Here is a 115,343-nt window from a genome sequence, read left to right on the forward strand (position 1 = left end):
GCTGCAGCCGAACCTCGCGCGACCGAGTGCCGTCGATGGCGCTGAGGGCCTGTTCGCAATGGGCATGCTGATTGTGGGACAGCGTTAAGCCGATGACGTTGACGTCGAATCTTTCGACGGCGCGCTTCATGGTGGTGCCCCAGCCGCAGCCGATGTCCAGCAGCGTCATCCCCGGCTTGAGGTCCAGCTTGTCGAGGTTGAGGTCAATCTTGGCGAACTGCGCCTCTTCGAGCGTGAGATCCGGCGGCTCGAAGTAGGCGCAGCTATACGTGCGGCTGGGGTCCTGGAACAGCGCGAAGAAGTCGTCTGAGAGGTCGTAGTGTGCCCGGATGTCTTCGGGACGGGTCCGTGTCTTGGTCGGACCGCGCTGCACCTCGGCGATGTTCGTCATCTCCCCCCGAACGAAATGCACTGTCTGTGCAGAATACCCGCGTCGCTCCCCGTATGGGGGGAAGTCTAAGGGGTTCGCCGGGCGTGGCCTGTCGTTCGGCGGATACCGCTTCGGTGACCCCGAACACACGCCCGAGACCGGCGCGCCGCACTCAGGGCGACACTTCGGAATGGTTCTGAGCCTGCGCGCCATTGGCGGCGACAAAGGGAACCCCTTCGTGACGAACTGGAGAGCCGCCGGAAGTAGCCCCTACCCACCGCCGAGCTTCTTGTAGAAACTGCCCGCGATCGGCGCGACGATTGCGCGAGGGGCGTACCCGCTGGCCACCGACATGGCCTTCGACGTCAGGCCGGGCACCACGCGCATCTTATTGCGCTCCAACGCATCCAAGGAAATCTGTGCGGTGTGCTCCGTCGAGATCCACAGAAAGTCGGGTACCAGCTTCTCCACCAGGGACCGTTCGGCCTCATCGGGGAGGTCGGTGCGAACCGGCCCCGGCGCCAACAGCGTGACGTGCACACCAGAGTTGCGCAGTTCGCCGCGCAACGATTCGCTGAACGTGTTGGCGAACGCCTTGGTGGCCGCATAGGTGGCGTTGTAGGGGATCGGCGAATTGCCCGCCGCCGAACCGGAGATCAAGATGCCGCCCGCCTTGCGCTCGACCATGCCGGGCAGCACCGCCAACGTAAGGTCATGCACGGCAATGGCATTCAGCTGCACCTGCGCCTTCTCGCCCGCCGGGTCGAGGCCGGCGACCGGACCGAACGTCGCCGTCCCCGCGTTGGCGCACAGGATCGAGATGGGCCGGGCGGCGAGCTCGTCGCACAGTTTCGCCCGTTCCGTCGGATCCGCCAGGTCGGCGGGGCGCACCTCGACAACGACTCCGTACTTGTCGGTCAGCCGGGTGGCCAAGTCGTTGAGCAGGTCCTCGCGGCGCGCGGTCACGATCAGGTTGTGCCCGCGGGCGGCGAGTTCGGTGGCCAGCGCCGCGCCGATGTTTTGCGAAGCCCCGGTGACAACGGCGCGCGCGTCGGGACTGGGAGCTGGGACCGGCATGCGGCCAATGGTAGACAGCCTCGCACCCAATAGAGTGCCGAGCATGAGTCAGCGAGGGCCGGACGCCGTCGGGCCCGTGCCATCGCAGGTGGTGGCGTGGGCGCTGTGGGACTGCGGCTCCCTCGGCATGAACGCGATCGTGGCGACCTTCGTCTTCTCGGTCTACCTGACCGGTAGCGTCGGGGCCGGAATGTCCGGTGGAACCTCGCCGGCGAGTTGGCTCGGTCGCTCGCTCGCGGTCGCGGGGTTGACCATCGCGGTGCTGGCGCCGGTCGTGGGGGTGTGGGTGGAGGCCCCGCACCGTCGGCGGGTGGTGCTGACGGTCTTGAGCGGTCTCGCCGTCGCGTCGACCAGTTCGATGTTCTTGATCCGCGACGATCCCAGCTATCTGTGGGCGGGCTTGGTGCTGCTGTCGGCCACGGCCGCGTGCGGTGATCTCGCCGGGGTTCCCTACAACGCCATGCTGCGTCAGGTCTCGACGCCGCAGACGGCGGGGCGCATCTCCGGCTTCGGCGCGGCGTCGGGGTTTACCGGCAGTGTGGTCCTGCTGCTACTGGTCTATTTCGGGTTCATCGCCGGAACCGGCCCGAAGCGCGGGCTGCTGCACCTGCCCGTCCACGACGGGCTCTATGTCCGGGCGGCGATGCTGCTGACCGCGGCGTGGTTCGCCGTGCTGGCGCTACCGCTGCTGTTCGTCGCCCACCGGCTGCCGGACTCCGGCGAAACGTCGCGCGCGACCAGCATGCTGGGCGGCTATCGCAAACTGTGGGCAGAGGTGCGCGCAGAGTGGCGCCGCAACCGCAACCTGGTCTATTTCCTGGGGGCCAGCGCGCTGTTCCGGGACGGACTGGCGGCCATCTTCGGCTTCGGCGCCGTTCTCGGCGTCAACGTGTACGGCCTGTCCCAGGCCGACGTGCTGGTGTTCGGCGTGGCGGCCAGCGTGGTGGCCGCGATCGGCGCGATGACCGGCGGGTTCGTCGACCACCGGATCGGATCCAAACCGGTGATCGTCGGCTCGCTGGTCGCGCTCATCGCTGTGTCGGCCACCATGATGGCGGTGTCCGGTCCGCACGCGTTCTGGCTCTGCGGACTGTTGCTGGCCATGTTCGTCGGTCCTTCCCTGGCGTCGTCGCGCGCACTGCTGCTGCAGTTGGCGAAGGACGGCGGGGAGGGCGTCGCGTTCGGCCTCTACACGATGACGGGACGGGCCGTCGCGTTCGTGGCGCCATGGCTGTTCTCCGTCTTCGTCGACGTCTTCGGCGCCGTGCGTGCCGGGATTGGCGGGATCTGTCTGGTGCTGACCGCCGGACTGGTGGCGATGCTGGTGGTTCGGGTTCCGGCGCGCGCCGGCCAGCCCGCGTAGGCCTAGCCGCGCGCGTCGCAGACCGTCAGGCCCACCCCTTCGCGCTGGCTCACCTGGACCCCGGCGACGGTCAGCGAGCAGGTGACGTTGTGGCCGAAGTTGACGACCGTGACGTTCGGCGGATGCGCCGCCGACTTGGACAGGCTGACCTCTTTGCTCCACGGCAGCGCGACGTTGAACTCGGTCTGCAGCATGTCACCGGTGCCGATGTAGACGATGCTGAGCGCGCGGCCCTCGCCGGTGACGTTGTAGACGACGTCTTGCATCTCCACCGGGCCGGTCGTCTCGGGCGGCGTGCCCGACGCCGTCGGCGGCGGCAACGGCCGGAAGGTGCGCGACGGCGGGGTCGTCCGGGTTGACGGGCTCGGCGTCGGCGTTTCCACGGTCGAACCGGGCATGGCCGGCAGCGGCGGAACAACGGTCTGGTTCCTGATCGCGTCGTTGACCAGCACCAGCGCTATCACCAGCGCGACCGCCAACAGCACCGCCACACCGGCGCCGATCCACAACCAGCGCGGCGGCTTCCGGCCCCCCGGCGCCGGGGGCGCGGCCCCCTCGGGCGGTGCCTCACCCGACGGCGGCAGCTCCTGCTGCCAGTACCCGGGCAACTGTTTGGTGTCGTTCAGACCGGAGGTCCATTGCGAGCCATACCCGCCGTAGGTGGGCGCGTAGGGCCCCGCCTGGTCGGCATATGCGGGGTCGACGGGCGGATACGGGTAACCCTGCCGCCCGGCCGGTCCTGACCCAGATAGAGGGGGACTAAACCGCTCGGGTCGACGTGGATCGTTCATGTCCACCTCATGGCTTGCAGGGTACCTGGGCCGGGCGGTTCGGCGGTGAGACTCCGGAGTACGCGACTCAGGGGCAGTAATTGCCAGCACTGAGCGCGGCGACCGTCATCGCCCGCATGACCGCGCGTGACCGCGTCGCGCGAGCCGGTCGCGACCGCGTGTCGTCCGGCGACTTCATGCTGTGCGGTGTCGAGTTCAGCAGGCCGAACACCGCGTGGGCCGTCAGCCGGGCGTCGGCCTCGGCCAGCTTGGGATTGAGCTCACGCAGTACACCCACCCAAACCTCGACATATTGACGCTGCGCCTTGCGTACCTGCTTTTCAGCGGCCTCGGGCAGGTGCGCCAGGTCCCGATCCTGGATCCGGATCAGGTCGGGTTCACCCAGGGCGAAGTCGAGGTGGAAGTCGATGAGCTCGTCCAACGCGGCTGTCGCGTCGGCATTGCGGGCTCGCGCGCTCCGGGCGCCGGCGAGCAGGCGGGTGCTGATCCCCACCAGCAACTCGACCAGCATCGACTCCTTGTTGGGGAAGTGGCGATAGATCGCCGGGCCGCTGACCCCGGCGGCTGCGCCGATGTCTTCCAGGCGCACCGCCAGGAAGCCGCGCTCGGCGAAGAGCCGTTCGGCGGCCGACAGGAGTTGCAAGCGCCGGTCGGACTTCAACTGGCTCCGGCGATTTGGGGCGTCGGCCGGGGCGGGCCGGCCCTCCGGTGCGGAAGCAGTCACGACGGGTCTCCGTCCGCTCGGTTAATCATCACTAACTTAGCACGAGCGCGGCCCGGTTACAGATGTCCGAGAAGGGTTTACGGTGGGTAACCGAACCAGCCGGAGGCGCCGTGGCACACCTTTCATACGACCGGGGGCCGAGCGATCCGCCGTTGCTCGAAATGACGATCGGGGCCAACCTCGCCGCCACGGCCGCCGAGCATCCGCAACGCGACGCACTCGTCGACGTGGCCGCGGGGCAACGCTGGAGCTACGCCGAGTTGCTGGCCTCCGTGCGCAGGTTGGCAACGGGATTGGTGGGTGCCGGAATTCGCCGGGGCGATCGGGTCGGGATCTGGGCGCCCAACCGGTGGGAGTGGGTGCTCGTCCAGTACGCGACCGCCGACATCGGCGCGACGCTGGTCACCATCAACCCGGCCTACCGGGAACGCGAATTGGACTATGCGTTAAGGCAATCCGGGGTCGCGATGGTGATCGCCGCCCGCGATTTCAAGACCGCCGACTACGCCGCCATGCTGCGCGAGGTGGCGCCGCACTGCCCGGACCTGAGCGAGGTGGTGCTCCTGGACGGCGAGCGCTGGGCCGAGCTGGCCGCCACCGATGCCGACCCGACAAGGCTGGCGGAGATCGCGGCCGGCCTGGGTTGCCGCGACCCGATCAACATCCAATACACTTCCGGCACAACGGGATACCCGAAGGCGGCGACGCTGACCCACCGCAGCATCCTGAACAACGGCTACCTGGTCGGCGAGCTGCTCGGGTACACCGCGCGGGATCGGATCTGCATCCCGGTGCCCTTCTATCACTGCTTCGGCATGGTGATGGGCAACCTGGCGGCAACCAGTCACGGCGCGTGCATGGTGATTCCGGCGCCGGGTTTCGACCCCGCCGCTACGCTGCGGGCGGTGCAGGCCGAACGCTGCACCAGCCTCTACGGCGTCCCGACGATGTTCATCGCCGAGCTCGGCCTGCCCGATTTCGACGACTACGAATTGGGCAGCCTGCGCACCGGGATCATGGCCGGCTCGCCCTGCCCGGTCGAGGTGATGCGCAAGGTGATCGAGCGCATGCACATGCCGGGCGTCTCCATCTGCTACGGCATGACCGAAACATCGCCGGTGTCAACCCAGACGCGCTTCGACGACTCACTGGAACGGCGGGTCGCGACGGTCGGCCGGGTGGGTCCGCATCTGGAGGTCAAGGTGGTGGACGCGACGGGCGGGCACACCGTGCCGCGCGGGGTGGCGGGCGAGTTCTGCACGCGGGGCTATTCGGTGATGGCCGGGTATTGGAACGACCCGCAGCGGACCGCCGAGGTTATCGACGCGGACGGCTGGATGCACACCGGGGACCTGGCCGTGATGGACGAATGCGGCTATGTCCAGATCACCGGTCGCATCAAGGACCTCATCGTCCGCGGCGGGGAGAACATCTCACCGCGCGAGATCGAAGAGTTCCTGTACACCCACCCCGACGTCGTCGACGCCCAGGTCATCGGGGTGCCCGACAAACGGTATGGCGAGGAGGTCATGGCGGTGGTGATGCTGCGCGCTGGAGCGCCGGCGCTGACCATCGAGGGCCTGCGCGAGTTCTGCGCCGGGCGGATCGCGCACTTCAAGGTCCCGCGCTACCTGCGGATCGTCGACGAGTTCCCGATGACGGTCACCGGCAAGGTACGCAAGACCGAGATACGCGAGCAAGCGATCGAGTACCTGCGTGACCAGGGCTGAGCGCCCTGGACGCAGCGTGCTCGGCGATGGTATTCTCACGCCAGTTAATGAGGATTAACTGAAATCAGGAGGCTGCTGCGGCGATGGACAAGGTGGTCACCTCACCTACGGCGGCTGCCGACGCCGTGGCCGACATAACCGACGGGTCGTCCCTGGCGGTCGGGGGATTCGGGTTCTGTGGCATCCCGGAGGCGCTGATCTCGGCGCTGGTCGACTCCGGCGTGCGCGACCTGGAGACGGTGTCCAACAATTGCGGCGGTTACGGTATCGGCCTGGAAGCGCTGTTGCACCACAAGCGAATTCGCCGGGCGGTCGCCTCCTACGTCGGTGACAATAAGGAATTCGCCCGCCAGTTCCTCGCCGGCGAGCTCGAGGTCGAGCTCACCCCGCAGGGCACTCTGGCGGAGCGGCTGCGCGCGGGCGGGATGGGAATCCCGGCCTTCTACACGCCCGCGGGGGTCGGCACCCCGGTCGCCGACGGCGGCCTGCCGTGGCGCTACGACGCTGCGGGTGGGGTGGCCGTGATGTCGCCGCCCAAGGAGACCCGTGAGTTCGACGGCGTCACCTACGTTCTGGAGCGCGCGATCCGCACCGACTTCGCCTTGGTGCACGCGTGGCAGGGCGACCGGCACGGCAACCTCGTCTACCGGGCGGCCGCCGCCAACTTCAACCCGGATTGCGCGACGGCCGGCAGGATCACCATCGCCGAGGTCGAACACCTCGTCGAGCCCGGGGAGATCGACCCGGCCGCGGTGCACACCCCGGGTGTCTTCGTGCACCGGGTTGTGCACGTGCCTGATCCCGGCAAGCCGATCGAGAAGGTGACGGTGCGCCCGTGAGCTGGACGAGGGAGGGCCTGGCCGCGCGGGTGGCCGCCGAATTCGAGGACGGCCAATACGTCAACCTCGGCATCGGCCTGCCCACCCTGATCCCGAACCACATCCCCGAGGGAGTCACAGTTGTCGTGCATTCGGAGAACGGGATACTCGGTGTCGGGCCGTATCCCAGGCCCGACGACGTCGACGCGGATCTGATCAACGCGGGCAAGGAAACGGTCACCACGATGCCGGGTGCGGCGTTCTTCGGCTCCTCGACCTCGTTCGGGATCATCCGCGGCGGGCACCTCGACGTCGCGGTGCTCGGCGCAATGCAGGTCTCGGCGACCGGCGACCTGGCCAACTGGATGATTCCGGGAAAGCTGGTCAAGGGCATGGGCGGCGCGATGGACCTGGTGCACGGCGCAAGCAAGGTGATCGTGATGATGGAACACACCGCCAAGGACGGCAGCCCGAAAGTCGTTGAGCGGTGCACCCTTCCGCTGACCGGCGTCGGCTGCGTCGACCGCATCATCACCGACCTCGCCGTCATCGACGTGCACGACGACGGCCTGCACCTCGTCGAGACCGCCCCCGAGGTCTCGGTCGACGAGGTGATCGCCAAAACCGAACCGCCCCTGAAACCGGCGACCACCGGGAGGCCCACATGAGCACCGCCGTCACCGCCGCGCCGTCGTTCGCCGACGAGCACCGGCGGCTGGTCGCCGAATTGAACGCCAAGCTGGCCGCCGCCGCGCTGGGCGGCAACGAACGCGCGCGGGAACGCCACGTCAGCCGCGGCAAGCTGCTGCCCCGCGAGCGGGTGGACCGCCTGCTCGACCCCGGCAGCCCGTTTTTGGAGCTGGCCCCACTGGCGGCCGGCGGCATGTACGACGACGAATCCCCGGGAGCCGGGATCATCACCGGGATCGGCCGGGTATCCGAGCGCGAGTGCGTGATCGTCGCCAACGACGCGACCGTCAAGGGCGGCACCTACTACCCGATGACGGTCAAAAAGCATCTGCGCGCGCAGGAAGTCGCGTTGCAGAATCGGCTGCCGTGCATCTACCTGGTCGACTCCGGCGGCGCCTTCCTGCCGCGCCAGGACGAGGTCTTTCCCGACCGCGAGCACTTCGGCCGGATCTTCTACAACCAGGCGACCATGAGCGCCAAGGGGATTCCGCAAGTGGCCGCGGTGTTGGGGTCGTGCACGGCGGGCGGCGCCTACGTGCCGGCGATGAGCGACGAGGCCGTCATCGTGCGCGAGCAGGGCACCATCTTTCTCGGCGGCCCGCCGTTGGTCAAAGCCGCCACCGGTGAGATCGTGTCGGCCGAGGAACTCGGCGGCGGCGACCTGCACTCGCGGGTCTCCGGCGTCACCGACCACCTCGCCGACGACGACGAGCACGCGCTGCGGATCGTCCGCTCGATCGCGGCCACGTTCGGGCCGCGTGAGCCCGCCCAGTGGGAGGTGCGACCGTCCGTCGAGCCCAGGCACGCGCAGACGGAGCTCTACGACGTGGTGCCACCGGATCCCCGCGTGCCCTACGACGTGCACGAGGTGATTGTGCGCCTGGTCGACGGCAGCGAATTCAGCGAATTCAAGGCCAATTACGGCAAGACGCTGGTGACGGCGTTCGCGCGCATCCAGGGCCATCCCGTGGGGATCGTCGCCAACAACGGCGTGCTGTTCAGCGAATCCGCCTTGAAGGGCGCACATTTCATCGAGCTGTGCGACAAGCGCAGGATTCCGCTGCTGTTTCTGCAGAACATCGCCGGGTTCATGGTTGGCCGCGACTACGAGGCCGGCGGCATCGCCAAGCACGGCGCCAAGATGGTCACGGCCGTGGCCTGCGCCCGGGTGCCCAAGCTGACCGTCGTCGTCGGCGGCTCCTACGGGGCGGGCAACTACTCGATGTGTGGACGCGCGTATTCGCCCCGCTTCCTGTGGATGTGGCCCAACGCCCGCATCTCGGTGATGGGCGGCGAGCAGGCCGCATCGGTGCTGGCGACGGTGCGCGGCGAGCAGCTCAGCGCCGCGGGCAAGCCGTGGTCGGCCGACGACGAGGAGGCGTTCAAGGCGCCCATCCGGGCGCAGTACGAGGACCAGGGCAACCCGTACTACTCGACGGCGCGATTGTGGGACGACGGCATCATCGACCCGGCCGACACCAGAACGATTCTTGGGCTTGCGCTTTCGGCGTGCGCCCATGCGCCGCTGGAACCGGTCTCCTACGGCGTCTTTCGGATGTGAGGCGATGTTCGACACCGTATTAGTGGCCAACCGCGGCGAGATCGCGGTGCGGGTGATCCGCACGTTGCGCCGGCTGGGCATCCGGTCGGTCGCCGTCTACAGCGACCCCGACGCCGGCGCGCGGCACGTGATCGAGGCCGACACGGCCGTGCGTCTGGGCCCCGCCGCGGCCCGCGAAAGCTATCTGGACATCGACAAGGTCGTCGACGCCGCGGTGCGCACCGGGGCCCAGGCGATTCACCCGGGCTACGGGTTCCTCTCGGAGAACGCGCATTTCGCCGCGGCCTGCGAACGCGCTGGGGTGGTGTTCCTGGGCCCACCGCCACGGGCGATCGAGGTGATGGGCGACAAGATCACCGCGAAGAACGCCGTGGCCGCCTTCGACGTTCCGGTGGTGCCCGGGGTGGCCAAGCCGGGCCTGACCGATGACGAGCTGGTTGCCGCCGCCGACGAGATCGGCTATCCGGTGTTGATCAAGCCGTCGGCCGGCGGCGGTGGCAAGGGCATGCGGCTGGTGGAGGAGCCCGCGCGGCTGCGCGAGGCGCTGGTAGGTGCGCGACGGGAGGCCGCCTCCTCGTTCGGCGAGGACACGCTGTTCCTGGAGCGGTTTGTGTTGCGGCCCAGGCATATCGAGGTGCAGGTGCTTGCCGACATCCACGGCAACGTGGTCCATCTTGGCGAGCGCGAGTGCAGCCTGCAGCGGCGCCACCAGAAGGTCATCGAGGAGGCGCCCTCGCCGCTGCTCGATCCCGCGACGCGGGCGCGGATCGGCGCCGCGGCCTGCAACACCGCCCGCAGCGTGGATTACGTCGGCGCCGGGACGGTGGAGTTCATCGTCTCCGCGGATCGTCCCGACGAGTTCTTCTTCATGGAGATGAACACCCGCCTGCAGGTGGAACATCCGGTCACCGAGGCGGTCACGGGCCTGGACCTGGTGGAGTGGCAGCTGCGGGTGGCCGCCGGCGAGAAGCTGGGTTTCGCCCAGGACGACATCGAACTGCGCGGGCACGCGATCGAGGCCCGCGTGTACGCCGAGGATCCCGCGCGCGGGTTCCTGCCCACCGGCGGCGAGGTGCTGGCGGTGTCCGAACCGTCGGGTGCCGGCGTGCGGGTGGACTCCTCGCTGCTGCCCGGCACGCTGGTCGGCAGCGACTACGACCCGATGCTGAGCAAGGTGATCGCCCACGGCGACGACCGCGCGGAGGCGCTCGCGAAACTCGATCGGGCACTGGGGCAAACCGTGATCCTCGGCGTCCAGACCAACGTCGAATTCCTCCGCTTCCTGCTGGCCGACGAGCGGGTGCGTGCCGGTGATCTGGACACCGCGCTGCTCGACGAGCGGCTGGCGGACTTCGCGCCGGCGCCGGCGCCCGACGACGTGCTCGCCGCAGGCGGGCTCTACCGCCAGTGGGCTTTGTCTGTCAAGGCCCTTCGGGCCTCGGGCAACCCGTGGGCGGTGCCGACGGGATGGCGGGTCGGCGGTGGCGCCGCGCCGGTGCGCACCGCGATGCGGACCCCGCTGCGCAGCGAGACGGTGTCGGTGTGGGGAACGCCCGAGGCCGCCCGGGTTAAGGTCGGCGAGGGCGAGATCGTTTCCGCCAGTGCCGAACTCGACGGCCCACGGATGAGCGCGACGCTGGGCGGGCGGCGCCGCGACTACTGGTGGGCCGAGGCCGACCGGCACCTGTGGATCGCCGACGAGCGCGGAACCTGGCACCTGCGCGAGGCCGAGGAACACAAGATTCACCGCGCGGCGGGCGAGCGGCCGGCCGAGGTTGTCAGCCCCATGCCCGGCAACGTGATCGCCGTGCAGGTCAGCTCCGGCGACGAGGTCTCCGAAGGCGACGTGATCGTCGTCGTCGAGGCGATGAAGATGGAACATTCTCTACCCGCACCGGTTTCGGGCCGAGCGGAGCTGCTGGTGTCGGTCGGCGATCAGGTGAAAGTCGATCAGGTACTGGCTCGAATTAAGGACGGATCATGACGACAACAATCACTGCGGGAACATTACCCAAGGAATACGAGGACCTTCGCGACACCGTCGCCGACTTCGCGCGGACCGTGGTCGCGCCGGTGTCCGCCAAACACGATGAGGAACACAGCTTCCCGTACGAGGTCGTCGCCAAGATGGCCGACATGGGCCTGTTTGGGCTGCCCTTTCCGGAGGAGTACGGCGGCATGGGCGGCGACTACTTCGCGCTGGCGCTGGCGCTCGAAGAACTCGGCAAGGTCGACCAGTCGGTGGCCATCACGCTGGAGGCCGGCGTCGGGCTCGGCGCGATGCCGATCTACCGGTTCGGCACCGAGGAACAGAAGCAGAAATGGCTGCCGGACCTGACCGCCGGCCGGGCGCTGGCCGGGTTCGGGCTGACCGAACCGGGTGCCGGCTCCGACGCGGGCGCCACCCGCACCACCGCCCGGCTCGACGACGGTGAGTGGGTGATCAACGGCAGCAAGCAATTCATCACCAACTCCGGCACCGACATCACGTCGCTGGTCACCGTCACCGCGGTCACCGGAACGCTCGCGGGCGACAAGAAGGAGATCTCGACGATCATCGTGCCCAGCGGCACACCGGGTTTCACCGTCGAACCGGTCTACAACAAGGTCGGCTGGAACGCGTCGGACACCCACCCGCTGAGCTTCGCCGACGCCCGCGTCCCCGAGGAGAACCTGTTGGGTGCCCGTGGGACCGGCTACGCGAACTTCCTGTCCATCCTGGACGAGGGCCGCATCGCGATCGCCGCGCTGGCGACCGGGGTCGCGCAGGGCTGCGTCGATGAAAGCGTCAAGTACGCCAAGGAACGTCAGTCGTTCGGCCAGCCGATCGGCTCCTACCAGGCGATCAGCTTCAAGATCGCGCGGATGGAAGCCCGCGCGCATGTGGCCCGCACGGCGTATTACGAGGCCGCCGCGAAGATGTTGGCGGGCAAGCCCTTCAAGAAGGAGGCGGCGATCGCGAAGATGATTTCCTCCGAGGCCGCGATGGACAACGCCCGCGACGCCACCCAGATTCACGGCGGCTACGGCTTCATGAACGAATATCCGGTGGCGCGCCACTATCGCGACAGCAAGATCCTCGAGATCGGTGAAGGCACTACGGAAGTGCAGCTGATGCTGATCGCGCGATCGCTGGGGCTGTCGTGACGCGCGCCGGCGACGATGCAGAGTGGAGCGATGAGGGAGAGCGGCGCTCATGACGGGACCCCGGTCGATCATCCAGCGGGGCTTGTGGTTTGAGGAGTTCGAGGTCGGCACGACCTACCTGCACCGGCCCGGTCGCACCGTCACCGAGGCCGACAACGTGTTGTTCACCACGCTGACGATGAACACCCAGTCGCTGCACCTGGATGCGGCGTGGGCGGCCGAGCAGCCGGGCTTCCGCGGCGAGCGGCTGGTGAACTCGATGTTCACCCTCTCCACGCTGGTGGGGCTGTCGGTGGCGCAGTTGACGCTCGGCACGATCGTCGCCAACCTCGGCTTCTCCGAGGTGTCGTTCCCCAAGCCCGTCTTCCACGGCGACACCCTGTACGCCGAGACCGTGTGCACCGACAAGCGCGAGTCGAAGAGCCGGCCCCGCGAGGGCATCGTCACCCTCGAGCACACGGGCCGCAACCAGCACGGCGACGTCGTGGCGCGGGCGGTGCGGACCACCCTGGTACAAAAGCGGCCGGACACAGAGGAGTCGTGATGGACCTGCGCGCCGCCGGGCCGGCCTGGTTGTTCTGCCCGGCCGACCGTCCCGAGCGTTTCGCCAAGGCCGCCGCCGCGGCCGACGTCGTGATCCTCGACCTCGAGGACGGCGTGGCCGAAGCCGACAAGGCCGCCGCCCGCAAGGCACTACGGGAAACCCCGCTGAACCCCGAGCGCACCGTGGTGCGGATCAACGCCGCCGGGACCGACGAGTACGCCCGCGACCTGGAGGCCCTGGCCGAGACCGCCTACACCACGGTGATGCTCTCCAAGACCGAATCGGCCGCGCAGGTCACCGCGCTGGCGCCGCGCGAGGTGGTCGCGCTGATCGAGACGCCGCGCGGCGCGGTGTTCGTCGCCGAGATCGCCGCGGCCGAGGGCACCGCGGCCGTGATGTGGGGTGCCGAGGACCTGGTTGCCACCCTCGGCGGCAGCTCCAGCCGGCTGGCCGACGGCACCTACCGCGACGTCGCCCGGCACGTGCGGTCGGCGGCACTGCTCGCGGCGTCCGCGTTCGGCCGGATCGCGCTCGACGCCGTCCATCTGGACATCCGCGACATCGAGGGCCTGCGGGCCGAGGCCGACGACGCCGTCGCCGTAGGTTTCGACGCCACCGTCTGCATCCACCCCAGCCAGGTCGCCGTCGTGCGCGAGGCCTACCGCCCCAGCGAGGAGAAGCTGGACTGGGCGCGACGAGTGCTGTCGGCAGCGCGCTCGGAGCGCGGCGTGTTCGCGTTCGAGGGCCAGATGGTCGACTCGCCGGTGCTCAAGCACGCGGAGATGTTGCTGCGGCGGGCGGGCGAGTCCGCGTCCGAGTAAAGCGCGACACGTTTTCGCCTCAGCCGTGATCAACGCGGTGTCTTCGTATTTGGTTGCATAATGGGGGATACGCCAGTCTCGCGGCGAGCGCAGGCTCTCGGGTAGCTGGCGATCGCCAAGGAGGCGGTATGACGGAATTCGCGCAGAAGCCGATGACCGTCGACCTCGAGCCGGTCCAGCTCATCGCCGCCGACGGCACGCCGACCGCCGAGCGCCGCTACGGCCGCGACCTTCCGCCGGAGACGCTGTGCTGGCTCTACGAGATGATGGTCGTGACTCGCGAGCTGGACACCGAGTTCGTTAACTTGAAGCGCCAAGGGCAACTGGCGCTGTTCGCGTCGTGCCGCGGCCAGGAAGCCGCCCAGGTCGGCGCCGCGGCCTGCCTGCGCAAGACCGACTGGCTGTTTCCGCAATACCGTGAGCTCGGCGCGTATCTGGTGCGCGGCATCCCGCCCGGGCATGTGGGGGCGGCGTGGCGGGGAACGTGGCATGGCGGCCTGGATTTCACCAAGAAATGCTGCGCCCCCATGTCGATCGCGATCGGCACCCAGACGCTGCACGCCGTCGGCGCGGCGATGGCCGCGCAACGCCTGGGGGAGGATTCGGTGACGGTGGCTTTCCTCGGCGACGGCGCCACCAGCGAGGGCGACGTGCATGAGGCGTTGAACTTCGCTGCCGTCTTCGCGACGCCGTGCGTGTTCTACGTGCAGAACAACCAGTGGGCGATCTCGGTTCCGGTGTCCAAGCAGACGGCCGCACCTTCTATCGCGCACAAGGCAATTGGCTACGGAATGCCGGGGATCCGGGTGGACGGCAACGACGTCCTGGCGTGCTACGCGGTGACGGCCGAGGCCGCCGCCCGGGCCCGGGCCGGTGGCGGCCCCACGTTGATCGAGGCGGTCACCTACCGGCTCGGCCCGCACACCACCGCCGACGACCCGAGCCGATACCGCACCCAGGACGAAGTGGACCGCTGGGCGGCGCTGGACCCGATCCCGCGCTACCGCACGTACTTACAGGGCCAGGGCCTGTGGTCGCAACGCCTGGAGGAGCGGGTCGCCGCGCGTGGCAAGCGGATGCGGTCCGAACTGCGCGACGCGGTGTTCGACGCGCCCGACGTCGACGTCGACGAGGTGTTCACCACGGTGTACGCCGAGATCACGCCCGGGCTGGAGGCGCAGCGCCAACAGCTGCGGGCCGAACTGGGGAGGCTCGAATGACCCAGCTCGCCGAGCCCCCGGGCCTGCCTGCCCTTGATGCGGCAACCGGAGCGCAACAGCTGACCATGGTGCAGGCGCTGAACCGCGCGCTGCACGACGCGATGGTCGCCGACGATCGCGTTCTGGTGTTCGGCGAGGACGTCTCCGTCGAAGGCGGGGTCTTCCGGGTGACCGAAGGGCTCGCCGAAACCTTCGGCGAGGGGCGGTGTTTCGACACGCCGCTGGCGGAGTCGGCCATCGTCGGCATCGCGGTCGGACTGGCGCTGCGCGGATTTGTCCCGGTGCCGGAGATCCAGTTCGACGGATTCTCCTACCCGGCCTTCGATCAGGTGGTCAGCCACCTGGCCAAGTACCGCACCCGCACCCGCGGCGAGATCAACATGCCCGTCACCGTCCGGATCCCGTCATTTGGCGGAATCGGTGCGGCCGAACACCATTCGGACTCCACCGAGTCCTACTGGGCGCACACCGCCGGCTTGAAGGTGGTGGTGCCGTCCAGCCCGGCCGACGCCTATTGGCTGCTTCGCCACGCGATCGCCTGCCCCGACCCGGTGATGTACCTGGAGCCGAAGCGGCGCTACCAGGGCCGCGACCTGGTCGACGTGAGCCGGCCGGAACCGCCGATCGGGCGGGCGATGGTGCGGCGCCCGGGCCGCGACGTGACCGTCATAACGTACGGCAGCCTGGTGAGCACCGCCGTGGCCGCCGCGGAAGACGCCCAGCGTCAACGCGATTGGAGCCTGGAGGTCATCGATCTGCGGTCACTGGTCCCGCTGGACTTCGACACGATCGCCGCGTCGATCCATCGGACCGGGCGCTGCGTGGTGTTGCACGAAGGACCGCGCAGCCTGGGCTACGGGGCCGGCCTGGCCGCCCGCATCCAGGAGGAGATGTTCTACGAGCTGGAGGCACCGGTGCTGCGCGCCTGTGGTTTTGACACGCCCTATCCGCCGGCCCGGTTGGAAAGGCTGTGGTTACCCGGCCCCGACCGGCTGCTGGACTGCGTCGAGCGCGTGCTGGGTCTGCCGTGAGCACCGACGAGCGCGTCAAGCCATTCCGGGTTCCCGACCTCGGCGAGGGGCTGGAAGAGGTGACGGTGTCGTGCTGGTACGTCACCGCCGGCGACGAGGTCGAGCTGAACCAGGTCTTGTGTTCGGTGGAGACCGCCAAGGCCGAGGTGGAAATCCCGAGCCCGTACGCCGGGCGAATCGTCGAGACCAACGGGGGCGAGGGCGATGTGCTCAAGGTCGGCGCGGTGCTGGTCCGCATCGACACCGCGGCCACCGCCACCAACGGTGAGGCCGCGGCGCCGACGTTGGTCGGCTACGGCGCCGACGCGGCCATCGACGCCAGCCGACGGGCCGCCCGGCCGCTCGCCGCCCCACCCGCGCGCAAGCTGGCCAAGGAACTCGCAGTCGACCTCGCCTCGATCCGACGCGATGCGGGTGAGATCATCACCCGGGCGGACGTGCTGGCGGCCGCCCAGGGGACGGGGACTGACATTCGGCCGGTTCGCGGCGTGCAGGCCCGGATGGCCGAGAAGATGGCGTTGTCGCACAAGGAAATCCCGGCCGCCACGGTCAGCGTCGAAGTCGATTGCAGCGCGCTGCTGCGGCTGCGCGACCGTTGTCGTCCCGCTCACCCGGAGATCACGCCGTTCGTGCTGACGCTGCGGCTTCTCGTTATTGCCCTGGGCCGCAACATCATCCTCAACTCGACCTGGGTCGACTCGCCCGAAGGCCCGCAGGTCCAGGTCCATCGCGGCGTGCATCTGGGGTTCGGCGTGGCCACCGAGCGGGGGCTGCTGGTCCCGGTGATCACCGACGCGCAGAACAAGACGACCCGCGAACTGGCCAGCAGGACAGCCGAATTGATTGCCGGCGCGCGGGAGGGCAGCCTGACACCCGCGGAGCTGCTCGGCTCGACGTTCACCGTGTCGAACTTCGGGGCGCTGGGCGTGGACGAGGGCGTGCCGGTGATCAACCATCCGGAGGCGGCGATCCTGGGCATGGGAGCGATCAGGCCACGCCCGGTGGTCGTCGGCGACGAAGTCGTCGTCCGCTCGACGATGAGCCTGACGTGCGTATTCGATCACCGCGTCGCCGATGGCGCCCAGGTGGCGCAATTCGTCCGCGAGCTAAGGGATCTGATCGAGGCGCCCGAGACCGCCCTGCTCGACCTCTAGGACGTCGGCGTCGGCGTCGGCGTCGGCGTCGCCGACGTCGAGGGGGTCTGTTCGATCTTTATCTGGTCGGTCTCGGTGTAGCCCGCCGGTCGGCCGCAGGCCGGCACGATGTAAGTGTGTTGAGCCGTTCCGGTGAGGGTGTTCGGATCCCACGTCATGTGCGAACTCGAACCGTACTGAGTGTAAGAACCGTCCGCGCAGCTGATGTTGTTGAGCGTGTCGAGCACCCATTGACCATCGACCAACCGCGCCTGGCTACCGCCCGCCCCCGCCTTGATGTAGATGCATCCGTCACCGCAAGAGTTGACGGTCCAGCTGGAGGTGAGGGTTCCACCGGAAGGCAGTGTCGCGGTCTCGGTGTAGCTGCCGTCCATGGTCGGCGTGTCAGCCCACGCCGTCCCGGCCACGCCGACGACTAAACCGGCGAACATAGCGGTTGCTGCCAACCCCCGTGCGATTGCCATGCTCTCGCTCCCGTCTGCACCCGATCACGCGCGTCGGGCGCTTTTGATGGTGTATCACAGGTTGCGTCCCGCCGCGATTTGAAAACCCGCCGCTTCGCGACAAATGCGCAGGCCAGCGCGGTGGCCGCCTGGCTGGTGTCGCGCCGGAGGCGGCGAAGGGGGAGAATCGTCTCCTCGCGTTTACCTGCGCCACTGCGGCGCAGCGCAACGGAAAAGGGGCGGGGAGCGCCATGAAGACACCGGCAGCGGCAGCGATTGCCATCGGCATGGCATTCGCAGCGACGCCGCTCGCTCATGCCGACGACCCGTGGATCGCCATGGCGATCTCGGACTCCACGGGGAAGATCAAGTTCACCACTGGGGGAAGCAGCCAATCCGACGCGGAGAAGACGGTGATGTCGGCATGTCGCAATACGATCAGCGACTGTCGCCTGTTGGCCAGCGGGCCGGGCGGGTGCGTGGCGATCGCCATGCCGCCGGCGCACACCAGATACTTCGGCGGCTGGGGTGCCACACGTGAGGACGCGGAGGCGGCCGCTGTGGCGAACTCCGCCGGCGGGACGGTTTTGAAGGACCACACCCATTGCGCGGGAGATCCCACCGGCTAGTGCTCAACCTGAAACTTAACTGACGGCGACGCCCCTCGGCGTGTGTCGCGGACGTGGTAGGCGGCTAACGGCGCCGCGCCGCGGCCAATCTGCTTGCGAATTCCGGCGATTGGATGGAGAACGCCTGCGGGCCGAGCTCCGTGCGCATGGCGAGGTCGTGCTGCTCGGTGTCCACCGATCCCGGGTTGATCGTGGCGCGCATGGTCGCCTTGGTCGCCAGCACCACGTCACGGGGAGCCTCCGCGGGACCCGCGGCCAGCTCCAGCGCCGCGGCGACGGGATCGTCGGCGACGGTGAGCGCCAACCCGTGCCGCACAGCGGATTCGGCGTCGAAGCGCATCCCGAACAACAGGGCAGCGCGCGCGACCTGGGGACCCACCGCGCGTTGCAGCATCCAGGTCGCGCCCCCGCCGGGGTGCAGGCCAAGCTTTTGGAAACGGGCGTCGAACAACGCGCCCGGCCCCGCGATGCGCACGTCGGCGGCCAACGCCAGGTTCAGGCCCGCGCCGACGGCCGCCCCGTTGACCGCGGCGATTGTGGGCAACCGGCAGTTGCCGACGGCCATGAAGCCGTCGTAGATGCGCCGCAGCCCCGATTCCGCCGCACCTGCACCGGCGGCGCCCAGGGCGCTGAGGTCGGCGCCGGCGCAAAACGCCTTGCCCGCGCCGGTGACCACGACGGCGTGCACGTCGGCATCGGCCTCGGCCCGCTCCACAGCCTCGCGCAGGAGCGCCGACATCTCGTCGGTGAAGGCGTTGCGCCGATCGGGGTCGTTGACGGTGATGAGCGCGACGCGGGCGTCGACGCTGTACAGGACGGGGTCGGACTGGCTCACCCGGATAACGGTACTTGGCGCGCTCACCGGCCCAAACGCCCGCCAAGGATCCATTGAGGATCCCTCAAGCCCTCCCGCCGATGCTCGGTTCACGAGAAACGAGCGATCCGGCGTCAGACGGGAGGAGCACCCATGCGCACCACGGAGGAGCAGAAAGCGAACAGGAAACTCGGATTCCTCCGGTTGGCGATGGTGTCTTCCGCCACCGCGCTCATCATCGCGATCGGTATGGCGGTCGCCTACTTCAACCTCCCGGCCGCGGGCCAACCGTGCTCCGTACGGAACACCACCTCCCGCGATGCCGCCGGACGCACTATGTGGTGCAACCCGACGACGGCGGCGGGCCACGACGCGGTCTGGCAGTACGCGCCGGGCGCTTAGCAACTAGGTGAAGTCGATCCGGACGGACACCGGCGTCGTCTCCAACGCCTTCACCATCTTGGCCGCCAGCCGTCCGAACTTGCGGGCGCGCGCGACGACGTCGTCGTCCGGCCGGAATGTCGCGACCCCGGTGCGCCACTGATTGCCCTGTCGCAGACGAACATTCGGGTTGTCGGCGATGTTCTTGCCCCAGCCGGACCGGCTGCCGTGCTGACAGATAACCCAAGCGCCGTCGTCGTCGAATTGGGCCGACACCGGAACGCGACGCGCCTGGCCGGTCTTGCGGCCGATGGTTTCCAGTTCGGTGGCCATGGCGGTGCGCACCCCGATCGCGCTCAGCCCCTTCACGGCCGGGTTGAGCAGATAGCGTCCGATCGCACGTTCCCTGCGGAACTTTCGCAGCGTCTTCTGCTCGTTGGTGCTCGTCATGGCGTTGAGGCTAGTAGACCGATTGGTATAGTTCAAGCCTTGGGTGCAACGAAAGGCGGCGAGATATGTCGGCGCGGGAGGCTCTCATCGCCAGCGTCACGGGATTGGTGCGACGGCGGGGAGTCGCCGGAACGGGCCTCAACGCGCTGCTGGAGGACAGCGGAGTCGCCCGCAGGACCGTCTACCTGAACTTTCCCGGCGGCAAGGCCGAGCTCGTCGCCGAAGCCACCCGCCTGGCGGGGGACGAGTTGACGGCGGTGATCCGGTCGGGGGACGACGGCGGCGATCCCGCCGAGGCGGTGCAGACCTTCATCGACGCGTGGAAGGCGCAGCTGACCGCGACGCAGCTCCAAGCGGGCTGCCCGATTGTGGCAGCCGTCCTGGGTCGCTCCGAGGCGCCGGCGGCCGCGGAGGCGGCCCGCGAGGCCTTTGGTGACTGGCAGACGATCCTCGCCGACCGGCTGGTGAGCTCCGGCGCCGATCGTGACAACGCACGCTCACTGGCGACCCTCACGGTCGCCGCCATCGAAGGCGCCGTCATCCTCGCGATCGCGACGCAGTCGACCGATGCGCTCGACGACGTCGGACGTCACCTGATCGAGGTCATGAGGCTGCACCTGCCCGCGTAGCAGCCGGGCGCCGAAGCGAAAACGCACGTGCTCAACCGCGCGCCAGCGGCTTTTCTGGGCTGGGCGGTTTCGCCGACGCCCCGTGCGTTCATCGGTATCGTCAAGCTGTGCTTGAGCATTCCATTCCCGAGGTCCTGCGGGAGCGTGCCAGCTCGCGGCCCAACGACCTGGCGTTCACCTATGTCGATTACGAGAACGACTGGGAGGGCGTTGCGGAAAGCCTGACGTGGTCACAGCTGTATCGCCGCACGCTGAACCTCGCACGGGAACTCAAAGCTTGCGGGTCTACCGGCGACCGCGCCGTCATCCTGGCGCCGCAGGGGCTCGAGTACGTCGTCGGCTTTCTCGGCGCGCTGCAGGCCGGTCAGATCGCGGTTCCGCTGTCGATGCCGGTGGGTGGCGCCAGCGACGAGCGGGTTAGCGCCGTCCTGCATGACGCGTCGCCTTCGACGATTCTGACCACATCCGCTGCTGTGGACATCATCGCCGAGTACGCGAAATCGGAGCCCGGAGCGCCATCGGTCGTCGAGGTCGATCGGCTGGATCTTGACTCGCGGCTTGCGGCCGGTGCGGACACCGGTGGCCAGACCAGCATCGCGCACCTGCAGTACACCTCCGGATCGACCCGCACTCCTGCGGGAGTCGTCGTCTCGCACAAGAACATTCAGGTCAACTGCGAGCAGATCATGAGCATGTACTACGAGGCGGACGGGGGAATGGCCCCGCCGGACACCACCGTGGTGTCGTGGCTGCCGTTGTTCCACGACATGGGGTTGATCCTGGGCATCGCCTTCCCGGTCCTGTGGGGATTCCCCACCGTGCTCACGAGCCCGCCGTCCTTCCTGCAGCGACCGGCGCGGTGGATGCAAATGCTGGGCGGCAACCCGCACGCCTTCTCGGCGGCACCCAACATCGCCTTCGAATTGGCGACGCGAAAGACGTCCGACGACGACCTGGCCGGGCTGGACCTCGGGGGCGTGCACACGATCCTGAATGGCGCCGAACGCGTGAACCCCCCGACGCTGTGGCGCTTCGCTGACCGGTTTGCCCGCTTCAACTTCCGCCCCGAGGCGTTGCGTCCCTCTTACGGACTTGCGGAAGCAACGCTCGTGGTGGCGACGCGCGAGGCGGGCCACCCGCCGGTGACCGTGTCTTTCGATTCGGAGCAGATGACCGCCGGACGCGGCGAGCGGTGCGCGGAGGGCGCCGGTATCCCGCTGGTCAGCTACGGCATGCCGAAGTGGCCGATCGTGCGGATCGTCGACCCCGAGACGAGCATGGAGTGCCCGGAGGGAACGGTCGGCGAGATCTGGACGATCGGCGAGAACGTTTGCTCGGGCTATTGGCAGAAACCCGAAGAGACAGAACGTGTTTTCGGCAGAACGATCGTCGGCGCGTCGGACGGCACACCGGAAGGGCCCTGGCTGCGGACGGGAGACGTCGGCTTCTACTCCGAAGGCGAGATGTTCATCGTCGGCCGGATCAAGGATCTCTTGATCGTCTACGGGCGCAACCATTCTCCCGACGACATCGAGGCGACGATCCAAGAGATCACCCGCGGCCGCTGCGTGGCGATCGCGGTTTCGGATGATGACGGTCCCGAGAAACTGGTCACAATCGTCGAACTCAAGCCCGGCGGCGATTCCGAAGAGGACGCGCAACGGTTGATCGCCACCCGGCGCGAAATCATCGCGGCCATCTCGAGGACGCACGAACTGAGCGTCGCGGATCTCGTACTGGTGCCCCCACATTCGATTCCCCTCACCACAAGCGGCAAGGTGAGGCGACGGGATTGCTCAAAGCTCTATCGGCAGGGCGCCTTCACCCGGTTGGACGCGCACATCGGCCCGTCAAAGCCGCGCGCGGTCGAGGACACCGCCGCGGACGCCGGGGCCGACTCGGGATTGGCCCAACGTGTTCGCACGCTAAGCCAGCAGCAACACGACTTGCTGGTGGGGATGGTCTGCGCGCAGGCGGCGACGGTGTTGGGGCGTCCGAGCCCGGACGACATCGACCCCGGGTCGGCGTTTCGGGACCTGGGTTTTGACTCGGTGAAAGCCACCGAATTGCTCGACCGGCTCAGGACCGAAACCGAGCTGCCGTTGCCGGCGACGCTGGCGTTCGACTATCCCACCCCCGACGAGTTGGCCGCCCACCTGGCCCAGCTGCTGATCGGGCCGGTCGCGGCCGCCTCGCCGGTGGAATCGCAGGTGGCGGTGGACGAGCCAATTGCGGTGGTGGGCATGGCATGTCGATTCCCGGGCGGGGTGGATTCGCCGGAGGCATTGTGGGATTTGGTGGCCACCGGCACCGACGCCGTCGGGGGTTTTCCGGCCGATCGGGGCTGGAATCTGGGGGAGTTGTTCGACCCCGATCCGGATGCGGTGGGCAAGACCTACACCCGCTCCGGGGGATTTTTGGCGGACGCGGCCGGTTTCGACGCGGAGTTCTTCGGGATCTCGGGACGCGAGGCCCAAACCATGGATCCCCAGCAGCGCCAGCTGCTGGAGGTGTGCTGGGAAGCGTTGGAAACGGCCCGAATTGACCCGGCCGGGTTGGTGCGTACGGAGACCGGCGTGTTCGTCGGCGCGTGGTCGCAATCCTACGGCGGGGGCGGCTCGGAAGGCGTGGAGGGCTACGCGCTTACCGGCCTGTCCCCAAGTGTGGCGTCCGGGCGAATCGCTTATGCGCTGGGGTTGCAGGGCCCCGCAATCACCGTTGACACCGCCTGTTCGTCGTCGTTGGTCGCCACGCATTTGGCGTGCCAGTCGCTGCGCAATGGGGAGTCGTCTCTTGCTCTGGCCGGGGGTGTCACGGTGATGACGACGCCGTCGGTGTTCACCGAGTTCGCCCGCCAGCGCGGGCTGGCGGCCGACGGGCGCTGTAAAGCGTTCTCCGCCAACGCCGATGGCACCGGCTGGGGCGAGGGCGCCGCGGTGCTGGTGCTGGAGCGGCTCAGCGATGCCCAGCGCAACAACCACCCGGTGCTGGCGGTGATCGCGGGCTCGGCGATCAACCAGGACGGCGCCTCCAACGGGTTGACGGCGCCCAATGGGCCCTCTCAACAACGCGTCATCACCCAGGCCGCGGCCAACGCGGGTGTCGCGCTGGATCAGGTCGATGTGGTCGAGGCGCACGGCACCGGCACGACTCTCGGCGACCCGATCGAGGCGGGCGCGCTGATCGCCACCTATGGGGCGGCCCGCTCGGCGGATCACCCGTTGTGGGTGGGCTCGATCAAGTCGAACATCGGTCACACCCAGGCCGCGGCCGGGGTGGCCGGGTTGATCAAGATGATCGAGGCGCTCAATCACGACAGCCTGCCGCCGACGTTGAATGTTGAGGCTCCGAGCCCGCACGTGGATTGGTCGGCGGGCACGGTTCGCCTTCTCACCGAAGCGATTCCGTGGCCGGTCACCGATCACCCCCGCACGGCGGCCGTGTCGTCGTTCGGGATCAGCGGCACCAACGCCCACGTGATCCTCCAAGCAGCACCCACCGCGCCCGTCGAGCCGGCCGAAGAACCCGAGGGTATTGACTTCGGACTGCGGATGTGGCCGGTGTCGGCGCGCACCCCCGCGGCGTTGCGCGCGCAGGCCGACCGGCTGCACCAACACCTGCTCGGTCATCCGGAACTGGATCTCGTCGACGTGGCCTACAGCCTTGGCGCCACCCGCACCCACTACCCATACCGCGCGGCGATCATCGGAACGGTCGACAGCGCCGATCCCCGCGAAGACCTGCTGGGCGCGTTAGACGCGTTGCGCGACGGCCACGTCCACCCGCAGCTCACTGAGCACCACTACCTGGCGCAGGTTCGCGGCAAGACGGTCTTCGTCCTGCCCGGCCAGGGCGGCCAATACCCCGGCATGGGCCGCGAGTTGTATCAACGCCATCCGGTGTTCGCGGCGATGGTCGATGACTGCGACGAGGCGCTGCGCCCGTTCACCGGCTGGTCGGTGCGCGAGGTCTTGTTGCAGGAGTCAGGCGCCCCGTCGCTGGATCGTGTCGATGTCGTTCAGCCGGTGCTCTTTACGATGATGGTCTCTTTGGCCGAGGTGCTGGGCTTTTACGGCGTCACCCCGGATGCGGTGATCGGACACTCGCAGGGCGAGATCGCCGCGGCGTATCTGGCCGGGGTGTTTTCCTTGCCCGAGGCGGCCCAGATTGTGGCGCGGCGCAGCCAGGCGCTGGGCGAACTGTGCGGTGCCGGCGCGATGGCGTCGGTGCTGCTGGGCGCCGAGCCACTCGAGCCCCTGCTCCAACCGTGGGGTGCGGCGCTGAGCATCTCGGCGATCAACGGCCCGTCGCACACCATCATCAGCGGCGAGCCTTCCGCGATGGAGCAGTTCAGCGCGGCCTGTGAGCGCGACGGCATCCAGTTCCGGGCGATTGCGGTGGATTACGCCTCGCACTGCGCGCAGGTCGAGGCGGTGCGCGAGCGGCTCCTGTCTGAGCTGGGCGAGCTGAACCCGGCCCTGGCGCGCGTCCCCCTGTATTCAACGGTGGGACAATCGGTTTCGGGTGATCCGTTGGACACCACCACGATGGATGCCGAGTACTGGTATCGCAACCTGCGTGAGCCGGTGCGCTTCCATGATCGGGTCCTCGAGCGGCTGGCCGCCGGCGAGTGCACGTTTGTCGAGCTGTCCCCGCATCCGGTGTTGGCGCCCGCGCTGGCCGACACGCTGGCGCAGAGCCCGGGGCGTGCCCAGTCGACGGTTGTCATCACGCTGCACCGGGAACGTCCGGACCACGACAGCCTGGCTATGGCGTTGGCGCAGTTGCACACTCACGGCCACAGCCCCTCATGGCAAGCGCTCTACCCCCACGCCCGCACCGTCGCGCTGCCCACCTACCCCTTCGACCACCGCCGCTACTGGCTCGCCCCCACGCCGCTCGATGACGCCGCTGCCCTAGGGCTGGACCGCGCCGAGCACCCCTTGCTGGGTGCGGTCGCCGAATTGGCCGACGAAGACCAGATCATGGTCAGCGGGCGGCTGTCGCCGGCCACCCAGGAGTGGCTGGGCGGGCACCGGGTCAACGACACCATCTTGTTCCCGGCGACGGGATTCATCGAAGTGATCCTGCGGGCCGGGGAGCTGGCCGGTGCCCCGATGATCGACGAGCTGATCCTGCACACCGCCCTGGTGTTGTCGGAGCAGGCGCCGACCGATCTGCAGGTCCTCGTGCACCCGCTCGACGAGCTGGGCCGACGCCCGTTCAGCGTGCACTCGCGCGCCGGCGGCCAGCTTCGTGCCGCGTGGACGCTGCACGCCAGCGGCGCGCTCACCGTCCGCCAGCCGGCCGCCGGTTCCCCGCCGCCGGCGTTGGGTGCGGAGGCGCTCGACCAGGACGACTTCTACGACCGGCTGGCTCAGCAGGGCTATAACTACGGCGGTTCGTTCCGGGCGGTTCGGGGCATCCGCACCGATGCGGCCCGACCCGACGTCGTCTACGCCGAGGTGGCGCTGCCCGCCGGCACGGAGGTCGCCGGTTACGGCATTCACCCGGCCCTGCTTGACGCGGCCCTGCACCCTTTGGCTTCCGTGCTGGACGGGAATGACTCGGGCTCGCCGCGGCTTCCGTACGCGTTCAACGGAATTGCTTTACATGCCACCGCGGCCACCGAGCTGCACGTGCACCTCACCCGGACCGGCGAGGACACGTTCACGTTGCACGCCACTGACCCCACCGGCGCTGCGGTGATCACCATCGGCGCGGTGACGTTGCGCGCGATGTCCGACCAGCTCGGCCGGCCCGCTTCGACGGCCGGGCTCTCCGAGAGCATGTTCGAGCTGACCTGGCCGTCGCTGTCCGACCTGCCCGGTGTGTCCGCGGATCAACCACCGGCATGGGCGGTGTGCACCGATTCACCCGAGCAGTTGCCGAATGGCCTGTCCCGCGGCACAATTCACGACGACCTGGCCACCTTGACCCCATGCCCGGAGCTGGTCATCTGGCCCCTACCGCGACCCACCGAAACCGATCCACTTCGCCGGGTGCACGCCCTGACCCGACATGCCTTGGCCCAGCTTCAGGGCTGGCTGACCCGTCCGGACAATGCCAACGCACATTTGGTGATCGTCACCCGCCTTGCGGTCAGCATCGGCGCCTATGACGCCGTCCCGGATCTGGCGCACGCCGCGGTCTGGGCGCTGATACACACCGCTCAGAACGAGCACGCCGGCCGGATCACCCTGATCGACACGGACGACACCCCAGCCACCGCCGCCACCCTGCTGGCCATCGTTTCGGTGCGACCGGCGGGCGAGCCGGAGCTGGCCGTGCGCCACGGCGTCGTGCACATCCCGCGCGTGGCCCGGATCCCAACCCTGACCCCACCCGACGCTCCCGACTGGCAGTTGGGCACCACCGGCAAAGGTGACCTGACCAACCTAACCCTGCTCCCCACCGATTCGCCAAATACCCTGGCGCCGGGGCAGATTCGCGTTCAGATCCGGGCCGCCGGGCTGAACTTCCGCGACGTGGTGGTGGCGTTGGGCGCCATCGCCGATGACGGGATGGGCAGCGAAGGCGCCGGGGTCGTCCTCGACGCGGCCCCCGGCGCATCGCTGCGTCCCGGTGACGCGGTGATGGGCCTCTTCCCGCACAACGCGTTCGCGCCCACCGCGATCGCCGACGAGCGCATGGTGGTGCACGTCCCGGACGGATGGTCGTTCACCCAGGCGGCATCCGCGCCGATCGTATTCCTCACCGCCTACGCGGCTTTGGTCGAGATCGCCGGGTTGTCGGCCGGCCAACGCGTGCTCATCCACGCCGGCGCCGGCGGCGTCGGTCAGGCCGCCATCCAGATCGCCCGCCACCTCGGTGCCGAGGTGTTCGCCACCGCCCATCCGAACAAACACCATGTGCTCAGGGGCCTGGGGCTCGACCCCGCGCACATCGCGTCGTCACGCACCCTGGATTTCGTCGACACCTTCAAGGCCGCCACCGATGGGCAGGGCATGGACGTCGTGCTCAACAGCCTGGCAGGGGAGTTCATCGACGCGTCGCTGCAATTGCTGCCCCGCGGAGGCAGTTTCGTCGAAATCGGCAAGACCGACATCCGCCGGGCCGACGACATCACCGCCTCCCATCCGGGAGTCGACTACCGGGTCTACGACCTATCCAGCGCACCGTCGGAAGCCCTGCAGCCCGCCTGGGCGGCGCTGACCGAAATGTTCGCCGCCGGCGTGCTCAAGCCGCTGCCCACCACGAGCTACGGCCTGCTGAACGCCCCGCAAGCCTTCCGCGACATGAGCCAAGCCCGCCACACCGGAAAGATCGTGCTGATCCCGCCCGCGGTATTGGATCCCCAAGGCACCGTGCTGATCACGGGCGGCACCGGGATGCTGGGCGCGCTGTTCGCCGAACACCTGATCACCCGCTACGGCGTCGAACATCTATTGCTGTTGTCTCGCAGCGGAATCGCCGCGCCCGGAGCCGGCGAACTGCAAGAGCGCCTGGCCGGGCTCGGCGCCCACGTCGCGATCGCCGCGTGCGACACCAGCGACCCCGCCGAGGTAGCCGCAGCACTCGGCACGGTCCCCGCCGAGCACCCGTTGACCGCGGTGATCCACGCCGCCGGCGTCCTCGACGACGCGCTGGTGACCGATTTGAGCCCCGAACAGCTCGATGCGGTGTTGGCCGCCAAGGCCGACGCGGCCTGGCACCTGCATCACCTCACCGCCGACCGCGACCTGGCCGCGTTCGTCCTGTTCTCCTCCGCCGCGGGCATCCTGGGCAGCGCCGGGCAGGCCAACTACGCGGCCGCCAACGCGTTCCTGGACGCGCTGGCCCGCCACCGGCATCACACCCAACGCCAGGCCACCAGCCTGGCCTGGGGCTATTGGCGAACCCCGTCCGGGATGACCGCCCACCTCAGCACCAGCGACCTGACCCGCCTGAGCAGCACCGGGCTCACCCCCATCACCAACGAGCGTGGCCTGGCGCTCTTCGACGCCGCGCTCACCAGTCAGCCGACCAACCTGCTGGCCAGCCCGTTCAACACCGGCGCACTGGCCCGCCAGGCGCGCAACGGCACGCTGGACCCGATCCTGTCCGCCCTGACCACCAGCCGTCGCCAGGCCGCCACCGCCAGCCCGCGCACCCTGGCCGCCACGCTGGCCACCCAAACGCCGCAACAACGGCTGGACACCCTCACCGCGATGGTCACCGCCACCACGGCAGCCGTGTTGGCCCACCCCGACCCGGCCGCACTCGATCCCGACAGTCCCTTCAAAGAACTCGGCATTGACTCGCTGACGGCCCTGGAACTGCGCAACACGGTGAACCAACGCACCGGCCTCGCCCTGCCCGCAACGCTGGCCTTCGACCACCCCACCCCGGCGAAGCTCGCCGGACACCTCGCGGAGCTACTCACCGACGCCGTCGCGCCCGCCGCCCCGGCGGCTCAGGTCGCGACGCGTGGCGACGAGCCGGTGGACAACCGGCTGGCATACCTGGACCAGGCGGCGTTCCTCGCGCTGCGCGCCGTTCACGGCGCGCTGATTCAGGTCACCTGGATTTACGACCGCGCCATCGACGTCGAGGGGCTAAAGCGTTTTCACCGCAACCTTGGCCGCGGGTTGTTGGGACGCCGGATCGAACGGTCCACGTTGCCATTCGCGCGCGATCGCTGGGTGCAGGCACCGCCGCCGGAGGAGATCGACTTTGCCGCGACGCCACGTCCGCGTACCCAGGTGAACGCGTGGGCCGACGAGCGGGCCCGCCTGCCCATCGACCCGGAGTGGGGGCCGGCCTGGCACCTCGGCGTGCTTCCGCTCGAGGACGGCGGCACCGCGGTAAGCCTGGTGGCCTCGCACACGATCGTCGACGCAATCGCGTTCGGCCAGGCGATAGAAGACGCCGCCGAGGGCAGGACGCGCGATCTGGGCTATCCCCCCGCGGGATCGCGCACCCTCGGGCGGGCGGTGCGTGAGGATCTGCGGCAAACCGTTAAGGACCTGCCGGACATAGGGCACGCGTTGGCCGCGGTGGCGCGCCGGGCGCGGCGTGACCGCAAGGAGCTGAACTCGTCGATCAAGGCGGCACCACCGTCGCCGAGGACGTCGGTCGACGACCGGCCGGTAGAGGTGCCCGCCGTCACGGCATACATTGACCTTGCCGAATGGGATGCCCGCGCGAAAAGCCTTGCGGTAAGCAGTAATTCACTGGTGGCGGGAATCGCCTGCCGGCTCGCGGTGAGGATGGGCCGCGTTCAGGACGACGGGACCGTCACCCTGCGTTTCATGGTGACGCTGCGGACCGAAGGCGATACCCGTGGCAACGCGCTCACCAGTGTCGACGTCCCGGTCGACCCGACGCACGCGACGACGAATCTCGCCGATATGCAGGCCAAGATCACGCAAACGATCCTCGAGGCGATGGAGGACCCCGACAACGAGTGGCTGGCGCCGCTGCCGCTGGCCGCGTTGACGCCGGTATGGGCGGCCAGGAAGGTCGCGGGGATGGCGACGGGGGGCTCCACCCTGCCGGTCACGTGCTCCAACGTCGGTGACCTGTCCCCATCGGCGAATCGGCCCGACGGCACCGACGCCGATTATGCGTACATGCGAAACCTCGAGCCCGATATGAAGAAAAGCATGCTCGAGGCGATGGGCGGACAACTGTTCCTGGGTTCGGGTCGGGGCAGCGGCAAGATGTTCATCAGAATCTCTGCCTATATTCTCGGGCGGTCGAACACCAAAGATGAGCTGCGGGAGAGCGTCTCGCACACCTTCGCCGAATTCGACCTGAACGCAGAGATCGACTGCTAATCGCGGCGCGTCCGGGCCGTTGTAACCGATTGCGTAGCGGCTTTCGGTGTCAACGGAATCTCTGTTGCCTTGTACCGCAAGGTGTTTGAGCTGATCCGGCCCGGCTCAGAAAATCGGGTATTTACGGCGGAATCGCGGTGATTTATTATGAACGGATTGGTTAACAAACGATGAACAAATGGTGAACGGATTCAAGGTATAGCAGCGTTGGCACGTGCACCGTGAAACCGGAGGGGCGGCGCACGTGCGTGGTGTACATGGCAATTCGCCCGTCACGCGACGGCCCGACCAGAACGGAAATCCCTCCTATGTTCACCGGCCCCACCGGCCGCTCCGGTGCCCTGATTACCGCCGTTGCGGTGCTAACTGGAGCTGCAATTGTGCGCGGCGGCGCGGCTATTGCTGACCCGAGCCAAGACGACCGGTTCCTGGCACTGCTCGATCAACAAGGCATCCCCGCACTCCGTGGCGTCCCGAGCCTCATCGAAACGGGCCATGACGTGTGCCGCACGCTCGACGCCGGCATGCCGGCGGCCGGCTTGGTGGACGCGATGGTCAACAATGCGGTTGGCATCGACCCGGGCGAGCGCGATTTCGACCTCGGCCGCCTCGCGCGCACCGAGGCGCGCTTCATCACCGCCGCGGTCGGGGCCTACTGTCCCTACGATCGGGGCAAAATCGCTTCCCTCAGAACCAATCCCAGCGGGTGGGAAGAGTCCGCGCAGCGGGTCACACGGCCGGCGGTCGACTTGCGGAGCGATCTTCGGGAGTTGCCCGTGGCGGTCCCGTCCGGAGAGATCGACGATCCCAATCCGCCGCAACTTCCGGTACCGCCACCGCAAGCAGCGCAGATCCAGACGCCACGGCAGCCGATAGCGGCGCCGTCCGCACCAAAGCACCCGCCTCCCCCGCCGCAAACCGCGAAGTCCCCGCCACAGCAGCCGCCGTCGCCACCGCAGCAGATGGAGCCCGCAGGGGGTCCGCAGCCGGGCGGCGCCGGAGGCAGCGGCGGCGGCGGTAGCGCGGGCGGCGGCAACGGCGGTGGTAGCCCTGGCGGAAATGGTGGCGGGGTCCCCGCGGATCCGTCGCCGGGCTTTGTCCGGCTCGCGCCGTGAGAGCTGAATGCCTTGCGCTACAACGGTTGTGGCTAGAGGTGACTCGCCACGAAACTCGCTGCCTGACCGGGCATCCCGGAATTCTGATACGACAAGTGCTCCGGGGAGAACACCTGGTCGTGCGAGGGCAGCGACAGGCCGCCCCCAGAACACACCGGATCGCCGGGCGCGCACACGTCGATGGCCTTGGCCCCGTACCACGGGCTGGCCTCGTTCATGGGCCCTACAACCCTGTCGGCCATATTCCCGAACACGGCGACGGCGGCCACGTGGGCTGCCTCGTCGGCCGACAGCGTGTCGGCGTTGAAGCCAGCGATCGACGCTCGGGCGATGGTGATCAGATCGATCACCATCGCGCCTTGGGAATATCCGCCGAGCACCAGCTTGGTGTTGGGACAGGTCGCGACCATGGATTGAACGTGCGCCTTCGCGTCGACGGCGCCGGCGGATGCGGACGGGGGCCAATCCTCGGTGGCCGGGTAGTTGACGGCATACACCCCAAGGGACCGACCGCCGACCTGCGAACGTAGCGAGTCGATAAAAGCCTGCCCGACGCCGCCGACGCCCGGCGGCTCATCGGTGCCGCGGGCGAATGTCACCTCGACGTCGGGGCAGGGTGCGGCCGAGGCGGCTGGAGCGAGGATCGGTGCGCCCAGGAGCGCCGCCCCGGTCGTCACCACCGCGGAAACAAGCAAACGAGCCAATTGGCGTGCGTTCACGATTCCAATGCTGACATATCGGGATCGAAGCGTTCCGCCCGCATCGCACCACCGGATGGCACGCCCGGGGACTCACCGGCCGACGGCCGCGAAATTACTCCCGAATTTCGACCTCGATGCGTTTTGCCGCCGGCGCGCCGTTGGGCACCGGCACCGAGACCGCGAGGATGCCCTTTTCGTAGGTGGCGTGGACGTCATCGACGTCGGCCCCGGCGGGCAGCGGAACGGAGCGCGCGAAGGCCCCATAGCTGAATTCGGACCGACCGTGGGATTCGACGGCCTGGCTGCGCACGGCCTTGATGGTCAGCATCCCGTCGTGCACGGTGATGTCGATGTCCTTCGCGGGGTCGACGCCTGGGATCTCGGCGCGAACCTCGTAGCGGCCGTCGTGCAACTCGTCCTCGACCCGCAGCAGGTTGCGGTCGAAAAGCGGGCGCAGGCCCGACAATAGGGGGGTGCCGCTGAAGAGCTCGGTGAGATCGGGCATCAGGGTTCTGGTTTGACGCTGGACCGGCAGAGTTGCCATGGATTCTCCTGAAATCGTTGCATCTCTTTCGATTTCGATCGAACCACTGTGCAGCCGCCGGTGCTAGACGGGGGCCGCCGAAGTTGCCGAGAGGTTCATTGCGCGTTCAACCGGTCGGTCCCGGACGCCGGCCAAGGTGCACAACGGGTTTCGTTTCGGTGGATGGACCCAATCCCTAGCCGGGACGGAGCGGCCGTTTGAGCGTGCAGACCATGCTCCATTCGAAATACAGCTCGCCGTCCTTGTCGTAGCCTTTGAAGTGGTGGGCGACCTGAGTGCGTTGCACCGAGGAGTTCACAATCTCCCAGCCCTGTTCCCCGTAGGCCTTCGACAGTTCGGCGACCTCCTCGACGACAGCTTGCAGGGACTCATTCGTGCGGTAGATGAAATTGCTCTCCCACCGCTGCGGGTACCACTGACCGTCGGATGCCAGCCACCACCCGGGCCCGGGCGAAGGGGTGCTGGTAGGAGCGCTCATGCCCGGCGATCTTAGGGCGCCGCGCGCGCGTCAAAGCGATCTCCTAGTTAATTCTGAGGTAATTCCGTCGACGTCCCGCCGGCGGTCTTCTATAAATATTCGGCATTCCCGCGGCCCGTTGGTTTGGAGCATCGCCGCGCGCAAATGATCCGTGATTTCGCCGCTGAATTGGGCGCAGAAACTGTCGCGTGGTCTTCGCGCGTTCAGCCGACCTGCTTCAGCGTGTAGTGAGCATTCGTGCGGCTGGGGTCATCTGCGAGCCGCTTCACCTCTTGGCGGATCGGATCCACGGCGCCGCCGAATACGCCGGGGCAGCCGTCGGGGCATCGGACTTCCCACCACGAGTCCGACGGGTGTTGCGGCCACGCCGCGAGCATTCCGCCTCTCGGCTGATAGCCGATCTCGGCTGCAAACTTTCTGAGGTTGCCGACGTGGTGTTGTGCCGGGCAGAAGAGCGCCATGTCGATGCCGAGGTTGTCTGGTTCGTTCATGGCCGCCATTCTCGCCTCTTCTCGCGTCGCCGAGGCTGCCTTTCCGGCGCCCCGTACTGGATTTCGTCGATAGCGGCCGTCATGCCTGGATATCGGGGGCTTGCTGAGGATACATACAGTATGTATCTTCATGCATACCGTATGTATCTAATGAAGGGATGGATCGTATGACCCTCGCGCTGAGGGCTATCGAAGAAGACCGCAAAGTCATGTTGGCGTTGTGCCCGCAGATTCCGAAGGCGCTGTGGGCCAAGGAAAGTGGGTGCCCAGGCTGGTCGGTGCAGGACCTCGTGTCCCACATGGCATGCAGCTTCTGGCTGGCCGTCGACCCGACCAACCTGCCCGATCCGGATGGTCTGCCCGCCGAACGCGCGGCGGACCTCTACGTCGAATCGCGCCGCTCGATGACCCCCGAAGAAGTTGTGGCCGACTATGAGCAGGTCAGCCTGAGGGGTCTGGAGATGCTGGCTGCCGTCGCGGATCAGGACTTCGAAGTCCCACTGGGTGACGTCGGCACCTATCCCGCTTCGATGGTGCCGGCCGCCTTCGCCTTCGAGGCCTTCATCCATATCCGCTACGACCTGTTCTCCCCGGATGGGCCCTTGGTTGGGGACCCGCCGCCTGCCGACGAGTTACGGCTTGCCCCGACGCTTGACTGGATCGCCGCGTCGTTGCCGCAACAGAATGCGAGCCTCCTTGACGCGATAGGGAATGCTGTCGAGGTTCGCCTGGATGGATTGTGCTCGCGAACGCTGCGCATTGGTGACGGCGCCGAGGTCGCCGCCCACATCACTTCCGATTCCTTGGCATTCGTGCGGTGGGTGACTCAGCGGGGCACCTGGGAGGAGCTGGGGGTGCGGGCCGAAGGGGATCTGTCGACGCTCGAAACGATCCGCAAGCTCCGGGTCTTTTGACCGGCGGCGCGTCCGTCGCTAGATGCCGTCTGCATCGGAAGCATGCGGTATGTATGAACCGTGGGCCCGATGCAGGAAAAGCGTCGCACGCAGGCCGAACGCGCAGCCGACACCCGTGATGCGCTGATTGCCGCCGCCCGGCCCTTGTTCGCATCCCCGGGCTTCGCCGACGTCTCAATGGAAGCGATCGTCCGCGACGCCGGTGTAACCCGCGGAGCCCTCTACCACCATTTCGCCGACAAGACGGAATTGTTCGCCGCGGTCTTCGAGAAAGTCGAGGGCGAAATGGCCGCACGGATGGGCGAGACGATCGCCGCCTCAGGCGAGACTGACCCCATCGAAATCATGCGCTTGGGCTCGGCCTTCTGGCTGGACGCCTGCGCTGCCCCCGAGGTCCGACGCATCGTCCTGATGGATGCCCCTGCGGTGCTGGGGTGGGAACGCTGGAGCGAGATCGGGCAGCGCTACAACATCGGACTGGTGAAGGCTCTGATCACCGAGGCCATCGAGTCCAAAAGCATCCCGCCGCAGCCGGTTGAGGCGACGGCGCTGACATTGCTGGGCGCGCTTCGCGAGGCAACTCTCTACATCGCGCGCGCAGACGATCGGCGGCAAGCGCGAGACGACGCCGGAGCGGTGATCGACCGGCTGGTCGATTCCCTGCGCGCTGTTGCACCACGTAAGCGCCGCGGTCAGCCCGCGGCGAGATCGTGACAGAGTCACTCACGTAGTTGATGGGTGGCGGGCGCGATTCCAACGTGCAACCCAGGGATTAGCAGCCGTCGCCACCCCGGCGCTCATTGCAAGTCGAGAGCCATCGGTAGCGGCAAACCTGGCCGGGCCTCGGCTGACGCTTTCGTCGGCTGCCATCAGTTCTTGAGGCTGTGCTGTCGCGGCGTGACGACGATCACGTCCGCAGCCGAGTATCGCCCGGGTTAGTCACTTGACTACACGTCGAAGCTGTGGTGTAGTCAAGTGACTAACCCGGGCTAGAGTTGGCGCCCACAACCCAAGGAGAACCGACCATGACCACAGCCCGATCGCGGGACCTCGCAGCCCCCAACGGGGCCACCTGCGTCGACGAATGGGAGAGCTTCGGGGCGGCCTTCAGGGTGTTCGACGGACCGGAGTGGAGGATCAAGCACGTCACCGACCACGGCCGATGCGCCGACATCGAGGACATCGTGGTGTCGGTCATCGGGCGGCAGTACGTGGATGGGCGCGCCGAGCGCAAGATCATCATCGACGGCGCTCACACCCCGGTCATCACGTCGAGCGAAGCGCGCAAGCTGGGCAGCGCGTTGATCGCCGCCGCAGACGCCGCGGACGAGTGACTTGCGGGCCGCAAAAATCCCAGTGCCCCCGGCACGACTCGAACGTGCGACCTAGGGATTAGAAGGCCCTTGCTCTATCCACCTGAGCTACGGAGGCAATGTGCAGGTCAGTCTATCGAACGCGACACGCCGAAAGACTGGCTGAACGCGACGCGCCCGAAAAGTCTTCCGCCGCCGTACTTATCGGTTATGGTGTGAGACCTCGACACACGCACAACACCGGTTGATCATCAGCCGTTAACCGCAACGAAGCGTGTGCATAGCCGTCGAGGGGTGCGTTGTTATGAGCGTGGCCTTGAACTTGACTTCGCGCTGCTCGGAGGCCGGCGCGCAGGCGCTGCGACTGGCGGCTGACGCCAGGGACACGTACCGCGCAGGTGCGCTGTTGCTGCGCGGCTCGCCGTTCGCGGTCGGCTGGTTTGCCGGCTGGCTCTCCACCGAATTTCCCCCGCACGTGGTGACGGGGCACGCGTTGTCCCGGGTATCGCAACCCGCCATCGGCCGCGTCGGTACCTCGTGGGCCGCGCAGAAAGCCGACCAAGCCCTCACCGCCGCGCTCGTCGAGTGCTTCGGGCCGGACTTTCGTGGTCTTGTTCGCCACCCGGCCTATGTCCAGTCCGAGGGTGCGCCGCGCGGCGGGCTGCTGCGCAGGCCGGGGCCGCACCGCCGGTACGCCGCGGAGACGTCCGACATCTCCTACGGTCCCGGCGGCAGCGAACACCTGCTGGACATCTGGCGGCGTCACGACCTGGCGCCCGGCCGGCGCGCGCCGGTGCTGATTCAGGTCCCCGGCGGGGCGTGGTCGGTCAACGGCAAACGCCATCAGGCCTACACGCTGATGAGCCACATGGTCGAGCTCGGCTGGATCTGCGTCTCGATCAACTACAGCAAGAGCCCACGCTGCACATTTCCCACGCACCTCATCGACGTGAAGAGGGCGATCGCATGGGTCCGCGAGAACATCGCCGACTACGGCGGTGATCCCGAGTTCATCGCGATCACCGGTGGGTCCGCGGGCGGTCACCTGGCGTCGCTCGCCGCGCTCACCCCGAACGATCCGACTTTCCAGCCCGGCTTCGAGGACGCGGACACCACCGTCCAGGCCGTCGCGCCCTATTACGGCGTCTACGACTTCACCGACTTCGAGAACATGCACGAGATGATGCTGCCGTTCCTTGAGCACTTCGTGCTCAAGTCCCGCTACAGCGAGAACCCTGAGCGCTTCAGGGCGGCGTCGCCGATCACCTACGCGCACAGCGAGGCCCCGCCGTTCTTCGTGCTGCATGGTGAGAAAGACGAACTGATTCCCACCGGCCAGGCTCGGGTCTTCTGCGCGGCGCTACGGGATGCCGGGGCCGCCACGGTGGGCTACGCCGAACTCGCCAACGCGCACCACGCATTCGACATCACACCGACGGTGCGGTCGCGGTTGGCCGCCGGGGCCGTCGCCGACTTCCTGGGCATCGTCTACGGCGGCCGCGGCGGCTCGCTGGCGGGTTCGTTGCCGCTGTCGGCGACTTCGGCCAGCTGAGCAGGGGCCGCTTTGCTGCCTTGATGCCGACTGGATCGCGCCTTTCACCAGCGCGGCAAGCCGACTAGCGTGGGTTGGGCAATCCGGTTTGCGGGTCCCAGACAGGAGGCTTGGTCAGCGGTGACAACGTTGGCGCGTCGAGTTCGCGATCATGGCTGAGTCGGTCGAGGCCATTCAATTGGCCGACGAGCTCGGGCCGGTGGACTATCTGATGCATCGGGGGGAGGCGAACCCCCGGACCCGGTCCGGGATCATGGCGCTCGAACTCCTCGACACCACACCGGACTGGGATCGGTTCCGGACCCGATTCGAAAACGCCTCCCGGCGGGTGCGCCGGTTGCGCCAGAAGGTTGTCGTACCGACGTTGCCGACGGCGTCACCGCGCTGGGTCGTCGATCCCGACTTCAACCTCGACTTCCACGTGCGACGGGTGCGGGTGTCCGGGTCAGGCACGCTGCGCGAGGTGTTCGACCTGGCGGAGGTGATCCTGCAGTCGCCGATGGACATCTCGCGGCCGCTGTGGACCGCCACGCTGGTGGAAGGCCTGGCCGAGGGCCGGGCCGCGACGCTGCTGCACGTCAGCCACGCGGTCACCGATGGCGTTGGCGGCGTCGAGATGTTCGCCGAAATCTACGACCTCGAGCGGGAGCCGCCGGCCAGGCCGACGCCGCCGCAACCCGTTCCGCAGGACTTGACGCCCAATGACCTGATGCGCCAAGGCATCAACCGCCTGCCCCTGGCGATCGTCAACGGCGTCGTGGGCGCCGTGTCCGGGGTGGTGTCGGCGGCCGGCAAGGCGGTGCTGGACCCGGTTTCCACCGTCGGCGGAGTGGTCGGCTATGCCATGTCGGGCGTGCGGGTGATGAACCGCGCCGCCGAGCCGTCGCCGCTGCTGCGCCGGCGCAGCCTCGCCACGCGCACCGAAGCGATCGACATTCCGCTTTCCGACCTGCACCGGGCCGCGAAAGCCGGTGGGGGATCGATCAACGACGCCTACCTGGCCGGCCTGTCGGGCGCCCTGCGCCGCTACCATGTCGCCCTCGGCGTGCCCATCAGCACGCTGCCGATGGCCGTGCCGGTGAGCCTGCGTGCAGACGCCGACACGGCCGGCGGCAACCGCTTCACCGGTGTCAACCTGGCTGCGCCGCTGGGCACCGCCGATCCGGTCGCCCGGATGAAGAAGATCCGCGCCCAGATGACGCAGCGCCGCGACGAGCCCGCGATGAATATCATCGGTTCCATCGCCCCGGTGCTCAGCGTGCTGCCCACGCCGGTGCTGGAGGGGATCACCGGCTCGGTGATCGGCTCCGACGTGCAGGCCAGCAACGTCCCGGTCTATCCCGGGGACACCTACATCGCCGGCGCAAAGGTCTTGCGGCAGTATGGCATCGGCCCGCTGCCCGGGGTGGCGATGATGGTGGTGCTGATCTCCCGGGGCGGGTGGTGCACGATCACCGTGCGTTACGACCGGGCCTCGGTGCGAAACGAGCCGCTGTTCGCCCAGTGCCTGCTGGAGGGCTTCGACGAGATCCTGGCGCTGGCGGGTGATCCGGCGCCGCGCGCGGTGCCCGCCTCGTTCACAGAGCCGGCCGTCTCCGCGCGATCGGTGGCGAGCTCATGAGCACCTCGCAAGAGCCGGCCAAAAACGTTGGCGCGCAAAAGAAACCGGAAGGCGACATGCGGTTGCCCGGCTCGGTCGCCGAGATCATGGCCAGCCCGCCCGGGCCGAAGATCGGCGCGTTTTTCGACCTGGACGGCACGCTGGTCGCCGGGTTCACCGCCGTCATCCTGACCCAGGAGCGGCTGCTGCGCCGCGACATGGGGGTGGGTGAGCTGCTCGGCATGGTTCAGGCCGGCCTGAGCCACACCCTGGGGCGCATCGAGTTCGAAGACCTCATCGGCAAGGCCGCCGCGGCGCTGGCCGGGCGGCTGCTGGACGACCTGGAGGAGATCGGCGAGCGGCTCTTCGTGCAACGGATCGAGTCGCGGATCTACCCCGAGATGCGCGAGTTGGTGCGCGCGCACGTGGCCCGCGGCCACACCGTGGTGCTGAGCTCGTCGGCGCTGACCATTCAGGTCAACCCGGTCGCGCGCTTCCTCGGGATCTCCAACATGCTCACCAACAAGTTCGAGACCAACGAGGACGGGATACTCACCGGCGGTGTGCAGAAGCCGATCCTGTGGGGGCCGGGCAAAGCCGCTGCCGTGCAACGATTTGCCGCCGAGCACGGCATCGACCTCAAGGACAGCTACTTCTACGCCGACGGCGACGAGGACGTCGCCCTGATGTATCTGGTCGGCAATCCACGGCCGACCAACCCCGAGGGAAAGATGGCCGCGGTGGCCAAGCGCCGCGGCTGGCCGATCCTGAGATTCGAGAGCCGGGGTCGGCTCGGCCTGCAGCGGCAGTTGCGAACCCTCGCGGGCTTCAGTTCGATGTTCCCGGTCGCCGCCGGCGCCGTCGGCATCGGAGTGCTGACCCGCAGCCGTCGGCGCGGCGTGAACTTCTTCACCTCCACCTTCTCCCAGTTGTCGCTGGCGATCGCCGGGGTGCAGCTCAACGTCATCGGCCAGGAGAACCTGACCGCGCAGCGGCCGGCGGTCTTTATCTTCAACCACCGCAACCAGGTTGACCCCGTAATCGCGGGCGCGCTGGTGCGCGACAACTGGGTCGGCGTCGGCAAGAAGGAACTGCAGAAAGACCCGATCATGGGAACGCTCGGCAAGCTGGTCGACACCGTGTTCATCGACCGAGACGATCCGGTCGCCGCGGTCGAGACGATGCACACGGTCGAGGACCGGGCCCGCAACGGGCTCTCCATCGTGATCGCGCCGGAGGGCACCCGGGTCGACACCACCGAAGTGGGGCCGTTCAAGAAGGGGCCCTTCCGCATCGCGATGGCGGTGGGAATCCCGATCGTCCCGATCGTCATCCGCAACGCCGAGATCGTCGCCGCGCGAAACTCCACCGTCATCAACCCCGGCACGGTCGACGTCGCGGTGTTCCCGCCAATTCCCGTCGACGACTGGACCGTTGAGAATCTGCCTGACCATATCGCCGAGGTGCGCCAGCTCTACCTGGACACGCTGGCCAACTGGCCCGTCGAGGAACTGCCCGAGGTCGATCTGTACGCCGAGAAGAAGGCGGCGAAAAAGGCCCAGGCGCCGGCGAAGAAGTCGGCCGCCAAGAAGGCTGCCGCGAAAAAGGCGCCCGCCAAGAAGGCCGCGAAAAAGGCTGCGCCCAAGGCAAAGCCGGCGAAGGCGAACCCGAACGAGTCTCAGGTGGCGCTCAAAGACGGTGAGGCGCAACGGCCCGGCGGGCAGGGAACCGTCAGCGGCGAGTCGCCGGGTGCCGCGCCGAGAGGGCGGCAGTGACCAAACCGGCCGCGGATATCAGCGCCGTCGTCGCCGCACAAGACTCGCTGATATTGGCGTCCATGGCCTCTCCGGTCGAGCGGGAGCTGGTCATGGCGTGGGTGGATCAGGAGCGTGCCGGCAACCCCGACGCGACGTTCGAGGTGTTGGCGCTGCCCGAAGAAAACGCGCCGCCCACGGCGCTGCCCGAGCTGGTTGAGCGGCTCGAGTCCGAATCCAACGACGACCGCTCGGTCGTTCCCGTGCGGGTGTTCTGGCTGCCGGCCGCCAATCGTGGTCGGGTCGCCAAGCTCGCCGGGCTGCTTCCGGGCCAGGATCCCTACCACCCCAACCCACGTCAGCAGCGGCACATCATCCGCAATGACCCGCTACGCGCGCGGGTGGTGGCCGGCGAGCCGGCGAAGGTCTCCGAATTGCGCCAGCAGTGGCGCGACACCACCGTCGGCGAAGACAGACACGACTTCGCGCACTTCGTCACCCGCCGGGCCATCTTGGCGCTGGAACGCGCCGAATACCGGATCCTGGGGCCGCAGTACAAGTCGCCGCGGCTGGTCAAGCCAGAGATCCTGGCCTCCACGCGTTTTCGCGCCGGCCTGAAAAAGATCCCGGGCGCCACCGTCGAGGAAGCCGGCAAGATGCTCGACGAACTGTCCACCGGGTGGAGCCGGGTGTCCGTCGACCTGGTCGGGGTCCTGGGTAGGGCGCTCAGCCGCGGATTCGACCCCCAGATCGACTATGACGAATACCAGGTGGCCGCGATGCGCACCGCGCTGGAAACCCATCCCGCCGTGCTGCTGTTTTCGCACCGGTCCTACATCGACGGCGCGGTGGTGCCGGTGGCGATGCAGGAGAACCGGTTACCTCCGGTGCACATGTTCGCCGGCATCAACCTGTCCTTCGGGGTGATGGGTCCGCTGCTGCGCCGTGCCGGGACGATCTTCATCCGCCGCAACATCGGTGACGACCCGCTCTACAAGTACGTCCTGCGCGAATACGTCGGCTACATCGTCGAGAAGCGGTTCAACCTGAGCTGGTCGATCGAGGGCACCCGCTCGCGCACCGGAAAGATGTTGCCGCCCAAGCTCGGTCTGCTCTCGTACGTCGCCGACGCGTACCTGGACGGCCGCAGCGAAGACATCTTGTTGCAGCCGGTGTCGATCGGCTTCGACCAGCTGCACGAAACCGCCGAGTACGCCGCCTACGCCCGCGGCGGCGAGAAGACACCGGAGGGCGTCGTCTGGCTCTACAACTTCATCAAGGCTCAGGGCGAGCGCAACTACGGCAAGATCTATGTGCGCTTCCCCGAAGCGGTCTCGATGCGGCAGTACCTCGGTCCGCCGCACGGGGCACGCGCGCTGGATGAGGGCGCCAAACGCCTTGCGCTGCAGAAGATGTCGTTTGAGGTCGCGTGGCGGATCCTGCAGGCTACGCCGGTGACCGCGACGGGATTGGTGTGCGCGCTGCTGCTCACCACGCGGGGCGCGGCGTTGACGCTCGGTCAGCTGCACCACACCCTGCAGGACTCGCTGGATTATCTGGAGCGCAAGCAGACCCCGATGTCGACGAGCGCCCTGCGGTTGCGCCGGCGCGACGGGGTGCTCGCCGCGGTCGACACGTTGTCCAACGGACACCCGATCACCCGCGTCGACGGTGGCCGGGAGCCGGTGTGGCGAATCGCGCCCGAGCAGCAGCACGCCGCGGCGTTCTACCGAAACTCCTTGATCCACGCCTTTTTAGAGACCTCGCTCGTGGAGCTTGCGCTGGCGCATGCCCGGCGCGTCACCGATCCTGATGGCGATCGGATCGCGGCGTTCTGGGCGCAGGCGATGCGGTTGCGGGATCTGCTGAAGTTCGATTTCTATTTCGCCGACTCGGCGGCGTTCCGGGACCACATCGCCGAAGAGATGGCGTGGCACGACGACTGGGAGGCGCACGTCACCGCTGGCGGTGACGACATCCACGCGATGCTGTTCGCCAAGCGCCCGTTGATGGCGGAAGCCATGTTGCGGGTGTTCTTCGAGGCGTACGAGATCGTCGCCGACGTGTTGCGCGACGCGCCGGCCGATGTCGGGCCCAAGGAGCTGAGCGAGTCGGCGCTCGGGGTGGGCCGGCAATACGTCGCGCAGACCAGGGTCCGCAGCAGCGAATCGGTATCGACGCTGCTGTTCGCCACCGCGTATCAGGTCGTCGTCGATCAGGATCTGGTCGCGCCGGCCCCCGACCTCGCCGAACGGCGGACCGCTTTCCGCCAGGAGCTGCGCGACATCCTCGAGGATTCCGAGTACGTCGGCCGGATCGCGCGCGAGCAGTTCATCGCCCGGGAGGCCCGCGCGCGCCGGGAGCGGCTGGACGGCCAAGCTCGGTAGTTGGCAGCGCCCAATACGCTGGGTGCATGACCGTTGACCGGCCGGTGGCTACCCGCGCAGCGCGGGTGTGGCCGGTGCTGATCGGCGTCGCGATGCTTGCGGGCTGCACGGCCGCGGGGATCGGGGCGCTCTCGTTGGCCGGCGCGCTGACCGCCACGGGGTTGCCCGACCCCGGCCCGGCCACCACGCTGGGGCTGCCGTTCGTCCGCGCGGTGGGGGAGATCGCCGCGGTGCTGGCCGTCGGGTCGTTCCTGTTCGCGGCGTTTCTGGTGCCGCCGCAGGGCAGCGGCGTCCTCGATGTCGGTGGCTATCGCGCGCTTCGCCTCGGGACGGTCGCGTCGGGGGTTTGGGCGGTGTGCGCCGCCCTGCTCGTCCCGCTGACCATCTCGGACGTGTCCGGTCACCGCTTGGGCGACCTCGACCCGGGCACCGTCTGGTCGCTGGCCGGCTTGGTCAACACCGCCTCGGCCTGGCGCTGGACCGCGATCCTGGCGGCGGTCGTCACCGTGGCGAGCCTGTCGGTGCTGCGCTGGTCGTGGACGCCGCTGCTGCTGGCCGGATCGCTGGTGACGCTGGCTCCGCTCGGGCTAACCGGTCATTCGTCGGCCGGTGGTTCGCACGACTTTGCCACCAACAGCCTGCTGATCCACCTTGTCGCCGCCAGTGTGTGGGCCGGCGGCCTGCTCGCCCTGCTCGCCCACGGGCTGCGCGGCGGTGACCACCTGGGCCTGGCGGCACGACGGTTCTCGACCGTCGCGCTGTGGTGCTGGGTGGCGATGGCGATCAGCGGAGTGGTCAACGCCCTGGTGCGGGTGCTGCCGTCCGATCTGTTGACGACCGGGTACGGGCGGCTGGTCGTCGCCAAATTCGTCGCGCTGTGCGCGCTGGGCACACTCGGCTGGCGCCAGCGACGCTCGGGAGTGGTTGCGCTGCAAGGCGATCCGAGTTCGCCGCGAGCGCGCCGGCTCCTGATCAGGCTCGCCCTGATCGAGGCCGCGGTCTTCGGCCTAACGTTCGGCATTGCCGTCGGGCTTGGCCGCACCGCGCCGCCACCGCCCCCGGCCCGGCTGCCCACTATCCCGGAAGCCGAGATCGGCTACGACTTTGACGGACCTCCCACCGCGGTCCGCATCCTGCTCGACTGGCGCTTCGACCTGATCTTCGGCACCGCCGCGATCGTGTTCGCCGCGCTGTACGTGGCGGCCGTTCTGAGGTTGCGCCGCCGCGGCGATCACTGGCCGCCGGGGCGGACGGTGTCCTGGCTGCTGGGCTGCCTGACGTTGCTGTTCGTGACCTCGTCGGGTGTCGGTCGCTACATGCCGGCGATGTTCAGCATGCACATGGTCGCGCACATGGGCCTGTCGATGCTGGTCCCGATCCTGCTGGTGCTGGGTGCCCCAGTCACCCTGGCGTTGCGGGCGCTGCCCGCCGCCGGCCGCGACGACCCGCCCGGCATGCGGGAGTGGCTGCTGGCCGCGCTGCACAGCCACGTGTCGCGGTTCTTGACCAACCCCGTGGTCGCGACGGTGCTTTTCGTCGCCGGCTTTTACGGGCTGTATCTCTCGAACCTTTTCGACACCACAGTGAGCAGTCACGCCGGGCACCTGGCGATGAACGTGCACTTCCTGCTCAGCGGCTACCTGTTCTATTGGGTCGTCATCGGGGTGGACCCGACGCCGCGTCCCATCCCGCCGCTGGCCAAGGTCGGCGTGGTGTTCGCCTCGCTGCCGCTGCACGCCTTCTTCGGGGTGGTGTTGATGGGCTGGCGGAAGGTGCTCGGCGCCGACTACTACCGCTCACTCGGTTTGAGCTGGCACACCGATTTGCTGGGAGATCAGCGATTGGGCGGTGGAATCGCCTGGGCCGCAGGCGAAGTGCCGCTCGTGATCGTCATGATCGCGCTGCTCGTGCAGTGGGCGCGCAGCGACAAGCGCACCGCCCGGCGGCTGGACCGGGCGGCCGATCTGGACGACGACTCCGAGCTGGCCGCCTATAACGCGATGCTGGCCGAGCTGGCGCGGCGCGAAAAACCCGGTAGCGCGCGTCCGCGAGCGTAACGCCACGGCGATATCCGTGGCGAATTTCGCAGTGAGGTTACGCTCGCGGGCCTTCCGCCGAGATCGCGTGGCATCCGCCCGGCTAGCTGTAGTGATACCGGGTCTGCAGGATCTGCAGGTCATCGCCGACAACGCGGTAGACCAGTCGGTGCTCTTGGGTAATCCGTCGAGACCAAGCGCCGACGAGCCCGTATTTCAACGGTTCCGGCTTGCCGATGCCTTCCTGCGGCGACCGGCAAGCGTCGGCGATGAGCTTGTTGATCCGCTTGAGCACCGCACGGTCGGCGGTCTGCCAGTGTAGGTAGTCCTCCCACGCCTGAGGCGAGAAGACGATGTTCACTCGGCGAGATCGGCCCGGATTCCGCGACCCCGATCCAGGGCGTCAGCGGCGTCGAGAAGCCGGCGGGCGTTCGCCGGGGACTGGAACAGGTACGCCGTCTCCTGCCATGCTTCCCAGTCGTCCGCGGACATCAGCACGGCGCGACCCGCCTTCGACGTGATCTCAACCGGCATCCGGTCGGCATTCACCTTCTCAATCAAAGGAAACAGGTTCTTGCGCGCCTCGCTCGCAGTGATCGCCACCGAGGTCCTCCTTGCTAGTGGTACAAGATATGGTACCACTCGTCTGGCTGGCGTCGGGAAGAGTCGCGCAACCGACGCGCGGACTTATCCACAGTCGCGGTTTTCTCCACAGAGGTGGACGAGCGCGGGCCGCTAGCGGCATCTTTGCGTGCGGTCAGTCGGTAGTGCCGGGGTCAATGGTCACCACAGAGCGAAATGCAATCGAGAAAGGGAAATGACCCCATGTTTGAAACACCGCTTACGGTCGTCGGCCACATCGTCAACAACCCCGAACGCCGCCAGGTCGGCACCCAGGAGGTCATCAAGTTCCGCGTCGCCAGCAACTCCCGGCGGCGCGCAGCCGACGGCGGCTGGGAGGCAGGCAACTCGCTGTTCATCAACGTCAATTGCTGGGGCAAATTGGTCACCGGCGTCGGCGCCGCGTTGGGCAAGGGCGCGCCGGTGATCGTCGTGGGCCACGTCTACACCAGCGAGTACGAGGACCGCGACGGCAATCGCCGCTCATCGCTCGAGATGCGGGCGACCTCCGTCGGGCCGGACGTTTCGCGCGCGATCGTGCGCATCGAGAGGCCGGGCTACACCGGGCCGACCACCGCGGATGCCCCGCCGTCCACGACGCCAGCGGCCGATGCCGCCGGCGAGGACACCGATGCCGATGACGGCGTCGAGTCCGACGATTCGGCAGTGCTGCCGCTGACGGCTTAGCTGCGGGATCGGCGCCGCCGCGCGATGCCTAGGATGGTCCGCGAGATCTCTCTCAAAGACCAGAAAGGCAAAACCGCGGCATGGCTGAGTTCATCTACACGATGAAGAAGGTCCGCAAGGCGCACGGCGACAAGGTGATCCTGGACGACGTCACGTTGAGCTTCTTCCCGGGCGCCAAGATCGGTGTCGTCGGCCCCAACGGCGCCGGCAAGTCGAGCGTCTTGCGGATCATGGCCGGCCTGGACAAACCCAACAACGGCGAGGCATTCCTGGCCACCGGCGCCAGCGTCGGCATCCTGCAGCAGGAGCCGCCGCTGAACGAGGAAAAGACGGTCCGCGGCAACGTCGAAGAGGGCCTGGGCGACATCAAGGTCAAGCTCGACCGCTTCAACGAGGTGGCCGAACTGATGGCCACCGACTACTCCGACGAGCTGATGGAGGAGATGGGCCGGCTGCAGGAGGAGCTGGACCACGCCGACGCGTGGGACCTCGACTCCCAGCTGGAGCAGGCGATGGACGCGCTGCGCTGCCCGCCGCCCGACGAGCCGGTCACCAACCTGTCCGGCGGTGAGCGGCGCCGCGTGGCGCTGTGCAAGCTGCTGCTGTCCAAACCGGACCTGTTGCTGCTCGACGAGCCGACCAACCACCTGGACGCCGAGAGTGTGCAGTGGCTCGAACAGCACCTGGCCGCGTACGCGGGGGCGATCCTGGCGGTGACCCACGACCGCTACTTCCTGGACAACGTCGCCGAGTGGATCCTCGAGCTCGACCGCGGTCGCGCGTATCCCTACGAGGGCAACTACTCGACCTATCTGGAGAAGAAGGCCGAGCGGATCGCCGTGCAGGGCCGCAAGGACGCCAAGCTGCAGAAGCGGCTGACCGAGGAGCTGGCCTGGGTCCGCTCCGGCGCCAAGGCGCGCCAGGCCAAGAGCAAGGCACGCCTGCAGCGCTACGAAGAGATGGCCGCCGAGGCGGAGAAGACTCGCAAGCTCGACTTCGAGGAGATCCAGATCCCGGTGGGTCCGCGGCTGGGCAACGTGGTCGTCGAGGTCGACCACCTCGACAAGGGCTACGACGGGCGCACCCTGATCAAGGACCTGTCGTTCACGCTGCCGCGCAACGGCATCGTCGGCGTCATCGGCCCCAACGGGGTCGGCAAGACCACGCTGTTCAAGACCATCGTCGGCCTCGAGCAGCCGGACAGCGGCACGGTCAAGGTCGGCGACACCGTCAAGCTCAGCTACGTGGACCAGACCCGCGCCGGCATCGATCCGAAGAAGACGGTGTGGGAAGTGGTCTCCGACGGGCTGGACTACATCGAGGTCGGCCAGAACGAGATCCCGTCCCGGGCCTACGTGTCGGCGTTCGGTTTCAAGGGGCCGGACCAGCAGAAGCCGGCGGGCGTGCTGTCCGGCGGTGAGCGCAACCGGCTGAACCTGGCGCTCACGTTGAAGGAGGGCGGCAACCTCATCCTGCTGGACGAGCCGACCAACGACCTCGACGTCGAGACGCTGAGCTCGCTGGAGAACGCGCTGGAGAAGTTCCCCGGCTGCGCGGTGGTGATCAGCCACGACCGCTGGTTCCTCGACCGCACGTGCACGCACATCCTGGCGTGGGAAGGCGACGAGGACAACGAGGCGAAGTGGTTCTGGTTCGAGGGCAACTTCGGCGCGTACGAGGAGAACAAGGTGGAACGCCTCGGAGTCGACGCCGCCAGGCCGCACCGAGTGACCCACCGCAAGCTGACGCGCGACTAATGTCAGGGCTGCCGGCGCCCCGCGGAAAAGCGGGGTACCGGTGGGCAATGGCGTCCGTCGCGAGTTGGGAGCAATCGGCATGACGATCGATCCCGGTGCTAAGCAGGATCTCAAGCCGTGGACCACGTTCACCACGCGTGACGACATTCCCGACTGGATCGCCAATGCCTACATCGAGAGCTATCGCGGTCCTCGTGGTGACGAACCGGGAGCCCTGGACGCCGGCGTACCCGGTCCCGTCGACCCCGCGGCGATGGTGACCCCCGCCATGCTGCGCGCGCACTATCGCCTGGCCGAGTGCCGATCGCAGGGCAGGAGCTGTGTCTGTGTGCACGGGGCCGACGATCCCGACGGATTCGGGCCCGCCCTGCAGGTCGTGACTGACCACGGCAGCATGCTGTTGGACTCCGTCACGGTGCTGCTGCACCGGCTGGGCGTCGCCTACGCCGGCATTATGACCCCGGTGTTCGACGTGCACCGCGACTCGGCCGGCGAGCTGCTCAGCGTCGAACCGAAACCACCCGGCAAATCGCAATACGACGGCGAGGCGTGGATCTACGTCCCGCTGTCGCCGTCCGTCGACAGCAAGGTCCTCGCCGAGGTGGAACGGCTGCTGCCCAAGGTGCTGGCCGACGTCGAGCAGGTCGCCACCGACGCCGCCTCGATGATCAGTGCCCTGAGCGAGCTGGCCGAGGCCGTCCACACCAACGCCGACGACCGATTCTCGGCGCCGGACCGCGAGGACGTCGCCCAGCTGCTGCGCTGGCTGGGCAACGGAAACTTCCTGTTGCTGGGCTATCAACGCGCGCGGGTGCACGACAACGTGGTCTCCGCCGACGGCGCGACCGGCCTCGGGGTCCTGCGCAGCCGCACCGGTTCGCGCCCCCGACTGACCGACGAAGACCACCTGCTGGTCCTGGCCCAATCCGTGGTCGGCAGCTACCTGCGCTACGGCGCCTACCCGTACGCGATCGCGGTTCGCGAATACGCGGACGACGGCCAGGGCGGCAGAGCGGTCTTCGAGCACCGCTTCGTCGGACTCTTCACGGTCGCCGCCATGAACGCCGACGTCCTGGACATCCCGACGGTCTCGAGCCGGGTCCGCGAGGCGCTCGCGATGGCCGACGGCGACCCCATCCACCCGGGCCAGTTGCTGCTCGACGTCATCCAGACCGTGCCGCGCTCGGAGCTGTTCACGCTCAGCGCCGAACGGCTCCTGACGATGGCCAAAGCGGTGGTGGACCTGGGATCGCAGCGGCGCGCATTGCTGTTCCTGCGCGCCGACCGCCTGCAGTACTTCGTCTCCTGCCTGGTCTATGTGCCCCGCGATCGCTACACCACCCCGGTGCGCCTGCAGATCGAGGACATCCTGGTCCACGAATTCGGCGGCACACGACTGGAATTCACCGCGCGCGTCAGCGAGTCACCTTGGGCGCTCATGCATTTCATGGTCCGGCTGCCCGAGGACACGCCGACCGTCGACGTGTCGGAAGCCAACCGCATCCGGATCCAGGGGCTGCTCAGCGAAGCCGCGCGCACCTGGGGCGACCGCCTGATCGCCGCCGCGGCCGAAGTCTCCGACGGGCCCGTGTCGCACGCCGACTCCGAGCACTACGCCGCCGCCTTCTCCGAGGTCTACAAGCAGGCCGTCGCGCCCGACGATGCCATCGAGCACATCGCGATCATCAAAGAGCTGTCCGATGATTCGGTCAAGCTGGTGTTCTCCGAGCGCGGCGAGGACGCGGCCGCCCAGCTGACCTGGTTCGTCGGCGGTCACACCGCCTCGTTGAGCCAGCTGTTGCCGATGCTGCAGAGCATGGGCGTCGTGGTGCTCGAGGAGCGCCCGTTCACCGTCACGCGGCAGGACGGGCTGGCCGTGTGGATCTACCAGTTCAAGATCCAGCCGCACCCGACGATCCCGCTGGCGACGACGGCGGCCGAACGGGAGTCCACCGCGGAGCGATTCGCCGACGCCGTCACCGCCATCTGGCAGGGCCGCGTCGAGATCGACCGGTTCAACGAGCTGGTGATGCGCGCGCGGCTGACCTGGCAGCAGGTCGTGCTGCTGCGCGCCTACGCGAAATACCTTCGGCAGGCCGGCTTTCCGTACAGCCAGTCCCACATCGAATCGGTGCTGAGCGAGCATCCGTCCACCGTGCGGTCTCTCGTCACCCTGTTCGAGGCGCTCTTCGATCCGCGGGCGTCCGCTGCCAAGGGGTCGCCGACCGGTCGCGACGCACAAGCGGCCGCCGCCGCGGTCGCCGCGGACATCGACGCCGTGGTGGGCCTGGACACCGACCGCATCCTGCGCGCGTTCGCGTCGCTGGTGCAGGCCACGCTGCGAACCAACTACTTCGTGACCCGCGAGGGATCCGCCCGCGCCCGTAATGTGTTGGCGCTCAAGCTGGATGCGCAGCTGATCGACGAACTTCCGCTGCCGCGACCGAAATTCGAGATCTTCGTGTACTCGCCGCGGGTGGAGGGCGTGCACCTGCGGTTCGGCCCGGTGGCGCGCGGGGGCCTGCGCTGGTCCGATCGCCGCGACGACTTCCGCACCGAGATCCTGGGTTTGGTCAAGGCGCAGGCGGTGAAGAACGCCGTCATCGTGCCGGTCGGGGCCAAGGGCGGGTTCGTCGTCAAGCGGCCGCCACTGCCGTCGGGTGAGGCCGCCGCCGACCGCGACGCCACCCGCGCCGAGGGCGTCGCCTGCTATCAGCTGTTCATCTCCGGCCTGCTCGACGTCACCGACAACGTCGACCACGCAACGAAGAAGGTCAGCCCGCCGCCGGAGGTGATCCGGCGGGACGGCGACGACGCCTACCTGGTGGTGGCCGCGGACAAGGGGACCGCGACGTTCTCCGACATCGCCAACGACGTCGCCAAGTCCTACGGGTTCTGGCTGGGTGACGCGTTCGCGTCCGGCGGGTCGGTGGGCTACGACCACAAGGCCATGGGCATCACCGCCAAGGGCGCGTGGGAGGCCGTCAAACGCCATTTCCGCGAGATGGGCGTCGACACCCAGAATGAGGACTTCACGGTCGTCGGCGTCGGCGACATGAGCGGCGACGTGTTCGGCAACGGCATGCTGCTGAGCAAGCACATCAAGCTGCTCGCCGCCTTCGATCATCGGCACGTCTTCTTGGACCCGGACCCCGACCCGGCGGCGTCGTGGCAGGAACGGCGGCGGATGTTCGACCTGCCGCGATCCAGCTGGGACGACTACGACAAGTCGCTGATCAGTGAGGGCGGTGGGGTATACAACCGCGACCAGAAGGCCATCCCCATCAGCCCGCAGGTCCGCGAGGCGCTGGGCATCGACAGCGACGAAGTCACCGAGATGTCCCCGCCCAACCTGATCAGGGCGATCCTGCAGGCGCCCGTCGACCTGTTGTTCAACGGCGGCATCGGCACCTACATCAAGGCTGAATCCGAGTCCGACGCCGACGTCGGCGACCGCGCCAACGATCCGGTGCGCGTGAACGCAAACCAGGTGCGCGCCAAGGTCATTGGTGAGGGCGGCAACCTGGGGGTGACCGCGCTGGGCCGCGTCGAATTCGATCTGTCGGGCGGGCGGATCAACACCGACGCGATGGACAACTCCGCCGGCGTGGACTGTTCGGACCACGAGGTCAACATCAAGATCCTGATCGACTCGCTGGTCACCGCGGGCAAGGTCAAGGCCGAGGAGCGCAAGGAGCTGCTGGAGTCGATGACCGACGAGGTCGGGCGGCTGGTGCTGCTCGACAACGAGGACCAGAACGACCTGATCGGCACCAGCCGCGCCAACGCGGCCAGCCTGCTGCCCGTGCACGCGATGCAGATCAAGTACCTCGAAGACCGCGGCATCAACCGCGAGCTGGAGGCGCTGCCGTCGGAGAAGGAGATCCACCGGCGCATCGATGTCGGCATCGGGCTCACCTCTCCCGAGCTGTGCACGCTGATGGCGCACGTCAAGCTGGCGCTCAAGGAGGAGATGCTCACCACCGAACTGCCCGAGCAGGATGTCTTCGCATCCCGGCTGCCGCAATACTTTCCGACGCAGCTGCGCGAGCGGTTCACCCCGGAGATCCGCGGCCACCAGCTACGCCGGGAGATCGTCACCACCATGCTGATCAACGACCTGGTGGACGCCGCGGGCATCAGCTACGCGTTCCGGATCACCGAGGACGTCGGCGTCGGGCCGATCGACGCGGTGCGCACCTACGTCGCCACCGACGCCATCTTCGGCGTGAGCGAGATCTGGCGGCAGATCCGCGCGGCGAGCGTGCCCGTCGCGCTGTCGGACCGGCTCACGCTGGACACCCGACGGCTGATCGACCGCGCCGGACGCTGGCTGCTCAACTACCGGCCGCAGCCGTTGGCCGTCGGCGCCGAGATCAACCGGTTCGCCGCGAAGGTCAAGGAGCTGACGCCGCGGATGTCGGAGTGGCTGCGCGGCGACGACAAGGCCATCGTCGAAAAGGAAGCCGCCGAATTCGCCTCGCAGGGCGCACCGGAGGACTTGTCCTACATGGTGGCCGCCGGCCTGTACCGCTACAGCCTGCTGGACATCATCGACGTCGCGGACATCACCGAAATGGACAGCGCCGAAGTCGCCGACACCTATTTCGCCCTGATGGACCACCTGGGCACCGACGGCCTGCTGACGGCGGTTTCGGAGTTACCCCGCCACGATCGCTGGCAATCGTTGGCGCGCTTGGCGATTCGCGACGACATCTATGCGTCGCTGCGGTCGCTGTGCTTCGACGTGCTGGCCGTCGGCGAGCCCGACGAGAGCGGTGAAGAGAAGATCGGCGAGTGGGAACACATCAGCGCGTCGCGGGTGGAGCGGGCCCGTCGCACGCTGAGCGAGATCCAGGAAAGCGGGGCAAAGGATCTCGCGACGCTTTCGGTGGCCGCGCGGCAGATCCGCCGGATGACCCGCACCAGCGGCAGGGGATCGTCGAGTTGAGCGTTGGCTTCGTCGCGCCGGTGCCCGTGCGCTGGTCGGACATCGACATGTACCAGCACGTCAACCATGCCACCATGGTCACCATCCTCGAAGAGGCGCGGGTGCAGTTCCTCAAGGAACCCTTCGCCGCCGACGTCACGACCGTCGGGTTGCTGATCGCCGACGTGCGCGTCACCTACAAGAGCCAGCTGCGCCTGGCCGATTCGCCTCTGCAGGTGACGATTTGGACCAAACAGCACCGGACGGTCGACTTCACGCTCGGCTACGAGGTGCGCTCGGTCAACGCCGATCCGGCGTCCAAGCCCGCCGTCATCGCCGAGACGCAGCTGGCCGCGGTGCACATCGAGGAGCAGCGGCTGTTTCGGCTTTCACCCCAGCATCGGGAGTATCTGCAACGGTGGCTCAGGGAGTAAGCGGCGTAGCCGAGCGAGGTGTGTGGTTGCGTGACGCCACCCACCGCGGGGATCTCGCCACGTTCGTCGATCACGCGATGCGCCTCGACGACGCCGCGGTCATCCGGCTGCGGGCCCGATCCGCCGGACTGCTGACCGCTTGGGTGGCAACCGGTTTCGACGTGCTCGCGAGCCGGGTGGTGGTCGGCCGGGTGCGACCCGACGATTTGTCCGTCGCGGCGGACGGGCTGGCGCGCGGCCTTTCGGCGATGGACGCCGAGGGCTACGTCGATCCCGGCTACGCGATGGACTCCGCGTGGCGGGGGGCCCTGCCCCCCGAATCCGGCTTCATTCACCTCGACGACGTACCCGCCCGGGTGATGCTGGACCTCGCGCAGCGCGGCGCGCAACTCGCCAAGGAGCACAGCAGCTCTCATGGCCCCCCGGTGTCGCTGCTCGACCAGGAGGTCATCCGGGTCAGCTCGGCCGAGCTCAGCGTCGGCCTGCCGATGCGCTGCGTGTTCGCCTTGACCGCAATGGGTTTCCTGCCCCAATCACCCGATGCGATCGGCGCCGACGAGATGGTCCGGGTCCGGATCCTGCCGAACTGGCTGCGGGTCGACGCCAAGTTCGGCTCGGTGTACCGGCGCCGCACGCACGCGGCGCTGGTGCTGCACTGACGGGCTCGAGGCGCTCAGACCAGCCAGGCCGCCGAGTCCGGCGGCAGCTTGCCGTCGACCAACGGCGCGCTGGCCAGGATCACCTCGCCCGGCGGCAAAGCCATCGGCAGCCGACCGGCGTTCAGCGCGCACACCAGCGCGCCACCGTGCCGCTCGAAGATCAGCAGGTCGTCGTCGGCGGCCAGCCATTCGAGCTCGCCGCCGTGGAATTCGCTTCGCTCCCTGCGTAGTTGGATGGCGCGCCGGTAGAAGGACAGCGTCGAGTCTGGATCGTCGAGCTGCTTTTCGACGGTCAGCGCCGCCCAGTCGGCCGGCATCGGCAGCCAGGTATCGGCGGTGCTGGAGAAGCCGAACGGGGGAGCGTCGCCCGACCAGGGAAGCGGGACCCGGCACTTGTCGCGGCCGCGTTCGGTGTGCCCCGAGCGTTCCCACGTCGGGTCCTGGAGCACTTCCTCGGGCAGATCGAGGACATCGGGCAGGCCCAATTCCTCACCGTTATAGATGAATACCGCGCCAGGCAGGGCCAGCATCACCATCGCCATCGCCCGCGCCCGGCGCAGCCCGACCTCGCCGCCGCCGTAGCGGGTGACCTCCCGGCCCACATCGTGGTTGGAAAGCGTCCAGGTCGGGGTGGCGTTCTCAATCGCGGTGGCTTCCAACGAGTTCTGGATCGCGTCGTGGATTTCGCGCGCGTCGAAGTCGATCTTCGTCAGCCGGAAATTGAAGCCGAGATGCAGTTCGTCGGGCCGCAGGTACTCGGCCCAGAGGAGGTTGTCCATCACCCACACTTCCCCGATCGTCACCGCCGGCGAGTAGTCGTCGACGATCTTGCGGATTCCGCGGTGAATCTCGTGCACGCTCGGGTGGTTGAAGCGCGGGTCGTCGTCGCTGTGGCTCAACACCTTGACGTCGTCCTTGGCATCGGGCAGGCCGGGCGGCTTGGCCATCCCGTGGGCCACGTCGATGCGGAAGCCGTCCACGCCGCGCTCCAGCCAGAAGCGCAGCGTCTTCTCGAAGTCGTCGAAGACTTCGGGGTGCTCCCAGTTCAGGTCGGGCTGCTCGGCGTCGAAGAGGTGCAGGTAGTACTGGCCGGGGTTGCCATCCGGTTCGATCACCCGGGTCCAGGCCGACCCGCCGAACACCGATGTCCAGTTGTTCGGCGGCAATTCGCCGTCGGGACCGCGGCCGTCGCGAAAGTAGTAGCGCTCGCGCGCGTCGGTGCCAGGCCCGGCGGCCAGCGCTGCCTGAAACCACGGGTGCGCCGAACTGGTGTGGTTGGGCACCACGTCCATGGTGATCTTGATGCCCCGCTCGTGGGCCGCCGCGATCAGCCGCTCGATCGCGGCCATCCCGCCGAACAGCGGGTCGACGTCCCGGGGGTCGGCGACGTCATAGCCGTGGTCGGCCATCGGCGAAACGGTGACCGGGTTGAGCCAGATCGCGTCGATGCCGAGCTGCGTGAGGTAGTCCAGGCGGGCGGTCAACCCGTCCAGGTCGCCGACGCCGTCGCCGTCGCTGTCCGCGAACGACCGCGGATAGACCTGGTAGAAGACCGCGCTCAACCACCACGGCTCGGGGCTCATGCTGCTCCGTTCGGTTACTGGGATCAGAACGATGAATTGACCAGGGAGTGCGCGGCCATTTCCAGGTATTCAAGCAACTCGCGGCGGTGTGCGTCGTCCAACGTCTGCGAGTCGATGGAGGCGACGGCGGTGTGCATGCAGCGCAGCCAGGCATCGCGCTCGATAGGGGTGATCCGGAACGGCGCGTGTCGCATCCGCAGCCGCGGATGCCCGCGCCGGTCGGAGTAGGTGCGCGGGCCGCCCCAGTACTGCTCGAGGAACATCCGCAGCCGCTCCTCGGCACCCGCCAGGTCGTCCGCGGGGTACAGCTGAGAAAGAATCTCGTCCTCGGGGACCTGCGCGTAAAACCGCGACACGATCGCATTGAAGGTTTCGGCACCGCCGACGGCGTCGTAGAAGCTCACCTGATCCATCCCCTCCATTGTGGTGCATCGCCGGGTTGGCAAGGCCGTACGGCCCCGCGTCGCGCCTTCTGTTCACCGGTTTGTCACGGCGCGCACCAGCAATAAGGGTGCGTTTGGCGGCGAATCATGGTGGACTATCGGCGGAGGATCTATGGCGCATGGCAAGAGACGCCGCAGCCACCGCAGTTCCGGTGCCGCGGCAGGGTTAACCGGGCCCCCAACCGCGTCACCCCTGCACAGCGTCGATACCCACCCGCCTACCCGCCACGAAACCGCGTCGATCTGGAGTCGGCGGCGGGTGCTCCTGCTCAATTCCACCTACGAGCCGCTGACCGCGCTGCCGATGCGGCGGGCCATCGTCATGGTGATCTGCGGCAAGGCGGACGTGGTGCACGACGACCCGGCCGGGCCGGTCATCCACTCGGCGACCAGGTCGATCGTGGTGCCCTCGGTGATCCAGCTGCGGTCCTACGTGCGGGTTCCCTACCGGGCGCGCGTGCCGATGACCCGCGCCGCCCTGATGCACCGCGACCGTTTCTGCTGCGCCTACTGCGGGGCCAAGGCCGACACCGTCGACCACGTGGTGCCGCGCAGCCGCGGCGGCGACCACTCCTGGGAGAACTGCGTGGCGTGCTGTTCGACTTGCAATCACCGCAAGGGCGACAAGCTGCTCGCCGAATTGGGCTGGGCGCTGCGCCGCGCGCCGTTGCCGCCCACCGGGCAGCACTGGCGGCTGCTGTCGACGGTCAAGGAGCTGGACCCGTCCTGGGCCCGGTACCTCGGCGAGGGTGCAGCCTGACCAATCCCGTGTCCAAGTGTGCGGGCGCATCACCCGGTGGGATACGGTTTGCGTCGTGAGCCCTGGAGAGATTCACCTGTACTTCATCGGAATCCCGCTGGCGCTGGTTGTGGTGCTGTCCCTGCTGATCTGGCGGCACAAGGGGCCCCACCCCGCGACCTACAAGATGTCGGAGAAGTGGACGCACCCGCCGATCCTGTGGGCCGCCACCGACGAAGACGTCGGCGGCGCGCATCACGGACACGGCACGTCGGAGTTCTCGGTGGGAGGTGGCGCCAGTGGCACATGGTGAGGTTGCGACGATCGAGCGCAGCGAGCTGCCCAAGGGTTCGGTGATCACCACCAGCGGGCGGATTTCCGGTGTTACCGAGCCGGGCGAGCTGTCGGTGCATTACCCGTTTCCGACCAAGGACCTGGTCGCCATCGACGATGCGCTGAAGTACGGCTCGCGGGCGTCTCAGGCGCGGTTCGCCATCTACCTCGGGGACCTGGGCAGCGACACCGCCGCGCGGGCCCGCGAGATCTTGGCCAAGGTGCCGACGCCCGACAACGCGGTGCTGCTCGCCGTGTCGCCCGACCAGTCCGTCATCGAGGTGGTCTACGGCTCGGCGGTACGAGGTCGTGGCGCCGAGTCGGCCGCGCCGCTCGGGGTGGCCGCCGCCTCGTCGGCGTTCGAGCAGGGCCACCTGGTGGACGGGCTGGTCAGCGCGATCCGCGTGCTCAGCGCCGGGATCTCGCCGGCCTAGCCTCCGCCCACCACGCGAGGGCGCGTAAATGTACGCCGAATGCGGCGTGTCGGCGTACAAACACGCGCGCTCGCCGGAAAGCAGGATCAGGACGCGTCGAACGTGCGGGCGCGCAGCGACCGCTTGACCCCGGCCTGACCTTCCAGCACCAGGCGCCGCAGCGCCGGCGGAATCTCGGGGTCGCTCAGGAACTCGTCGGCGGCCGCGATGCCGGCCTCGCTGATGTCCCAGTGCGGGTAGAGGCCGATCACCACGGTTTGGGCGACCTCGCTGGAGCGCCGCGTCCAGACCCCGGCAATCGCGTCGAAGTAGCGCCCGGTGAACGCCTTGAGCAGCTCGTGCTGTCCCGGCGGGGCGATGCCGGCGATGATCGATCGGGCCGTGATGTTGGCCAGCGTGTCGTCCTCCATCACCGTCGTCCAGGCCCGCTCCTTGACCTCGAGTTGGGGCCGTGCGGCCGCGGCTTGGGAGCCGTGGCGCTTGCCGGCGGCGGTCGGGTCGCGCCGCACCTCGGCGTCGATGAACGGGGTCGCGGACCCATCGGCGTCGATCTCGCCGGCGGCGGCCAGCGCGGTCACGATGCGCCAGCGCAGGTCGGTGTCGATCTCCAGCCCGGCCAGACCCCGCTCGGACGGGTCGTGATCCAGCAGGTCGGCCAGCGTCACCACGTGCCGCGTCGACAGGACGGACGTGCACAGTGTGTTGACGAACGCGAGCTGGTGATCCGATCCGGGCGCCGCGGCGCGGGCCAGCTCCAGCAGCCGGTCGGCGAACTGCGGCCAGCCGTGCTCGCGCGCCCAGGCCGGCTCGGCGTAGGACGCCAGCGCCGTCTGGGCTTGCATCAGCAGCCGCTGCGCCACCCCGACCTCGGTTTCGGCCTGCACGCCGCCAGAGACCAGCGCCACGAAATCGCGGGCGCGCAGCTCGGCCTCGCGGGTCATCTCCCACGCGGCCGACCACACCAGCGAGCGCGGCAGCGGCTCGGCGATATCGGCGATCCGCTCCAGCGCGGTCTGCAGCGACTGGCTGTCCAGCCGCAGCGAACAGTAGGTCAGGTCGTCGTCGTTGACCAGGATCAGCTTGCCGCGCGAAACCCCAACCAGCGCAGGCACTTCGGTGTCCGGGCCCTCGACGTCGAGTTCCTCGCGGTGGACCCGCACCAGCTTGCCGGCGCCACCGGGATCATCTTCGTCGTAGATGCCGATCGCCAGCCGGTGCACCCGCGTCTCGCCCGCCCCGGGCGCGGCGCCGCTTTGGCGCACCACGAATCGGGTGAACTTGCCATCGGCGTCGACGTCGAAGTCGGGCCGCAGCGTGTTCAGGCCGGTGGTTTTCAGCCACTGCTGACCCCAGTCGGACAGATCGCGACCGGACGCCTTTTCCAGCGCGGCGATCAGGTCGCTGAACGTGGCGTTGCCGTAGGCGTGCGTGCGGAAGTAGTCGCGCAGCCCGGCCAGGAAGTGCTCCAGCCCGACGTAGGCGACCAGCTGCTTGAGTACCGACGCGCCCTTGGCGTAGGTGATCCCGTCGAAGTTCACCTCGACGGCGGCCAGGTCGGGGATCTCGGCCGCGATCGGGTGCGTCGACGGCAGCTGGTCCTGGCGGTACGCCCACGACTTCTCGACGGTGGCGAACGTGGTCCACGCCTCGGTGAATTCGGTTGCCTCGCTTTGGCACAACACCGACGCGAAGGTCGCGAACGACTCGTTGAGCCACAGGTCGTCCCACCACGTCATGGTGACCAGGTCGCCGAACCACATGTGCGCCATCTCGTGCAGCACCGTCTCGGCGCGCCGCTCGTAGGAGGCCCGGGTGACCTTGCTGCGGAAGACGTAGTCCTCGAGGAAGGTAACCGCCCCCGCATTTTCCATGGCGCCGGCGTTGAACTCGGGCACGAACAGCTGGTCGTACTTGCCGAACGCGTAGGGCAGGCCAAAGTTCTTGTGGTAGAAGCCGAATCCCTGTTTCGTCTGGATGAATAGCCGCTCGGCGTCCATGAATTCGGCCAGCGAGGCCCGGCAGTAGATGCCCAGCGGGATCTCGCCGTGTTCGTCGGTGTAGGAGTCCCTCCACTCGGCGTACGGGCCCGCGATCAGCGCCACCAGGTAGGTGCTCATCCGCGGGGTGGTGGCGAAGGTGTGTATGCCGTCCTCCACCGATACCGTCGCGCCGTTGGAGATCACCTTCCAGTGTTGGGGCGCAGCCACCCGCAGGTCGAACGTCGCTTTGAGGTCGGGTTGGTCGAAGCACGCGAACATGCGCTTGGCGTCGGCCGTTTCGAACTGCGAATACAGATAGACCTCGTCGTCCACCGGGTCGACGAAGCGATGTAGCCCCTCGCCGGTGTTGGAGTAGCGGCAGTCGGCGTCGACGACGAGGACGTTTTGCTTCTCGAGCCCGCGCAGCGGGATGCCGGTCGATTCGTCGTATCCGGACACGTCGAGTTCGCGGCCGTTGAGGGTGGCGCCGCGGATGGCGTCGGCGGCGATGTCGATGACGGTATCGGCGCCGGCGAGCGCCTCGAACGCCACGGTGGTGGTGGACCGGAAAGTCCGGTCGCCCGGGCCGCCCGAGCCGTCGGTGACGTCGAGGCTGATCCGGTAGTTGTCAACGGTGATCAGGGCCGCGCGCTCGACGGCCTGGTCACGGGTGAGGTTTGGAAGGGCCACGCGTCCAACTTAAACGTGTTGGTGAACGCCTGGTAACCGGAGCGACGGGGCGGGAACACCCGCCGCGCGACTACGGTTGTGCTGAACGGTGTTATGACCGTATCTGCTCTCGAGGAGAGGACCGCGCTATGTCCGAGAAGACCAACGGGAAAAACCGAGCCGATTTCTGGTTCGATCCGCTGTGTCCCTGGTGCTGGATCACGTCGCGCTGGATCCTCGAGGTGGAGAAGGTTCGCGACATCGAGGTGCATTTCCACGTCATGAGCCTGGCCATCCTCAACGAAAACCGCGAAGGCCTGCCCGACAAGTACCGCGAGATGATGAAGCACGCCTGGGGGCCGGTGCGGGTGGCGATCGCCGCGGAGCAGGCCCACGGCGCCAAAGTGCTGGACCCGCTGTACACCGCGATGGGCACCCGGATCCACAACGAGGACGACAAGAACCTCGAGGAGGTCATCAAGCTGTCGCTGGCCGACGCCGGCCTGCCGGCGGAGCTCGCCGAGGCCGCGCAGAGCGAGGAGTACGACGAGGCGCTGCGCAAGAGCCACCACGAGGGGATGGACGCGGTCGGCGACGACGTCGGCACGCCGACCATCCACGTCAACGGTGTGGCGTTCTTCGGGCCGGTGCTCTCGAAGATCCCGCGCGGCGAGGAGGCGGGCAAGCTCTGGGACGCCTCGGTGACCTTCGCGTCGTATCCGCACTTCTTCGAGCTCAAGCGGACCCGCACCGAGAAGCCCGAATTCGACTAGACCCTCGACTGGCCCCGGCGGGCGCGCGGCTGTAAAGATGGCGGGCATGCGCGTCTACCTGGGTTCCGACCACGCCGGATACGAGCTCAAGCAGCAGATCATCTCCCACCTCAAGGAATCCGGGCACGAGCCGATCGATTGCGGCGCGTTCAGCTACGACGCCGAGGACGACTACCCGGCGTTTTGCATCGCGGCCGCGACGCGCACGGTGGCAGACCCGGAGAGCCTGGGCATCGTGCTCGGCGGGTCGGGCAACGGTGAGCAGATCGCCGCCAACAAGGTGCCGGGAGCGCGCTGCGCGCTGGCGTGGAGCGTCGAGACCGCGACCCTGGCGCGCGAACACAACAACGCGCAGTTGATCGGCATCGGCGGCCGCATGCACACGGTCGAGGAGGCGTTGACGATCGTGGATGCCTTCCTGAGCGCGCAGTGGTCGAAAGCCGAACGCCACCAACGGCGTATCGACATCCTCGCCGAATACGAGCGCACCCACCAGGCGCCGCCGGTTCCCGGCGCCCCGGCTTAAGAGATGCCCGAAGGGCACACCCTGCACCGGCTGGCCCGGCTGCATCAGCGCCGATACGGTGGCGCCGCGGTCGCGGTGTCCAGCCCGCAGGGCCGGTTCGCGGACGCGGCGGCCGTCGTCGACGGGCGGGTGCTGCGGCGCACCAGCGCGTGGGGCAAGCACCTGTTTCACCACTATGACGGCGGCCCCATCGTGCACGTGCACCTCGGGTTGTACGGCGCCTTCACCGAGTGGGAGCGGCCCCACGATGCGCCGCTGCCCGAACCGGTCGGGCAGGTGCGGATGCGGATGGTCGGTGCCGACTACGGCACCGACCTGCGCGGTCCGACGGTGTGCGAGGTCATCGACGAAGCTCAGGTCAGCGACGTGGTGGCCAAGCTCGGCCCCGACCCGTTGCGCAGCGACGCCGACCCGGCGTGGCCGTGGGCTCGAATCAGCAAGTCACGCAAGCCCATTGGCGCGTTGCTGATGGACCAGACCGTGATCGCCGGCGTGGGCAACGTCTATCGCAACGAGTTGCTGTTCCGCCACCGCATCGATCCGTTCCGGCCCGGCCGCGCGATTGGCGAGGCGGAGTTCGACGCGGCGTGGACCGATCTGGTGGCGCTGATGAAGGTCGGTTTGCGCCGCGGCCAGATCGTCGTGGTGCTGCCCGAGCACGATCACGGGCCGCCGTCGTACCGGCAAGGGCGGCCACGCACCTACGTCTACCGGCGCGCGGGCGAGGCGTGCCGCGTGTGCGGCGGAGCGATCCGCACCCAGGTGTTGGAGGGCCGAAACGTGTTCTGGTGCCCCAACTGCCAGAAGTGACGAGAATCCTGCCACTGACAGGAAACCCTAAGCAAGAAACGCCGGCGTCTACTGTTTGGGCGCGGCTTCCGTCGGGTATGAATGGCGCCGTGAAACTCCTTCCACGTTTAGTTGCAGCCGTTTTCGCGATAGTCGTCGGTCTTGGTCTGGCGGGGCTGGGCGCGTCACCCGAGGCGCAAGCGCAGCCCGGGCCGTTCCCGCAATGGTGCCCCGGGGACTTCTGGGACCCGGGCTGGGGAGACAATTGGGACCGCGGGCACTGCCATGACAACTGGCGCGGGCCGGGCCCCAACCCGCACCCCGAACCGTGGCGTGGCCCGGGCGGACCCGGCGGCCCTGGTTGGGACCATCGCTGATCCGTGACCAAATGACCGCGCCCCGCCGGCAACGGTTCGGCGGGGTGCGGTCTTACGTTTGGGCGCGCTCGATGACGCCCAGCGCGGCGTAGACCTCGTCGCTGAGCGCGACGCTCCGCGGGTCGGCGTTGGCCTTGGTGGCGTCGAAGCGATTCATCACGTACGCGTAGCCGATTCGATGCTCGAGGTCGACAAACCCGAATGAGCCGCCCAGGCCGCCGTGCCCGAAGATGCGGGGGTTGGGGCCGTTGACGCACCGCTGGTTGAGCATGTAGCCCAGGCCCCAGCCGTGGTCGGCGACGCGCGGGCCCAGCACCAGGTCGGTTTCGAAGCCGCCCTGCGACACCCGGACCCGTTCCATGTGCTCGCGGGTCAGCAGCCGCTCCTGCGCGAGCCCGTTATAGAACGTCGCCAGTCCCAGCGCCGACACCTGGCCGTTGGTGCCGGGGAACTCGAGTTGGCGCCACAGCTCCAGGTCGTGCGAGCCGAGTTCGTCGTCGGGGGCGAAGCCCATCGATATCGACAGCGCCGCCTTGGGGTGTTCGGTCAGGCTGGTCGGGTAGCCGGGCGCCTGCGCCTCGGCCAGCAGGTCCCGGGCGTGCGGCTTGTTGACTCGCTCGGCGCAGCGCCGTTGCTCGGTGGGCGACAGGCCGATGTGGACGTCGGCGCCGAGCGGTTCGGCGATCTCGGTGCGCAGGTACTCGCCGACGGTGCGGCCCGTGACGCGGCGGAACACCTCGCCAAGGATGAAGCCGAAGGTGGTCATGTGGTAGCCCTGCGCGGTGCCGGGCTCCCACCACGGTTCGGCGGCGGCGAGCTGCCGGCAGACGAAGTCCCAGTCGGCGACGTCCTCCCAGCGCATCCGGGTGCGCGGCCCGATGACGCCGGAGCGATGGCTCATCACCATGGCCAGCGTGACGGCTTCCTTGCCCGCCTGTGCGAACTCGGGCCAATAGCGCGCCACCGGCGCGAACAAGTCCAGCTCGCCGCGGTCAGCCAGCTGGTGGACGCAGGTGGCCGTCATCCCCTTGGTGCCCGACAGGACCGTCGTCAGGGTGTTCTGTTGCCACGGCCGGGTGCGGGCGGCGTCAGCCCAACCGCCCCAGAGGTTGACGACGAGCTCCCCGTCGACCCACACCGCGACGGCCGCCCCAACCTCTCCCTGCAGCACAAAATTGCGCTCGAACGCGTCGCGCACACCGACGAAGTCGGAAGCACATGAGCCCTTCAGTTCGACGTCGCTCATGGCGCCTTTCTGTCGAGCAAGCATCAGCCCGAGCGGGCGACGGGAATCGAACCCGCGTAGCTAGTTTGGAAGACTAGGGCTCTACCATTGAGCTACGCCCGCAAGTTTTAGTCGAGCGAGACTGTATCTGGCGGCGAACATCAAATCTAATCGAAGCGGTTTTGTGATCGCCCCGTGAGGTCCCGCACGTCTTGACGGTCGCTGCGGAGCCGACGGCCACCTTTGCGGTGAAGGGCCGTAGGATCTGCGAGGTCAGCGCGGGGTGTAGCGCAGCTTGGTAGCGCATCCGCTTTGGGAGCGGAAGGCCGCAGGTTCAAATCCTGTCACCCCGACCAATACTGCGCCGATCCACCGAATACCGAGGAGCACACCCGTGAAGAGCAGCGTCGAGCAGTTGAGCCCCACCCGGGTGCGCATCAACGTTGAGGTGCCGTTCACCGAACTCGAGCCCGATTTCCAACGCGCCTACAAGGAGCTGGCCAAGCAGGTCCGGCTGCCCGGATTCCGGCCCGGCAAGGCGCCGGCCAGGCTGCTCGAGGCGCGTTTCGGCCGCGAGGCGATGCTCGACCAGGTCGTCAACGACGCGCTGCCGGCCCGGTACGGACAGGCGGTCGCCGAGGCCGAGGTCGAGCCGATCGGCCAGCCCGAGATCGAGGTCACCAAGAAGGAGTACGGCGAGGAGCTGGCGTTCACCGCCGAGGTCGACGTGCGTCCGAAGATCACCCTTCCCGACCTCGGCTCACTGAAGGTCTCGGTCGACCCGATCGAGGTCAGCGACGACGACGTCGACGCCGAACTGGAGTCGTTGCGCGCGCGATTCGGCACCCTGAAGGGAGTCGAGCGCCCGGTTGCGCTCGGCGACTTCGTCTCGATCGACCTGTCGGCCACCGTCGACGGCGAGGAGGTGCCCAACGCGGCCGCGGAGGGCCTGTCGCACGAGGTGGGCTCCGGCCGGCTCATCGCGGGGCTGGACGACGCGCTGGTCGGCCTGTCCGTCGACGAGTCCAAAGAGTTCACCGCGAAGTTGGCAACGGGGGAGCACGCCGGCAAGGACGCACAGGTCACCGTCACCGTCAGGTCGATCAAGGAACGCGAACTTCCCGAGCCCGACGACGAGTTCGCCCAATTGGCCAGCGAGTTCGACACGATCGACGAGCTGCGGTCCAACCTCCGCGAGCAGGTGGGCCGCGTCAAGCGCGCCCAGCAGGCGGAGCAGATCCGCGACGCCACGATCGACGCGATTCTCGAGCAGGTCGACGTGCCGCTGCCCGAGGCGATCGTGAAGGCTCAGGTCGACAGCGCCGTCCACAACGCGCTGCACAGCTTCGAGCACGACGAGGCCAAGTTCGCGGAGGCGCTGCGCGAGCAGGGTAAGTCGCGCCAGCAGTTCGAGGTCGACGCGCACAACGCCGCCGAGTCGGACGTCAAGAAGCAGCTGTTGTTGGACGCGCTGGCCGACGAACTGGGAATCCAGGTCGGCCAGGAGGACCTGACCGAGCGACTGGTCATGACGTCCCGGCAGTACGGCATCGAGCCGCAGCAGCTGTTCACCTACCTGCAGGAGAACAATCAGCTGGGGGCCATGTTCGCCGACGTGCGCCGCGGGCTGGCCGTCGCTGCGGCGGTGGAGGCGGCGACCGTCACCGACACCGACGGCAACACCATCGACACGAGCGAGTTCTTCGGCAAGCGGGGCGAAGCTCCGGACGAGGCCGCGGAGGCTTCGGACGACGACGAGGTCGAGGCGGCCGACGAGGCTAAGGATTCCGAGGACGCCGACGAAGACGCTGAGGCCGACGACGAGGCGAAGTGACCCGCGATGACGCTGTGAGCGAACGGGCCCATTTAAGGGGGCGCGCGACCGGCACACGGCGGGCTTGGTTGGTTAGGGTCGGAACAGAGAAGAACTCGAGAAAGCAGGTAACCCAGTCGTGACTGACATGCGTTCGCCCTCGCAGGGGCTCAACCTCACGGACTCGGTCTATGAGCGCTTGCTCTCCGAGCGCATCATCTTCCTGGGTTCGGAGGTGAACGACGAGGTCGCCAACCGGCTGTGCGCGCAGATCCTGCTGCTCGCCGCGGAGGACGCCGACAAGGACATCTCGCTCTACATCAACTCCCCGGGCGGATCGATCAGCGCCGGGATGGCGATCTACGACACCATGGTGCTGGCGCCCTGCGACATCGCCACGTACGCGATGGGCATGGCCGCCTCGATGGGCGAGTTCCTGCTCGCTGCCGGCACCAAGGGCAAGCGCTACGCGCTGCCGCACGCCCGGATCCTGATGCACCAGCCGCTGGGCGGGGTGACCGGCAGTGCGGCCGACATCGCCATCCAGGCCGAGCAGTTCACGGTCATCAAGAAGGAGATGTTCCGGCTCAACGCCGAATTCACCGGCCAGTCCATCGAACGCATCGAGGCCGACTCCGACCGCGACCGCTGGTTCACCGCCCAGGAAGCCCTCGAATACGGTTTCGTCGACCACATCATCACCCGCGCCGCTCACATCACCAACGGAGAAGCCCAGTGAATCCCGAAATGCAACCCCAGGCGCGGTACATCCTGCCGTCGTTCATCGAGCACTCCAGCTTCGGTGTCAAGGAGTCCAACCCGTACAACAAGCTGTTCGAGGAGCGCATCATCTTCCTCGGCGTGCAGGTCGACGACGCGTCGGCGAACGACATCATGGCGCAGCTGCTGGTGCTGGAGTCGCTGGACCCCGACCGCGACATCACCATGTACATCAACTCGCCCGGCGGCGGGTTCACCTCGCTGATGGCGATCTACGACACCATGCAATACGTGCGCGCCGACATCCAGACCGTGTGCCTGGGCCAGGCCGCGTCGGCGGCGGCGGTGCTGCTGGCCGCCGGGACGCCGGGCAAGCGGATGGCGCTGCCCAACGCCCGCGTGCTTATCCACCAGCCGTCGCTGTCCGGCGTGATCCAGGGCCAGTTCTCCGACCTGGAGATCCAGGCCGCCGAGATCGAGCGGATGCGCACGCTGATGGAGACCACGCTGGCCCGCCACACCGGCAAGGATGCGTCGGTCATCCGCAAGGACACCGACCGGGACAAGATCCTGACGGCCGAAGAGGCCAAGGACTACGGGATCATCGACACCGTCCTGGAATACCGCAAGCTCTCCGCGCAGACGGCTTAACGCACGAGCACCTTCGCCAGTCCGGCAATGTCGGCGGGTCCGACCCGGCAGCAGCCGCCGACGATGCGAGCACCGGCGGCCGCCCACTGCGCGGCCAAACGCGCCGAGAAATGCGATCGACCGACCCACGCGCGTCCGTCCCAGCGCTCGCCGCTGTTCGGGTAGACGATCACCGGCTTGCCGACGGCGCGGGCCAGCGGGATCGCGCGCAGCACGTCGCCGGGCGCGCAGCAGTTGACGCCGATCGCCACGATCTCGGGGACGCCGGCGGCCACCGCGAACGCGTCGGCCAGCGGTTGTCCGGCGCGGGTCGTCGTCCCGTCGATGGTGTAGCTGAGCCACGCCGGCACGCCGGCGGAGCGGACCAGATCAACGAGCGCCTCGGCCTCGTCGACATCGGGCACCGTCTCGCACGCCAGCACGTCGGCGCCAGCGGCGGCCAGGACCTCCAGCCGCGGCCGGTGCCAGCGCCGCAACTCCGCGACCGACAGGCCGTAGCGTCCGCGATATTCGGAGCCGTCGGCCAGCGCCGCGCCGTACGGGCCGACGGAGGCGGCGACAATCAGCCCGCCCGCGTCGGCTTCGGCGCGCGCCGCCTTCGCCAGCTCGACGCTGCGGCGCAGCAGAGCGGCGGATTCGTTCCGGTCGATTCCGCGAGCCGCGAAACCCTCGAACGACGCCTGATAGCTGGCCGTGGTCGCGATCGCGGCGCCGGCCCGGAAAAACGCGGCGTGCACGGCGACGATCTCCTGCGGCGCGTCTGCCAGCAGCCTGGCCGACCACAGCGGGTCCGAAAGATCGTGCCCGCGCGCCTCCAGCTCGGTGGCCAGGCCGCCGTCGCCGATCAGCACGGGCTCGGTTGGCCCTCCAAAACCGAAAGCCAATCCCACTCGATAACTGTAGGGTTGTGGCAGCCCACTGGACTCGATCGGGTAACGAGCGCGACACGCCAAAAACACGGATTGCGCGTCTCGGCGAGTGAGGGGCGCCGTCTGCCTATATGTTTCATGCAGACAACGGACATGAATACCAACGACGCGATTCGGCGGTAATGGTCGCGGGGGGCCCAAGCAAGCGGGTAGCGTCGGGGAATACATGCGGCATAGCACGACGAACGGCGAACAGGAAGTAGGCCCTCAGCACCATGGCGCGCATCGGAGACGGCGGTGACCTGCTTAAGTGCTCGTTCTGCGGGAAGAGCCAAAAGCAAGTCAAGAAACTCATTGCTGGCCCCGGTGTGTACATCTGCGATGAGTGCATAGACCTCTGCAACGAGATCATCGAAGAGGAACTCGCCGACGCCGACGACGTCAAGCTCGACGAACTGCCCAAGCCCGCCGAGATCCGGGAATTCCTGGAGGGATACGTCATCGGGCAGGACACCGCCAAGCGCACCCTGGCCGTCGCCGTCTACAACCACTACAAGCGGATTCAGGCCGGGGAGAAGGGCCGCGACTCGCGCTCCGAGCCCGTCGAGCTGACCAAGTCCAACATCTTGATGCTCGGCCCCACCGGCTGCGGCAAGACCTACCTCGCCCAGACCCTGGCCAAGATGCTCAACGTGCCGTTCGCCATCGCCGACGCCACCGCGCTCACCGAGGCCGGCTACGTCGGCGAGGACGTCGAGAACATCTTGCTCAAGCTGATCCAGGCGGCCGACTATGACGTCAAGCGCGCCGAGACCGGCATCATCTACATCGACGAGGTCGACAAGATCGCCCGCAAGAGCGAGAACCCGTCGATCACCCGCGACGTGTCCGGCGAGGGCGTTCAGCAGGCCCTGCTGAAGATCCTGGAGGGCACCCAGGCGTCGGTTCCCCCGCAGGGCGGCCGCAAGCACCCGCACCAGGAATTCATCCAGATCGACACCACCAACGTGTTGTTCATCGTCGCGGGTGCGTTCGCCGGGCTGGAGAAGATCATCTACGAGCGGGTCGGCAAGCGCGGCCTGGGCTTCGGCGCCGAGGTGCGCTCCAAGGCCGAGATCGACACCACCGATCACTTCGCCGACGTCATGCCCGAGGACCTGATCAAGTTCGGTTTGATCCCGGAGTTCATCGGGCGGCTCCCGGTGGTCGCGTCGGTCACCAACCTGGACATGGAGTCGTTGGTCAAGATCCTGTCCGAGCCGAAGAACGCGTTGGTCAAGCAGTACACCCGCCTCTTCGAAATGGACGGCGTGGAGCTGGAGTTCACCGACGACGCGCTGGAGGCGATCGCCGACCAGGCGATCCACCGCGGCACCGGCGCCCGAGGCCTGCGCGCGATCATGGAAGAGGTCCTGCTGCCGGTGATGTACGACATCCCGAGCCGCGACGACGTCGCCAAGGTCGTGGTGACCAAGGAGACGGTGCAGGACAACGTCCTGCCGACGATCGTGCCGCGCAAGCCGTCGCGCAGCGAGCGCCGCGACAAGAGCGCCTAAGCAATTCCCTGATTCCGGCCGCCTGAAGCTTTGAACAGCCCGGCCGAGGTTCCGCGGCGCCTGGCGCGTGGGCTGGACCTACTCAACTTTTTGCTGGCCGATGTCCGCGACGGGCTGGGCCCGTACCTGTCGGTCTACCTGCTGGTGACCCATCACTGGGACCAGGGGTCGATCGGGTTCGTCATGGCGGTCGGCGGCATCGGGGCGATCGTCGCTCAGGCGCCGGCCGGCGCGCTGGTCGACCGGACGACGGCCAAGCGGGCGGTGATCATCGCGGGCGCGCTGACCGTCACCGCCGGATCGTTGGCGATGCCGTTGTTTCCGGGCTTCTACTCGATCTCGGTGCTGCAGGCTCTCACCGGAGTCGCGGGTTCCGTCTTCGCGCCGGCGTTGGCCGCGATCACCCTCGGTGCGGTCGGCCCTCGTCTCTTCTCGCGGCGGGTTGGGCGCAACGAGTCGTTCAATCACGCGGGAAACGCGTCGGCCGCGGCCATCACCGGTGTCTTGGCTTACTTCCTTGGGCCCGCGGTGGTGTTCTGGGTGCTCGCCGCTATGGCGGCCGGCAGTGTCGTTGCGACCCTGCGGATTCCGGCCGACGCGATCGACAACGACGTGGCGCGGGGCATGGACCACTCCCCGGGCGAGCCGCACCAGCAGCCGTCGCAGCTGGCGGTGCTGCTGCACAATCGCCGGCTGATGATTTTCGCCGTCACGGTCATCGCCTTTCACTTCGCCAACGCGGCGATGCTTCCCCTGGTCGGCCAGTTGTTGGCGTTGCACAACAAAGACGTCGGGACCGCGCTGATGGCGGGGTGCATCGTGGCCGCGCAGGTCGTCATGGTCCCGGTGGCCTACCTCGCCGGGGCCAAGGCCGATTCCTGGGGGCGCAAACCCATTTTCTTGGTCGGATTCGCGGTCTTGGCCGCGCGCGGATTTCTCTACACCCTGTCCGACAACTCGTACTGGCTGGTGGGCGTCCAACTGCTTGACGGCGTGGGGGCGGGTGTGTTCGGCGCGTTGTTTCCGCTCGTCGTGCAGGACGTGACGCACGGAACCGGTCGGTTCAACATCAGCCTGGGTGCGGTGACGGCGGCGACGGGCATCGGCGCTGCGGTCTCGAACCTGGTTGCCGGCTCGATCGTGGTGGCGGCCGGCTACGACGCCGCCTTCGCCTTCCTCGGTGCCCTGGCCGCCGCGGGCCTCGTGTTGTATCTCGTCGCGATGCCCGAGACGGCGCCCCAGCGCCTGCCGGGCAGGCGATCAACGTGACCAATACCACAGTTTCGCCGCCTACGCACCAGTAGCCCGCGCTGACTTCGGCATTTAACCGTAAATCCGCTGCATGCAATGCTTTCGAGACGCCCATGCTTCTCTTAAAGAAGTGCCATAATTGGTACTACCAGTGACACACAAGCTTGTGGGCCAGGGAGCCGCCCCAGCGGCGCGTACCCTAATGCTCCAGCGCGAAGTGCCTATCCGGTTAACGAATGGAAGGCGGATAAGTGGATCCGAACGGCAGTGGGGCCGGGCCTGATTCTCCCAATGGCTCCTCTCGCAATGGGTCGGACCGCCAGCGTCTAGAACAAGTTGTCATTCGATTCGCCGGGGACTCCGGCGACGGCATGCAGCTGACCGGCGACCGGTTCACCTCCGAGGCAGCCCTTTTCGGCAACGACCTGGCGACCCAGCCGAACTATCCCGCCGAGATCCGCGCCCCCGCAGGCACATTGCCCGGGGTTTCGTCGTTCCAGATTCAGATCGCCGACTACGACATCCTGACCGCCGGCGACCGCCCCGACGTCCTGGTCGCGATGAATCCGGCGGCGCTCAAGGCCAACATCGGGGACCTGCCGCGCGGCGGAATGGTCATCGCGAATTCCGACGAGTTCACCAAGCGCAACCTGACCAAGGTGGGCTACGTGACAAACCCGCTGGAGACCGACGAGCTCGAGGAGTACGTCGTGCACTCCGTCGCGATGACGACGCTGACGCTCGGGGCCGTCGAGTCGATCGGCGCGTCGAAGAAGGACGGCCAGCGCGCCAAGAACATGTTCGCGCTCGGCCTGCTGTCGTGGATGTACGGGCGGCCGATCGAGACCAGCGAGCGGTTCATCCGGGAGAAGTTCGCCCGCAAGCCCGACGTCGCCGAGGCGAACGTGCTCGCGCTCAAGGCGGGCTGGAACTACGGCGAAACCACGGAGGCGTTCGGGACGACGTACGAGGTCTCGCGGGCGGTCCTGCCGTCGGGCGAATACCGCCAGATCTCGGGCAACACCGCGCTGTCCTACGGCATCGTCACGGCCGGCCAGCTGGCCGGGATCCAGGTCGTGCTCGGCAGTTACCCGATCACGCCGGCCTCGGACATCCTGCACGAGCTGTCCAAGCACAAGAACTTCAACGTGATCACCTTCCAGGCCGAGGACGAGATCGGCGGCATCTGCGCGGCGATCGGCGCGTCCTACGGCGGCGCCCTCGGCGTCACCAGCACGTCCGGCCCGGGCATTTCGCTGAAGTCCGAAGCGCTGGGCCTGGCCGTGATGACCGAGCTGCCGCTGCTGGTCATCGACGTTCAGCGGGGCGGCCCGTCGACCGGCCTGCCTACCAAGACCGAGCAGGCCGACCTGCTGCAGGCGCTGTACGGCCGCAACGGGGAGTCCCCGGTGGCGGTGGTCGCGCCGCGTTCGCCGTCCGACTGCTTCGAGACCGCCATCGAGGCGGTGCGCATCGCGGTGTCCTACCACACCCCGGTGATCGTGTTGTCCGACGGCGCGATCGCCAACGGCTCGGAGCCGTGGCGCATCCCGGACGTCGGCTCGCTGCAACCGATCACGCACGCCTTCGCCAATCCCGACGAGCCCTTCCAGCCGTACAACCGCGACCCGGAGACCCTCGCCCGGCAATTCGCCGTCCCCGGCACCCCCGGGCTCGAGCACCGCATCGGCGGCCTGGAAGCGGCGAACGGCTCCGGCAACATCTCCTATGAGCCGGTCAACCACGACCTCATGGTCCGGATTCGGCAGGCCAAGATCGACGGCATCGCGGTGCCCGACCTGGAAGTCGACGATCCGACGGGAGACGCCGAGCTGCTGCTGATCGGGTGGGGGAGCTCGTACGGGCCGATCGGCGAGGCCTGCCGGCGCGCCCGGCGCAAAGGCATCAAGGTCGCGCACGCGCACCTGCGCAACCTCAGCCCGTTCCCGGCGAACCTCGGCGACGTGTTACGGCGCTACCCGATGGTGGTATGCCCGGAGATGAACCTGGGTCAGCTGGCGCTGATCCTGCGCGGCAAGTACCTGGTGGACGTGCAATCGGTCACCAAGGTCCAGGGTGTGGCCTTCCTGGCGGACGAGATCGGGCGTCTGATCCGCGCCGCGCTGGGCGGCACGCTGGCCGAAATCGAGCAAGACAAGAAGATGGTCGCCAGAATGGCGGCAGCGACGGTTGGAGCGGGAGCTAGCGAATGACCGACCTGATGGGCAACCTGGCGGGCACAGACCTCGGCTTGTCCCCGAGGCTGACCAAGAACGACGGGGTCCCCGCGTTGTCCGCCGACGACCAGCCGCAGAAGGCCAAGGACTTCACCAGTGATCAGGAGGTGCGCTGGTGCCCCGGTTGTGGTGATTACGTCATCCTCAACACGATCCGCAACTTCCTGCCCGACCTCGGGCTGCGCCGCGAGAACATCGTCTTCATCAGCGGCATCGGCTGCTCCAGTCGCTTCCCGTACTACCTCGAGACCTACGGCTTCCACTCGATCCACGGCCGCGCGCCGGCGATTGCGACCGGGCTGGCCCTGGCCCGTGAGGACCTCTCGGTGTGGGTGGTCACCGGCGACGGCGACGCGCTGTCGATCGGCGGCAACCACCTGATCCACGCGCTGCGCCGCAACGTCAACATCACGATCCTGCTGTTCAACAACCGGATCTACGGGCTGACCAAGGGCCAGTACTCGCCGACGTCAGAGGTCGGCAAGGTCACGAAGTCGACGCCGATGGGCTCGCTCGATCAGCCGTTCAACCCGGTGTCGTTGGCGCTGGGCGCCGAGGCGACCTTCGTCGGCCGCGCGCTGGACTCCGACCGCGCCGGCCTCACCGAAGTGCTGCGCGCCGCAGCCGGGCACCGGGGCGCCGCCGTCGTCGAAATCCTGCAGGACTGCCCGATTTTCAACGACGGCTCCTTCGACGCGCTGCGCAAGGAGGGCGCCGAGGAGCGGGTGATCAACGTCCGCCACGGCGAGCCGATCGTGTTCGGCGCCAACGGCGAATACTGCGTGGTGAAGTCGGGCTTCAGCCTGGAGGTGGCCAAGACCGCCGACGTGAGTGTCGACGAGATCGTCGTGCACGACGCGCACGCCGACGACTCGGCCTACGCGTTCGCGTTGTCCCGGCTTTCCGACCAGAACCTCGACCACACCGTGCTGGGCATCTTCCGCAACATCAGCCGGGCCACCTACGACGACGCGGCACGCTCCCAGGTCCAGGCCGCCCAGGCATCGAAGCCGTTCGACTCCGCCGCGCTGCAGTCGCTGCTGCGCGGGCGCGACACCTGGACCGTCGACTGAGGTGGCCGACCAGATGCCCGACACAGTTTCACTGGCCGGGGTCGTCCTCGCTGGAGGCGAGTCGCGGCGCATGGGCCGCGACAAGGCCACCCTCCCGGGACCCGGCGGAGCCGCCACGCTTGCCGAGTATGTCGTCGGCGTCGTAGCACAACGCTGCGAGCCGGTCTTCGTGATGGCCGCCCCGGGCCAACCCTTGCCGTCGCTGCAGGCGCGCGTCATCCGCGACGAGGTGCGCGGGCTGGGACCGCTGCCGGCGGCCGGGCGGGGGCTGCGCGCGGCCGCCGAGGCCGGCGCCCGGTTGGCGTTCGTCTGCGCCGTCGACATGCCGCTGCTGAGAGCCGAGCTGATCGACGACCTGGTCCGCCTCGCCACCGAGACCAACGCCGAGGTGGTGTTGCCGTGGGACGGCCGCAGCCACTACCTGGCCGCGGTCTACCGCACCGACCTGGCCGATCGGATCGACGCGCTGGTCGCCGCCGGGGAGCGCAGGATGAGCGCCGTGATCGACGCGTCCGACGCCCAGCAGATCGTGCTTCCGGATTCGCGTCTGCTGACGAACGTCAACACCGACGCCGAACTGCGCGCGGTGGCCCAGGCGCCCGCCTGAGGCTTCGCGGCCGCGCTCTTTGATTGGTGGCCGGGCGTTATTTCGTAAACTCTTGGCGCTGATTTCGCCATTGTTTTCGGCATAAATGCGTTGGCGTTGGTAATTCTTATCCACTCGGTCGATCGTTATCTGTGCGATCGCGACCGCGCTCTCGCCTTTCCGATGCGCCGAGTTGCGTTGGGGCGGCGTGGATTTCGGCCCGGTCGGTGGGAACGTGCCCGGCGCCGTCTTGGGAATGCGCGGGCGGCGCCAGCAAATAGTCGCACGCCCCGCGCGGCGCGCTGGCCGCTGAAGTGAGCGCTATCCAGGGCCGTAGGGGCGGTTTTTATTTTGACATTGACCATTTTTGCGAGTCGTGCCAAATCGCTTGCCAGGCAACATGTTTGGAAGGAGCCTTCCGGCCGGCCCGTTGCTTCGGCGTGTCGCAATCCGCTTCGCGGATCGTGTTGTATCCTGCGCCGGTTCGCCGCAGCCGGGCGCGGACCGGCATGGGCGCCCCAACGCCTCCGGGCGCCCGCAAACACGTGTGCCAGCTCACAAAAATGGCGTGATTCGGCTCACGATTTGTTTGCGACCGCGACGATTCGGCGCCGCGCTAAAACGCGCGACTGACCTGCAGAAATGATTCCGCGATCGCGGTGTGATCGGCTTGTTATCGAACCGAGATATCCACTTTCCGAAGATGACGAATGCGCCCGGGTTTCGTACGGTCCCTGGTAGCCCGAAACGGGTTGACGAAAAGTAACCGAAAATTGAATCCACGGACCCGCGTGCGAGCGGGGCTGCGGACGGCATGGAAGTGCCGCAGCCCGGGGTAGTACCCCGCCGGGCAGATCGAAAGCCCGCCGCTGTCGTGCCTGAACGAGACGGCACGTCGCCAGAGCACCTATTCGGCACCAAGCAAGCACCTCCGACCCACTCCGGTGGGTCTGCTTTGGCGCGCGCGCACCGCGAAAGGAAGAAATTTGAAGAACGTCCGCAAGACGCTCATCCTCGCCGCGATCTCCGGCACCCTGGTGACGGTGCCCTCCGCCACCGCCACCGCGGAACCGATGGGCTTTGACCCGAACGTTCCCCCCATCGGGGCCCCCGACGCGCCTCCGCCGCCGGCCCCCGACGCTCCGCCGGCAGCGCCGGCGGCGTTCGATCCCAACGTTCCGCCGCCGGCGGCGCTCCCGGACGCCCTGGCGCCCGTTGACGTGCCTCCCGCGCCGGCCCCGGCGGGCTTCGACCCGAACGTTCCGCCGCCGCCCCCGGCGCCGGACGCCCCGCCCCCGCCGCCGGTTCACAAGGCGTACAGCGTGAACTGGGACGCCATCGCGCAGTGCGAGTCGGGTGGCAACTGGGGGATCAGCACCGGTAACGGCTTCTCCGGTGGCCTGCAGTTCACCTCGAGCACCTGGCACGCCAACGGTGGCTCGGGGTCGCCCGCCAGCGCCAGCCGCGAAGAGCAGATCCGGGTTGCCGAGAACGTGTTGCACACGCAGGGCATCGGCGCCTGGCCGGTCTGCGGTCGCCGCGGCTGACCTTGCGCTAATAGAGGTACAAGTAGTGCCGGGCCTCGCGCCCGGCACTACTTGTTTAGGGGGTCTGGTCGGGTAGCGTCGGCCCGGTGACCGCAGCGCCGCGCGAATTCGACGTCGTCTTGTACGGGGCGACCGGCTTCGTGGGCAAGCTCACCGCCGACTACCTGGCGCGCGCCGGAGCGGGCGCGCGGATCGCGCTGGCGGGCAGGTCGCCGGAGCGGCTGCGCGCCGTACGCGACATCCTGGGCGAGTCGGCGCGTGACTGGCCGCTGCTGACCGCCGATGCCGCGTCGCCGTCGACGCTCGACGAGATGGCCGGCCGGACTCGGGTCGTCGTCACCACGGTCGGGCCCTACACCCGCTACGGGCTGCCTCTGGTGGCCGCGTGCGCGGCGGCGGGCACCGACTACGCCGACCTGACCGGCGAGCCGCCGTTCATGCGCGAGAGCATCGACCTGTATCACAAGCAGGCCGCCGACACCGGCGCCCGAATCGTGCACGCCTGCGGATTCGACTCGATCCCGTCCGATTTGAGCGTGTACGCGCTGTACCAGGCGGCGCGGGCCGACGGCGCCGGCGAGCTCGGCGACACCCACTTCGTGGTGCGTGCGTTGCGGGGCGGGTTCTCCGGCGGCACCTACGCGTCGCTGGTGGAGGTCCTGCGCGCCGCCTCGAGCGACCCCGACGCGCGCCGCCTGCTCGCCGACCCCTACACGCTGAGCACCGACCGCGCCGCCGAACCCGAACTCGGCCGCCAACCCGACCTGCCGTCGCGCCGCGGCGACCGGCTGGCCCCGGAGCTGTCCGGGGTGTGGACCGCGGGGTTCCTGATGGCGCCCACCAACACCCGGATCGTGCGGCGCACCAACGCCTTGCTGGACTGGGCGTACGGCCGGCGGTTCCGTTACGACGAGAACATGAGCGTCGGGTCGTCGGTGCTGGCGCCGGTGGCGTCGACCGTCCTCGGCGGGGTCGGCAACGCGATGTTCGAGCTGGGCAGCCGCTACTTCCGGCTGCTGCCGCGCCGCCTGGTCGAGCGGGTGCTGCCCGAGCCGGGCACCGGCCCCACTGCCCAGGCCCGGGAGCGCGGCTACTACCGGACCGAGACCTACACCACCACGACCTCCGGCGCCCGTTACGTGGCGCGCATGGAGCAGCGGGGAGACCCGGGCTACAAGGCGACCTCGGTGCTGCTGGGCGAGTCCGGCCTGGCGCTCGCGCTGGATCGCGACAAACTGACCGATCTGCGCGGCGTGCTCACACCCGCGGCCGCGATGGGTGACGCGCTGTTGGCGCGATTAACGGCCGCCGGCGTGTCGCTGCGGGTCGACCGGCTGAGCTGAACCGGTTTGCCGCAACGGCTTTCGGTCCACTTCCCATCGGACTAGTGTCGTTAGCGACTTGGCTCTACTCGACGAAGGTGGACACACCGATGGCCGGTCTTGATGATCTCTACTCCCAGATTCCCACTTCCGAAATCGCACACAAGCTCGGTGCCGACGAAACGGACGTCGACAACGCGGTTCATACCCTGGTGCCGGCGCTGCTCGGCGGACTGCAACGGAACTCCGAAGATCCCGAGCACGAAAGCCATATCGAATCCATCGCGACCAGTCACGCCGTCGGTGGCGACGCGGCCGACGGGCACCAGGCGGTCGCGACGCTGTTCGGCGGCAACGACGCCGACCAGGTCGCGTCGGCGCTGGCCGATCGGGGGGCGGGCAACCGTGAACTGCTCAAGCAGTTGTTGCCGATCGTGCTCCCAATCGTGCTGGGATACATCGGGAAACGGCTCGGCCATGAGGGCGGCGCGCAGAAGGAGTCGGCCTCCGGGGGTGGGCTGGGCGAAGTCCTCGGCAGCATCCTCGCCGGTGGCTCCGCCGACAAATCCCTCGGCGGCATCCTCGGCAGCGTGCTGAGCGGCAAGGGCGGCGCGCTCGGCGATCTGCTCGGCGGCCTGCTCGGCGGAAAGAAGTAGCGCGGTCCTCCGGACTGTTCACGGGCAGTTCCCGGACGGTTTCGATTGCGTCGAGTTCAAGGCCGCCCAAGGCGAACCAAGATGAGTAGGTTTGTCCTTATCGGACAAGGGAAATGGCGTCCGACCCCCGTCGGACGACGTCGACGAGAGGGGAATGAAGTGTCAGACACGCTCACCGCAGGACAGAAGCTGGTGCGAGGTGAAGCGCTGACTTCGCACAACGGCGCCTACACCCTCACGCTGCAGGACGACGGCAACCTGGTGCTGGCAGCGCGCGGCCAGGCCCTCTGGGCAACCGGGACCGACGGTCAGGACGTGGTTCGGGCCGAGGTGCAGCCCGACGGCAATTTCGTTGTGTACACGGCCGACAAGCCGGTGTGGCACACCGCGACGCAGGGCAAGAAGGACGTCAAGCTCGTGCTTCAGGACGACCGCAACCTGGTGCTCTACGCCGCCGACGGACCGGCCTGGTCGACGAAGACCGAGACGGACGCGCCGCCGCCCCCGGCCCCCGAGGCCGCGGCCCCTGAGGAACCGGTGGCGGTCGACGAGCCGGTCGCCGAAACCGCGGTCGAAGAGCCCGCGACCGAGGCGGCTGCCGAGCCGGAGCCGGAACCCGCCGCCCGGACGTACACTGTCGAACCCGGCGACAGCCTGTGGGCGATCGCGGAGCGCTTCTACGGCGACGGCAGCAAATACCAGGCGATCGCAGACGCCAGCGGCATCCCCAACCCCGACCTCATTCAGCCCGGCCAGGTGCTGACCATTCCCTGATCGCTGGGGACCGCGATAGTGGTCGGATCCGTCTGAGCAGCGGATTCGACCGCTTAAGCGCGGGCAAATCGAGTCTCCCTAGAATTGACCGGTGACCGCCACCCCCCACCCCGCCGCCGACCAGCTCCCCAAGTCGTGGGATCCGGCCGCGATGGAGGACGCGATCTACCAGAAGTGGCTGGACGCGGGCTACTTCAAGGCCGATGCCAGCAGCTCCAAGCCCGCCTATTCGATCGTGCTGCCGCCGCCCAACGTGACCGGCAGCCTGCACATGGGCCACGCGCTGGAGCACACCATGATGGACGCGCTGACCCGGCGGAAGCGCATGCAGGGATATGAGGTGCTGTGGCAGCCCGGCATGGACCACGCGGGCATCGCGACCCAGAGCGTGGTGGAAAAGCAGCTGGCGGTCGACGGCAAGACCAAGGAGGACTTCGGCCGGGAGCTGTTCGTCGACAAGGTGTGGGACTGGAAGCGGGAGTCCGGCGGTGCCATCGGCGGCCAGATGCGCCGCCTCGGCGACGGCGTGGACTGGAGCCGCGACCGCTTCACCATGGACGAGGGCCTCTCGCGCGCGGTGCGCACCATCTTCAAGCGGCTCTACGACGCGGGTCTGATCTATCGGGCCGAGCGTCTGGTGAACTGGTCACCCGTGCTCGAGACGGCGATCTCGGACCTCGAGGTGAACTACCTCGACGTCGAGGGCGAGCTGGTGTCGTTCCGGTACGGCTCGCTGGACGACGCCGAGCCGCACATCGTGGTTGCCACCACCCGGGTGGAGACGATGCTCGGCGACACCGCGATCGCGGTGCATCCCGACGACGAGCGGTACCGCCACCTGGTCGGAACCAGCCTGCCGCACCCCTTCCTGGACCGTCCGCTCCTCATCGTGGCGGACGAGCACGTCGACCCCGAATTCGGCACGGGCGCGGTCAAAGTCACGCCGGCGCATGACCCCAACGACTTCGAGATCGGGCTCCGGCACGAGCTGCCGATGATCTCGATCATGGACACCAAGGGCCGGATCGCCGACACCGGAACGCAATTCGACGGAATGGATCGCTTCGTGGCGCGGGTCGCCGTGCGCGAAGCGCTCGCCGCGCAGGGCAGGATCGTCGAGGAGAAGCGGCCCTACCTGCACAGCGTGGGGCATTCGGAGCGCAGCGGCGAGCCCATCGAACCGCGACTGTCGCTGCAGTGGTGGGTCCGGGTGGAATCGCTGGCCAAGGCCGCCGGTGACGCGGTTCGCAACGGGGACACCGTGATTCACCCCGCCAGCCTGGAGCCGCGCTGGTTCGCCTGGGTCGACGACATGCACGACTGGTGCATTTCGCGGCAGCTGTGGTGGGGCCACCGCATCCCGATCTGGTACGGGCCCGACGGCGAGCAGGTGTGCGTCGGTCCTGATGAGGCGCCGCCGGAGGGCTGGGAGCAGGATCCCGACGTGCTGGATACCTGGTTCTCCTCCGCGCTGTGGCCGTTCTCTACGCTGGGTTGGCCGGCGGAGACCCCCGAGCTGGAAAAGTTCTATCCGACAAGCGTTTTGGTCACCGGCTACGACATCCTGTTCTTCTGGGTCGCGCGGATGATGATGTTCGGCACCTTCGTCGGGGGTGACGACGCCATCACGCTCGGCGGCCGCCGGGGCCCGCAGGTGCCGTTCACCGACATTTTCCTGCACGGGCTGATCCGCGACGAGTTCGGCCGCAAGATGAGCAAGTCCAAGGGCAACGTTATCGACCCGCTGGATTGGATGGAGGCGTTCGGGGCGGACGCCCTGCGGTTCACGCTGGCCCGTGGCGCCAACCCCGGCGGCGACCTGTCCGTCAGCGAGGATGCCGTCCGGGCCTCGCGCAACTTCGGCACGAAGCTGTTCAACGCCACCCGCTATGCGCTGCTGAACGGGGCCGCGCTCGCGGAGCTACCGGCCCATGACGACCTGACCGACGCCGATCGATGGATCCTCGGGCGCCTGGAAGAGGTTCGCGCAGAAGTGGATTCGGCCTTCGACGGCTACGAGTTCAGCCGCGCCTGCGAATCGCTGTATCACTTCGCGTGGGACGAATTCTGCGACTGGTATGTCGAACTGGCCAAGACGCAGCTCGCCGAGGGCCTCGCCCACACCACCGCCGTGCTGGCCGCGGTGCTCGACACGTTGCTGCGGTTGCTGCATCCGGTCATCCCGTTCCTCACCGAGGCGCTCTGGCAGGCCCTCACCGACCAGGAGTCGCTGGTGATCGCCGAGTGGCCCAAGGCCTCGGGCATCGTCCTGGATCCCGTTGCCGCGCAACGGATCGCCGACATGCAGCGGCTCGTCACCGAGGTCCGCCGGTTCCGCAGCGACCAGGGGCTGGCCGATCGGCAGAGGGTGCCCGCCCGGCTGGCCGGCGTGGAAGCCTCCGACCTGAGCGGCCAGGTGGCGGCGGTGACGTCGCTGGCGTGGCTCACCGCGCCGGAGCCGAATTTTCAGCCGTCCGCGTCGGTGGAGGTGCGCCTGTCCGGCGGCACCGTCGTCGTCGAACTCGACACGTCGGGCACCATCGACGTCGCCGCCGAGCGCCGGCGCCTGGAAAAGGATCTGGCCGCGGCGCAAAAGGAGCTGTCGTCCACGGCCGCCAAACTGGGCAACGCCGACTTCCTGGCCAAGGCGCCCGACCAGGTCGTCGCCAAGATCCGCGACCGCCAGCGCGTCGCCCAGGAGGAAACCGACCGGATCAACGCCAGGCTGGCCGCGCTGCAATGACTTTGGAGCCGCCCGAGCGAGCCACCAGCGCGGCTCCGACACCGGATGAGATCGCGTCCCTGTTGCAGGTCGAGCACCTGCTGGACCAACGCTGGCCGGAGACCCGCATCGAGCCCAGCCTGACCCGGATCAGCGCCCTGATGGACCTGCTGGGGTCGCCGCAGCTCGGGTATCCGTCCATCCATGTCGCGGGCACCAACGGCAAGACCTCGGTGGCGCGTATGGTCGACGCCCTGGTGACCGCCCTGGGCCGGCGCACCGGTCGGACCACCAGCCCCCACCTGCAATCGGCGGTCGAGCGCATCGCCATTGACGGGCAGCCGATCAGCCCGGCCCAATACGTGGCGACCTACCGCGAGATCGAGCCGTTCGTGCAGATGGTCGACGCACAGTCACAAGCTGACGGTGGCCCGGCGATGAGCAAGTTCGAGGTCCTCACCGCGATGGCGTTCGCCGCGTTCGCCGACGCGCCCGTCGACGTGGCGGTGGTCGAGGTGGGCATGGGCGGCCGCTGGGACGCCACCAACGTGATCAACGCGCCGGTCGCGGTCATCACCCCCGTCGGCATCGACCACGTGGAATACCTCGGCGGCGACCTCGCCGGGATCGCCGGCGAGAAGGCCGGCATCATCCATCAGGCGCCCGAGGGCGCGCCGGACACCGTCGCCGTCATCGCGCGGCAGGCGCCGGAGGCCATGGAGGTGCTGCTGGCCCAGGCCGTGCGCGCCGACGCCGCGGTCGCCCGCGAGGACTCGGAATTCGCGGTGTTGGGCCGCCAGGTCGCGATCGGCGGGCAGGTGCTGCAGCTGCAGGGCCTGGGCGGCGTCTACTCGGACGTCTACATGCCGCTGCACGGCGAACACCAGGCCCACAACGCGGTGGTGGCGCTCGCGGCGGTCGAGGCCTTCTTCGGGGCGGGCGCGCAGCGACAGCTCGACGTCGAGGCGGTCCGGGCCGGTTTCGCCGCCGTCACCAGCCCCGGCCGGTTGGAACGCCTGCGCAGCGCGCCGACGGTGTTCATCGACGCCGCCCACAACCCGGCCGGAGCGACGGCGCTGGCGCAGACGCTGGCCGGCGAGTTCGACTTCCGGTTCCTGGTCGGCGTGTTGAGCATCATGGCCGACAAGGACGTTGACGGCATCCTCGCCGCGCTGGAGCCCGCGTTCGACTCGGTCGTCGTGACCCATAACGGCTCGCCGCGCGCGCTGGACGTCGAGTCGCTGGCGCTGGCCGCCCGTGAGCGGTTCGGGCCCGATCGCGTGGCGACCGCGGAAAACCTGCGCGACGCTGTCGAGGTCGCGACCGCCCTGGTCGACGAGGCGGCCACGGAAATCGGTGAGGCGGAATCGTTTTCGGGCACGGGGATCGTCGTCACCGGCTCGGTGGTCACCGCCGGCGCCGCGCGGACCCTGTTCGGTCGTGACCCGCAATGACAGACCAGAGACCCGACCCCTGGAAGAGCTTCGGCGGCGTGATGGCCGCGACGCTGGTCCTGGAGGCGATCGTGGTGCTGCTGGCGATTCCGGTGGTGGGCGCCGTCGGCGGCGGCCTGAACGCCGCGTCGTTGGTCTATCTGATCGGCCTGGCCGTCGTCTTGATCCTCCTGGCCGGGCTGCAGCGCAGACCGTGGGCGATCTGGGTGAACCTGGCCGTGCAGGTGGTGCTGCTCGCAGGTTTCGCCATCTACCCGGGGGTGGGCTTCATCGGCGTGCTGTTCACCGGGTTGTGGGCGCTGATCGCGTACTTCCGGGCCGAGGTCCGGCGCCGTCAGTCGCCGCCGAGCTAGACGCGAATCGGTTCTGTACGCTGTCCGCCGTGACCGAACGGACCCTGGTACTGATCAAGCCGGACGCCGTCGAGCGGCATCTGATCGGCGAGATCATCGGCCGCATCGAGCGGAAAGGCCTCACCATCGCGGCGCTGGAGCTCCGGCACGTCGGCCAAGAGCTGGCCGGTCAGCACTACGCAGAGCACGAAGGCAAGCCCTTCTTCGGATCGTTGCTGGAGTTCATCACCTCGGGGCCGGTGGTGGCGGCGATCGTAGAGGGGCCGCGCGCGATCGCAGCGTTTCGGCAGGTCGCGGGCGGTACCGACCCGGTGGACAAGGCCACGCCCGGCACCATCCGGGGAGATTTCGGGCTGGAGACGCAGTTCAACCTGGTGCACGGGTCCGATTCGGAGGATTCCGCCAAGCGCGAGATCGCGCTCTGGTTTCCCGGAATTTAGCGCCGGGGCGATCCGGGCCACACCGGGGCCCCGGCGGTGTTTGCTGACGCGCGCGGATCGGGCGCGGGTGGGCACTGGAAGTGATGTGGGATACTGACAGCGGGTGAACGTCGCCGGACCGGCGTCGGACACCCGAATGAAGACTTAGACAAGCGCGACCATCGCTTCCCCGCGATGTTGCGCCGCATGTCAGGCCTACATTCAGCACGGCGCCGAGTGAGTTCTACCTGAGCCGCTCGGGGCGAGACCATCACAAGCCTGGGAGAAGCGACCCGGGCCGATAGCGAAGCCCTCGCGTGGCCGCGTCGAAACGACGCGCCCGGGGGCTAAAGGAGAATACGTGGTAGACAGCGCACCACCCACAGACTCGTCACATGAGCCGGCCCGGAACGAGGATCTGCCGGACCGCCTGAGGGTCCACCAGCTGGCCCGGGCGCTGGGAAGCACCAACAAAGAGGTGCTGGCGGCGCTCACCGCCATCGACGGGCGGGACCGCAACGTGCACTCCGGTGTGGACCGCGAGGACGCGATCAAGGTGCGCGAATTGCTCTTCGCCCAACCCCTGCCGAACATCCCGGGATTCAGCAGCGCGGCCGCCGCACAACAACCGCTGCTGCTCGACGCCTCAAGTGCGGGAAGGGATTACATGCCGCTGTTCGTCGCGCCGCAGCCGGTCGAGATCGGCGGCGAGCGCGACATCGACGACGATTCGGCCGACTCCGACGATTCCGACAGCGACGATGACGAACAGGCCGACCGGCCCGCCAACCGCCGGCGGCGGCGCGGCCGCCGGGGCCGGGGCCGCGGCCGCGGCGAACAGGGCGGCGCCGACGGCCAAGACATAGACGAGGACGCCGACTCGGAGGACACCGACGAGGACGACTCCGACGCCGGCGACGACGAGAACGGATCCTCGGAGGCCGCCAGCCGGCGCCGCCGCCGGCGGCGACGGCGCAAGTCGGGGGCCGGTGACGACGGCGACGAGGGTCCGTCGCCGGACGATCCGCCCAACACCGTGGTGCACGAGCGCCCGCCGCGCAGCGGCAAGAACGGCGACGAGAGCGGCAGCTCAAACGCCGAGATCAAGGGCATCGACGGCTCCACCCGGCTGGAGGCCAAGCGGCAACGCCGCCGCGACGGGCGCGACGCCGGGCGGCGCCGCCCGCCGGTGCTGACCGAGGCAGAGTTCCTGGCGCGCCGTGAGGCCGTCGAGCGGATGATGGTCGTGCGCGACCGGGTCCGCACCGAGCCACCGCATCCGGGCGCGCGCTACACGCAGATCGCGGTGCTGGAAGACGGCATCGTCGTCGAGCACTTCGTGACCTCCGCCGCCTCCGCCTCGCTGGTGGGAAACATCTACCTCGGGATCGTGCAGAACGTGCTGCCCTCGATGGAGGCGGCCTTCGTCGACATCGGCCGCGGCCGCAACGGCGTGCTCTACGCCGGGGAGGTCAACTGGGAGGCCGCGGGACTGGGCGGGTCGGACCGCAAGATCGAACAGGCCCTCAAACCCGGCGATTACGTCGTCGTGCAGGTCAGCAAGGACCCGGTCGGCCACAAAGGCGCCCGGCTGACCACGCAGGTCTCACTGGCCGGCCGCTACCTCGTTTACGTGCCGGGCGCGTCGTCGACCGGGATCAGCCGCAAGCTGCCCGACACCGAACGCCAGCGGCTCAAGGAGATCCTGCGCGAGGTGGTGCCGTCCGACGCCGGGGTGATCATCCGCACCGCGTCCGAGGGAGTCAAAGAGGAGGACATCCGCAAGGACGTCACCCGCCTGCAGGAACGCTGGGAGCAGATCGAGGCGAAGGCCGCCGAAACCAAACAAAAGGCCGCCGGCGCCGCGGTGTCGCTCTACGAAGAGCCCGACGTGTTGGTCAAGGTCATCCGCGACCTGTTCAACGAGGATTTCGCCGGCCTGATCGTCTCCGGCGACGAGGCCTGGAACACGATCAACGAATACGTGAACGCCGTTGCGCCAGAACTGGTTTCGAAACTCACCAAGTACGAGCCCGCCACCGGACCCGACGACTCGACCGGGCCGGACGTGTTCGCGGTGCACCGCATCGACGAACAGCTCGCCAAGGCGATGGACCGCAAGGTGTGGCTGCCGTCGGGCGGCACGCTGGTGATCGATCGCACCGAGGCGATGACGGTGATCGACGTCAACACCGGCAAGTTCACCGGATCCGGGGGCAACCTTGAGCAGACCGTCACCAAGAACAACCTGGAGGCGGCCGAGGAGATCGTGCGCCAGCTGCGGCTGCGCGACATCGGCGGCATCGTGGTCATCGACTTCATCGACATGGTGCTCGAGTCCAACCGCGACCTGGTGTTGCGCCGGCTGACCGAGTCGCTGGCCCGTGACCGCACCCGCCATCAGGTCTCCGAGGTGACGTCGCTGGGCCTGGTCCAACTGACCCGCAAGCGGCTGGGCACCGGGCTGATCGAGGCGTTCTCGTCGATGTGCCCGAACTGCGGCGGCCGCGGCCTGCTGCTGCACAGCGATCCGGTGGATTCGGCCCCGTCCAACGGCCGGAAGTCCGAATCCGGTGGCCGCCGGGGCAGGCGGTCGAAGAAGAAGGGCGCCGAGGAGCCCACCGTGGCCAAGGTGTTGCCGGCCCACACGCCCGGGGAACACCCGATGTTCAAGGCGATGGCGGCCGGCACGTCCGGGACGTCGGAGGCGGTGTCCCAGGATGGCGGGGAGTCCGAGGAGACGGCCGAGGAAGTCATCGCCCAGGTCGACGGCGAGGCCGAAGTGCCGCCCGACGCGGCCGTGGCGGACGCCGACCGGGACGACTTCGAGGACAACGGCCAGGACTTTGGCGAGAGCGACAGCGACGAGGACGAGGACGAGGACGACCTCGACGACGACGATGACGACCTCGATGACGAGGACCTCGACGTGGACGACGATGACGACGAGGACGATGACGAGGACGACGACGACCTCGACGACGACGAGGACACCAACGCGGCCGGTGACGCGGCAGCGGGCTTCGGCCGCCCGCGACGTCGCCGCGCGGCGGGCAGGCCGGCCGGCCCGCCGATCCACGTGGACTGACCTGCGTCACCCGAGCGGTCAGGCGAGCCGGTTTGACCCTGTAGCCGCTGGTCACGTACCCTTGGACAGTTGTCGTCAGGCCAGGCCAACCAGACTATGGCCGGCGACGGGCGGGACTCCCGGGTGACCGGTGCGGACCCGCACCCCAGACCCACCACGAACGAGCCGGTGGCACGCGCGCGAAGGAAAGAGGCAGGAGCAACGATGGCGACGTACGCAATCGTCAAGACCGGCGGCAAGCAGTACAAAGTCGCCGTCGGAGACGTCGTCAAGGTCGAGAAGCTGGACTCCGAGCCGGGCGCCAATGTGACGCTGCCGGTCGCCCTGGTCGTCGACGGCGCCAAGGTCACCAGCGACGCCGCGGCGCTGGCCAAGGTCGCGGTGACCGGCGAGGTGCTCGAGCACACCAAGGGCCCCAAGATCCGCATCCACAAGTTCAAGAACAAGACCGGCTACCACAAGCGTCAGGGTCACCGTCAGCAGCTGACGGTCCTGAAGGTCACCGGGATCAAGTAGCGAGGACCACATGGCACACAAGAAGGGCGCTTCCAGCTCGCGCAACGGCCGCGACTCCGCCGCGCAGCGGCTGGGCGTGAAGCGGTTCGGCGGCCAGGTCGTGAAGGCCGGCGAGATCATCGTCCGCCAGCGCGGCACCAAGTTCCACCCCGGCGTCAACGTCGGGCGGGGCGGCGACGACACCCTGTTCGCCAAGGAATCCGGTGCGGTCGAGTTCGGGACCAAGCGCGGCCGCAAGACCGTCAGCATCGTCGCGGCCGGGCAAATCACCGACTAGGCGTTTTTGCCCGGGCCCGGCCCGGGCGCTGCGTCCGGCCGCGGGCACCGGCCCGCATCGGCGCCCGCGGTAGTTGAGAGGACCCTCGATGCCCCGGTTTGTCGATCGCGTCGTCATCCACGCGCGCGCGGGTTCCGGCGGTAACGGCTGCGCGTCGGTGCACCGCGAGAAATTCAAGCCGCTCGGCGGCCCTGACGGCGGCAACGGCGGCCGCGGCGGCAGCATCGTATTGGTCGTCGACCCGCAGGTGCACACCCTGCTGGACTTCCACTTTCACCCGCACGTCACCGCGCCCTCGGGTAAGCAGGGGATGGGCAACAACCGTGACGGCGCCGCTGGCGCCGACCTGGAGGTCAAAGTCCCCGACGGCACCGTCGTCCTGGACGAACACGGCCGCCTGCTCGCGGACCTGGTGGGGGCCGGCACCCGCTTCGAGGCGGCCGCCGGTGGCCGCGGCGGCCTCGGCAACGCCGCGCTCGCATCGCGCGCCCGCAAGGCCCCGGGCTTCGCGCTGCTCGGCGAGCCGGGCCAGGCCCGCGACCTGACGCTGGAGCTCAAGACCGTCGCCGACGTCGGCCTGATCGGGTTTCCCTCGGCCGGGAAATCCTCGCTGGTGTCCGCGATTTCGGCGGCCAAGCCAAAGATCGCCGACTACCCGTTCACCACGCTGGTGCCCAACCTCGGCGTCGTGTCGGCGGGTGAGCACACCTTCACGGTCGCCGACGTGCCGGGTCTGATCCCGGGGGCGTCGGAGGGGCGCGGCCTGGGCCTGGAATTCCTGCGCCACATCGAGCGATGCGCCGTGCTGGTGCATGTCGTCGACTGCGCCACCGCGGACCCCGGCCGCGACCCGATCTCCGACATCGACGCGCTGGAAGCCGAACTCGCCGCCTACACCCCGACCCTGCAGGGGGACGCGGTGCTGGGCGATCTGGCCGAACGGCCGCGGGCGGTGGTGCTCAACAAGATTGACGTGCCCGAGGCCCGCGAGCTTGCCGAATTCGTCCGCGACGAGATCGCCGCGCGCGGCTGGCCGGTGTTCCTGGTGTCCACGATCACCCGTGATGGTTTGCAGCCCTTGGTATTTGGGCTCTGGCAGATGATTTCGGAGTACAACGCCGCGCGGCCCCAGATCGTGCCGCGCCGCCCGGTGATCCGGCCGCTGGCCGTCGACGACAGCGGCTTCACCGTCGAACCGGACGGGGAGGGCGGGTTCGTCGTCACCGGCGCCCGGCCCGAGCGGTGGGTCGGCCAGACCAACTTCGACAACGACGAAGCGGTGGGTTACCTCGCCGACCGTCTGGCGCGCCTCGGTGTCGAGGAGGAACTGCTGAAGCTCGGTGCGAAACCGGGCTGCGCCGTGACCATCGGCGAGATGACGTTCGATTGGGAGCCGCAAACGCCTGCGGGAGAACACGTTGCGCTGTCCGGCCGCGGCACCGACGCGCGGCTGGAGCGCAGCGAACGAACTGGGGCCGCCGAGCGCAAGGAAGCCCGTCGTCAGCGCCGCCAACACGGTGACGACGAATGAGCGCCGGCGACGATGCAGAGCGAAGCGATGAGCAGGAGCGGCGCCATTGAGTAGGGCTCGCGAAACCATCCGAACCGCGCGCAGCCTCGTGGTCAAGGTCGGCACCAACGCGCTGACCACGCCGTCCGGGGTGTTCGACGCCGGCCGGCTGGCCGGACTGGCCGACGCCATCGAGGCGCGGATGAAGGCCGGCACCGACGTCGTCATCGTGTCGTCCGGTGCCATCGCCGCCGGCATTGAACCGCTCGGATTATCGCGTCGCCCAAAGGATTTGGCGACCAAGCAGGCCGCCGCCAGCGTCGGCCAGGTGGCGTTGGTCAACTCCTGGAGCGCGGCGTTCGCCCGCTACGGCCGCACGGTCGGGCAGGTGCTGCTGACGGCGCACGACATTTCGGTGCGGGCCTCACACACCAACGCCCAGCGCACCCTGGACCGGCTGCGCGCCCTACACGCGGTGGCGATCGTCAACGAAAACGACACGGTGGCCACCAACGAGATCCGGTTCGGCGACAACGACCGCCTCTCGGCGCTGGTGGCCCACCTGGTGGGCGCCGAGGCGCTGGTGCTGCTCTCCGACATCGACGGCCTCTACGACTCCGATCCGCGGAAAACCAAGGGCGCCAGGTTTATCCCCGAAGTGTCCGGCGCCGCGGACCTGGACGGCGTGGTCGCCGGCCCGGGCAGCGACCTGGGCACCGGCGGCATGGCGTCGAAGATGTCGTCGGCGCTGCTGGCCGCCGACGCAGGCGTCCCGGTGCTGCTGGCCGCGGCGACCGACGCCGCGACCGCACTCAGCGACGCCTCGAGCGGAACGGTGTTCGCGCCGCGCCCGGTCCGGATGTCGGCCCGCCGGTTCTGGGTGCGTTACGCCGCCGAGGCCGCCGGTTCGCTGACGCTGGACGAGGGCGCGGTGCGCGCGGTGGTGCGGCAACGCCGCTCGCTGCTGGCTGCGGGTATCACCACCATCTCCGGCCGGTTCTATGCCGGGGACGTCGTCGAACTGCGCGGACCGGACGCGACTATGGTGGCCCGGGGGGTGGTCGCCTACGACGCGACCGAACTAGCCACCATGGTGGGCCGGTCGACCTCCGACCTGCCCGGTGAGCTGCGCCGGCCGGCGGTGCACGCCGACGACCTGGTCGCGGTGAAGCCGGCTAATTGAACGGGTTGCTGTTGTCCTGCCACCTGGCCGACTCGGGACGCGGCCCGTAACGGCGGGCGTAGTCCTCGTGCATCTTCGACTCTTTCTCGCGCTTGAGCACGTCGACCAGGTTTGGGTCGAGGCCATGCTGCGCCAGCCGGTGTCGGCGCCAAACCTTGTTCAGCGCAAGCGATATCAGTAGCGCCCAGATGTAGAGGGGGACGGTCATCTCCGTGTGCACGTACAGCGAAGCGGGCAGCAGCCAGAACGGTGCGAGCACGAACAGCGGCGGGATGGCCCACCGGATCATGTGCCGGCGCACGGCTCCCCAGCCCGCCAGGTCGTTCGCGACCCAGGTGCGCATCGAATCCGGTAGGCGTCGACCGTACGAATAGCCGATGTACTGCCAAAGGTTGGGCTTGGTGGTGGTCATGCTTGCTCCTGCGTTGTTTAGGTCTGTAGTGCGCCGGCCGCCAAGGCGGCCGCGTTGATTCGCGTCAGCGCCTGATGCAGGTGCCGAAGTTCGTCCATGTCGACGCCCAGACGCGCGACGACGGCGGGCGGGATCTTGCCCGCACGCCGGCGCAAGGCGGTGCCGCTGTCGGTGAGTTTGACGTCGGTGGTGCGCTCGTCGACGGCGTTTCGGGTGCGGGTGATCAGGCCCAGCGCCTCCAGGCGCTTGAGCATCGGCGACAGCGTCGCCGAATCCAACTGCAACGTCGCGGCAATCTCCTTGACCGACAGCGGTTTCTGTTGCCCGCCCTTCTGGTGATCCCAGAGCGTCAGCATCACCAGATACTGCGGATGGGTCAGCCCCAACGGCTCCAACAGCGGCCGGTAGACCGCCAGGACGGCGCGGTTGGTGATGCTCAGCGCGAAACAGACCTGCTGCTCGAGGGCGAGGGGGTCGATCTCCGAAGCGGTCGGCGCGGCCATATTCACATCGTACGCTAATAGTTAGGACGCTAACTATGTTGAACTGGTCACAGCAGCCTTGGCGATGGTGCCCGATGGCCCTATCGCCCCGCGGGATCCGGTCCTATCATCTGGCAATCATCTGGCAGAGTCACCTTCGTCCGCAGAGGAAACAAATGAACGGTTATCGCGAGCTCTACCAGTCCGGCCTCGATGACCCGACGGCATTCTGGGCCGATGCCGCGTCGGCCGTGACATGGATTCGGTCGCCGCGGCGGATCCTGGACGACGACCGCCCGCCGTTCTACCGCTGGTTTCCCGACGCCGAACTCAACACCTGCGCCAACGCGCTCGACCGGCACGTCGATGCCGGCCGCGGCGCGGCGCCGGCGCTGATCTACGACTCGCCCGTGACGTCGACGAAGCGCACGTTCTCGTATGCCGAATTGCTGGATCTCACAGCGCGTTTCGCCGGCGTCCTGCGTGACATGGGGGTGGCTAAGGGCGACCGCGTGGTGATCTACATGCCGATGATTCCCGAAGCTGTCGTCGCCATGCTGGCGTGTGCCCGAATCGGCGCCGTGCATGCCGTCGTCTTCGGCGGATTTTCCGCGCACGAACTCGCAGCTCGGATCGACAACGCCCGTCCCAGCGTGATCGTTTCGGCGTCGTGCGGCATCGAACCGACCCGGCTGGTCGAATACAAGCCGATGCTCGACGCGGCGATCGACGCAAGCGCGCACCCGCCGCGGCACTGCGTCATCGTCCAGCGCGAGCAATTGCGGTGCGGCCTGGTCGACGGGCGTGACCAGGACTGGGAGACCCTGATCGGCCGGGCCGAACCGGCGCCGGCCGTCGCCGTCGCCGCGACGGACCCGCTGTACGTCCTGCACACCTCGGGCACCACGGGACGACCCAAGGGCGTGATGCGGGACAACGGCGGGCATGCGGTGGCGCTGTTGTGGAGCATGCGGCACATCTACGACATCGGCCCCGGCGACGTCTACTGGGCGGCCTCGGACATCGGCTGGGTGGTCGGGCACTCCTACATCGTCTACGGCCCACTCCTCGCTGGAGCCACCACCGTGCTCTACGAGGGCAAACCGGTGGGAACCCCGGACCCCGGCGCCTTCTGGCGGGTGATCACCGAGCACAACGTGAAGGCCCTCTTCACCGCGCCGACCGCGATACGCGCGATCCGCCGAGACGACCCCGATGGCACCTGGCTGCGCGAATACGACCGTGCCGGCTTGCAGTCGCTGTTCCTGGCCGGCGAGCGGCTCGACCCCGACACGTACCTGTGGGCGTCGCGGAAACTCGGCGTTCGCGTCATCGACCACTGGTGGCAGACCGAGACGGGTTGGGCCATCGCGGCCAATCCGGTTGGCGTGGAGGAACTTCCGATCAAGATTGGTTCGCCGGGCGTGCCGATGCCGGGCTACCGGGTCGCGATCCTGCAGCCGGACGGCACCGGCTGCGCGCGCGGTGAGGAGGGTGCGATCTGCCTGAGCCTGCCCTTGCCGCCCGGGACGTTCCCGACGCTGTGGGAGGACGACGCGCGCTACGAATCGTCATACCTGTGCGAGCATCCCGGCTATTACCTGACCGGCGACGGCGGATACGTCGACGAGGACGGCTACCTGTTCGTCATGGGCCGCATCGACGACGTCATCAACGTGGCCGGCCACCGGCTGTCCACCGGCGCCTTGGAAGCCGTGCTGGCGTCCCATCCCGCCGTGGCCGAAGCCGCGGTCATCGGCGTCGCCGACGACATCAAGGGTCAGGTGCCGCGCGGATTCGTCGTCCTGCAGGCCGGGTCGGCGCGGGACGGACTCGAAGACGAGTTGGTTGCGTTGGTCCGTGACGAGATCGGCGCGGTGGCGTGCCTCAAGCGGGTCGACATCGTCTCGGCGTTGCCGAAGACGCGTTCCGGCAAAATCCTGCGCAAGGCGATGCACCGGATTGCGCACGGTCACGACGACGAGATGCCCGCCACCATCGAGGATCCGGACGTGCTGCACGCCCTGCGCCCGGTCTTGAAGCCGGTAGGGAGCCGCTAACCGATCATCTCGGCGGTATGGGCTCGAGATACAGTGCACCCCAGATGATTTGAGCCAGGGACTCGGCCAGTTCGGCATCGTAGGTCGCCGGCGCGGTCGGCAGGTTCTGCTGGCAGGCGCGCTCGACCATCCAGGTCAGCGCGCTGGCCGTCGCGGTCGGGGACAGCTCGGGGCGGATGGAGCCGTCGGCCTGCCCGTCCTCGATGACGCGGGTCACGCGCCCGGTGATGGCGGTCAGCAGGTTTCGGTAGGTCGCCCCGACCACCGCGTCGTAGCCGGCCATTTCGTTCAGCGCGACGAGCACCGGTTGGTGGCGCCGGTAATTTCCGATGATTCCGGCCATGGCGGCGCGGACGTCGTCGGGGTCGTGCCGCCACGCCATGCTCCACCAGCGGTCCGCGCTGTCGGCGAGGTCGGCGAAAACCTGGCCGGCCAGCCGGCGCAACAGGTGGCCCTTGTCCTCGAAGTAGATGTAGAAGCTGGCCCGCGAGATGCCGGCCTCGCTCGACAGCCGGTCCACGCTGAGCTCGGTGAAACTGGCGCCGTCGCGCATCAGCCGCTCGGTGGCGTCCAGCAACCGGCGCTCCATTTGCTCGCGTCGCTGCTGACGACCCTGTTCGCGATTGGCCTGCGCCTTTCGGGTGACCGACGGCATTCGCACAGCATAACCGGCCGCTGAACATATTGACTAGACATAGTGTCTAGGCATATTGTCGGGCGGAGTGTGTGATTGGGGTCATAAGGGAGGGCCGACGATGACAGTGGCGACCGGGGTGTCCAGCAGCCGTGCATACGACCCGATCGATCTGTCGTCGCGCGCGTTCTGGTCCACGACCGCGGCGGAGCGGGAGCGTTCCTTCGCGGTGCTGCGGGCCGAGCGCCCGGTGAGCTGGCATCCTCCCGTCGAGGATGCGCTCATGCCTGATCCGGCGGACCCCGGCTATTGGGCGGTCACCCGTCGCGCGGACATCGTCACCGTGAGCCGCAACAACGAGGTGTTCCGGTCCGGCCGCGGCGTGATGTTCGAGAACGTCCCCGAGGAGCTGCTCGAGGCGTCGCAGTCCTTCCTGGCGATGGACCCGCCGCGGCACACCAAACTGCGCAAGCTCGCGCACGCCGCGTTCACGCCCAGGCAGGTCCGCCGCATAGAGGACTCGATCCAGGCGAACGCCAAGACCATCGTCGAAGAGCTGCGGGCCGCCGGCAGCAGCGCGGATTTCGTCGACCTGTGCGCCAAGGAGCTGCCCATCCGCACGCTGTCGGACATGGTCGGGATCCCGGAATCCGAGCGGCAGCGCATGGCGCACGCGACCGACGCCATGGTGTCCTGGGCCGACCCCGCCTACCTCGGCGGTCGGCACCCGATGGAGGTGCTGTTCGAGAACCAGACGTATGTGCACCAGGTCGCCGGCGCGCTCGCTGCCGAGCGTCGCGAGCGTCCCGGCGACGACCTGTTCAGCAGCCTGGTGAACGCCGAGGTGGACGGGGACCGGCTGACGGACGCGGACGTGGCGGCGTTTTTCGTGTTGCTTTCGGTGGCCGGCAACGACACCACCCGGCAGACCATCAGTCACGCGATGAAGGCGCTCACCGACTTTCCCGACCAGCGGGCGTGGCTGTTGGAGGATTTCGACAACCGCATCGGCGCGGCCGTCGAGGAGTTCGTCCGATGGGCCACGCCCGTCATGACCTTCCGCCGCACGGCGGCAACGGATGTCGAGCTGGGCGGTCAGAGCATCCGCGCGGGCGAGAAGGTGGTGATGTTTTATTCGTCCGGCAACTGGGACACCGACGCGTTCGATCATCCGGAGCGCTTCGATCTGAGCCGCAATCCCAACCCCCACGTCGGCTTCGGCGGCGGCGGGTTGCACTTCTGCCTGGGCGCCCACGTGGCCCGGGCGCAGTTGCGGGCCATCTTCGGTGAGTTGCTGCGCCAGTTGCCGGACATTCAGGCGGGCGAGCCGACCTACGTGGCGGGCAACTTCGTCCACGCCGTCCGCAGCATGCCGTGCACGTTCTAACGCGCTGCGGTCGGGGACAACTCGTCAACTAGCAACGTCAGCAGCTCCGAGCAGCCGCCGTCGACCTTCACGGTGGCCAGGTCGTCACCGCGGGTGCGTCCCCGATTGACGATCGCGATGGGAAGGCCCAGCGCCGCGGCGTGCCGCACGAACCGGTAGCCGGAGAACACCGTCAGCGACGAGCCCGCGACCAGCAGCGCGTCCGCCTCGTCGATCAGCGAATATGCCTCTGCCACAACGTCTTTGGGGACGCTCTCGCCGAAGTAGACGATGTCGGGCTTGAGCATGCCACCGCAGCGCGGGCAGTCGAGGTAGCGGAACGACGCGGTGTCGGCGACGACGGCGTCGGCGTCGGGAGCCACCGCCAGCCCGCCGACGGCCTCCGCGCGCTCGATAAATCCCGGGTTGAGCGCCTCGAGCTCTTCGGCGAGCGCGGCCCGGCTCATGCCGTACCGGCAGCTCAGGCAGACCACCCGCGCGTAGGTGCCGTGCAGGTTGACGACGTTTCGGCTGCCAGCCTTGGTGTGCAAAAGGTCGACATTCTGGGTGATCACGCCGGTCACCACGGAGGCGCGCTCCAGCGCGGCCAGCGCCCGGTGCCCGGCGTTGGGCGCGGTGTCGTCCATGTGCCGCCACCCGACGTGGTTGCGCGCCCAGTACCGCTGCCGGAACATCGGATCCGAGGTGAACTGGCGGATGGTCATCGGGTTGCTCGGCGGCGAATCGGGGCCGCGATAGTCGGGAATGCCCGAGTCGGTGGAGATGCCGGCGCCGGTCAGGACCGCGACCCGCCGGCCGGCGAGCAGCGCGACGAGTTCGGGCGATTCCGCGCGGCTAAAGGTCACCCGTTCGAGGGTACGGGCAATTCAGGAGGTCTCGAGGCAGTCGGCGGCCGTGGTGAGCTCGGCGGACATGTTCTGCTGCATCATCTTCAGCGCCGCCTTGCCCAGATCGGCGTCGATGTGGGCAACGGCGTCGGTCGGGATCACGACGGGGAAGTGGCGCACGTAGGCGTCGAGCGCGGTGTACAGGATGCATTGCTCAGTGACCTGACCGGTGAGGATCAACCGCTTGTTCTCCAGGCGCCCGAGCAGATAGGCCAGCGCCGTCGCATAGAAGGCGCTGTGGCGGACCTTCGTCATCACCCGGCAGTCCTCGCCCGGCACGATCGGCTTGACCAGATCGGGCCGGGCGCCATCGAGCGCGGAGCCGACGATGTCGGAGAACTGGGCGGCGAAGTCGCCGTAGTTGTCGTTGACGTAGATCAAGTCGACGCCGTCGGCGTTCCGCGCGCGGCGGATCAGGTCGGCGAGCGGGTCCATGATTTTCTCGACATTGGGTATCAGATCCTCAGCGTCGGGATGCTGATACGTGTTCATCATGTCGACGATTACGACAGCGGTATCGCTCATGCCGTTGGGGATACCCGGCGGCGACGAGTTGACGCCCGTCGGGCGACAATGGGAGGGTCATGGACTTTTACAACGCCTACCACCAGGGTTTTGTCCGCGTCGCCGCCTGCACACACCACACCGCGATCGGCGATCCGGCGGCCAACGCCGAGTCGGTGCTGCGGTTGGCGGGCCAATGCCACGACGACGGCGTCGCGGTGGCCGTCTTCCCGGAGCTGACGCTGTCCGGGTACTCCATCGAGGACATCGTCCTGCAGGACCTGCTGCTCGACGACGTGGAAGGCGCCGTCGCCGACGTCGTCGCGGCGTCGGCCGACCTGCTGCCGGTGTTGGTCGTCGGCGCCCCGCTGCGCTACCGGCATCGCATCTACAACACCGCGGTGGTGATCCACCGGGGCGTGGTGCTGGGCGTCGTGCCCAAGTCGTACCTGCCCACGTATCGGGAGTTCTACGAGCGCCGCCAGCTCGCGCCCGGCGACGACGAGCGCGGCAACATCCGCATCGGCGATATCGAGGCCCCGTTCGGTCCGGATCTGCTGTTCGCCGCGTCCGACCTGCCAGGCTTTGTGCTGCACGTCGAGATCTGTGAGGACATGTTCGTGCCGATCCCGCCCAGCGCGGAGGCGGCGCTGGCGGGGGCGACGGTGCTGGCCAACCTGTCCGGCAGCCCGATCACCATCGGGCGCGCCGAGGACCGTTGCCTGCTGGCGCGCTCGGCGTCGTCGCGGTGCCTGGCCGCATACATTTACGCCGCCGCAGGGGAGGGCGAGTCGACGACCGACCTGGCCTGGGACGGCCAGACCATGGTCTGGGAGAACGGCGTGCTGCTCGCCACGTCCGAGCGCTTCCCGAAGGGGGAGCGGCGCAGCGTCGCCGACGTCGACCTCGAGCTGCTTCGCGCGGAACGGCTGCGGATGGGAACTTTCGACGACAACCGGCGCCACCACCGGACGACGGCAGAGTCGTTCCGGCGCATCGAGTTCCGGCTCGACCCGCCCGCTGGCGACATCGGGCTGCGCCGCGAGATCGAGCGCTTCCCGTTCGTGCCCGCCGATCCGCAACGGCTGGAACAGGATTGCTACGAGGCCTACAACATTCAGGTCTCCGGTCTCGAGCAGCGGCTGCGGGCGCTGGACTATCCCAAGGTGGTCATCGGGATTTCCGGCGGGCTGGATTCGACGCACGCGCTGATCGTCGCCGCCCGTGCGATGGACCGCGAGGAACGGCCGCGCAGCGACATCCTGGCGTTCACGCTGCCGGGCTTCGCGACGGGAGATCGCACCAAGCGCAACGCGATCGAGCTGTGCCGCGCGCTGGGCGTCACCTTTTCGGAGATCGACATCACCGAGACCGCGCGGCTCATGCTCAAGGAGATGGACCACCCGTTCGCGCGTGGCGAGAAGGTCTACGACGTCACGTTCGAGAACGTCCAGGCCGGCCTGCGCACGGATTACCTGTTCCGGCTGGCCAACCAGCGCGGCGGGATCGTGCTGGGCACCGGTGACCTCTCGGAGCTGGGGCTCGGCTGGTCGACGTACGGCGTCGGCGACCAGATGTCGCACTACAACGTCAACGGCGGTGTCCCCAAGACGCTGATCCAGCACCTGATCCGCTGGGTCATTTCGTCGGGCCAGTTCGAATCGGACGTGTGCGAGGTGCTGCAGTCGGTGCTGGACACCGAGATCACGCCGGAGCTCGTCCCGAGCGGCGAGGAGGAAGAGCTGCAGAGCAGCGAGGCCAAGGTCGGACCCTTTGCCCTGCAGGACTTTTCACTCTTCCATGTGCTGCGCTTCGGGTTCCGGCCGTCGAAGATCGCCTTTTTGGCGTGGCACGCGTGGAGCGATCCCGAGCAGGGCAACTGGCCGCCCGGATTCCCCGAGGACAAGCGACCGTCGTACTCGCTCAAGGAGATCCGGCACTGGCTGGGAGTGTTCGTGCAGCGGTTCTACTCGTTCAGCCAGTTCAAACGCTCGGCGCTACCCAACGGCCCCAAGGTGTCGCACGGCGGCGCGCTGTCGCCGCGCGGCGATTGGCGCGCCCCGTCGGACATGTCGGCGCGCATCTGGCTCGACGAGATCGAGCGCGAGGTGCCCGAAGACTAGGCGCGGCTCACGCCCTCGCGCGACGCCAACCCTGGTACTGCAGCTCCGCGAAGATCAGCGTGTAGGCGCCGGCCGCCAGGTTCAACACGACGCCGGCCGCGGTCAATGGAAAGACATCCGCGAGCACGAGAACCACGGCGGCCACGGTGTACAGCAGGTTCGCGATGATGACGCCCATGCCGGCGCGGCGTACCGACGGCAAGGCGGCCAGCCCCAGCACGGCCACGCCGTAGGCGATCAAGAACGCGCCCATGCCGTACTCGAATGCCTTCGTCGTGCCCGATAGGTCGGCGAGCCGGCCGGCCAGCGGGATGCCGGCCAGGCCGACCAGTCCGCTGATGAGGGCGTCGGCACGCATGGCAAAACGGAGCAACCCGTCGCGAGTTCCTGTGCGGTCGATGGTGGTGGCGGTGGTGGACATCCTGTTCCTCCTCGATGGCTGACAACAGTCGTCACTGAGGCTGCTCGGAAACCGCTGCCAGATCGACGCCACACACTGCCAACCACTGCCAACCGCAGGTCAGGGCCCCGGCAGTCACGGAAAGCGAGGGATATGCCGACGTGCCCGGCTCACAGCGACTCCGATGCGGCCGGCTTGCGGCGCGCGCTGTCGCTGAGAGGCGGGCAAAAAGTCACACTCTCCCTCGCGGTGACTCAAGGAAAGCTGGGGCGCGTCACCGCTCGTAGGTGCCGGTCAGTGTGCCCCGGGCACGCACATGCCCGCCCATCGCGGCCAGCAACGCCTTGGCCGTGGTGACAGTGTCGGGGATGGGCCCGTCGATCGCAAACACCTGGAACCGGTAGCGGTGCGGCCCGTGGCCGGGAATCGGGCGCGGCCCCGCGTAGCCGCGATGACCCAAGTCGGCCCGAATGAACCGGATGCCCGCGGTTCCCGGCCGCAAAGCGCCGGCGGCGACGCCGGCCAGCGTAGGCTCTAGCACCGCGACGGTGTGCAGCAGCGGCCGCGGCAGCGGAACGTCGATGTCGTCCATGATGAGCACCAGCTGCCGGGCCGCCGGCGGCACCCCGTCCCAGCTCAGCGGTGGTGAGGCGTTGTCCCCGACGCCCTTTCCCGCGCTCGCGCGTGGCATCACGCCGCCGTCGTCGAACGCGGGGCTCGTCACTGCGATCGACTCGGGAGCCGCAAAAGCTCTGCCGACCAACGGGCTTCGATGTGCGCCCGCGCGCACGCCGCGGAACAGTCGCCCCAGCGACGCCATCAGGCACCGCTTCCGGCGCCGCGCATGGCGACCGCGCTCGACCGCAGGACGTCGCCGAGCTCGGCCGGCAGGTAACCCTGTTCCGCCAATCGCGGCAGCACGCCGCCGCTTTCGATGATTTCGAGGATCAGGTCGGGAAGTTTCGGGACGCGACCCGAGTCTCCCGTGGTGTCGTTTCGCCACGTGCCCGCCCTCAGGTCGAAGGTCGCTGTGTCACCCTCGCGGAACACCTCGGTGGCGTGGGGCAAGGTCATCGCCGGCAGGCCGGCGTTGACGGCGTTGCGAAAGAACAACGAGTTGAATTCCTCGGCGACCAGGCCGGCGACCCCGAGCTCGGTGAACAGCGCCGCGACGGGGCGCGACGACCCGAGCCCGAAGTTCTTGCCCGCCACGACGATGTCGCCCGGTGAGACCTCGTCGGTCCAACCCGGGCGCACCTGGTAGAAGACGTGCTTGGCCGCCTCGGGCGGGTCCATCTTCATGGCGAAGGCCGGATACATGGCGTCGGTGTTGAGGTTGTCGCCGAACACCCAGAGCTTGCCGTGAAACTTCAGCGAGCCGATCGTCATGCCGTCACGCTCCTGGGGTCCGTGATGTATCCGGTGATGGCGGAGGCCGCGACGGTCGCCGGTGACGCCATGAAGATCTCGGCCTCGGTGCTGCCCATGCGGCCGGTGAAGTTGCGGGTGCTGGACGTGATGCACACCTCGCCCGGACCCACCACGCCCATGTGGTAGCCGAAACACGCACCGCACGTCGAGTTGGTGATCACTGCGCCGGCATCCGCGAGATACTGCAAGTACCCCAACCGCATGGCCTCCCGGTACACCGCCTGCGAGGCGGGCGTCACCAGCAGCCGCACCCCGGGCGCGACGGTCTTGCCGCGCACCACGTCCGCGGCGATCTCGAGGTCCTCGAGCTGGCCGTTCGCGCATGACCCGATGAATGCTTGGTCCACCTTCTGCCGATCCAGCCGCGATACCGGCAGCCCGTTGCGGCTGACGGTGCCCGGCCGCGCGACATAGGGTTCCAACGTCGAAAGGTCGATACGCCGGACGTCGCGGTAGTTCGCGTCGGGATCCGGTGCGGCCGCGTCGTATCCGGTGACGCCGGCGTCATCGAGGAAGCGGGCCAACACCGCGTCGGGCTCGAACGTGCTGAAATCGGCCGACACCTCGGCGCCCTGCGTGGCGATGGTGCGCCGATCGTGCATCGGGATCCCGGCCAGTCCGGGCCCGCCGAACTCCAGGTTCAGGTTGGGCGCGTCGCCGTACTCGTTGGCGATGTGCAGGAAAATGTCCTTGCCGCTCACGCTTTTCGGCTTGACGCCGACGAGTTCGTAGCGGATCGTTGGCGCGATCTGGAACCAGGTCGTGCCGGTGCACATGATCGAGTACACCTCGGCGGGCCCCAGGCCGCGGGCCGCGGTGTTGTAGGCGCCGGCGGCGCACGTGTGGGAGTCGGTGCAGGCCAGGATCTCTCCCGGACGCGCCAGCCCGTTCTCCGCGATGACCTGGTGGCAGATGCCGTGCCGGCCCACGTCGTAGAAGCGCTCGATACCGAAGTCGGCGACGAACTTTCGGGCGTGCCCGCCGCCGGTGGCGTCCTTGATCGTGGGTGCGGGAACGGCATGGTCCATGACGACCGCGAGCTTGTCGGGATCGTGGATCCGGTTGGGCGGTATCCACATGGTGGCGAACTGCAGGTCGATCAGGACGGTCATGTCGACGTCGACCACCACGGTATCGCCAGGTGACACCGAGTCCAGGCCGGCCTTGCGGGCGAGGATCTTTTCGATGACGGTCATGCCCATGAGCGGTCCCCCGCGTGTGCGTACTTCTCGTCCAGCGCCAGCCACTCCGCCATGCCGACCAGGTTGAAGAAGTCGCCTGGGCCGCCGGGGATGTGGGAGGTGGCGTCCGTGCCGTTGAGTTCGCAGAGGCCCTGCAGCATGGCCAAGGTCGCCTGAATCAGCAGATTGCTCGGGTGGATGGCGATCGCGTAACCCAACTCCTGCAGCCGCGATGCGGACAGCAGCGGCGTCAGGCCGCCGAGCACGAGGTTGATCAGCAGGGGAGCTTCGACTTCGCTTGCGATGCGTGCGATTTCGTCGGCGTCCTGCGGCGCCTCGACGAAGATGATGTCGGCGCCCGCTTGCGCGTATCGGTTGGCGCGCTCGATCGCGGCGTCCAGGCCGAGCGGGGCGCGGGCGTCGGTGCGGGCCACCACCAGTAGGGCGTCATCGGACCTGGCGTCCAGCGCGGCGGCGAGCGTCTGTTCGAACACCGCGGCGTCGACAACCTGCTTGTCCGGCAGGTGGCCGCACCGCTTGGGAAACACCTGATCCTCCAACTGGATTGCGGCCACGCCCGCGCCGTCGTAGGCCCGGACCGTGCGCACCACGTTCATGGGCGCGCCGTAGCCGGTGTCTGCGTCGGCGATCAGCGGAACGTCACCCAGCGTGTCGGTGATCATGCGGACCCGGTCGACCATTTCGGTCGCGGTCACCAGCCCGATGTCGGGCAGCCCGAAGCCCGACGCCGCGACTCCGGCGCCGGTCATGTACGCCGCGACGTGGCCCGTCCGCTTGGTCAGCTGCGCGGAGATGCCGTCGAAAACGCCTGGCGCGATGATGAGTTCACGCTTGGTAAGCAGGTCTTTCAGCCGTTGGCGGGCCGCTGTGGTGGCCATTTGCGTCCTTTCAGTCCAGTGCCCCCGCGACGGGGGCGGCGAGAAGATCGGTCAGGGAGTCGATGTCGTCGAGATCGTCGAGACTCACCACCGCCCGCTCGATCGCGGCGGCGCGCGCTCGGCTGGTGACCCGGTCGGCGAGCGCGTGAAACTTCGCCACCAGCTCGTCGTTGGTGACGGGGTCGTTGGGCGCGCCGTGCGGGAGGGCCACGCGAGCGCGGTGCACGGCGCCGTCGCGGGTGGTCACCGCGATGTCGGTGCGGTACTTCTCGGTGATATCGGCATCGGCCAGCGAATCGTCGAGGTGCACCGTGGTCGCGGCGATCAGTGACCAGATGTCGTCGGCGTCGAGGCGGGCGGGCGTGAATTGCTCGGGCAGCACGTTGCCGTCGAGCAGCGCCGCGGCGGTGGCGTACCCGATGTTCATCTGGGCGCCGATCGGTGTGAGCGGCCGTTGGGGCCGCCACCAACCGTGCTTGTAGACGGTCTCGCCCACGGTGATATCGATCGCTGAGATATTTTGCGGCGCAACCGAATCGCGCAGTTTTCGAGCGGCGTCGATCGCCCCGTGCAGGCCGCCCATCGCGGCATAGGACTTGACCATGATGATTGTGGTCTCCCAGCGCTGGCCGAGTTGCCCGGTCAGCAGCGAGGCGTCGGGGTTATGCCCCTCGCCGAAAACGCTGAGAAAACCGCCGTACTCGCGCTCAAACACCCGCTTGATGCCGGTATAGCCCGCCGCCGCAAGGCCCGCGGCGTAGAAGCCGTTTCGCGCCGCCAGGCCGTGGTGCATGCGCTTGCTCATGGCCTCGTACTGCGCGGCCATCAGCCCCGCCGACTGGGTCCCGGCCAGTCCCAGGGCGTCCTCCAGTTGCGCCGGGGACAGCCCGCGCAGTTTGCCGGACGCCATGGCCGCCGAGTGGGTTCCGAACACCGAGCCGGAATGCCAGCCGCGGTCGAGCATCTGGGTGCCGTGCAGTGTGTAGCCGACGCGGGGACCGACTTCGAAGCCGGCGATCGACGCCAGCAGCACGTCCGCGCCATTTGTGGCGGCCCCTCGCGTCGACGCTGTCGACAGCAGCGCCGGGATGAGCAGCGAGCAGCTGTGCAACGGGGCCAGGGGATGGAAGTCGTCGAGCTCGAAGCCCTGGATGAAGGTGCCGTTGAGGACCGCGGCGGCCGGCGCGCCGGCGGTGCGCCCGGTGCCGATCACCCGGGTGTCGCCGGGGCCTTCGAGGCCGAGCACCGCCTCGGTGGCGACGCGAGACCAGGGCAGTTGCGCCCCGACCAGCGCGCAACCGAGGCCGTCCAGGAGCAGGTGTTTGGCCCGCTCCACGACGATCGGGGGGACGTCGTCGAGCGTGAGACCGGCGACCCAGGTGGCCAGGTGACCGGTCGGCCCCGTCGGATCGGTGGCGGGCTGCCCTTGCATCGCGGTCATCGGGCCTTCCTCCGCAATCGTCAGTTGTTATATACATATAACAACTGGTTGTGCGGGCGCAAGGCAGGGGTGTGGAAACATTGACGACCGTGCGGCAGAGCGGCGGCAGGGCGGGACCGGTATCCACCGCCGCCGGGGTGCCCTTGCATCGGCAGCTTTTCCTGGTGCTGCACGACGAGATCGACCGCGGCGCCATCGCCCCGGGCGAGGCGTTGCCGACCGAACAGACGCTGTGCGACCAGTTCGGGGTTTCCCGGATCACGGTCCGCCGCGCGCTGGCGGACCTGGCCGAGCAGGGCTACATCGAGCGCAGGCACGGCGTCGGTTCGTTTGTGCGCGAGCACAGCCCGTCGGATCTGCCCGTCGGCGGCTCTTACCTGGCGGGGCTGCGCCAGACCCAATTCGAAACCGAGGTCGACGTGGTCGAGCTCGGGACGCGACGGACGCCGCGGGCCATCGCCGAGGCGCTGCAGGCGTCCGGCGAGCTGCTGCAGATCGTGCGCGTGCGCCGGCAACGGCGCACCGGTGAGCCGTTGATGGTCACCGACGCGTGGCTGCCGGAGGACCTGGCCGGCACCCTGACCGAGCCCGCGCTGCGGCAAACGCCGCTGTATGAGCTCCTGCAGGACGCCGGCATCGTCGTCGACCGCATCCGGCACGAAATCACCGCCGAGATCGCGGGCCCGCGCAACGCGCAGCTGCTGGACACCCCGATCGGTGCCGCCCTGCTCCGCGTCAACCGCCTGGCATTCGTGGGCGAAGCGCCGCATCACCACCTGTCGGTTCTGTTGTCGCCCAACCGCAGCCGCGTGCTCCTCAGCCAGACGGGCGACGAACTGGAAATGGCCGATGGCTTGACGATCGCCCATGACGTGGCGGCGCCACGCTAACGAACGAGCCCGACCCCCGGGACGAATCGGCCCGCGCTGGCGGTGTAGGCGCGATAGGCGTCGCCGTGCGCCCGCAACAGGTACGGCTCCTCGACGCGACGGACCTGCAGTTCGATTGTGGCGACGAGCAACAAAAGCCCCGCGAAGGCAACGACATTCGGCGTCACCAGCGCGATGCCGAAACCGAAGGTGAACATGGCGCTGTAGATCGGGTTGCGGATCTGGCCGAACACCCCGGTGTGCACCAGCGTGGTGGTCTCCCTCGTGTCCACCCCGATCCGCCAGGAATCGCCCATTTCCAGCTGCGCGTATACCGTCGCCGCGATGCCGGCCGTCGCCACCACGATGCCCACCACCTGGACCCACGCCTCGTCCAGCAGGTTGATGGGTTCAACGACCTTGGCCTCCTGCAGGATTGGGGCGCTCACCGCCACCGCGAGCGCTGCGAGGAAGCCGGCGCCGGCCAGCCGTTCCAATGCGCCGCCGGTGCGGACGCCGCGAAAGCCGGTCGAGCCGGTCCGCCGGTACTGCAGCCAACTGCGCCAGCCGAATCCGAGCGCCCCGAATATCCCGAAGAGGACCAAAGCCATGTCGGCGGCGGCTGTCGCCGGCATGCACGCTCCCATGACCGCAGGCATCGCAGCGAGGGTACATCAATCGGTTTGGTCAGGAAAAGCGTCCCGCACGGCCGCGTCGATCGCGGCGGCGCCCGGTGCGCAATCACCGGCGCCGGGCACCAGGGTCGCGAGCGCGCCCGCGGCGCAGGCGCGCCGCAGCGCGGCCAGCCGCCCGGCCCTCGAGCCCGGATTTGCGCCCGGGCCGTGCGGCCAGCTCGCCGCCAGCACCCCGGCGAACACGTCACCCGCGCCGGTGGTGTCCACGGCCGTCACCTCGGGTGCGGGTACGGCGAACTCGCCGTCCTCGCCGACGTAGCGGGCGCCGCGCGCACCGAGGGTGATCACCAAATGGGTTGGCCGCCAGGGCCACTGTTCGGCCTCGGCTTCGTTGGCGATCACCACGTCCGCGGCGGCGGCCAGTTCGGCCAGGGCGCGGTCATCGTGCCCGGCGGGCGAGGCGTTGACAATGACGGCTGCCCCGGCCGAGCGGGCCTCGCGCGCCGCCGCCACCGCCGTCGGCACCGGAATCTCCAACTGGGTCAATAGCACATCGCAGTCGGCGATCGGCCGGCACGCGCCGGCGGCGGCCGGCGTCAGCAGCGCGTTGGCGCCGGGTGCGACGACGATGCTGTTCTCGGCGCCGGCATCGACCACGATGACGGCGGTACCGCTCGGACCCGAAACCTCGATCGCCCCGTCGAGCCCAACGCCGTTGGCCCGCAGGTGGGCCCGCAACCGCGCGGCGGCCGCGTCATCGCCGAGAGCGCCGACGAACTGCACCCGCGCGCCCGCGCGCGCCGCCGCCATGGCCTGGTTGGCGCCCTTGCCGCCGGGGGCGGCGGTGAGCGACGAGGCCAACACCGTCTCGCCCGGCCGCGGAAGGGCATCGACGCCGAACGTCAGGTCCATGTTCACGCTGCCGACGACACAGACCCGCGCCATGACCCCGACGTTAAACCCAAGCCCGGCATTTTTGACGCCAATCCATTCGCGACAATCGCCGATATCGTGACGTCCGCGCGTTAGTCTGCACCGTGATCGGTGCTGAGTCCCGTCCGAGGGAGGGGGAAAGGCAAATGACGTTGACCGAGCCGAAAATGGCCGAACCGGCGTCTGAAAACCCGCCGGAATCCGCTCCCGAATCCGCATCGCCCGAAAAGCCGCGGCACGGTCCGCGCCGGCCCTTGGTGTGGCACCGCTTCCGCTTCGGCATCCAGTCCAAGATCCTCATCGCGATGCTCCTCTCGGGCATCCTCGGTGTCTCGGTGATCGGGCTCATCGGCGCGATATCCGGCCGCAACGCGCTGCGGCAGGTCGAGTCCGAGCGGCTGATCGAGTTGCGGGAGTCGCAGAAGAGGCAGGTGCAGGCGCTGTTCCGGGAGGTGACGAACTCCCTGATCGTCTACAGCGGCGGATTCAGCATCAACGAGGCCACGACGACGCTCACCGCGGGCTTCGAGCAGTTGGCCAACGCGCCGATCAGCCCGGCCCAGCAGCAGTCGCTGGTCAACTACTACGAGAACCAGATGATTGCGCCGATCAAAAAGTTGACCGGCGACTCGATCGATCTGAATGCGGTCCTGCCGACTTCCCCGGCGCAGAAGTACGTCCAGGCGTACTACACCGCGCCGCCGAGACCGACCGCCGACTCGCTTCCGGTCGAGGACGCCGGCGACGGGAGCGCCTGGACGGCGGCCAATGCGCGCTTCGATTTCTACATGCGCGGCATCGTCACTCGCTTCGATTATCGCGACGCCCTGCTGCTGGACATGCAGGGCAACGTCATCTATTCCGTCCGCAAGGGCCCCGACCTCGGGACGAATATCCTGACCGGTCCCTATCGGGAATCGAATTTGAAGGACGCCTACCAGAAGGCGCTGCGTTCCAATGACGTGGATTTCGTCTGGATCACCGACTTTCAGCCGTATCAGCCGGCGCTCGATGCACCCAACGCGTGGGTGGTCTCACCGGTCGGAATGAACGGCAAGATGGTTGGTGTCATGGCCTTCCCGGTGCCGATCGCGAAGATCAACAACATCATGACCGCGGGCAGACACTGGGAAGCTGCCGGCATGGGCGCGGCGACCGAGACCTATCTGGCCGGCCCCGACGGCCTGATGCGTTCGGATTCGCGCGAATTCCTGCAGGATCCCGAGCAATACAAGCGGGACGCGATCGGCGCCGGTACCGCGCCCGAAGTCGTGGAAAAGGCGATCCGGTTGGGCGGCACGACGCTGGTGCAGCCGGTTGCGACCGCGGGCTTTCGCGCTGCGCAGCGCGGGGAGTCGGGGACCATGAGCGCCACCGATTACCTGGGTAACAAGGAATTGGAAGCCTATGCGCCGCTGGATATTCCCGATTCCAACCTGCACTGGTCGATCCTGGCCACGCGCGACGACTCGGACGCTTTCGCGCGGCTGGGCAGGTTCAGCAAGACGCTCGTGATCGCGGTGACCACGCTGGTGTTCGTCATCAGCGTGGCCTCGATGCTGATCGCCGGGGCGGCGATGCGGCCGGTTCGGCGCCTGGAGGAGGGCACCCGAAAGATCAGCTCCGGCGACTACGACGTCAACATTCCGGTGATGACCCGCGACGAAATCGGCGACCTCACGGCGGCTTTCAACGAGATGAGCCGAAACCTTGCGATCAAGGAGGAGCTGCTCAACGAGCAGCGCAACGAAAACAATCGCCTGCTGCTGGCGCTGATGCCGGAGTCGCTCGTCCAGCGGTATCGCGAGGGTGAGGCGACCATCGCGCAGAAGCACCAGGACGTCGCGATCATCTTCGCGGACATCGCCGGGCTGGACGAGCTTTCCAACGATCTTTCCGGCGACGAACTGGTGGGGATCGTCGACGAGCTGTTCCGCCAGTTCGATTCGGCCGCCGAAACCCTTGGCGTGGAACGGATCCGCACCTTCCACAACGGGTACCTCGCCACCTGCGGGGTGATCACGCCACGATTGGACAGCATTCACCGAACCGTTGACTTCGCCGTCGAGATGCGCCGCATCATCGAGCGGTTCAACAGCCAGACCGGCCACGACTTGGGCCTTCGGGTCGGCATCAACACCGGAAACGTCATCAGCGGGCTGGTCGGCCGATCGAGCCTGGTCTACGACATGTGGGGCGCCGCGGTGAGCCTGGCCTCCCAGATGCACAGGGGCGCACCGCAGCCCGGCATCTACGTGAGCACCCCGGTGTACGAGGCCATGCGCGACGTGCGGCACTTCACGCCCGCGGGCACGATTTCGGTGGGCGGCACCGAGCAGGCGATGTATCGGTTGTCGGAACGATGATGAACGCCTGGAACTCCTCGTGGTTCTACTGGGCGGTGGGTATCGCCGTCGGATTTCCGATCTGCTTGATCGTCCTTACCGAGCTGCACCACGCGCTGGTCCGCCGGAACAGCCGCATCGCCAGGCAGATCGGCCTGCTGCGCAATTACCTGCTGCCCCTCGTTGCGCTCTTGCTGCTGCTCGTCAAGGCGTCGCAGATTCCCGCTGGCGAGGTGCCGGTGCGGCTCCTTACCACGGTTTTCGGGTTCCTGGTACTAGTGCTGATGCTGTCCGGGCTCAACGCCACTGTGTTCGAAGGTGCGCCCGAAGAGAGCTGGCGGGCGCGGATGCCCGCAATCTTCCTCGACGTCGCGCGTTTCGCGCTGATCGGTGTCGGGCTGGTTCTGATCCTCTCGTATATCTGGGGCGTCCGGGTCGGCGGCCTGTTCACCGCGCTGGGTGTCACATCGGTCGTCATCGGCCTGATGCTGCAGAACTCCGTCGGCCAGATCGTGTCGGGCTTGTTCATGCTCTTCGAGCAGCCGTTCCGGATCAACGATTGGCTGGACACCGGCACGGCGAAGGGACGCGTCGTCGAGGTCAACTGGCGGGCCGTCCACATCGACACCGGCAGCGGAATGCGCGTCACGCCCAACTCGGTGCTGGCCACCACGGCGTTCACCAACCTCAGCCGGCCGGCGGGCACCCACAAGCTGGCCATGACGACCACGTTTTCGTCCGCCGACCCGCCCGACCGGGTGTGCGCCATGCTGACGCGCGTGGCCCTCGGGCTGCCGCAGCTGAAGGCCGACACGGTGCCCCGCTCGGTACCCGTCGGCGGCGGCGAATACCGCACCTCCATCGGGCTGACCTCGCCCGCGGACGACGGCGCCGCGAAAGCGACCTTCCTGCGCTGGGTCTGGTACGCCGCACGGCGGGAAGACCTGCACCTGGACAACAGCGACGACGACTACTCGACCCCCGAACGCGTGGAGAAGGCGCTGCGCACGGTGGTGGCGCCGGCGCTGCGGCTGAACGCCGACGAACAACGCTCGCTGCATTCGTGCGCGAAACTCGTCCGCTACGGTGCGGACGAAACCGTCGAATACGCCGGTCAGATTCCGGGCGGAATGACGTTCTTGGTCGAGGGCCGCGTGCAGCTGACCGCGATGGCCGACGACGGATCGATCGTCCCGATCAGCACGCTGCTCGAGGGCTCGTTCCTCGGGCTGACCGCGCTGACCCGGCAGCCCAATATGGCGAGCGCGTACGCGCTCGACGAGGTGACCGCGCTGGAGATCGACCGCGAACACATCGAGCACCTGGTGATGCGTGAACCGTTGCTGCTACAGAACTTCGGCCACATCCTCGAAGAGCGGCAAAGCAAAGTGCGACAGGCGCGGCGCGGCGAGCGGGTCGCGTGAGCCGCCCGCTCTGACCTGGCCCGCTAAGGACCGTTACGCTGGATAAATGAGTCTGCAAGCTCCGACGCGCCCCGACTTGCGCCGGGAGGTCCACGACGCCGCGCGCCGCGCCCGGGTCGCCGCCCGCGCGCTGGCGTTGTTGCCGACTGTCGCCAAGGACGCGGCGCTGCAGTCGGCCGCCGACGCGATAGGCGCCCACACCGAGCGGATCCTGGCGGCCAACGCCGAAGACCTCGACGCCGCCCGGGCCGCCGGCACGCCGGCCGCGATGCTCGACCGGTTGGCCCTGGACCGCAAGCGCGTCGACGGAATCGCCGCCGGCCTGCGCCAGGTCGCCGGGCTGCCCGACCCCGTCGGCGAGGTGCTGCGCGGCTACACCCTGCCCAACGGGCTGCACCTGCGCCAGCAGCGGGTCCCGCTCGGCGTCGTCGGCATGATCTACGAGGGCCGGCCGAACGTGACGGTGGACGCGTTCGGGCTGGCGCTCAAGTCGGGCAACGCGGTGCTGCTGCGCGGCAGCTCGTCGGCGGCGAAGTCCAACCAGGCCCTCGTCGACGTGCTGCGCGGATCGCTGGTCAGCGAGGACCTGCCCGCCGACGCGGTTCAGCTGCTGTCGACCGCCGATCGATCCACGGTGACCCACCTGATCCAGGCGCGCGGACTGGTCGACGTGGTGATCCCGCGCGGCGGAGCGAGCCTGATCGACGCGGTGGTGCGCGACGCCCGGGTGCCCACCATCGAGACCGGTGTCGGCAACTGCCACGTGTACGTGCACGAGTCCGCCGACCTCGACGTGGCGGAACGGATCCTGCTGAACTCCAAGACCCGTCGGCCCAGCGTCTGCAACGCCGCCGAGACGCTGCTGGTCGACGCCGCGATCGCGGGGACGGCCATGCCCAGGCTGGTCGGCGCCCTGCAGGACGCGGGGGTGACGGTTCACTTGGACGCGGGTGAGGACGACCTGCGCCGCGAATACCTGTCGATGGACATCGCGGTGGCCGTCGTAGACGGCGTCGACGCCGCGATCGCCCACATCAACGAATACGGCACCGGGCACACCGAGGCCATCGTGACGACGAATATGGCTGCGGCTCAACGGTTCAGCGACGGAGTCGACGCGGCCGCGGTGATGGTCAACGCTTCGACGGCCTTCACCGACGGCGAGCAGTTCGGGTTTGGCGCCGAGATCGGCATCTCCACGCAGAAGCTGCATGCGCGCGGCCCGATGGGGTTGCCGGAACTGACCTCGACCAAGTGGATCGCGTGGGGAGACGGGCAGACCCGCCCGGCCTGACGTCCAAAGCCTTAGGAGACCTGACATCGTGAGTGTGCCCGCCCGGCCGGCGCCGCTGTTCGCCGACATCGACGACGTCTCGCGGCGGTTGGCCGAGACCGGCTACCTACCCGACACCGCCACCGCGACGGCCGTATTCCTGGCCGACCGGCTCGGCAAGCCGCTGCTGGTGGAGGGTCCCGCCGGCGTCGGCAAGACCGAGCTGGCCCGCGCCGTCGCCCAGGCCACCGGCTCGGGCCTGGTGCGCCTGCAGTGCTACGAGGGGGTCGACGAGGCCCGCGCGCTCTACGAGTGGAATCACGCCAAGCAGATCCTGCGCATCCAGGCCGGCTCCGGGGACTGGGACCAGACCAAGGACGACGTGTTCAGCGAGGAGTTCTTGCTGTCGCGGCCGCTGCTGACCGCCATCCGGCGCAGCGAGCCGACGGTGCTGCTGATCGACGAGACGGACAAGGCCGACATCGAGATCGAGGGCCTGCTACTCGAGGTGCTCTCCGACTTCGCCGTGACCGTGCCCGAACTGGGCACGATCGTCGCGGAGCGGGCGCCGTTCGTGGTGCTGACCTCCAACGCCACCCGTGAACTGTCCGAGGCGCTCAAGCGGCGCTGCCTGTTCCTGCACATCGACTTCCCGAGCCCCGACCTGGAGCGGCGCATCCTGCTGTCCCGGGTTCCCGACCTGCCGGCGCACCTGGCCGAGGAATTGGTGCGCATCATCGGGGTGCTGCGCGGAATGCAGCTGAAGAAGGTGCCGTCCATCGCCGAGACCATCGACTGGGGCCGCACGCTGCTTGCGTTGGGCCTGGACACCATCGACGACGCGGTGGTCGCCGCCACGCTCGGCGTGGTGCTCAAGCATCAATCCGACCAGCAACGCGCCGCGGGAGAACTGAGGCTCAACTGATGGCCGCCCGCCGCATCCGCCCCAGCCGCCCGCTCGCCCCGCACGGGCTGCCGGGCCACCTGGTCGGTTTCGTGGAAGCGCTTCGCGCGCAAGGCATTTCGGTGGGCCCCTCGGAGACGGTGGACGCCGGGCGGGTGATGGCCACCCTCGGCCTGGCCGATCGTGAGGTGTTGCGGGAGGGGATCGCCTGCGCCGTGCTGCGCCGCCCCGACCACCGGGAAACCTACGACGCCATGTTCGACCTGTGGTTCCCCGCCGCGCTGGGCGCCCGCGCGGTGGTCACCGAAGAGGAGGCCGGCGAGGCCAAGGACGGCGCCCTGCCGCCCGACGACGTCGAGGCGATGCGCCAGATGCTGCTGGACCTGCTCACCGAAAACCCCGAATTGGCCGACATGGACGAGCGTCTCGTCGCGATGATCGCTCGGATCGTAGAGGCCTACGGCAAATACAGTTCCAGCCGCGGCCCGTCGTTCTCGTCGTATCAGGCGCTCAAGGCGATGGCGCTGGACGAATTGGAGGGCAAGCTGCTGGCGGGGCTGCTCGCGCCGTACGGCGACGAGCCCACGCCCACGCAGGAGCAGATCGCCAAAGCGCTGGCGGCCCAGCGGATCACGCAGCTGCGCAAGATGGTCGACGCCGAGACCAAGCGGCGCACCGCCGAGCAGTTGGGTCGCGACCACGTCCAGATGTACGGCATCCCACAGCTTTCGGAGAACGTCGAGTTCCTGCGCGCATCCGGCGAGCAGCTGCGCCAGATGCAACGGGTGGTGGCGCCGCTGGCCCGCACCCTGGCGACCCGGTTGGCCGCGCGCCGGCGGCGCTCCCGCGCCGGGACCATCGACCTGCGCAAGACGCTGCGCAAGTCCATGTCCACCGGCGGGGTGCCGATCGACGTGGTGCTGGCCAAGCCCCGCCCGGCCCGTCCGGAACTGGTTGTGCTGTGCGATGTCTCGGGCTCGGTCGCCGGGTTCAGCCACTTCACCCTGCTGCTGGTGCACGCCTTGCGGCAGCAGTTTTCCCGGGTTCGGGTCTTCGCGTTCATCGACACGACCGACGAGGTGACCCACATGTTCGGCCCGGAAGCCGACCTGGCCGTGGCTATTCAGCGGATCACCCGTGAGGCCGGCGTGTACAGCCGCGACGGGCACTCCGACTACGGCAACGCGTTCGTCTCGTTCCTGCAGGCGCACCCGAACGCGCTGTCGCCGCGCAGCTCACTGCTGGTGCTCGGCGACGGGCGCACCAACTACCGCGACCCGGCCATCGATGTGCTCGTCGACATGGTGACCGCCAGCCGCCACGCGCACTGGCTCAACCCCGAACCCAAGCACCTGTGGGGGAGCGGCGACTCGGCGGTGCCGCGCTACCAAGAGGTCATCACGATGCACGAATGCCGGTCCGCCAAGCAGTTGGCGGCGGTGATCGACCAACTGTTGCCGGTGTGACATCGCGGCTTTATCCGCCGAGCGTCACGCTGGCTTGGCCGTCGGCGCCCAGCGCCACGCTGGCGTGACTCTCGGCCCGCCGGGGCCACTAGCTGGGGAATCGGTGCCGCTGTTGAGCTCAAGTAAGCTGGCAAATCGTGCAAAAGCAGCTTCGCCGGCTCGGGGTGATGGGTGGGACGTTCGACCCCATCCATTACGGCCACCTGGTGGCCGCCAGCGAGGTCGCCGACCTGTTCGACCTGGACCAGGTGGTCTTCGTGCCCAGCGGCCAGCCCTGGCAGAAGAGCAGGCACGTCTCGGCCGCCGAGGACCGTTATCTGATGACGGTGATCGCCACGGCGTCCAACCCGCGGTTCTCGGTGAGCCGCGTCGACATCGACCGCGGCGGGCCCACCTACACCCGTGACACGCTGGCCGACCTGCACGCGCTCAACCCCGAATCGCAGCTGTACTTCATCACCGGCGCCGATGCGCTCGAGTCGATCCTGTCGTGGCAGGGCTGGGAGGAGCTGTTCGGGTTGGCGCGCTTCATCGGCGTCAGCCGTCCCGGCTATGAGCTGCGCCGCGAACACGTCACCGGCGTCCTCGGCGAGCTGACGGAGGACGCGCTGACGCTCGTGGAGATTCCGGCGCTGGCGATCTCGTCGACCGACTGCCGCCGGCGCGCCGAGGAGGGCCGCCCGCTGTGGTACCTGATGCCCGACGGTGTGGTGCAGTACGTGTCGAAGCGTCGCCTCTACCGAACGGCCGAACCCACTACGCGCCCAACGACGTTCGCGGCGGGAAACAACACGTGACCGCCACCCAGGAAGCCATCGACATGGCCACGGTGGCGGCCGGCGCGGCCGCCTCGAAACTGGCCAACGACGTACTCGTCATCGACGTGTCCAGCCAGCTGGTGATCACGGACTGCTTCGTCATCGCCTCGGCGTCCAACGAGCGGCAGGTCAACGCCATCGTCGACGAGGTCGAGGAGAAAATGCGCAAGGCCGGCTACCGCCCGGCGCGGCGCGAGGGCGCCCGGGAAGGCCGCTGGACGCTGCTGGACTACCGCGACATCGTCG

General features: G+C 68.2%; 99 protein-coding genes and 4 tRNA genes (2 of these 103 running past the window's edge). 69 read left to right on the forward strand and 34 right to left on the reverse strand.

Features of this window, described 5'->3' with window-relative positions; genetic code table 11:
* Both mmaA4 and cmrA read right to left on the reverse strand, forming a co-directional pair.
* On the reverse strand, positions 1–391 hold the start of the coding sequence (mmaA4, locus tag AWB92_RS02270) for a hydroxymycolate synthase MmaA4 (RefSeq protein ID WP_142281918.1). It extends 545 nt beyond the left edge of the window; the window shows 391 of its 936 coding nt (coding positions 1–391); the start codon lies at positions 389–391; the stop codon falls past the left edge of the window.
* A gap of 249 nt (positions 392–640) precedes the next feature.
* Positions 641–1,447, reverse strand: coding sequence for a mycolate reductase (gene cmrA, locus AWB92_RS02275; RefSeq protein WP_085183873.1), 807 nt, complete (start codon positions 1,445–1,447; stop codon positions 641–643).
* Positions 1,448–1,490: 43 nt separating this feature from the next.
* Here cmrA and AWB92_RS02280 point away from each other — a divergent pair, with 43 nt between their 5' ends.
* A complete protein-coding gene (locus AWB92_RS02280) occupies positions 1,491–2,810 on the forward strand; it encodes an MFS transporter (protein ID WP_085183874.1) in 1,320 nt (439 codons plus the stop codon).
* A gap of 2 nt (positions 2,811–2,812) precedes the next feature.
* On the opposite strand, the gene AWB92_RS02285 is transcribed toward AWB92_RS02280, so the two are convergent.
* Together AWB92_RS02285 and AWB92_RS02290 are read right to left on the reverse strand one after the other, a co-directional pair.
* Positions 2,813–3,601: an MmpS family transport accessory protein gene (locus AWB92_RS02285; protein WP_085183875.1), complete on the reverse strand. Its 789-nt coding sequence runs from the start codon at positions 3,599–3,601 to the stop codon at positions 2,813–2,815.
* A 67-nt stretch (positions 3,602–3,668) separates the two neighbouring features.
* A complete protein-coding gene (locus AWB92_RS02290; protein ID WP_085183876.1) occupies positions 3,669–4,325 on the reverse strand; it encodes a TetR/AcrR family transcriptional regulator in 657 nt (218 codons plus the stop codon).
* A 161-nt stretch (positions 4,326–4,486) separates the two neighbouring features.
* On the opposite strand from AWB92_RS02290, the gene AWB92_RS02295 reads away from it, so the two are divergent.
* From AWB92_RS02295 to AWB92_RS02345, 11 genes are all read left to right on the forward strand, one after another.
* Positions 4,487–6,055 carry an AMP-binding protein gene (locus AWB92_RS02295; RefSeq protein WP_241523346.1) on the forward strand — a complete coding sequence of 523 codons (1,569 nt, stop codon included), beginning with the start codon at positions 4,487–4,489 and terminating at the stop codon, positions 6,053–6,055.
* Positions 6,056–6,138: 83 nt separating this feature from the next.
* Positions 6,139–6,894 (forward strand): CoA transferase subunit A, encoded by a 756-nt coding sequence (locus AWB92_RS02300; protein WP_085183878.1) that lies wholly within the window; start codon positions 6,139–6,141, stop codon positions 6,892–6,894.
* Positions 6,891–7,541 carry a CoA transferase subunit B gene (locus tag AWB92_RS02305; protein ID WP_085183879.1) on the forward strand — a complete coding sequence of 217 codons (651 nt, stop codon included), beginning with the start codon at positions 6,891–6,893 and terminating at the stop codon, positions 7,539–7,541. Before AWB92_RS02300 ends, AWB92_RS02305 begins: the two co-directional genes overlap by 4 nt.
* Positions 7,538–9,124 (forward strand): carboxyl transferase domain-containing protein, encoded by a 1,587-nt coding sequence (locus tag AWB92_RS02310; protein WP_085183880.1) that lies wholly within the window; start codon positions 7,538–7,540, stop codon positions 9,122–9,124. The genes AWB92_RS02305 and AWB92_RS02310 overlap by 4 nt, the downstream gene beginning before the upstream one ends.
* Before the next feature lie 4 nt (positions 9,125–9,128).
* On the forward strand, positions 9,129–11,108 hold the full coding sequence (locus AWB92_RS02315; protein WP_085183881.1) for an acetyl/propionyl/methylcrotonyl-CoA carboxylase subunit alpha: 1,980 nt from the start codon (positions 9,129–9,131) through the stop codon (positions 11,106–11,108).
* Complete coding sequence (locus AWB92_RS02320; protein ID WP_085183882.1) at positions 11,105–12,271, forward strand: acyl-CoA dehydrogenase family protein; 1,167 nt, start codon at positions 11,105–11,107, stop codon at positions 12,269–12,271. The genes AWB92_RS02315 and AWB92_RS02320 overlap by 4 nt, the downstream gene beginning before the upstream one ends.
* Positions 12,272–12,320: 49 nt before the next feature.
* Positions 12,321–12,815: a MaoC family dehydratase gene (locus tag AWB92_RS02325; protein WP_085183883.1), complete on the forward strand. Its 495-nt coding sequence runs from the start codon at positions 12,321–12,323 to the stop codon at positions 12,813–12,815.
* On the forward strand, positions 12,815–13,636 hold the full coding sequence (locus AWB92_RS02330; protein WP_085183884.1) for a CoA ester lyase: 822 nt from the start codon (positions 12,815–12,817) through the stop codon (positions 13,634–13,636). The genes AWB92_RS02325 and AWB92_RS02330 overlap by 1 nt, the downstream gene beginning before the upstream one ends.
* Before the next feature lie 128 nt (positions 13,637–13,764).
* Complete coding sequence (gene pdhA / locus AWB92_RS02335) at positions 13,765–14,856, forward strand: pyruvate dehydrogenase (acetyl-transferring) E1 component subunit alpha (RefSeq protein ID WP_085183885.1); 1,092 nt, start codon at positions 13,765–13,767, stop codon at positions 14,854–14,856.
* Positions 14,853–15,887, forward strand: a complete 1,035-nt coding sequence (gene bkdB, locus AWB92_RS02340) for a 3-methyl-2-oxobutanoate dehydrogenase subunit beta (protein WP_085183886.1) — start codon at positions 14,853–14,855, stop codon at positions 15,885–15,887. Before pdhA ends, bkdB begins: the two co-directional genes overlap by 4 nt.
* Positions 15,884–17,041 (forward strand): dihydrolipoamide acetyltransferase family protein, encoded by a 1,158-nt coding sequence (locus AWB92_RS02345; RefSeq protein WP_085183887.1) that lies wholly within the window; start codon positions 15,884–15,886, stop codon positions 17,039–17,041. Before bkdB ends, AWB92_RS02345 begins: the two co-directional genes overlap by 4 nt.
* Here AWB92_RS02345 and AWB92_RS02350 read toward each other — a convergent pair.
* Positions 17,038–17,472, reverse strand: coding sequence for a hypothetical protein (locus AWB92_RS02350; protein ID WP_085183888.1), 435 nt, complete (start codon positions 17,470–17,472; stop codon positions 17,038–17,040). The two genes, AWB92_RS02345 and AWB92_RS02350, sit on opposite strands and share 4 nt — an antisense overlap.
* 263 nt (positions 17,473–17,735) lie before the next feature.
* Here AWB92_RS02350 and AWB92_RS02355 point away from each other — a divergent pair, with 263 nt between their 5' ends.
* On the forward strand, positions 17,736–18,113 hold the full coding sequence (locus AWB92_RS02355; RefSeq protein ID WP_081665089.1) for a DUF4189 domain-containing protein: 378 nt from the start codon (positions 17,736–17,738) through the stop codon (positions 18,111–18,113).
* A 64-nt stretch (positions 18,114–18,177) separates the two neighbouring features.
* Here AWB92_RS02355 and AWB92_RS02360 read toward each other — a convergent pair whose 3' ends face one another.
* On the reverse strand, positions 18,178–18,948 hold the full coding sequence (locus AWB92_RS02360; protein WP_085183889.1) for an enoyl-CoA hydratase: 771 nt from the start codon (positions 18,946–18,948) through the stop codon (positions 18,178–18,180).
* Positions 18,949–19,080: 132 nt separating this feature from the next.
* On the opposite strand from AWB92_RS02360, the gene AWB92_RS02365 reads away from it, so the two are divergent.
* Positions 19,081–19,329, forward strand: coding sequence for a hypothetical protein (locus tag AWB92_RS02365; RefSeq protein ID WP_085183890.1), 249 nt, complete (start codon positions 19,081–19,083; stop codon positions 19,327–19,329).
* A 3-nt stretch (positions 19,330–19,332) separates the two neighbouring features.
* Here the strand turns inward: AWB92_RS02365 and AWB92_RS02370 are convergent, their stop codons facing one another.
* Positions 19,333–19,758, reverse strand: coding sequence for a nitroreductase/quinone reductase family protein (locus AWB92_RS02370; protein WP_085183891.1), 426 nt, complete (start codon positions 19,756–19,758; stop codon positions 19,333–19,335).
* Between the two features lie 65 nt (positions 19,759–19,823).
* Between AWB92_RS02370 and AWB92_RS02375 the strand changes: the two genes are divergently transcribed.
* From AWB92_RS02375 to AWB92_RS02385, 3 genes are all read left to right on the forward strand, one after another.
* On the forward strand, positions 19,824–20,387 hold the full coding sequence (locus tag AWB92_RS02375; RefSeq protein ID WP_068178279.1) for a TetR family transcriptional regulator: 564 nt from the start codon (positions 19,824–19,826) through the stop codon (positions 20,385–20,387).
* A gap of 107 nt (positions 20,388–20,494) precedes the next feature.
* Positions 20,495–30,169, forward strand: a complete 9,675-nt coding sequence (locus AWB92_RS02380; protein WP_085183892.1) for a type I polyketide synthase — start codon at positions 20,495–20,497, stop codon at positions 30,167–30,169.
* A gap of 308 nt (positions 30,170–30,477) precedes the next feature.
* Positions 30,478–31,284, forward strand: coding sequence for a DUF732 domain-containing protein (locus AWB92_RS02385; RefSeq protein WP_085183893.1), 807 nt, complete (start codon positions 30,478–30,480; stop codon positions 31,282–31,284).
* A 32-nt stretch (positions 31,285–31,316) separates the two neighbouring features.
* On the opposite strand, the gene AWB92_RS02390 is transcribed toward AWB92_RS02385, so the two are convergent.
* The 4 genes from AWB92_RS02390 to AWB92_RS02405 form a co-directional block, all read right to left on the reverse strand.
* Positions 31,317–32,003: a cutinase family protein gene (locus tag AWB92_RS02390; protein ID WP_173817328.1), complete on the reverse strand. Its 687-nt coding sequence runs from the start codon at positions 32,001–32,003 to the stop codon at positions 31,317–31,319.
* A 94-nt stretch (positions 32,004–32,097) separates the two neighbouring features.
* Positions 32,098–32,529: an Hsp20/alpha crystallin family protein gene (locus AWB92_RS02395; protein WP_085183894.1), complete on the reverse strand. Its 432-nt coding sequence runs from the start codon at positions 32,527–32,529 to the stop codon at positions 32,098–32,100.
* A gap of 175 nt (positions 32,530–32,704) precedes the next feature.
* Positions 32,705–33,007, reverse strand: coding sequence for a hypothetical protein (locus tag AWB92_RS02400; RefSeq protein ID WP_068103984.1), 303 nt, complete (start codon positions 33,005–33,007; stop codon positions 32,705–32,707).
* Between the two features lie 203 nt (positions 33,008–33,210).
* Positions 33,211–33,498: a hypothetical protein gene (locus AWB92_RS02405; protein ID WP_142281907.1), complete on the reverse strand. Its 288-nt coding sequence runs from the start codon at positions 33,496–33,498 to the stop codon at positions 33,211–33,213.
* Positions 33,499–33,665: 167 nt separating this feature from the next.
* Here AWB92_RS02405 and AWB92_RS02410 point away from each other — a divergent pair, with 167 nt between their 5' ends.
* The 3 genes from AWB92_RS02410 to AWB92_RS02420 all read left to right on the forward strand — a co-directional run bounded on the left by AWB92_RS02410 (position 33,666) and on the right by AWB92_RS02420 (position 35,746).
* Positions 33,666–34,412 carry a maleylpyruvate isomerase family mycothiol-dependent enzyme gene (locus tag AWB92_RS02410; protein ID WP_085184073.1) on the forward strand — a complete coding sequence of 249 codons (747 nt, stop codon included), beginning with the start codon at positions 33,666–33,668 and terminating at the stop codon, positions 34,410–34,412.
* Positions 34,413–34,481: 69 nt separating this feature from the next.
* The gene (locus AWB92_RS02415; RefSeq protein ID WP_085183896.1) at positions 34,482–35,126 is read left to right on the forward strand and encodes a TetR/AcrR family transcriptional regulator; all 645 of its coding nucleotides are present in this window, start codon (positions 34,482–34,484) and stop codon (positions 35,124–35,126) included.
* 311 nt (positions 35,127–35,437) lie between these two features.
* Positions 35,438–35,746 carry a hypothetical protein gene (locus AWB92_RS02420; RefSeq protein WP_085183897.1) on the forward strand — a complete coding sequence of 103 codons (309 nt, stop codon included), beginning with the start codon at positions 35,438–35,440 and terminating at the stop codon, positions 35,744–35,746.
* A gap of 23 nt (positions 35,747–35,769) precedes the next feature.
* Here AWB92_RS02420 and AWB92_RS02425 read toward each other — a convergent pair.
* Positions 35,770–35,843: transfer RNA gene (locus tag AWB92_RS02425), tRNA-Arg, on the reverse strand.
* Between the two features lie 186 nt (positions 35,844–36,029).
* Between AWB92_RS02425 and AWB92_RS02430 the strand changes: the two genes are divergently transcribed.
* The 5 genes from AWB92_RS02430 (at position 36,030) to AWB92_RS02450 (ending at position 45,075) form a co-directional block, all read left to right on the forward strand.
* Entirely contained in the window at positions 36,030–37,277 is a 1,248-nt protein-coding gene (locus AWB92_RS02430) for an alpha/beta hydrolase (protein WP_085183898.1), read from the forward strand.
* Between the two features lie 151 nt (positions 37,278–37,428).
* On the forward strand, positions 37,429–38,898 hold the full coding sequence (locus AWB92_RS02435) for a wax ester/triacylglycerol synthase family O-acyltransferase (RefSeq protein ID WP_085183899.1): 1,470 nt from the start codon (positions 37,429–37,431) through the stop codon (positions 38,896–38,898).
* Positions 38,895–40,652 (forward strand): HAD-IB family hydrolase/lysophospholipid acyltransferase family protein, encoded by a 1,758-nt coding sequence (locus tag AWB92_RS02440; RefSeq protein WP_085183900.1) that lies wholly within the window; start codon positions 38,895–38,897, stop codon positions 40,650–40,652. The genes AWB92_RS02435 and AWB92_RS02440 overlap by 4 nt, the downstream gene beginning before the upstream one ends.
* On the forward strand, positions 40,649–43,018 hold the full coding sequence (locus AWB92_RS02445; RefSeq protein ID WP_085183901.1) for a glycerol-3-phosphate 1-O-acyltransferase: 2,370 nt from the start codon (positions 40,649–40,651) through the stop codon (positions 43,016–43,018). Before AWB92_RS02440 ends, AWB92_RS02445 begins: the two co-directional genes overlap by 4 nt.
* Before the next feature lie 26 nt (positions 43,019–43,044).
* Positions 43,045–45,075, forward strand: a complete 2,031-nt coding sequence (locus tag AWB92_RS02450; RefSeq protein WP_085183902.1) for a cytochrome c oxidase assembly protein — start codon at positions 43,045–43,047, stop codon at positions 45,073–45,075.
* Between the two features lie 82 nt (positions 45,076–45,157).
* Here AWB92_RS02450 and AWB92_RS02455 read toward each other — a convergent pair whose 3' ends face one another.
* Positions 45,158–45,415 carry a Txe/YoeB family addiction module toxin gene (locus tag AWB92_RS02455; RefSeq protein ID WP_068137936.1) on the reverse strand — a complete coding sequence of 86 codons (258 nt, stop codon included), beginning with the start codon at positions 45,413–45,415 and terminating at the stop codon, positions 45,158–45,160.
* Positions 45,412–45,657 (reverse strand): type II toxin-antitoxin system prevent-host-death family antitoxin, encoded by a 246-nt coding sequence (locus AWB92_RS02460; RefSeq protein WP_068104003.1) that lies wholly within the window; start codon positions 45,655–45,657, stop codon positions 45,412–45,414. The genes AWB92_RS02455 and AWB92_RS02460 overlap by 4 nt, the downstream gene beginning before the upstream one ends.
* Positions 45,658–45,879: 222 nt before the next feature.
* On the opposite strand from AWB92_RS02460, the gene AWB92_RS02465 reads away from it, so the two are divergent.
* The 5 genes from AWB92_RS02465 (at position 45,880) to AWB92_RS02485 (ending at position 54,142) form a co-directional block, all read left to right on the forward strand.
* Positions 45,880–46,362 carry a single-stranded DNA-binding protein gene (locus AWB92_RS02465; protein WP_085183903.1) on the forward strand — a complete coding sequence of 161 codons (483 nt, stop codon included), beginning with the start codon at positions 45,880–45,882 and terminating at the stop codon, positions 46,360–46,362.
* Positions 46,363–46,442: 80 nt separating this feature from the next.
* Entirely contained in the window at positions 46,443–48,119 is a 1,677-nt protein-coding gene (gene ettA, locus AWB92_RS02470) for an energy-dependent translational throttle protein EttA (RefSeq protein ID WP_085183904.1), read from the forward strand.
* Between the two features lie 79 nt (positions 48,120–48,198).
* Positions 48,199–53,070 (forward strand): NAD-glutamate dehydrogenase, encoded by a 4,872-nt coding sequence (locus tag AWB92_RS02475; protein ID WP_085183905.1) that lies wholly within the window; start codon positions 48,199–48,201, stop codon positions 53,068–53,070.
* Positions 53,067–53,483: a thioesterase family protein gene (locus tag AWB92_RS02480; RefSeq protein WP_068178331.1), complete on the forward strand. Its 417-nt coding sequence runs from the start codon at positions 53,067–53,069 to the stop codon at positions 53,481–53,483. Before AWB92_RS02475 ends, AWB92_RS02480 begins: the two co-directional genes overlap by 4 nt.
* The gene (locus AWB92_RS02485; protein WP_085183906.1) at positions 53,468–54,142 is read left to right on the forward strand and encodes a hypothetical protein; all 675 of its coding nucleotides are present in this window, start codon (positions 53,468–53,470) and stop codon (positions 54,140–54,142) included. The genes AWB92_RS02480 and AWB92_RS02485 overlap by 16 nt, the downstream gene beginning before the upstream one ends.
* A gap of 14 nt (positions 54,143–54,156) precedes the next feature.
* Here AWB92_RS02485 and AWB92_RS02490 read toward each other — a convergent pair whose 3' ends face one another.
* Together AWB92_RS02490 and AWB92_RS02495 are read right to left on the reverse strand one after the other, a co-directional pair.
* Positions 54,157–55,725: a glycoside hydrolase family 13 protein gene (locus AWB92_RS02490; protein WP_085183907.1), complete on the reverse strand. Its 1,569-nt coding sequence runs from the start codon at positions 55,723–55,725 to the stop codon at positions 54,157–54,159.
* Between the two features lie 23 nt (positions 55,726–55,748).
* Positions 55,749–56,138 carry a globin gene (locus AWB92_RS02495; RefSeq protein WP_067159296.1) on the reverse strand — a complete coding sequence of 130 codons (390 nt, stop codon included), beginning with the start codon at positions 56,136–56,138 and terminating at the stop codon, positions 55,749–55,751.
* Between the two features lie 142 nt (positions 56,139–56,280).
* On the opposite strand from AWB92_RS02495, the gene AWB92_RS02500 reads away from it, so the two are divergent.
* The 3 genes from AWB92_RS02500 to AWB92_RS02510 are packed head-to-tail and all read left to right on the forward strand — an operon-like array spanning position 56,281 to position 57,674.
* A complete protein-coding gene (locus AWB92_RS02500) occupies positions 56,281–56,928 on the forward strand; it encodes an HNH endonuclease (RefSeq protein WP_068104020.1) in 648 nt (215 codons plus the stop codon).
* A gap of 55 nt (positions 56,929–56,983) precedes the next feature.
* Positions 56,984–57,220, forward strand: coding sequence for a hypothetical protein (locus AWB92_RS02505; RefSeq protein WP_068104022.1), 237 nt, complete (start codon positions 56,984–56,986; stop codon positions 57,218–57,220).
* Positions 57,207–57,674, forward strand: coding sequence for a DUF5130 domain-containing protein (locus tag AWB92_RS02510; RefSeq protein WP_085183908.1), 468 nt, complete (start codon positions 57,207–57,209; stop codon positions 57,672–57,674). Before AWB92_RS02505 ends, AWB92_RS02510 begins: the two co-directional genes overlap by 14 nt.
* Positions 57,675–57,760: 86 nt before the next feature.
* Here the strand turns inward: AWB92_RS02510 and pepN are convergent, their stop codons facing one another.
* Positions 57,761–60,343 carry an aminopeptidase N gene (gene pepN, locus AWB92_RS02515; protein WP_085183909.1) on the reverse strand — a complete coding sequence of 861 codons (2,583 nt, stop codon included), beginning with the start codon at positions 60,341–60,343 and terminating at the stop codon, positions 57,761–57,763.
* 128 nt (positions 60,344–60,471) lie between these two features.
* On the opposite strand from pepN, the gene AWB92_RS02520 reads away from it, so the two are divergent.
* From AWB92_RS02520 to AWB92_RS02530, 3 genes are read left to right on the forward strand one after another with little or no spacing between them, the layout of a single operon-like run.
* Positions 60,472–61,095, forward strand: coding sequence for a DsbA family protein (locus AWB92_RS02520; RefSeq protein WP_085183910.1), 624 nt, complete (start codon positions 60,472–60,474; stop codon positions 61,093–61,095).
* A 46-nt stretch (positions 61,096–61,141) separates the two neighbouring features.
* Positions 61,142–61,621, forward strand: coding sequence for a ribose-5-phosphate isomerase (locus AWB92_RS02525; RefSeq protein ID WP_068178381.1), 480 nt, complete (start codon positions 61,142–61,144; stop codon positions 61,619–61,621).
* Positions 61,622–61,624: 3 nt separating this feature from the next.
* A complete protein-coding gene (locus tag AWB92_RS02530; protein WP_085183911.1) occupies positions 61,625–62,431 on the forward strand; it encodes a DNA-formamidopyrimidine glycosylase family protein in 807 nt (268 codons plus the stop codon).
* A 408-nt stretch (positions 62,432–62,839) separates the two neighbouring features.
* Here the strand turns inward: AWB92_RS02530 and AWB92_RS02540 are convergent, their stop codons facing one another.
* Positions 62,840–64,033, reverse strand: a complete 1,194-nt coding sequence (locus AWB92_RS02540) for a serine hydrolase domain-containing protein (RefSeq protein WP_085183913.1) — start codon at positions 64,031–64,033, stop codon at positions 62,840–62,842.
* 31 nt (positions 64,034–64,064) lie between these two features.
* Positions 64,065–64,135, reverse strand: a tRNA-Gly gene (locus tag AWB92_RS02545).
* A gap of 156 nt (positions 64,136–64,291) precedes the next feature.
* Here AWB92_RS02545 and AWB92_RS02550 point away from each other — a divergent pair.
* From AWB92_RS02550 to clpP2, 4 genes are all read left to right on the forward strand, one after another.
* Positions 64,292–64,368: transfer RNA gene (locus tag AWB92_RS02550), tRNA-Pro, on the forward strand.
* A gap of 38 nt (positions 64,369–64,406) precedes the next feature.
* A complete protein-coding gene (gene tig, locus AWB92_RS02555; RefSeq protein WP_085183914.1) occupies positions 64,407–65,846 on the forward strand; it encodes a trigger factor in 1,440 nt (479 codons plus the stop codon).
* A gap of 127 nt (positions 65,847–65,973) precedes the next feature.
* A complete protein-coding gene (clpP1, locus tag AWB92_RS02560; protein ID WP_067159269.1) occupies positions 65,974–66,564 on the forward strand; it encodes an ATP-dependent CLP protease proteolytic subunit ClpP1 in 591 nt (196 codons plus the stop codon).
* Positions 66,565–66,572: 8 nt separating this feature from the next.
* Entirely contained in the window at positions 66,573–67,196 is a 624-nt protein-coding gene (clpP2, locus tag AWB92_RS02565) for an ATP-dependent CLP protease proteolytic subunit ClpP2 (RefSeq protein ID WP_142281919.1), read from the forward strand.
* Here clpP2 and mmuM read toward each other — a convergent pair.
* Complete coding sequence (mmuM, locus tag AWB92_RS02570; protein WP_085183915.1) at positions 67,193–68,086, reverse strand: homocysteine S-methyltransferase; 894 nt, start codon at positions 68,084–68,086, stop codon at positions 67,193–67,195. The two genes, clpP2 and mmuM, sit on opposite strands and share 4 nt — an antisense overlap.
* 254 nt (positions 68,087–68,340) lie before the next feature.
* Here mmuM and clpX point away from each other — a divergent pair, with 254 nt between their 5' ends.
* The 18 genes from clpX to proB all read left to right on the forward strand — a co-directional run bounded on the left by clpX (position 68,341) and on the right by proB (position 90,589).
* Positions 68,341–69,621: an ATP-dependent Clp protease ATP-binding subunit ClpX gene (clpX, locus tag AWB92_RS02575; protein ID WP_067159263.1), complete on the forward strand. Its 1,281-nt coding sequence runs from the start codon at positions 68,341–68,343 to the stop codon at positions 69,619–69,621.
* Between the two features lie 30 nt (positions 69,622–69,651).
* Entirely contained in the window at positions 69,652–70,890 is a 1,239-nt protein-coding gene (locus AWB92_RS02580; RefSeq protein ID WP_085183916.1) for an MFS transporter, read from the forward strand.
* 233 nt (positions 70,891–71,123) lie between these two features.
* The gene (locus AWB92_RS02585; protein WP_085183917.1) at positions 71,124–73,085 is read left to right on the forward strand and encodes a 2-oxoacid:acceptor oxidoreductase subunit alpha; all 1,962 of its coding nucleotides are present in this window, start codon (positions 71,124–71,126) and stop codon (positions 73,083–73,085) included.
* On the forward strand, positions 73,082–74,182 hold the full coding sequence (locus AWB92_RS02590; RefSeq protein ID WP_085183918.1) for a 2-oxoacid:ferredoxin oxidoreductase subunit beta: 1,101 nt from the start codon (positions 73,082–73,084) through the stop codon (positions 74,180–74,182). The genes AWB92_RS02585 and AWB92_RS02590 overlap by 4 nt, the downstream gene beginning before the upstream one ends.
* Before the next feature lies 1 nt (position 74,183).
* Complete coding sequence (gene mobA, locus AWB92_RS02595; protein ID WP_142281909.1) at positions 74,184–74,789, forward strand: molybdenum cofactor guanylyltransferase; 606 nt, start codon at positions 74,184–74,186, stop codon at positions 74,787–74,789.
* Positions 74,790–75,754: 965 nt separating this feature from the next.
* A complete protein-coding gene (locus AWB92_RS02600; RefSeq protein ID WP_085183919.1) occupies positions 75,755–76,315 on the forward strand; it encodes a transglycosylase family protein in 561 nt (186 codons plus the stop codon).
* Positions 76,316–76,401: 86 nt separating this feature from the next.
* The gene (locus tag AWB92_RS02605; RefSeq protein WP_085183920.1) at positions 76,402–77,658 is read left to right on the forward strand and encodes a trans-acting enoyl reductase family protein; all 1,257 of its coding nucleotides are present in this window, start codon (positions 76,402–76,404) and stop codon (positions 77,656–77,658) included.
* An 89-nt stretch (positions 77,659–77,747) separates the two neighbouring features.
* The gene (locus tag AWB92_RS02610; RefSeq protein ID WP_085183921.1) at positions 77,748–78,293 is read left to right on the forward strand and encodes a DUF937 domain-containing protein; all 546 of its coding nucleotides are present in this window, start codon (positions 77,748–77,750) and stop codon (positions 78,291–78,293) included.
* A 159-nt stretch (positions 78,294–78,452) separates the two neighbouring features.
* The gene (locus tag AWB92_RS02615; protein ID WP_142281910.1) at positions 78,453–79,067 is read left to right on the forward strand and encodes a LysM peptidoglycan-binding domain-containing protein; all 615 of its coding nucleotides are present in this window, start codon (positions 78,453–78,455) and stop codon (positions 79,065–79,067) included.
* 91 nt (positions 79,068–79,158) lie between these two features.
* Complete coding sequence (locus AWB92_RS02620) at positions 79,159–81,810, forward strand: valine--tRNA ligase (protein ID WP_085183923.1); 2,652 nt, start codon at positions 79,159–79,161, stop codon at positions 81,808–81,810.
* The gene (locus AWB92_RS02625) at positions 81,807–83,243 is read left to right on the forward strand and encodes a folylpolyglutamate synthase/dihydrofolate synthase family protein (RefSeq protein WP_085183924.1); all 1,437 of its coding nucleotides are present in this window, start codon (positions 81,807–81,809) and stop codon (positions 83,241–83,243) included. The genes AWB92_RS02620 and AWB92_RS02625 overlap by 4 nt, the downstream gene beginning before the upstream one ends.
* Positions 83,240–83,596, forward strand: a complete 357-nt coding sequence (locus AWB92_RS02630; protein WP_068104057.1) for a DUF4233 domain-containing protein — start codon at positions 83,240–83,242, stop codon at positions 83,594–83,596. Before AWB92_RS02625 ends, AWB92_RS02630 begins: the two co-directional genes overlap by 4 nt.
* A 29-nt stretch (positions 83,597–83,625) precedes the next feature.
* A complete protein-coding gene (gene ndk / locus AWB92_RS02635) occupies positions 83,626–84,036 on the forward strand; it encodes a nucleoside-diphosphate kinase (RefSeq protein ID WP_085183925.1) in 411 nt (136 codons plus the stop codon).
* Between the two features lie 340 nt (positions 84,037–84,376).
* Positions 84,377–87,103 carry an Rne/Rng family ribonuclease gene (locus AWB92_RS02640; protein WP_085183926.1) on the forward strand — a complete coding sequence of 909 codons (2,727 nt, stop codon included), beginning with the start codon at positions 84,377–84,379 and terminating at the stop codon, positions 87,101–87,103.
* A gap of 204 nt (positions 87,104–87,307) precedes the next feature.
* A complete protein-coding gene (rplU, locus tag AWB92_RS02645) occupies positions 87,308–87,619 on the forward strand; it encodes a 50S ribosomal protein L21 (RefSeq protein WP_067158787.1) in 312 nt (103 codons plus the stop codon).
* A gap of 10 nt (positions 87,620–87,629) precedes the next feature.
* Complete coding sequence (gene rpmA / locus AWB92_RS02650; RefSeq protein ID WP_085183927.1) at positions 87,630–87,896, forward strand: 50S ribosomal protein L27; 267 nt, start codon at positions 87,630–87,632, stop codon at positions 87,894–87,896.
* 88 nt (positions 87,897–87,984) lie between these two features.
* On the forward strand, positions 87,985–89,427 hold the full coding sequence (gene obgE, locus AWB92_RS02655) for a GTPase ObgE (RefSeq protein ID WP_085183928.1): 1,443 nt from the start codon (positions 87,985–87,987) through the stop codon (positions 89,425–89,427).
* A 46-nt stretch (positions 89,428–89,473) separates the two neighbouring features.
* On the forward strand, positions 89,474–90,589 hold the full coding sequence (proB, locus tag AWB92_RS02660) for a glutamate 5-kinase (protein ID WP_085183929.1): 1,116 nt from the start codon (positions 89,474–89,476) through the stop codon (positions 90,587–90,589).
* Here proB and AWB92_RS02665 read toward each other — a convergent pair.
* Positions 90,582–91,001 carry a DUF5313 domain-containing protein gene (locus AWB92_RS02665; RefSeq protein ID WP_085183930.1) on the reverse strand — a complete coding sequence of 140 codons (420 nt, stop codon included), beginning with the start codon at positions 90,999–91,001 and terminating at the stop codon, positions 90,582–90,584. The genes proB and AWB92_RS02665 overlap by 8 nt on opposite strands.
* A 17-nt stretch (positions 91,002–91,018) precedes the next feature.
* Positions 91,019–91,504: a MarR family transcriptional regulator gene (locus AWB92_RS02670; protein WP_085183931.1), complete on the reverse strand. Its 486-nt coding sequence runs from the start codon at positions 91,502–91,504 to the stop codon at positions 91,019–91,021.
* Positions 91,505–91,659: 155 nt separating this feature from the next.
* Between AWB92_RS02670 and AWB92_RS02675 the strand changes: the two genes are divergently transcribed.
* Entirely contained in the window at positions 91,660–93,543 is a 1,884-nt protein-coding gene (locus tag AWB92_RS02675; RefSeq protein WP_085183932.1) for an AMP-binding protein, read from the forward strand.
* A gap of 4 nt (positions 93,544–93,547) precedes the next feature.
* Here the strand turns inward: AWB92_RS02675 and AWB92_RS02680 are convergent, their stop codons facing one another.
* Positions 93,548–94,198, reverse strand: a complete 651-nt coding sequence (locus AWB92_RS02680; RefSeq protein ID WP_085183933.1) for a TetR/AcrR family transcriptional regulator — start codon at positions 94,196–94,198, stop codon at positions 93,548–93,550.
* A 100-nt stretch (positions 94,199–94,298) separates the two neighbouring features.
* On the opposite strand from AWB92_RS02680, the gene AWB92_RS02685 reads away from it, so the two are divergent.
* Positions 94,299–95,564, forward strand: coding sequence for a cytochrome P450 (locus tag AWB92_RS02685; RefSeq protein WP_085183934.1), 1,266 nt, complete (start codon positions 94,299–94,301; stop codon positions 95,562–95,564).
* Here the strand turns inward: AWB92_RS02685 and AWB92_RS02690 are convergent.
* Complete coding sequence (locus tag AWB92_RS02690) at positions 95,561–96,409, reverse strand: NAD-dependent protein deacetylase (RefSeq protein ID WP_085183935.1); 849 nt, start codon at positions 96,407–96,409, stop codon at positions 95,561–95,563. The two genes, AWB92_RS02685 and AWB92_RS02690, sit on opposite strands and share 4 nt — an antisense overlap.
* 21 nt (positions 96,410–96,430) lie before the next feature.
* Complete coding sequence (locus AWB92_RS02695) at positions 96,431–96,976, reverse strand: isochorismatase family cysteine hydrolase (protein WP_085183936.1); 546 nt, start codon at positions 96,974–96,976, stop codon at positions 96,431–96,433.
* A 59-nt stretch (positions 96,977–97,035) separates the two neighbouring features.
* Here AWB92_RS02695 and AWB92_RS02700 point away from each other — a divergent pair, with 59 nt between their 5' ends.
* A complete protein-coding gene (locus AWB92_RS02700) occupies positions 97,036–99,078 on the forward strand; it encodes an NAD(+) synthase (RefSeq protein ID WP_085183937.1) in 2,043 nt (680 codons plus the stop codon).
* A gap of 7 nt (positions 99,079–99,085) precedes the next feature.
* Here AWB92_RS02700 and AWB92_RS02705 read toward each other — a convergent pair whose 3' ends face one another.
* From AWB92_RS02705 to AWB92_RS02730, 7 genes are all read right to left on the reverse strand, one after another.
* Entirely contained in the window at positions 99,086–99,499 is a 414-nt protein-coding gene (locus AWB92_RS02705) for a hypothetical protein (RefSeq protein ID WP_085183938.1), read from the reverse strand.
* Positions 99,500–99,752: 253 nt separating this feature from the next.
* Positions 99,753–100,298 (reverse strand): YbhB/YbcL family Raf kinase inhibitor-like protein, encoded by a 546-nt coding sequence (locus tag AWB92_RS02710; RefSeq protein WP_085183939.1) that lies wholly within the window; start codon positions 100,296–100,298, stop codon positions 99,753–99,755.
* Positions 100,298–100,867 (reverse strand): 3-isopropylmalate dehydratase, encoded by a 570-nt coding sequence (locus tag AWB92_RS02715; RefSeq protein WP_085183940.1) that lies wholly within the window; start codon positions 100,865–100,867, stop codon positions 100,298–100,300. The genes AWB92_RS02710 and AWB92_RS02715 overlap by 1 nt, the downstream gene beginning before the upstream one ends.
* Positions 100,864–102,111, reverse strand: coding sequence for an aconitase/3-isopropylmalate dehydratase large subunit family protein (locus AWB92_RS02720; protein ID WP_085183941.1), 1,248 nt, complete (start codon positions 102,109–102,111; stop codon positions 100,864–100,866). Before AWB92_RS02720 ends, AWB92_RS02715 begins: the two co-directional genes overlap by 4 nt.
* Complete coding sequence (locus AWB92_RS29740; RefSeq protein WP_158090347.1) at positions 102,102–102,584, reverse strand: isocitrate lyase/phosphoenolpyruvate mutase family protein; 483 nt, start codon at positions 102,582–102,584, stop codon at positions 102,102–102,104. The genes AWB92_RS02720 and AWB92_RS29740 overlap by 10 nt, the downstream gene beginning before the upstream one ends.
* Positions 102,556–102,673 (reverse strand) — tRNA-Val (locus AWB92_RS29745). Before AWB92_RS29745 ends, AWB92_RS29740 begins: the two co-directional genes overlap by 29 nt.
* A gap of 326 nt (positions 102,674–102,999) precedes the next feature.
* On the reverse strand, positions 103,000–104,430 hold the full coding sequence (locus AWB92_RS02730) for an MmgE/PrpD family protein (protein WP_085183943.1): 1,431 nt from the start codon (positions 104,428–104,430) through the stop codon (positions 103,000–103,002).
* Between the two features lie 71 nt (positions 104,431–104,501).
* On the opposite strand from AWB92_RS02730, the gene AWB92_RS02735 reads away from it, so the two are divergent.
* A complete protein-coding gene (locus AWB92_RS02735) occupies positions 104,502–105,320 on the forward strand; it encodes a GntR family transcriptional regulator (RefSeq protein WP_173817329.1) in 819 nt (272 codons plus the stop codon).
* Here AWB92_RS02735 and AWB92_RS02740 read toward each other — a convergent pair.
* Positions 105,317–105,934, reverse strand: a complete 618-nt coding sequence (locus tag AWB92_RS02740) for an isoprenylcysteine carboxylmethyltransferase family protein (RefSeq protein WP_085184075.1) — start codon at positions 105,932–105,934, stop codon at positions 105,317–105,319. The two genes, AWB92_RS02735 and AWB92_RS02740, sit on opposite strands and share 4 nt — an antisense overlap.
* A 39-nt stretch (positions 105,935–105,973) precedes the next feature.
* The gene (locus AWB92_RS02745; RefSeq protein ID WP_085183945.1) at positions 105,974–106,879 is read right to left on the reverse strand and encodes a PfkB family carbohydrate kinase; all 906 of its coding nucleotides are present in this window, start codon (positions 106,877–106,879) and stop codon (positions 105,974–105,976) included.
* A gap of 293 nt (positions 106,880–107,172) precedes the next feature.
* Between AWB92_RS02745 and AWB92_RS02750 the strand changes: the two genes are divergently transcribed.
* The 7 genes from AWB92_RS02750 to rsfS form a co-directional block, all read left to right on the forward strand.
* Positions 107,173–109,233 carry an adenylate/guanylate cyclase domain-containing protein gene (locus AWB92_RS02750; protein ID WP_241523348.1) on the forward strand — a complete coding sequence of 687 codons (2,061 nt, stop codon included), beginning with the start codon at positions 107,173–107,175 and terminating at the stop codon, positions 109,231–109,233.
* Complete coding sequence (locus tag AWB92_RS02755) at positions 109,233–110,636, forward strand: mechanosensitive ion channel family protein (RefSeq protein ID WP_085183947.1); 1,404 nt, start codon at positions 109,233–109,235, stop codon at positions 110,634–110,636. The genes AWB92_RS02750 and AWB92_RS02755 overlap by 1 nt, the downstream gene beginning before the upstream one ends.
* A 46-nt stretch (positions 110,637–110,682) precedes the next feature.
* Positions 110,683–111,930, forward strand: a complete 1,248-nt coding sequence (locus AWB92_RS02760; RefSeq protein WP_085183948.1) for a glutamate-5-semialdehyde dehydrogenase — start codon at positions 110,683–110,685, stop codon at positions 111,928–111,930.
* Positions 111,931–111,958: 28 nt separating this feature from the next.
* Positions 111,959–112,834 (forward strand): MoxR family ATPase, encoded by an 876-nt coding sequence (locus AWB92_RS02765; RefSeq protein ID WP_068107921.1) that lies wholly within the window; start codon positions 111,959–111,961, stop codon positions 112,832–112,834.
* Positions 112,834–114,279, forward strand: coding sequence for a VWA domain-containing protein (locus AWB92_RS02770; protein WP_068107919.1), 1,446 nt, complete (start codon positions 112,834–112,836; stop codon positions 114,277–114,279). The genes AWB92_RS02765 and AWB92_RS02770 overlap by 1 nt, the downstream gene beginning before the upstream one ends.
* Before the next feature lie 137 nt (positions 114,280–114,416).
* Complete coding sequence (gene nadD / locus AWB92_RS02775; RefSeq protein WP_085183949.1) at positions 114,417–115,076, forward strand: nicotinate-nucleotide adenylyltransferase; 660 nt, start codon at positions 114,417–114,419, stop codon at positions 115,074–115,076.
* A protein-coding gene (gene rsfS, locus AWB92_RS02780) for a ribosome silencing factor (RefSeq protein ID WP_068107916.1) crosses the window boundary here: on the forward strand, positions 115,073–115,343 show its 5' portion. 125 nt of this gene lie beyond the right edge of the window; 271 of the gene's 396 nt are visible here — the first part of the coding sequence; the start codon lies at positions 115,073–115,075; the stop codon falls past the right edge of the window. The genes nadD and rsfS overlap by 4 nt, the downstream gene beginning before the upstream one ends.

The sequence above is a fragment of the Mycobacterium sp. IEC1808 genome, from assembly GCF_002101935.1.
Taxonomy (GTDB): Bacteria; Actinomycetota; Actinomycetes; order Mycobacteriales; family Mycobacteriaceae; genus Mycobacterium.

Bases quoted from the DNA above. Each gene is read 5' to 3' on its own strand.
- AWB92_RS02760 (WP_085183948.1), top strand. From the start codon at position 110,683: ATGAGTCTGCAAGCTCCGACGCGCCCCGACTTGCGCCGGGAGGTCCAC.
- AWB92_RS02695 (WP_085183936.1), bottom strand. From the start codon at position 96,976: ATGAGCGATACCGCTGTCGTAATCGTCGACATGATGAACACGTATCAG.
- AWB92_RS02700 (WP_085183937.1), top strand. From the start codon at position 97,036: ATGGACTTTTACAACGCCTACCACCAGGGTTTTGTCCGCGTCGCCGCC.
- AWB92_RS02755 (WP_085183947.1), top strand. From the start codon at position 109,233: ATGAACGCCTGGAACTCCTCGTGGTTCTACTGGGCGGTGGGTATCGCC.
- AWB92_RS02705 (WP_085183938.1), bottom strand. From the start codon at position 99,499: ATGTCCACCACCGCCACCACCATCGACCGCACAGGAACTCGCGACGGG.
- AWB92_RS02710 (WP_085183939.1), bottom strand. From the start codon at position 100,298: ATGGCGTCGCTGGGGCGACTGTTCCGCGGCGTGCGCGCGGGCGCACAT.
- AWB92_RS02770 (WP_068107919.1), top strand. From the start codon at position 112,834: ATGGCCGCCCGCCGCATCCGCCCCAGCCGCCCGCTCGCCCCGCACGGG.
- AWB92_RS02540 (WP_085183913.1), bottom strand. From the start codon at position 64,033: ATGAGCGACGTCGAACTGAAGGGCTCATGTGCTTCCGACTTCGTCGGT.
- AWB92_RS02450 (WP_085183902.1), top strand. From the start codon at position 43,045: ATGACCGTTGACCGGCCGGTGGCTACCCGCGCAGCGCGGGTGTGGCCG.
- AWB92_RS02370 (WP_085183891.1), bottom strand. From the start codon at position 19,758: ATGACGAGCACCAACGAGCAGAAGACGCTGCGAAAGTTCCGCAGGGAA.
- AWB92_RS02295 (WP_241523346.1), top strand. From the start codon at position 4,487: ATGACGATCGGGGCCAACCTCGCCGCCACGGCCGCCGAGCATCCGCAA.
- bkdB (WP_085183886.1), top strand. From the start codon at position 14,853: ATGACCCAGCTCGCCGAGCCCCCGGGCCTGCCTGCCCTTGATGCGGCA.
- AWB92_RS02625 (WP_085183924.1), top strand. From the start codon at position 81,807: ATGACTTTGGAGCCGCCCGAGCGAGCCACCAGCGCGGCTCCGACACCG.
- rpmA (WP_085183927.1), top strand. From the start codon at position 87,630: ATGGCACACAAGAAGGGCGCTTCCAGCTCGCGCAACGGCCGCGACTCC.
- AWB92_RS02750 (WP_241523348.1), top strand. From the start codon at position 107,173: ATGCTCCTCTCGGGCATCCTCGGTGTCTCGGTGATCGGGCTCATCGGC.
- AWB92_RS02610 (WP_085183921.1), top strand. From the start codon at position 77,748: ATGGCCGGTCTTGATGATCTCTACTCCCAGATTCCCACTTCCGAAATC.
- AWB92_RS02310 (WP_085183880.1), top strand. From the start codon at position 7,538: ATGAGCACCGCCGTCACCGCCGCGCCGTCGTTCGCCGACGAGCACCGG.
- AWB92_RS02465 (WP_085183903.1), top strand. From the start codon at position 45,880: ATGTTTGAAACACCGCTTACGGTCGTCGGCCACATCGTCAACAACCCC.
- AWB92_RS02415 (WP_085183896.1), top strand. From the start codon at position 34,482: ATGCAGGAAAAGCGTCGCACGCAGGCCGAACGCGCAGCCGACACCCGT.
- AWB92_RS02720 (WP_085183941.1), bottom strand. From the start codon at position 102,111: ATGGGCATGACCGTCATCGAAAAGATCCTCGCCCGCAAGGCCGGCCTG.
- AWB92_RS02365 (WP_085183890.1), top strand. From the start codon at position 19,081: ATGCGCACCACGGAGGAGCAGAAAGCGAACAGGAAACTCGGATTCCTC.
- AWB92_RS02330 (WP_085183884.1), top strand. From the start codon at position 12,815: ATGGACCTGCGCGCCGCCGGGCCGGCCTGGTTGTTCTGCCCGGCCGAC.
- AWB92_RS02355 (WP_081665089.1), top strand. From the start codon at position 17,736: ATGAAGACACCGGCAGCGGCAGCGATTGCCATCGGCATGGCATTCGCA.
- AWB92_RS02320 (WP_085183882.1), top strand. From the start codon at position 11,105: ATGACGACAACAATCACTGCGGGAACATTACCCAAGGAATACGAGGAC.
- AWB92_RS02375 (WP_068178279.1), top strand. From the start codon at position 19,824: ATGTCGGCGCGGGAGGCTCTCATCGCCAGCGTCACGGGATTGGTGCGA.
- AWB92_RS02685 (WP_085183934.1), top strand. From the start codon at position 94,299: ATGACAGTGGCGACCGGGGTGTCCAGCAGCCGTGCATACGACCCGATC.
- AWB92_RS02495 (WP_067159296.1), bottom strand. From the start codon at position 56,138: ATGGATCAGGTGAGCTTCTACGACGCCGTCGGCGGTGCCGAAACCTTC.
- AWB92_RS02285 (WP_085183875.1), bottom strand. From the start codon at position 3,601: ATGAACGATCCACGTCGACCCGAGCGGTTTAGTCCCCCTCTATCTGGG.
- AWB92_RS02280 (WP_085183874.1), top strand. From the start codon at position 1,491: ATGAGTCAGCGAGGGCCGGACGCCGTCGGGCCCGTGCCATCGCAGGTG.
- AWB92_RS02740 (WP_085184075.1), bottom strand. From the start codon at position 105,934: ATGCCGGCGACAGCCGCCGCCGACATGGCTTTGGTCCTCTTCGGGATA.
- AWB92_RS02395 (WP_085183894.1), bottom strand. From the start codon at position 32,529: ATGGCAACTCTGCCGGTCCAGCGTCAAACCAGAACCCTGATGCCCGAT.
- AWB92_RS02520 (WP_085183910.1), top strand. From the start codon at position 60,472: ATGTCCGAGAAGACCAACGGGAAAAACCGAGCCGATTTCTGGTTCGAT.
- obgE (WP_085183928.1), top strand. From the start codon at position 87,985: ATGCCCCGGTTTGTCGATCGCGTCGTCATCCACGCGCGCGCGGGTTCC.
- AWB92_RS02745 (WP_085183945.1), bottom strand. From the start codon at position 106,879: ATGGCGCGGGTCTGTGTCGTCGGCAGCGTGAACATGGACCTGACGTTC.
- AWB92_RS02385 (WP_085183893.1), top strand. From the start codon at position 30,478: ATGTTCACCGGCCCCACCGGCCGCTCCGGTGCCCTGATTACCGCCGTT.
- AWB92_RS02440 (WP_085183900.1), top strand. From the start codon at position 38,895: ATGAGCACCTCGCAAGAGCCGGCCAAAAACGTTGGCGCGCAAAAGAAA.
- AWB92_RS02405 (WP_142281907.1), bottom strand. From the start codon at position 33,498: ATGAACGAACCAGACAACCTCGGCATCGACATGGCGCTCTTCTGCCCG.
- AWB92_RS02525 (WP_068178381.1), top strand. From the start codon at position 61,142: ATGCGCGTCTACCTGGGTTCCGACCACGCCGGATACGAGCTCAAGCAG.
- clpP2 (WP_142281919.1), top strand. From the start codon at position 66,573: ATGCAACCCCAGGCGCGGTACATCCTGCCGTCGTTCATCGAGCACTCC.
- ettA (WP_085183904.1), top strand. From the start codon at position 46,443: ATGGCTGAGTTCATCTACACGATGAAGAAGGTCCGCAAGGCGCACGGC.
- AWB92_RS02475 (WP_085183905.1), top strand. From the start codon at position 48,199: ATGACGATCGATCCCGGTGCTAAGCAGGATCTCAAGCCGTGGACCACG.
- AWB92_RS02730 (WP_085183943.1), bottom strand. From the start codon at position 104,430: ATGACCGCGATGCAAGGGCAGCCCGCCACCGATCCGACGGGGCCGACC.
- pdhA (WP_085183885.1), top strand. From the start codon at position 13,765: ATGACGGAATTCGCGCAGAAGCCGATGACCGTCGACCTCGAGCCGGTC.
- AWB92_RS02665 (WP_085183930.1), bottom strand. From the start codon at position 91,001: ATGACCACCACCAAGCCCAACCTTTGGCAGTACATCGGCTATTCGTAC.
- AWB92_RS02435 (WP_085183899.1), top strand. From the start codon at position 37,429: ATGGCTGAGTCGGTCGAGGCCATTCAATTGGCCGACGAGCTCGGGCCG.
- AWB92_RS02410 (WP_085184073.1), top strand. From the start codon at position 33,666: ATGACCCTCGCGCTGAGGGCTATCGAAGAAGACCGCAAAGTCATGTTG.
- AWB92_RS02420 (WP_085183897.1), top strand. From the start codon at position 35,438: ATGACCACAGCCCGATCGCGGGACCTCGCAGCCCCCAACGGGGCCACC.
- AWB92_RS02490 (WP_085183907.1), bottom strand. From the start codon at position 55,725: ATGAGCCCCGAGCCGTGGTGGTTGAGCGCGGTCTTCTACCAGGTCTAT.
- AWB92_RS02590 (WP_085183918.1), top strand. From the start codon at position 73,082: ATGACCGACCTGATGGGCAACCTGGCGGGCACAGACCTCGGCTTGTCC.
- AWB92_RS02675 (WP_085183932.1), top strand. From the start codon at position 91,660: ATGAACGGTTATCGCGAGCTCTACCAGTCCGGCCTCGATGACCCGACG.
- cmrA (WP_085183873.1), bottom strand. From the start codon at position 1,447: ATGCCGGTCCCAGCTCCCAGTCCCGACGCGCGCGCCGTTGTCACCGGG.
- AWB92_RS02670 (WP_085183931.1), bottom strand. From the start codon at position 91,504: ATGGCCGCGCCGACCGCTTCGGAGATCGACCCCCTCGCCCTCGAGCAG.
- AWB92_RS02315 (WP_085183881.1), top strand. From the start codon at position 9,129: ATGTTCGACACCGTATTAGTGGCCAACCGCGGCGAGATCGCGGTGCGG.
- AWB92_RS02630 (WP_068104057.1), top strand. From the start codon at position 83,240: ATGACAGACCAGAGACCCGACCCCTGGAAGAGCTTCGGCGGCGTGATG.
- rplU (WP_067158787.1), top strand. From the start codon at position 87,308: ATGGCGACGTACGCAATCGTCAAGACCGGCGGCAAGCAGTACAAAGTC.
- AWB92_RS02715 (WP_085183940.1), bottom strand. From the start codon at position 100,867: ATGACGATCGGCTCGCTGAAGTTTCACGGCAAGCTCTGGGTGTTCGGC.
- clpX (WP_067159263.1), top strand. From the start codon at position 68,341: ATGGCGCGCATCGGAGACGGCGGTGACCTGCTTAAGTGCTCGTTCTGC.
- AWB92_RS02680 (WP_085183933.1), bottom strand. From the start codon at position 94,198: ATGCCGTCGGTCACCCGAAAGGCGCAGGCCAATCGCGAACAGGGTCGT.
- AWB92_RS02500 (WP_068104020.1), top strand. From the start codon at position 56,281: ATGGCGCATGGCAAGAGACGCCGCAGCCACCGCAGTTCCGGTGCCGCG.
- AWB92_RS02300 (WP_085183878.1), top strand. From the start codon at position 6,139: ATGGACAAGGTGGTCACCTCACCTACGGCGGCTGCCGACGCCGTGGCC.
- AWB92_RS02400 (WP_068103984.1), bottom strand. From the start codon at position 33,007: ATGAGCGCTCCTACCAGCACCCCTTCGCCCGGGCCCGGGTGGTGGCTG.
- AWB92_RS02530 (WP_085183911.1), top strand. From the start codon at position 61,625: ATGCCCGAAGGGCACACCCTGCACCGGCTGGCCCGGCTGCATCAGCGC.
- AWB92_RS02350 (WP_085183888.1), bottom strand. From the start codon at position 17,472: ATGTTCGCCGGTTTAGTCGTCGGCGTGGCCGGGACGGCGTGGGCTGAC.
- clpP1 (WP_067159269.1), top strand. From the start codon at position 65,974: ATGCGTTCGCCCTCGCAGGGGCTCAACCTCACGGACTCGGTCTATGAG.
- AWB92_RS02325 (WP_085183883.1), top strand. From the start codon at position 12,321: ATGACGGGACCCCGGTCGATCATCCAGCGGGGCTTGTGGTTTGAGGAG.
- AWB92_RS02430 (WP_085183898.1), top strand. From the start codon at position 36,030: ATGAGCGTGGCCTTGAACTTGACTTCGCGCTGCTCGGAGGCCGGCGCG.